Origin of the sequence: Pseudomonas sp. Marseille-Q1929 (assembly GCF_017316265.1) — a bacterium.
GTDB lineage: Bacteria > Pseudomonadota > Gammaproteobacteria > Pseudomonadales > Pseudomonadaceae > Aquipseudomonas.
On sequence record NZ_JAFLWU010000011.1, the window covers coordinates 1 to 110,861 of the forward strand.

A 110,861-nucleotide genomic window follows, 5' to 3' on the forward strand; every position below is an offset into this window, starting at 1 on the left:
AGCGATCGCGTAGCGTAATCAACTACGCGATCACTAGTGGAGTAGTACACGGCATAGGCTGTGGGCGGTTTTATGGCTGCCTTAATGATGCTTTTTGAAAAGCTGCCAAGACAGTTGCTCCCACATTGTTTTTTGGGTGGGGTTGAAATGGCATCTGTCCATCACAAACTATTGATTTGCAAAGCAGCCGTAATCACCGCTTACCGATAGCCCAGCGCTCTGCTAAAATGCGCCGCCTTATCTGTCTGTAGGCTGCACTGTGCCATTTACCTGGGTTGATTGGGCGATCGTTGCAATCGTCGCCATCTCCGCTTTGATCAGTCTAAGCCGCGGCTTCGTAAAAGAAGCTCTGTCGTTGCTGACCTGGATCATCGCAGGAGTCGTAGCCTGGATGTTCGGTGGTTCACTGTCGGTCTACCTGGCCGGATACATCGAGACACCTTCGGCTCGCGTCATCGCGGGCTGCGCCATCATGTTCATCGCCACGCTGCTGGTGGGGGCAATGGTCAATTATCTTATTGGCGAGTTGATACGTGTCACCGGCCTCTCCGGGACCGATCGATTTCTCGGCATGGCCTTTGGCGCCGCGCGTGGCGCGTTGCTGGTGGTTGTGGCGGTCGGGCTGTTGAGCCTGGGGCCAGTACAGCAGGATTCGTGGTGGCAGGAGTCGGTACTCGTGCCAAAATTTCTATTAGTTGCCGATTGGTCCAAGAACCTCATTCTGGGGTGGAGCAGTCAGTGGCTGGCCAGCGGAATCAGCGTACCCGCTGATCTTCCGTTCAAGGAACACCTCTTGCCGGCCAACACGCCGCAGTAAGTTGTGTTCAGTCAAGATTCATTAAGTAGGGGTTGCGTCGCATGTGTGGCATCGTCGGTATCGTCGGTAAGTCGAACGTCAATCAGGCGCTGTATGACGCGCTAACCGTCCTCCAGCACCGCGGCCAGGACGCTGCCGGTATTGTGACCAGCCACGACGGCCGGTTATTCCTGCGCAAGGACAATGGCCTGGTACGTGACGTGTTTCATCAGCGTCACATGCAGCGTCTCGTCGGGCACATGGGCATTGGCCATGTGCGTTACCCGACTGCCGGTAGCTCGACTTCGGCCGAAGCTCAACCGTTCTACGTCAACTCGCCTTACGGCATTACCTTGGCGCATAACGGCAACCTGACCAACGTTGAACAGCTGGCCAAGGAGATTTACGAATCTGACCTGCGCCACGTCAACACCAGCTCCGACTCGGAAGTGCTGCTGAACGTGTTCGCTCACGAGCTGGCCCAGCGCGGCAAGCTGCAGCCGACCGAAGAAGACGTGTTTGCTGCCGTTACTGACGTGCACAACCGTTGCGTCGGTGGCTACGCCGTCGTAGCGATGGTGACCGGCTACGGCATCGTCGGTTTCCGTGACCCGCACGGCATCCGCCCGATCGTGTTCGGCCAGCGTCACACCGACGAAGGCGTCGAGTACATGATCGCGTCCGAAAGCGTGTCCCTGGACGTGCTGGGCTTCACCCTGATCCGCGACCTCGCGCCGGGCGAAGCGGTGTACATCACCGAAGACGGCAAGCTGCACACCCGTCAGTGCGCTGTGGCGCCGAAACTTACCCCGTGCATTTTCGAACACGTCTACCTGGCGCGTCCGGATTCGATCATCGACGGCGTTTCGGTGTACAAGGCGCGCCTGCGCATGGGTGAGAAGCTGGCCGAGAAGATCCTGCGCGAGCGTCCTGAGCACGACATCGACGTGGTGATCCCGATCCCGGACACCAGCCGTACCGCTGCACTGGAGCTGGCCAATCACCTGGGCGTGAAGTTCCGCGAAGGCTTCGTGAAGAACCGTTACATCGGCCGTACCTTCATCATGCCGGGCCAGGCAGCACGCAAGAAATCGGTGCGCCAGAAGCTCAACGCCATCGAGCTGGAGTTCCGTGGCAAGAACGTGATGCTGGTGGATGACTCCATCGTGCGTGGCACCACGTGCAAGCAGATCATCCAGATGGCCCGCGAAGCCGGTGCGAAGAACGTGTACTTCTGCTCCGCAGCCCCAGCGGTGCGTTACCCGAACGTGTACGGCATCGACATGCCGAGCGCCCACGAGCTGATCGCCCACAACCGCACGACCCAGGACGTTGCCGACCTGATCGGCGCCGATTGGCTGATCTATCAGGATCTGCCGGACCTGATCGAAGCAGTGGGTGGTGGCAAGATCAAGATCGAGCAGTTCGACTGCGCGGTGTTCGACGGCAAGTATGTGACCGGCGACGTCGACGAGGCCTACCTGAACAAGATCGAGCAGGCGCGTAACGACTCGTCGAAGATCAAGACCCAGGCGGTCAGCGCGATCATCGATCTGTACAACAACTGAGTAGACACCGGCCCTGAGGGGCCGGTTTTGTATCTTAAATAAAGAATTGAGTAAGGAGTGGCAGCATGAGTCAGGAATGGGATGCCGGTCGGTTGGACAGCGACCTCGATGGCGTAGCTTTCGATACCCTGGCTGTGCGCGCCGGTCAGCACCGCACGCCGGAAGGTGAGCACGGTGATCCGATGTTCTTCACTTCCAGCTATGTATTCCGTACGGCCGGTGATGCGGCTGCGCGCTTTGCCGGCGAAGTGCCGGGCAACGTCTATTCGCGCTATACCAACCCGACCGTACGTGCGTTCGAAGAGCGCATTGCGGCCCTGGAAGGCGCTGAGCAGGCAGTGGCCACGGCGACCGGTATGGCGGCGATCCTGGCAGTGGTGATGAGCCTGTGCAGCGCGGGCGACCACGTGTTGGTGTCGCGCAGTGTGTTCGGCTCGACCATCAGCCTGTTCGAGAAGTACTTCAAGCGCTTCGGTATCGAAGTGGACTACGTGCCGCTGGCGGATCTTTCTGGCTGGGACGCGGCGATCAAGGCCAATACCAAGCTGTTGTTCGTCGAGTCACCGTCCAACCCGCTGGCCGAGTTGGTGGACATCGCGGCGTTGTCCGAAGTGGCTCACGCCAAGGGCGCGATGCTGGTGGTCGACAACTGCTTCTGCACCCCGGCATTGCAGCAACCGTTGAAGTTGGGCGCGGACATTGTCGTGCACTCGGCCACCAAGTTCATCGACGGCCAGGGTCGTTGCATGGGTGGCGTGGTTGCCGGTCGCGGTGAGCAGATGAAGGAAATCGTCGGCTTCCTGCGCACCGCGGGCCCGACTTTGAGCCCGTTCAACGCGTGGATCTTCCTCAAGGGCCTGGAAACCCTCAGCCTGCGCATGAAAGCCCATTGCGCCAACGCGCAAGCACTGGCCGAGTGGCTGGAGCAGCAGGACGGTATCGAGAAGGTGCACTACGCCGGCCTCAAGAGCCACCCGCAACACGAGTTGGCCCAGCGCCAGCAGCGTGGTTTCGGTGCGGTGGTGAGCTTTGAAGTGAAGGGCGGCAAAGACGGCGCCTGGCGCTTTATCGATGCTACGCGCCTGATCTCCATCACCGCCAACCTGGGCGACAGCAAGACCACCATCACTCACCCGAGCACCACGTCTCACGGGCGCCTGGCGCCGCAAGAGCGTGAAGCGGCGGGCATTCGTGACAGCCTGATCCGCATCGCGGTGGGCCTGGAAGATGTGGCCGACTTGCAGGCTGACCTGGCTCGCGGGCTGGCGGCCTTGTGATCGAGTGGTCCATGGAGGCAGCGGCGGCGACTAACGGGCGTGTCGCGTTGGTGACGGGTGCTGCCCGTGGTATCGGCCTTGGCATTGCTGCCTGGCTGATCAGCGAAGGCTGGCAGGTGGTGTTGACCGACCTGGACCGTGAACGTGGTTCCAAGGTGTCCAAGGTGCTGGGGGAAAACGCCTGGTTTATCACCATGGATGTGGCTGATGAGAAGCAGGTCGCCCAGGGCGTTGCCGAGGTGCTTGGGCAATTTGGACGCCTGGATGCCTTGGTGTGCAATGCGGCGGTGGCCGACCCGCGCAATATCACCCTGGAAAGCCTCGACCTGGCCTACTGGAACCGCGTGCTCGCGGTGAATCTCAGTGGGCCGATGTTGTTGGCCAAACATTGTGCGCCGTACCTGCGTGCCCATGGCGGTGCCATCGTCAACCTGGCCTCAACCCGCGCTCGTCAGTCTGAGCCGGACACCGAGGCCTATGCGGCGAGCAAGGGCGGTTTGCTGGCGCTCACTCACGCGCTGGCCATGAGTCTTGGTCCGGAAGTGCGAGTCAACGCTGTAAGTCCTGGCTGGATCGACGCGCGCGATCCTGCTGCACGGCGTGCCGAGCCTTTGACCGACGTCGATCACGCCCAGCATCCTGCGGGCAGGGTCGGCACGGTAGAGGATGTGGCGGCAATGGTGGCGTGGTTGCTGTCGCGCCAGGCCGGGTTTGTCACTGGGCAAGAGTTTGTCGTGGACGGTGGCATGAGCAAGAAGATGATTTACAGCGAGTAGGGTAGGTAGCTGTCTTGAAGTAATTTTGTCTTTTTCAGAAAAACTTCAAGCAGGCTATTGACTTAGGTCCGTTACCTGCGTAAATTTCGCGGCCTCAACGAAGCAAAGGGTGATTAGCTCAGCTGGGAGAGCATCTGCCTTACAAGCAGAGGGTCGGCGGTTCGATCCCGTCATCACCCACCACTTCTTGAGAGTTTTGCCTTAGGGCAAGACGCAACGTTAAAGGTTGCACCGACGCGCAGCGGTAGTTCAGTCGGTTAGAATACCGGCCTGTCACGCCGGGGGTCGCGGGTTCGAGTCCCGTCCGCTGCGCCATATTTTCCAGGTCTGACTTGTCGGGCTTGAGATCGAACAGCCAAGGCTGGTTGGTCAGATGTTTAAAGACGGTTTGGGGGTTTACGCCCAAGCGGTCAAGCGATACGCAGCGGTAGTTCAGTCGGTTAGAATACCGGCCTGTCACGCCGGGGGTCGCGGGTTCGAGTCCCGTCCGCTGCGCCATATCTGCTCCAAGGCCCACTGAACGCCTTGAAGCACAAAGAAAGCCTCTGGCTGCTTTGATCCGATAGCAAAGACCCTGGTCGAAAGACCGGGGTTTTTTGTGTCTGCGATTTTGTTCACTGACACTATCAGGTCAAAAATGTGGGAGCGGGCTTGCCCGCGATAGCGGTGTATCAGTTGGTGAATATGTTGACTGATCCGGCGCCATCGCGGGCAAGCCCGCTCCCACAATTAGATTGGGTCAGAACCCCAGCTTATCCCGCAGCCCGTAGTACCAAGCCCCCAGCGCCGCAAACGGCGTACGCAGTAGTTGCCCACCCGGGAACGGGTAATGCGGCAGGTCGGCAAACGCGTCAAAACGCTCTGCCTGGCCCCGCAGTGCCTCCGCCAGTACCTTGCCCGCCAAGTGCGTGTACGTCACGCCATGGCCGCTACAGCCCTGGGAATAATAGATGTTGTCGCCCAGACGGCCTACCTGCGGCAAACGCGATAGGGTCAGCAGGAAATTGCCGGTCCAGGCGTAGTCGATCTTCACGTCCTTGAGCTGCGGGAATGCCTTGAGCATTTTCGGGCGGATGATTGCTTCGATGTTCGCCGGGTCGCGTGCGCCATATACCACGCCGCCGCCGAAGATCAGGCGTTTGTCGCTGGTGAGGCGGTAGTAGTCGAGCAGGTAGTTGCAGTCTTCGACGCAGTAGTCCTGTGGCAGTAATGTCTTCGCCAGCTCATCGCCCAGTGGTGCCGTGGTGATGACCTGGGTGCCGCATGGCATCGACTTGGCTGCCAGTTCCGGCACCAGGTTCCCCAGATAGGCGTTGCCCGCGACGATGATGAACTTGGCCCTGACCTTGCCCTCGGCGGTGTGTACCACTGGATTGGCGCCACGCTCGATGCGCAGCGCTGCCGATTGCTCGTAGATCGTGCCGCCCAGGGACTCCACTGCCGCCGCTTCACCCAGTGCCAGATTGAGTGGGTGAATGTGCCCGCCGCTCATGTCCAGCAGCCCGCCCACGTAGTTGTCACACGCCACGACTTCGCGGATGCGGCGCTCGTCCAGCAGTTCCAGTTGCGTATGGCCATAGCGCTCCCACAGGCGCTTCTGCGACTCCAGGTGCCCCATGTGCTTGCTGTTGAGTGCGGCAAACACGCCGCCGTCCTTCAGGTCGCACTGGATCTGATATTTGGCGACCCGCTCGCGAATGATCCGGCCGCCCTCAAACGCCATCTGCCCGAGCAATTGTGCCTGCTGGGGGCCGACGCTGCGCTCGATGACGTCAATGTCTCGGCTATAGCTGTTGACGATCTGCCCACCGTTACGGCCCGACGCGCCAAACCCTACCTTGGCGGCTTCCAGCACCGTCACGCGAAAACCGTTCTCGAGCAGGAACAGCGCGCTGGAAAGGCCGGTATAGCCAGCGCCAATTACGCACACATCGGTTTCGACATCTCCTTGCAGCACTGGGCGAGGAGGAACCGCATTCGCGGACGCGGCGTAATACGACTGGGGGTAGGGGGTGTTCGCCATCCTGGAACCTCTGTTTTATATTTTTTACGAGTGCCCCGATCCTACCTGAGTTGAAAATTGCCTGCCAGCCACCCGAAAACCATGGGTATCCCCGGCTCAAATAAATAATTCGCATATTCATAGGGTTAGCTGCAAAAAAGATGTTGACACCCCTCCGGAATTCCGTAGAATGCCGCCTCACAGCAGGCACGTAGCTCAGTTGGTTAGAGCACCACCTTGACATGGTGGGGGTCGTTGGTTCGAGTCCAATCGCGCCTACCAAACAAAATCCGCTCTGCTGGGCGGTCTAGAAAGGCTCACCGAAAGGTGGGCCTTTTTTTGTTGTCTGGGATTTGCAAATGGCTGCAGGTGCTTGGCCTGCAACCAGGCGCGAGGCTTGGGCGTGCGAATTCACTGGTCAGGCTGGATCGCGCGCAATAGTGTTTCTCGCAAGGCCAACGGCTGCGGTGATGGCTGCCCGGGCTTGTGGACTGTTTTTCCAGCAGGTCGAACCTACTGCGGCTGAGGCTTGCATCAGAATGTCACTGACATTGGATTCTCCAAGCGCGGACAGTGATTCGATACCCATTTGCTCAAGTCGAGCAATGACGGTCGGCCCTACGCCCTTGAGCGCAAGCAGCAGAACTCTTTCTTCCGGTGAAAACGGCATCCACAAAATCCTTTTTGGGCGTTGGGGAGGGAGGAATATCCTGGGCAAACGAAGGCAGAGTCGCAACGACTCCTGCGGGGAATCTATATAGCCTGGGCGTATTGATCAATCAGCAAAAAAGCTGAGCCACCGATAGCAGGCAGATGATCTGTACAACCATCTGGCAGCGAATCTCACCATTTGTTGTCGCCATACCCATTTGTCCGGCGTACATAGTGGACTACCTCTTCGTCAGCAAAGCGATGCACAGAAATGCGCTATCGCACGAATGAGTATAGGTGCTGTGTGAGATTCTTCATGGTTACGCCGACCAGGCGCGATTTGGCACGCTTTCTCCCGCCCCCGCTGGCAGCCATACTGAGCGACGTTTTCGTCTCATGCAGGAGGTCGCAATGGAATTGGCAATGGAAGTGTCGTTCAACGTATCCGAACAGGAGCGCGAGGCAATCCTCAAGCCGCTGCGCGCTTACAACCTCAGTATTACCGGGGAAATGCCTTTCGAAACTGTCGGGATTTTACTGCGCGATCCAGATAGCCAAGAAGTTGTTGGGGGGCTTTACGGGAAAATTTCCTACGGCTGGCTGTTCGTTGAGTTGTTGAGCGTCCCGGATCAGATGCGCACCCAAGGTACGGGCACGCGGTTGATGCGTACCGCTGAGGACTTGGCGCGCCAGCGAGGGTGTGTTGGGATCTGGCTGGATACGTTCAGCTTTCAGGCCCCCGGGTTTTATCGAAAGCTGGGTTTCAGCGAGTTCGGTCACGTTGCTGACTACCCGCCGGGTCATCAGCGCTTCTTTTTTCACAAGCGTTTCGCGTAAAGCCCCGGGCGCTGATGATCGCCAGCCGGCTTCAGCGCAGCCTCCAATCACTGACAAAATTTATTGGTTTGCAGCAACAATTTTTCTTGTTGGACACCTCCCGCCCCAGGCAGCAAAGTTGCCGCCACTGACGCTCGACCTTCCGGGTCAACAATAAAAAACCGAGCCGACTGCACGCCACTTCTTGCTGTGAACCCTTTGTTCACATCCTGCTGTAATGGCGCCGCAGCGCGCATTTAAGGACTTCACCGTCATGCAAACTGTTGTGAACCTATGGCCGTTGATCGGCGTACTTGTCATCGTGGTTGGCTTTGTCTTGCGCTTCAATCCGCTGTTGGTGGTCACCGCTGCCGCCATCGCCACCGGGCTTGCTGCCCATTTCCCCTTGGAAAAAATCCTCGCCACCATGGGTGATGGTTTCCTTCAGACTCGCGCCCTGCAATTGATCCTTCTGTTACCCCTGGCTGTCATCGGCTTGCTAGAGCGCCATGGGTTGCGCCTGCATGCGCAGAACTGGATCGCACGGTTTGAGCGAGCGACGGTTGGGCGCCTGTTGATCATCTACCTGTTTGTGCGTGAATCCACGGCAGCCATGGGCTTGACCAGCCTGGGCGGGCATCCGCAGATGGTACGTCCGCTGCTGGCGCCGATGGCCGAAGGTGCGGCGGAAAAACGCTACGGCAAGTTGCCGGACAAGGTCCGGCACAAAGTGCTGGCGATGTGTGCGGCGACTGACAACGTGGGGTTGTTTTTCGGTGAAGACATTTTTGTCGCCTTTGGCGCGATTGCACTGATGCACACCTTCCTGCTCGGTTCGGGCATTGATGTAGAGCCGCTGCACATCGCGGTGTGGGGCATTCCCACGGCGATCTGCGCCTTTATCATCCACGCGTTTCGCTTGCATCGGTTTGACCGCAGGCTCACCCGCGAGCTGACGCCGACCGCTACGTCTGTGGAGGCCGTGCAATGATTATCTCCATTCAATATCTGTACTGGTTGGCCGGTGTGCTATTGCTGATCACCGCAGGCATGATCGTGTTGGATCGTAGCCACCCCAAGCGCTGGTCCAGTGCGTTGTTCTGGCTGCTGTTCGCCATTCCGTTCCTGGTCGGGGAGCGCTTGCCGTCGGTGGTCATTGGTGCCGGGGTGGTGGTGATGGCCTTGATCGCCGGGATGGGCGGTGTTGGCCGTGGCCAACATGCCGAACTGCATGACAAGGCCTCCCGTGCCAGCGCTGGTCGCCTAGGACATAAGCTGTTTATACCTGCACTGGCCATTCCCCTGACCACGGTGATTGGCTCGGTATTGCTCAAACACACCGAGATCGGCGGCGTGCCGCTGCTGGACCCGAAAAACACCACCTTTGTGTCTCTCGGCATCGGTTGTCTGATCGCCCTCGGCCTGGCCTGTTGGCTGACGCGCGATACGCCGGTGCAAGCCCTGCGCGAATCCCGGCGCCTGACAGAAGCCTTGGGCTGGGCCATGGTGCTCCCGCAAATGTTGGCGATGCTCGGGTTGTTGTTCAATGAGGCGGGGGTCGGTACGGCCGTCGCCCACGTCACCACCACCTATATCAACCTGGATTACAAGTTGGTGGCGGTAATGGTCTATGTGTTGGGCATGGCGTTGTTCACGGTGATCATGGGGAACGGTTTTGCGGCCTTTCCGGTGATGACCGGTGGTGTCGGCGTGCCGGTACTGGTGGGGATCTACGGTGGCAACCCGGCGGTGATGGCGGCCATTGGCATGTTTTCTGGCTACTGCGGCACGTTGATGACGCCTATGGCGGCGAACTTCAATATCGTGCCGGCAGCGTTGCTGGAACTGCCGGACAAGAACGCGGTGATCAAGGCACAGTTGCCTACGGCGCTGATGATGTTGGTGGTCAATATCGTCCTGCTTTACCTGCTGATGTGAGATCAAGATGCAAACGATACTGCTGACGGGGTTTGAACCTTTTGATCAAGAACCGGTGAATCCGTCCTGGGAGGCGGTGCGCCAACTGAACGGCATGCAACTGGGCGACGATGTACAGATTGTTGCGCACCGGTTGCCTTGCGCGTTTGCCACCGCGGGCGAATACCTGGCCCAATTGATCGCTGAACTGTCCCCGGTGATGGTCATTGCCACTGGCCTCGGCCCGGGGCGCAGCGATATTTCCATCGAGCGGGTGGCGATCAACGTCAACGATGCGCGCATCCCCGACAACTTGGGCGCGCAACCGATCGACACGGCGGTGGTTGTGGGTGGTCCCGCAGCGTACTTCACCACACTGCCGATCAAGGCGATGGTCAAGGCCGTGCGCGAGGCAGGGGGCGCGGCCTCGGTTTCGCAGACCGCGGGTACGTTTGTATGTAACCAGGTGTTTTATCAGTTGCAGCACCTACTGGCCGGGACGGTTGTGCGCAGTGGTTTTATTCATGTGCCCGCCTTGCCGGAGCAGGTGGTTGGATCGGGTCAACCTTCGATGGCGTTGGCGACGCTGGTTGAAGGCTTGCAGGTTGCGGTACGGACGGCGTGGCGTACGCCCATGGATGTTGCGGAGGGCGGCGGACAGGTCAGTTGACCTGTCCGATTGGCCTTAGCTGGAATGCAATCGGATCAACCCGAACGCGATAGCGCATGCAAGGCCGGCCATTGCGAGCGTGGTAGCGACGAAGCATTTGATGATGTTCATCTCCGTTGTCGCCAGGTCTGCCCGGGTGGCGAAGTGTTTTTCAATGGAATCTGCCTTGTTCGAGACGGTTAATAGCTTCTCTTTCATTTCTGTTAACCCCTTTTCCAGTAAACCCAATCGTTTTTCCAGGCCAGAGCCGCCCTCGCTACCTCCAGCGGTTCTTCCTTGAGCCAGAGTGTTCGGGCTACCGAGCTGATGTTGTCTTTTTTCCACTGCGTGACATCCGTTTCAAACAATGTGAGTGAGTGCTTCGGAGGAAAGAATAGTAGGAGTGCGGGCCAGCAGGGGCAGGCAAATTTTTGCAAAATAACACCGTGGCTCTGGCCCGTGGTCTTCAGTCCCCCTGCTCGGTGAGCAGCCAGCGTTTACAAGCATCGATGGCATCCGTAGATTGCTTCGGGCTGATTATTTGTTACCGCCCATGAGGAAGCCACGCAGTGTCCATCCCAGCAGCTCAACATTACCGCGCCTTTCTGTTCGATATGGACGGGACCCTGCTCAATTCCATCGCCGCCGCCGAGCGGGTGTGGAGCAGTTGGGCGCAACGCCATGGCCTGGACGTAGCGGCGTTCCTGGCCACCATTCACGGAGCCCGTGCGATTGATACGATCACGCGCCAGGCATTGCCCGGCGTCGATCCAGAGGCCGAGGCGCAGTGGATTACTGAAGCCGAGATCAATGATGTCGAAGGTGTTGTCGCGATACCTGGTGCCGTTGCATTCCTCAACGACTTGCCGGGCGATCAATGGGCGCTGGTCACGTCTGCCCCTCGGACGTTGGCGCTGCGTCGTCTGCAGGCTGCAGGAATTACGCCGCCTGCTGTGTTGGTGACGGCCGAAGATGTCGCCACCGGCAAGCCAGACCCCGCTTGCTACGTTTTGGGGGCGCAGCGGCTGGGCGTGTCGGTTCAGGAGTGCCTGGTGTTCGAGGATGCGACAGTGGGCATTCGGGCGGGCGAGGCGGCTGGTGCGGATGTGATGGTCGTGACCTCGACGCACCTCAAGCCCATGGTGACGAAGCATCCTTCAATAAACGGGTACGAAAAATTACAGGCCCGGCGTAGCGCCGATGGCTCGCTGTACGTACAGCGCAGGGACGAATGATACGAAGGTCATCAACTCGCCGCTTTGCGTTGCAGCTATTGAGTCGCGCTGCGGCACAACCTACGCCGGATGGTCGCCTGGATGGGCTTGAGGCAGATCGCAAACAGATAGGCGCACAGGAATAAGCCAAGGTCCAGCCACGAACGGGTTTCAGGGCTGGTGGTTTGTTCGGCTCCCAGGCTCAGGCCATATTCCAGCCCTGCGAAGGCTAGCCCAATCAGCAGGGCGATTATCCAGGCACGAATGGCAAAGGGTTGTGTTGATCTGCGCCTCATCGACGTGCTCCTGGCTGCACTCTGATGGCGGGAAGGGGTCAGGAGATTCGGCTCTGAGTTGGCCGACAAGTTCCAGGCGCCGACATAGTTTCATCTTTGCGCGAAGGAACAGCCGAGGCATTCGAACTCACGGAAAGCCTAAGCAGGACTCGGGGTTTTCGCCAGCCGTTACAGTGAACGAAAAGGCTGGCTACTGAGTGCGCGTCAAGGCGTCTGGTTTTTGTCTGGAGCGGTCAGGCCAGCCTGGATGCGTTGGTAAATCTCCTCGCGATGCACGGCAACGTCCTTTGGTGCGTTGATGCCGATTCGTACTTGCTGGCCGCTAACGCCCAGGATGGTGATTGTGATGTCATCACCGATGTTTATGCTTTCACCGACTTTGCGGGTGAGTATAAGCATGGACTTCTCCTTGATTACTTTTAAGGACACATGTTTCAGACAGGGCAGGTGTCGGATGTGTGTAGCTTACTGCTAAGCGCTTCCCTGTGACTGCCTCTTTTAGGACGCATAGAGGCGACATTAATTCCCATGGCGGCATCATACAGGTCTGCGATACATGATTCGCATTGTTTAAGCCAACGTTTATGACGGCCAGAATAGACAGTGAATGATAAAGTTGCCTCTTTATCCTTTAAAGGAGCAGGGCAGTGCGTAAAGTAGCGATGGCAATTGCGGTGTTGGCATTGGCCGGTTGCGGTGAAGGCAAGCGTGTCGATGCCCCCAAGGCCAAGCCTGCCGTGACCGAAAGCCAGCCACAAACCGGTGCGATTGCCGCTCAGGAGTGGGATGTGCGCGTAGGTCCGCCGGACCACAAGTTGCAGGCAATTACCGACCTGACAGCGTGGTTGCTGGAACATGGTTTCAATTTTTATATCGTGAAGGTCGACGGCAAGGACGAAGTGTTCCTGGGGCCTTTTGCGAGCAAGGCTGAGGCTGAGGCCAAGCAGGCGTTGCTTAACGAGAAGATGGCCCGCGCCAAGAAAACCGATACCGAGTCACAGGTTGTCGAGCACCAGGCTGCGCAATAAGGCCGGTTGGGCGGGAGTCCCGCCCACGTTCAGCCGCAGGCCTTGAGGTTTACCGGGCCGACAAATTCATTGCCGCGCCCCATCACGCAGGCCACGGTCTGATTGCGCTGGCGTTCCCAGGTTTGCACCGGATAGGTCTTGTTCCAGGCTTCGTACAGTTGACGATCCTGTTTCGACAGGCGCAAACCGTATTGCTTGCTCATGTAGAAATAAGTGCGCGCAATCATCCCGCGAACCGAGGGGCGCGGCATGACTTTCTTGGCCTTGAAATCCACCTGGGTCAAGCATGATCCGTACTGCCCGCGTTGCACCGGCAGCCAGCCAAAACTGAAGTTGTTACGGTCTCCGTTGACCTCGCCGATGCTTGGCACCAGGTTGTGCAGGTCGGCTTCGGCGCGCTTGAATACATCGTCATGACGCGTGCAGTTTTTGCGCCCGCCGTTTTGCCAGCATTGGCGCTGATGCCCGATCTGCCAGGCTGGGACAATATGCTCCCATTCGATACGTGCAGCGCGGCTGGCGTTTTTGCGTGGGATGTAACCGCAGGCTTTCAGGTCCACGCGGTTGCCCGTGTATTTGCAGCCGCAATAAAACTCGGTGGATTGCGGCGCGTAGAGCGTCCAGGCGATTTTCTTGGCTTCGCTGAACGTGCGAGGCGCTTGCGCGTGGGCGGTGATGGAAAAAAACAGGCAGCACGTAGCAATAAAGCGGGCACTCATTGAATCAATCTTCCTTCGGTACAACCCAGAAAATCTGCACGCCGCCATCATCCCGGTAGGCAAGGGTGACGTTGTCGTTCTCTGCGATTTCCTCCAGCAGGCGCTGCCACTCATCCTCAGGTTCATCCGGCAAGCGGAAGATCAAGGCTGCCTTGGCTTTCTGGGCGTTGGTCGAATTGATGATCTTTTGCACACGAATGGCCAGGCGTTCGTAAGCACCAGGTGGGGTTTGTGCTGCGGAAGAGGACTTTGCCACGGGGGGCTCCTTAGGTAAGCTGTACGTGCATACAGTATTTAACTGCGAGCAATTTCGCAACTGCTTAAAATTCAGGAAGTTCTTCTGATACCGACTTGGGCGGTTTGGTGTAGGAAGGGGCGGTTCTAATGGTGGGCATTTGCGAAGGGAGGCAGGGGCGGGTAGGCCGCCCCTGCCGGGGTGTCACCAGGAATCAATATTCCCAGAACATCCGTTGCAGCTCTTTGCTGTCCTGGGTCTTGGTCAGGGCGACCATCGCGAGGATGCGGGCTTTTTGCGGGTTCAGGTCATGGGCAACCACCCAGTCGTACTTGTCGTCAGGTTGTTCGGCGTTGCGCAGAACAAAACCGCCAGCATTCACGTGGGAAGAGCGAATGATCTGCACGCCTTGTTTACGCAGTTCCTGCAGGGCAGGGACAACCTTGGAAGACACCGAGCCATTGCCGGTGCCGGCATGGATGATGGCTTTGGCGCCAGCCTGGGCAAGGGCCTTGTAGGCCGTGTCGCTCACGTTGCCGTAACCGTAGGCGATTTCGACATCGGGCAGGCTCTTGATATTCTTGATGTCGAATTCCGAGTCCATGGTGTGGCGCTTGGCTGGCAGGCGGAACCAGTAGGATTTGCCTTCAACCACCATGCCCAGCGGGCCCCAAGGGCTCTTGAACGCTTCGGTCTTGATGTTGACCATCTTGCTCACGTCGCGACCCGATTGGATTTCGTCGTTCATGGTCACCAGCACGCCCTTGCCGCGTGCATCTTTGCTGCCGGCCACGGCCACGGCGTTGTACAGGTTGAGCATGCCGTCTGCCGACATGGCGGTGCCTGGGCGCATGGAGCCGACCACGATGATTGGCTTGTCGGTTTTTTCTACCAGGTTCAGGAAGTAGGCGGTCTCTTCCAGGGTGTCGGTGCCGTGGGTGATCACGATGCCGTCCACGTCCTTGCTGTCGGCCAATTCGGCCACGCGACGGCCCAGTTGCAGCAGGTTGTCATTGTTGATGCTCTCGGATGCAATTTGCATCACTTGCTCGCCGCGCACGTTGGCGATCTGGCTAAGCTCAGGGATACCGGCGATCAGTTGTTCGATACCGACCTTGGCTGCCTGGTAGGTGGCACTGTTGGCCGAGCTGGCGCCCGCGCCGGCGATGGTGCCGCCGGTGGCGAGGATCACCACGTTGGAGAGTTTGGTCTTGGTTTCAACGTCCTTTGCCTGGGCGGCAACGGGGAACAGCAGCAGGAGGGCCAGCGCGCCCGGAACAATGTTCTTCAATGCAGATTTCATTATTTTTCTCTCTGGTTTTTGATGAGTGCTGGTGCAGGTTCATCTAGAGCGCCCGGGCGGTTCTGAACGCCGCGAGGTGCAGGGAAAGAGCAGGATCTGTACCAGCCTGACCAAGTTTTCAGTCATAAAATAAGACGTTGATTTATAAGGGATAAAATCGTTTTTTTAAGTTTCGTCAGTGATACGTTGTCCGGCTTTCCGAACAATTGGGCAGTAGCGCGTTCGGTTGTCCGAAAAAATAATCGAATCTTCCCCGGGGGTGTGCGACACCAGCCTCGCAGCCTGTCGTTTTAGAGAACGACCCGGCACCGGCGATGTTTAGGAGCGCTTCTGCGCCGCGTGAAGGCAGAGGCTAGAGGGCTCGCCTGAAAGCGTGCTGGAGACCGTTGACAAATCTCGACAACGTTCTCATAGTTTCAATAACGCAAACGTTTGCGAGATGTTTTGTTGCAGGCGTTGCTTACAATAATCATAAGATCGGAGTGAACCCATGAAGCTGCCATTCGCTGGACGTCTTCTTGCTGTCGCTGTGCTTGCTGCCGCATCCGCTGCTCTACCTCTCTCCTCGGCATTCGCCGATGACGTCGCCAAGCCAAAGGTAGGTCTGGTGATGAAGTCCCTCGCCAATGAATTTTTCGTCACTATGCAAGATGGTGCAAAGGACTATCAGAAGTCCCACGCCGCCGATTTCGACATGATCACCAACGGTATCAAGAACGAAACCGATACCAGCGCGCAGATTGATATCGTCAAGCAGATGATTTTGTCCAAGGTCAATGCCATCGTTATCGCGCCGGCGGACTCCAAGGCATTGGTGAAAGTGCTGGAAGATGCCTCTAAAGCCGGAATCAAAATCGTCAACATCGACAACCGCCTGGACCCGGATGTGCTGAAAAGCAAAAACCTCGACATTCCCTTTGTCGGCCCGGACAACCGCAAAGGCTCCAAGTTGGTTGGCGACTACCTGGCCAAGCAACTGGCTGCAGGTGACAAGGTCGGCATCATTGAAGGCGTACCGACCACGACCAACGCCCAGCAACGCACTGCTGGCTTCAAGGATGCGATGGACGCAGCGGGCCTGAAGATCGTCTCCACCCAATCGGGTAACTGGGAAATTGACGAAGGTCGCAAAGTGGCCTCGGCCATGCTGAGCGAATATCCCGACCTTAAAGCCCTGCTGGCCGGTAACGACAACATGGCCCTGGGCGCAGTCTCCGCTGTCCGCGCGGCGGGCAAGGCCGGCAAAGTGCTGGTCGTTGGTTATGACAACATCGAAGCCATCAAGCCGATGCTGCAAGACGGCCGTGTCCTGGCGACCGCCGACCAGGCTGCGGCCCAGCAAGCGGTGTTCGGTATCCAGAACGCGCTCAAGCTGGTCAAGGGTGAGAAAGTCGATGCCAAAGATGGCGTGATCGAAACCCCGGTCGAACTCGTCCTCAAGAAGTAATCCTGGCAGCACCCAACAGCGTCCGCTCATTGTGAGCGGGCGCCTGGAGATTTTCCTATGTCATCTTCCGCCCCGAACGCTGTCCTCTCGGTCAGCGGTATCGGCAAGACCTATGCCCAACCGGTTCTGTCCGACATCACCCTGACGCTCAATCGCGGTGAAGTGCTGGCGCTGACCGGTGAGAACGGCGCAGGTAAAAGTACCTTGTCGAAGATCATCGGCGGGCTGGTCACGCCGACCACCGGGCACATGCAATTCAACGGGCAAGACTATCGCCCGGGCAGTCGCACCCAGGCTGAAGAGCTGGGTGTGCGCATGGTCATGCAGGAGCTCAACCTGCTGCCGACGCTCACCGTGGCCGAAAACCTGTTCCTGGATAACCTGCCCAGCCATTGTGGCTGGATCAGCCGCAAGCAACTGCGCAAGGCGGCTATCGAAGCCATGGCTCAAGTGGGCCTGGACGCCATTGATCCGGACACGCTGGTTGGCAGCCTGGGCATTGGCCACCAGCAAATGGTCGAGATCGCGCGCAACCTGATCGGCGACTGCCATGTACTGATCCTCGACGAACCGACGGCGATGTTGACCGCCCGTGAAGTCGAGATGCTCTTTGAACAAATCACCCGTCTGCAGGCGCGGGGCGTGGCGATCATTTATATTTCGCACCGCCTGGAAGAGCTGGCCCGAGTTGCCCAGCGCATTGCGGTACTGCGCGACGGCCAGCTGGTGTGCGTCGAGCCGATGGCCAACTACAACAGCGAGCAACTGGTCACCTTGATGGTCGGCCGCGAGCTGGGTGAACACATTGACTTGGGCCCACGTACCCTTGGCGCGCCTGCGCTGACGGTAAACGGCCTGACGCGCTCGGACAAGGTGCGCGATGTGTCCTTTGAAGTGCGTGCCGGCGAGATCTACGGCATCTCCGGCCTGATTGGTGCCGGCCGTACCGAACTGCTGCGCCTGATCTTCGGCGCTGACCTCGCCGACAGTGGCACCGTGGCACTTGGTTCACCGGCCCAGGTGGTGAGCATCCGTTCGCCGGTGGACGCAGTGGGCCATGGCATTGCCCTGATCACCGAAGACCGCAAGGGCGAGGGCTTGCTGCTGACCCAATCCATCAGCGCCAATATCGCCCTGGGCAACATGCCGGAAATCTCTGGCGGCGGCGTGGTCAATGGCCGAGATGAAACCGCGTTGGCCAAGCGTCAGATCGACGCCATGCGCATCCGCAGTTCCAGCCCGGCGCAGTTGGTGTCCGAATTATCCGGCGGCAACCAGCAGAAAGTGGTGATTGGCCGCTGGCTGGAACGCGACTGCTCGGTGATGCTGTTCGATGAGCCAACCCGCGGCATCGACGTGGGCGCCAAGTTCGACATTTATGCCTTGCTGGGCGACTTGACCCGCCAGGGCAAAGCGCTGGTTGTAGTGTCCAGCGACCTGCGTGAGCTGATGCTGATCTGCGACCGCATCGGTGTGTTGTCCGCCGGGCGCCTGATCGAGACCTTCGAGCGTGACAGCTGGACCCAGGACGAATTGCTTGCCGCCGCCTTTGCCGGCTATCAGAAACGTGACGCGCTGCTAAACGACGCAGTGCTTAGGGATACCCCATGAAAACCACCACTTCTCCTGGTAAAACGGGCGGCAACTTCTACGGACTTGGCACCTATCTGGGCCTGGCGGGCGCCTTGTTGGCGATGATCGCGCTGTTCTCGGTACTCAGCGATCACTTTCTGTCCTACGACACCTTCAGCACCCTGGCCAACCAGATCCCGGACCTGATGGTGCTCGCGGTCGGCATGACCTTTATCCTGATCATCGGCGGCATCGACTTGTCGGTGGGTTCGGTGCTGGCATTGGCGGCGTCGGCGGTCAGCGTGGCGATCCTGGGTTGGGGGTGGAGCGTTGTGCCTGCCGCCATACTCGGTATGGCATGCGCCGCGCTCGCGGGTACCATCACCGGTTCGATCACCGTGGCTTGGCGCATCCCGTCGTTCATCGTGTCCCTCGGCGTGCTCGAAATGGCCCGTGGCGTGGCGTACCAGATGACCGGCTCGCGCACGGCCTACATCGGTGATTCTTTTGCCTGGCTGTCCAATCCGGTGGCCTTTGGTATTTCGCCGTCGTTCATCATTGCGTTGCTGGTCATCATCGCGGCGCAATTGGTGCTGACCCGCACGGTGTTTGGTCGCTACCTGATCGGTATTGGTACCAACGAAGAAGCGGTGCGTCTGGCAGGGATCAATCCAAAACCCTACAAGATCCTGGTGTTCAGCCTGATGGGGCTGCTGGCGGGTGTGGCGGCGCTGTTCCAGATTTCGCGATTGGAAGCGGCAGACCCGAACGCGGGTTCCGGCCTGGAGTTGCAAGTGATTGCGGCGGTGGTTATTGGCGGGACCAGCCTGATGGGTGGGCGTGGCTCGGTGATCAGCACCTTTTTTGGTGTATTGATTATTTCGGTATTGGCTGCTGGCTTGGCGCAGATCGGTGCAACAGAGCCGACCAAACGCATCATCACCGGTGCGGTGATTGTGATTGCGGTGGTCCTCGATACCTACCGCAGCCAGCGCGCCAGTCGGCGGGGCTGAACCATGGCAACGATCAAGGATGTGGCAGCGCTTGCAGGTATTTCCTACACCACGGTGTCCCATGTGGTGAACAAGACGCGCCCGGTGAGTGAGCCAGTACGCATCAAAGTCGAGGCGGCGATCAAGCAGCTCGACTACGTGCCCAGTGCGGTCGCGCGTTCGCTCAAGGCCAAGACCACGGCCACGATTGGCCTGCTGGTGCCCAACAGCCTCAACCCGTACTTTGCGGAACTGGCCAGGGGTATCGAGGATTATTGCGAGCGTAACGGCTACTGCGTGATCCTGTGCAACTCCGACGATAACGCGGAAAAACAGCGCAACTATTTGCGGGTATTGCTGGAAAAACGCATCGATGGCTTGATCGTGACTTCCGTAGGTGGCGATGACAGCGGCCTGGCCGCTGGCTTGAGCGCCGTACGCACGCCGATGGTCATTGTCGACCGAGCGCTGCACGGCATTGATGTCGATCTGGTGCGCATTGATCACGAGGAGGGCGGGTACCTGGCGACCCGGCACTTGCTTGAGTTGGGCCACCGCGACATCGCCTGCATCGGCGGCCCGGCTCACACCCGCGTCGCGCAGATGCGCCTGGCGGGTTATCACCGTGCGCTGTCTGAGGCGGGCGTGGAGGTGGTGGCCAATCGCACCCAGGAAAGCGATTTCACCAGTACGGGCGGTTATGCTGCCGCTGTGCAATTACTTGCGCAAAATCCGCCCAGCGCAATTTTTGCCAGCAACGACATGATTGGTTTCGGCGTGTTGCGTGCAGCCGCCGAGCGCAATATCCGCGTGCCTGGCGAGCTGTCGGTGATTGGTTTCGATGATATTCAAATGGGCCGCTACGTCTACCCGGCGCTGACCACGGTCGGGCAGTCGATCGTGCAACTGGGCGAGACGGCGGCAGAGCTTTTATTGCGACGAATTGCGACACCCCAACTGCCGATCGATCAACGCATCGTGACGCCGAGCATTGTGTTGCGCGAGTCCACGGCACCCGTCGCCGGTGTGTTTGCCCAATACCGCTGAACCGAATTGATGAGTATTGATGTATGTGCGCAAACGTAGTGGTAGTAGGCAGCTTGAACATGGACCTGGTCACCCGTGCCAGCCGGTTGCCGCGTGCCGGAGAAACCCTGATTGGCCAGACGTTCTCCACGGTGCCTGGTGGCAAAGGCGCCAACCAGGCAGTAGCGTCGGCGCGGCTGGGCGCCGAGGTGGCGATGGTTGGCTGCGTCGGCAGTGATGCTTATGGCGTCCAGTTGCGTGATGCGCTGCTGGTGGAGGGCATTGACTGCCAAGCTGTCAGCCGAGTGGACGGCTCCAGCGGTGTGGCGCTGATCGTAGTGGATGACAGCAGCCAGAATGCGATTGTGATCGTCGCCGGCAGCAACGGTGAATTGACACCGGCCTCGTTGCAGGCGGCTGACGCGGTATTGCAGGCGGCCGACGTGATCATCTGTCAGCTCGAAGTGCCGATGGAGGCTGTGGGCTATGCGCTAAAGCGTGGTCGTGAGCTGGGCAAGACCGTGATCCTCAATCCAGCGCCGGCCAGCGGCCCATTGCCTGCGCAGTGGTATGCCTCGATCGATTACCTGATCCCCAATGAAAGCGAAGCCACGGCGCTGAGCGGTGTGACCGTTGACTCCCTGGAGAGCGCCAAGCTGGCCGCGACGCAACTGATCAAGGCGGGGGCTGGCAAAGTCATCATCACCTTGGGTTCCGAGGGCGCGCTGTTTGCCGACGGCCAGGCTTTTGAGCATCTTCTGGCGCCCAAGGTCAAGGCAGTGGATACCACTGCGGCGGGCGACACCTTTGTCGGTGGTTTTGCCGCGGCGCTGGCCAACGGCAAAAGCGAAGCCGAGGCCATCCGTTTCGGCCAGGTCGCGGCCGCGCTGTCGGTGACCCGCGCCGGTGCACAACCCTCCATTCCTACGCTGCACGACGTACAAGGTTTTGTGCCCTCATGAAAAAGACCCCCTTGCTCAATATCGCCCTGTCGCGCGTGATCGCCTCCCTGGGGCACGGTGACATCCTGGTCATCGGCGATGCCGGTTTGCCCGTGCCGCCGGGCGTCGAGTTGATCGACCTGGCGCTGACCCAGGGCATTCCAGATTTCATCAGCACCGTGCGCATTGTGCTCAGTGAAATGCAGGTGGAAAGCCACGTGTTGGCGCAAGAAATCCTGCACAAGCAACCGCCGGCGCTGACAGACCTGAACACGCTCGACGAGCAGGCGGCGCTCGGTGAGCGGCGTCTGCTCAGTCACGAAGAATTCAAGCAACTCAGCCGCAAGGCGCGTGCCGTGGTGCGTACGGGTGAGTGCCAGCCCTATTGCAATATCGCGCTGGTGTCCGGCGTAACCTTCTAGAGTGTCCCAACAACAAGGAGTGTTTTATGCAACGTGGTCTTCCAACCCTGAGAAATCTGTTTCGGAGTGTCCTGCTCTTGTCCGCACTCACTGCAGCAAGCGCCCACGCGGCGGAAAAAATCGACCTGATCATTGATACCGATCCTGGTGCCGACGATGTGGTGGCGTTGCTGTTCGCCATGGCCTCCCCGGACGAGTTGAATATTCGTGCGCTGACCACCGTTGCGGGCAACGTACGTCTGGACAAGACTTCGCGCAACGCGCGCCTGGCCCGCGAGTGGGCAGGGCGCGAGGATATTCCGGTTTACGCCGGCGCGCCCAAGCCGCTGCTGCGCACGCCGATCTATGCCGAGAACATCCATGGCAAGGAGGGTATCTCCGGCGTTACCGTGCATGAGCCGAAAAAAGGCCTGGCCGCCGGCAATGCCGTTGACTATCTGATCAAGACCTTGAGCACCGCCAAACCCCACAGCATCACGATCGCCATGCTGGGCCCGCAGACCAACCTGGCGCTGGCATTGACCCAGGCCCCGGAAATCACCCAGGGCATCAAGGAAGTGGTGGTGATGGGCGGTGCACACTTCAACGGCGGCAATATCACGCCGGTGGCGGAGTTCAACCTGTTTGCCGACCCGGCGGCGGCAGAGATCGTGCTCAAGAGCGGCGTGAAGTTGACCTACTTGCCGCTGGACGTGACCCACAAGGTACTGACCAGTGACGCGCGCCTGAAACAGATTGCCGACCTGAACAGCAACGCCAGCAAGGTTGTGAGCAATATCCTCAACGAATACGTCAAGGGCGACATGGAGCACTATGGCATCCCGGGCGGCCCGGTGCATGACGCGACCGTCATTGCCTACTTGCTCAAGCCTTCACTGTTCAGCGGTCGTCAGGCCAATATGGTGGTGGACAGCCGCGAAGGCCCGACTTTCGGCCAGACCATCGTCGATTGGTATGACGGTCTCAAGCAGGAAAAGAACGTGTTTTGGGTTGAAAACGGCGACGCCCAAGGCTTCTTCGATCTGCTGACCGAGCGCCTCGCGCGTCTGAAGTAAAACCCTTGCCGGTCGGCGTTCGCCGGCCGGTTCTTATTCGCGCTCGGGGTCGTGGGCGCCCATGTGGTCGGCCGGGTATTTTGCAAACACCTGGGCGATGAACGCTTGCGCCGCCTGGGTGCCCAGTTCCTTGACCAGCAGGTCGATGCCGATGATTGCCAACTCCTCTGTGCTTCCGGGGCTATAGGAACTCTGCCCTTGGGGCCACTTGGCTTTGATGTCGGCTTGCAGCGTTACGGTGGTCATGAAGGTCTCACGGGGCTGAAATACTGGGCAGTGCGCTGGAACGCAGTTCTTACGCCGGCAGTTAACCATTTTGTATCGTCTTTGGCACTGATACTTAGGCATAAGGCGCTTCGGGATGCGTGAAGTGCTGTGCGACACTGTCTGCCTGTTTAATTGCCGGGGGTACACCGCGTGCAGATTGATTTGAACAACCCCGAGAACCTGACCTTGGCCGCTGTGCGTCAACTGATCGCCAGCGCCAGCGATGATGAACACACTCAATTGCGGGTCACCAAGGCCGGTATTGCCTATATCTCTTGCGGGAAAGCAGTGGGGGGTGTGGACATCGACGGCTTGTTGTTTCGCCTTGAGACCTGGGCCAAGGGGGCGGGCTATGTCGGTAATGTGGCTGCCAGCGACGAAGTCTGGGTCATGCAGATTTTCAATGCGCTGAAGCAGAACTGGCCGAAGCCACCGTTTGACTATATCGACGTCTACTGAGTACGTTCATATCTGGTGACGATTGATCGGGCGAATGCCGATCGAGAGTCAGGCAGACTTGCCCTCCGGCGGTTTACGTCTTGAAACCAATCCGCCCCACAGCTGTCGCACGATCTCTGTCCATTTTTTATCATAGGAGGCTTCATGCCTTGGAAGCTCGCATCATTCGGTACTTTGTTGGCAGCACTCGCGTTGGCGGGTTGCAGCACCCCGGGTGCCTCTGAGCCAGCCAAAGACGCCGCCGTGGCCGATGCTGGTCATAGCCGCTGTGAATCGAAAGCCGCTGAGTTCACGATCGGCCAGAAAGCCTCGCCTCAGTTGCTGGAGCAGGCCCGTGCCCGCGCTGGTGCGCAGAACGCGCGGATTCTCAAGCCTAACGACATGATCACCCTGGAATACCGCTCCGACCGCCTGAACCTGAACACCGATGACAGCCTGGTGATTACGCGCGTCAACTGCGGCTGATCTTTTCCAGCTTTTGCAGCGCCCATAAAAAACCCCGTCACATGGACGGGGTTTTTTTTAGCTCAGCGGAGAATTACTCGCCGCGAACCTGTGCAGCTTGCATACCCTTTTGGCCTTTCTCAGCCACGAAGGAAACGGTTTGGCCTTCTTTCAGGCTTTTGAAACCGTCGCTTTCGATAGCTTTGAAGTGTACGAACAGGTCGTCACCGCCACCTTGAGGAGTGATGAAGCCGAAGCCTTTTTCATCGTTGAACCATTTAACGGTGCCGGTTTGGCGATTAGACATGGTGTATCTCCAAGAAACATATATTTTCAGTAGTGCTGTGCTGCTCAGGCCAACTGGGCACACCGGGCTATCATAGTCGAAATGTTCGGCTTGGGAGCCCCCCCAAGGCATTGTTTGCTAATCAATAGCGTTGCGTTTAATGCCTGGTTTCGCTGAAAGCCCCGATCTACGGGGCTTTGGGGCGAAATATCAGCTGGTAAAAAAAGCCGTAAAAGCTGCGTAATTTGTGTGAAATAGCAGTTTTTGCGCTGTTTTTTCAGCGAAACGCCGGTCTGATCAGTGGTCTTTCTTACTTTTTCTTCACGACTTTGCACGACGAAATAGCCGCGACCGCTTTGTTTTTAAGCTCCGGGCTGGCGTTCTGGTTGGTCATGAGCTCTTTGATTTCGGCAGTGCTCAATTCAGCGTTGATCTTGTCAGCGCCGCATTCGCAATGGTCTTTGGCAGTTTTGGCGTCTACGTTCTGGCTGGCCGCAGCGCTGCAGTCTTTCACAAAGCTGTCGCGCGCGCCGGCTGGCCAGTTCGACGGGGCCGCTGCCTGTGCACCGAGGGACAGGAGGGTCAGGGAGGCAGCGAGAGCGAGGGTCGAGGTGAAACGCATCATGGGATGCTCCTTTGGGTCGGGGACGAACGGCGATTCTCAGTGGGTTTGAGGCGTTGCGTACAGCTCAAGTTCCGTTTTGCAGCGACAAAGCCTGGAATTTGTCATTACCTGGCATGGCGTCGGCGCGATGACCGTTCATCTGTGCTAGCATCGGTGCCCTGGCTATTTCCAGGCGTGCCATTTGCCGCCTTGCCATGTTCTTTTTAGCTCACTCCAGTCACTCTGGTTCGATTATCGGTTGGCCGAAAGGCTCCTGCCGCTGTAAGGCAGGCGTTCATCACTGAACGGCCTGGTGTTGGATCTTGTACTGGCTCATCCCAACCCACGTGACCTTTGGTAGGGGTCACCACTAGGAGAGGAGGCGCCATGCCAACTATTACTCTTCCCGACGGCAGTCAACGTTCATTCGATCATCCGGTTTCCGTAGCCGAGGTCGCCGCATCCATTGGTGCTGGCCTGGCCAAGGCCACCGTGGCCGGCAAGGTCGACGGCAAACTGGTTGATGCCAGTGACCTGATCACCTCCGATGCCAGCCTGCAAATCATCACCCCCAAGGATCAAGAAGGGCTGGAGATCATTCGCCACTCTTGCGCGCACCTGATTGGCCACGCGGTCAAGCAGCTGTACCCGACGGCGAAAATGGTGATCGGCCCGGTCATCGATGAAGGCTTCTATTACGACATCGCCTACGAGCGTCCTTTCACTCCGGACGACCTGGCCGCCATCGAACAGCGCATGCACGCCCTGATCGAAAAAGATTACGACGTGATCAAGAAAGTCACGCCGCGCGCCGAAGTGATCGACGTGTTCACCGCCCGTGGCGAAGACTACAAGCTGCGCCTGGTGGAAGACATGCCGGACGAGCAGGCCATGGGCCTGTACTACCACGAAGAATATGTCGACATGTGCCGTGGCCCGCACGTGCCGAACACGCGCTTCCTGAAGTCGTTCAAGCTGACCAAGCTGTCCGGTGCCTACTGGCGCGGCGACGCAAAGAACGAGCAACTGCAGCGGATCTACGGTACTGCCTGGGCTGACAAGAAGCAGCTGGCCGCCTATATCCAACGCATCGAAGAAGCCGAAAAACGCGACCACCGCAAGATCGGCAAGCGCCTGAACCTCTTCCACCTCCAGGAAGAAGCGCCGGGCATGGTGTTCTGGCACCCGAACGGCTGGACCCTGTACCAAGTGCTCGAGCAATACATGCGCAAGGTGCAGCGCGACAACGGCTACCTGGAGATCAAGACTCCCCAGGTCGTTGACCGCAGCCTGTGGGAGAAATCCGGGCACTGGGCCAACTACGCCGACAACATGTTCACTACCCAGTCGGAAAACCGCGACTACGCCATCAAGCCAATGAACTGCCCGTGCCACGTGCAGGTGTTCAACCAGGGCCTGAAGAGCTACCGCGAGTTGCCGATGCGCCTGGCCGAGTTTGGTGCCTGCCACCGTAACGAGCCATCGGGTGCACTGCACGGCATCATGCGTGTACGTGGCTTCACCCAGGACGACGCCCACATCTTCTGCACCGAAGAGCAGATGCAGGCCGAATCCGCTGCGTTCATCAAGCTGACCATGGACGTTTATCGCGATTTCGGTTTCACCGACGTCGAAATGAAACTGTCCACTCGTCCGGAAAAACGCGTCGGTTCCGACGAGCTGTGGGATCGCGCCGAAGCTGCACTGGCCGCAGCGCTGGACAGTGCGGGCCTTGCGTACGACCTGCAACCGGGCGAGGGCGCCTTTTACGGTCCGAAGATCGAGTTCTCGCTGAAAGATTGCCTTGGCCGCGTCTGGCAGTGTGGTACCCTGCAGCTCGATTTTAACCTGCCGATCCGTCTGGGAGCCGAATACGTCTCCGAAGACAACAGCCGTAAACACCCGGTTATGCTGCACCGGGCGATCCTCGGCTCGTTCGAACGGTTCGTCGGGATCCTGATCGAGCACTACGAGGGTGCATTCCCTGCGTGGCTGGCGCCGACCCAGGCAGTGATCATGAATATCACGGATAAACAGGCAGATTTTGCCGCCGAAGTTGAAAAAACTCTCAACGAAAGCGGGTTTCGTGCCAAGTCCGACTTGAGAAATGAAAAGATCGGCTTTAAAATCCGCGAGCATACTTTGCTCAAGGTTCCCTATCTTTTGGTTATCGGAGATCGGGAAGTCGAGATGCAGACTGTCGCTGTGCGTACTCGTGAAGGTGCTGACCTGGGCTCGATGCCCGTCGCCCAGTTCGCTGAGTTCCTCGCGCAAGCGGTTTCCCGGCGTGGTCGCCCAGATTCGGAGTAATTATTATTAAGCGTGAAATGAGACAAGATAAACGAGCTGCACCGAAAGCCCCGATCAACGAGAATATCTCGGCACGCGAGGTTCGGTTAATTGGCGCTGACGGCGAGCAGATTGGCATCGTCTCGATTGATGAAGCGCTTCGTATCGCTGAAGAGTCCAAATTGGACCTGGTGGAAATCTCCGCCGACGCAGTCCCGCCTGTTTGCCGGGTGATGGACTACGGCAAATCGATCTTCGAAAAGAAGAAGCAGATTGCTGCGGCGAAGAAGAACCAAAAGCAGATTCAAGTAAAAGAAATCAAGTTTCGTCCAGGGACGGAGGAAGGGGATTACCAGGTAAAACTGCGCAACCTGGTACGTTTCCTGAGTGATGGGGACAGGGCCAAGGTATCCTTGCGATTCCGCGGCCGTGAGATGGCCCACCAGGAGCTGGGGATGGAACTCCTCAAGCGGGTTGAAGCTGACCTGCTCGAGTACGGTTCGGTCGAACAGCATCCTAAGATGGAAGGACGCCAACTGATCATGGTCATCGCCCCGAAAAAGAAGAAGTAATCAACAGGGCACGGCAGGCCTTCTGATTATGTTTATCAACTGAATGCGGAGTATCCGAACATGCCAAAGATGAAGACTAAAAGTGGTGCTGCTAAGCGGTTTCTGAAAACTGCTAACGGTATCAAGCACAAGCACGCTTTCAAGAGCCACATCCTGACCAAAATGTCGACCAAGCGTAAGCGTCAACTGCGCGGTAGCAGCTTGCTGCATCCGTCTGACGTGGCAAAAGTCGAGCGCATGCTGCGCCTTCGTTAATTTTTGGATCAAGACTAGAGGAAGTAACTCATGGCTCGTGTAAAGCGTGGCGTCATTGCCCGTAAACGTCACAAAAAAATTCTGAAACTTGCTAAAGGCTACTACGGCGCGCGTTCACGCGTATTCCGTGTTGCCAAGCAAGCGGTAATCAAGGCAGGCCAATACGCCTACCGCGACCGTCGTCAGAAAAAACGTCAGTTCCGCGCTCTGTGGATCGCTCGTATCAACGCTGGTGCACGTGTTAACGGTCTGTCCTACAGCCGTTTCATCGCTGGCCTGAAAAAAGCTTCCATCGAGATCGACCGTAAGGTTCTGGCCGAACTGGCAGTGAACGAAAAAGCGGTGTTTGCTGCGATTGTCGAGAAAGCTAAAGCCACTCTGGCTTAAGTACCCCCGACAATCACCCTGGGTTACTCCTGTAGCCCAAGGTGGTAAACGTCTTAAATAGGGGAAGAGCCTTCAAGCTCTTCCCCTATTTTGTATCTGGAGTCTGTACATGGAAAACCTGGACGCGCTCGTCGCTCAAGCTCTTGAGGCTGTGCAAAGCGCTGAAGATATCAATGCCCTGGAGCAAATCCGGGTTCACTACCTTGGCAAAAAGGGTGAATTGACTCAGGTGATGAAGACCCTGGGAAATTTGCCGGCTGAAGAGCGTCCGCAAGTCGGTGCGCTGATCAACGTCGCCAAGGAGCGTGTTACAGAGGTACTCAATGCGCGCAAGGCGACGATGGAGGAGGCCGATCTTGCGGCCAAACTCGCCGCCGAATCCATTGACGTCACCTTGCCTGGCCGTGGCCAGGCCTCGGGCGGCCTGCATCCGATCACCCGGACTCTGGAACGTATCGAGCAGTTCTTCACCCATATCGGCTACGGCATTGCCGAAGGCCCTGAGGTCGAAGACGACTATCACAACTTCGAGGCGCTCAACATCCCAGGTCACCACCCGGCCCGGTCGATGCACGACACCTTCTATTTCAACGCGAACATGCTGTTGCGCACCCATACCTCGCCGGTACAGGTCCGCACCATGGAAGCGAACAAGCCGCCGATCCGCATTGTCTGCCCAGGCCGTGTGTACCGTAGCGACTCCGATATCACCCACTCGCCGATGTTCCACCAGGTCGAAGGCCTGCTGGTTGATCGCGATATCAACTTTGCCGACCTCAAGGGCACCATCGAAGAGTTCCTTCGTGTGTTCTTCGAGAAAGAACTGGCGGTACGTTTCCGTCCATCGTTCTTCCCGTTCACCGAGCCGTCCGCTGAAGTCGACATGGAATGCGTGATGTGCAGCGGTAAAGGCTGCCGCGTCTGCAAGCAGACCGGTTGGCTGGAAGTGATGGGCTGCGGCATGGTCCACCCCAACGTGCTGCGCATGTCCGGGATCGACCCGGAAGAGTTCTCGGGCTTTGCCTTCGGCATGGGCGTTGAGCGTCTGGCCATGCTGCGTTACGGCGTGAACGACTTGCGTCTGTTCTTCGACAACGACTTGCGGTTCCTCGCGCAATTTCGCTAGTCGTAACGAATCTTTAGGAGAGCAGGATGAAATTCAGTGAACAATGGCTGCGTGGCTGGGTTAGCCCGCAGGTAGGTCGCGACGAGCTGGTTGCCCGTCTGTCGATGGCCGGTCTTGAGGTCGATAGCGTTACGCCGGCCGCCGGTGTTTTCAGCGGCGTGGTCGTGGGCGAGGTGTTGAGCACCGAGCAGCACCCGGATGCCGACAAATTGCGTGTGTGCCAGGTCAGCAGCGGCGCGGAAACCTTCCAGGTCGTGTGCGGAGCGCCCAATGTGCGCCCGGGCCTGAAGATCCCGTTCGCGATGATCGGCGCTGAGCTGCCGGGCGACTTCAAGATCAAGAAAGCCAAGCTGCGTGGCGTCGAGTCCAACGGCATGCTGTGCTCCCAAGCCGAGCTGCAAGTAGGCGAGGGCAATGATGGCCTGATGGAACTGCCGGCTGATGCGCCAGTAGGCCAGGACATCCGCGTTTACCTGGAACTGGAAGACGCGAGCATCGAGGTCGACCTGACTCCGAACCGTGGCGACTGCCTGTCCCTGGCCGGCCTGGCCCGTGAAGTGGGCGCGCTGTACAACGCGCCGGTCACCCGTCCAGTGGTTGCCAGCGTGCCGGCTGTACACGATGAAGTGCGTCCGATCGAAGTGCTGGCGCCACACGCCTGCCCGCGTTACCTGGGCCGTGTGATCCGTAACGTTGACCTGTCCAAGCCAACGCCGCTGTGGATGGTTGAGCGTCTGCGTCGCGCTGACGTACGCAGCATCGACGCTGCCGTCGATATCACCAACTACGTGATGCTGGAGCTGGGTCAACCGCTGCACGCCTTCGATCTCGCCGAGATCAACGGTGGCATCCGCGTACGCATGGCCGAAGAAGGCGAGAAGCTGGTGCTGCTCGACGGTCAGGAAGTCAGCCTGCGCGCCGACACCCTAGTCATCGCCGACCACTCCCGCGCCCTGGCAATCGCCGGCGTGATGGGGGGCGAGCACAGCGGTGTATCCGCTACCACTCGCGACGTTTTCCTTGAAAGCGCGTTCTTCGACCAGATCGCTATCGCTGGCAAGGCCCGTTCCTATGGCCTGCACACCGATGCTTCGCACCGCTACGAGCGTGGCGTGGACTGGCAGCTGGCCCGTGAAGCCATGGAGCGCGCCACCGGCCTGCTGCTGGAAATCACCGGCGGCGAAGCCGGCCCGATCACCGAAACCGTCAACGAACAGTACTTGCCGTCCGTTGCGCCAATCACCCTGCGTGCCAAAAGCGTCGAGCAGATGCTGGGCCTGGTGATCGAGCCAGCTGAAATCGAGCAACTGTTGTCGGCCCTGGGCCTGGCGATCTCCGTCAGTGGGGAAGGGCAGTGGCAGGTTGAAGTGCCAAGCCATCGTTTCGACATCAGCCTCGAAGTTGACCTGATCGAAGAACTGGCGCGCCTGTACGGCTACAACCGCCTGCCGGTTCGTTACCCGCAAGCGCGTCTGGCGCCACAACCGAAGGCCGAGGCGCGTGCGCACCTGCCGGAGCTGCGTCGCCTGCTGGTCGCCCGTGGTTACCAGGAAGCGGTGACCTACAGCTTCATCGATCCGAAGCAGTTCGAACTGTTTAACCCGGGCGTTGAGCCGCTGTTGCTGGCCAACCCGATTTCCAACGACATGGCGGCCATGCGTTCGTCCCTGTGGCCAGGCCTGGTGAAAGCACTTTCCCACAACCTGAACCGTCAGCAAGACCGCGTGCGCATGTTCGAAAGCGGCCTGCGTTTCGTCGGCCAGCTCGATGGCCTGAAACAAGAGCCGATGCTGGCTGGCGTGGTGTGCGGTAGCCGCCTGCCGGAAGGCTGGGCGCAGGGCCGCGATGCCGTGGACTTCTTCGACGTCAAGGCTGACGTGGAAGCGGTACTGGGCTTCGCCGGTGCACTGGATGCCTTCACCTTCCTGCCAGGCAGCCATCCGGCGTTGCACCCAGGCCAGACTGCACGCATCGAGCGTGAAGGGCGTTTGGTCGGTTTTGTGGGCGCTATTCACCCCGAGCTGTCGAAAACCCTCGGTCTTGACCGTCCGGTGTTCGTGTTCGAACTGGTCCTGGCGGAAGTTGCTTCGGGCAAGATGCCGAAGTTCAGCGAGCTGTCGCGCTTCCCAGAAGTGCGCCGCGACCTGGCCTTGATCGCCGACCGTGAAGTGGCTGCTACTGCTGTTCTGGATGTAATCCGTGAAAATGCAGGCGAATGGCTGACAGACCTCAGGCTATTTGACGTCTATCAGGGTAAAGGTATTGATCCGCATAGAAAAAGCCTTGCAGTTGGCTTGACCTGGCAGCATCCATCGCGCACTCTTAATGACGATGAGGTGAATACCACGACACAAAATATCCTCACCTCGCTCGAACAAAGGTTGAACGCCACGTTAAGGAAGTGACGTATGGGGGCTTTGACGAAAGCTGAGATGGCGGAACGTCTGTACGAAGAGCTGGGTCTGAACAAGCGCGAGGCCAAGGAATTGGTCGAGCTGTTTTTTGAAGAAATCAGGCACGCTCTGGAAGACAACGAGCAGGTCAAATTGTCCGGTTTCGGCAATTTTGACCTGCGGGACAAACGCCAGCGGCCTGGCCGCAATCCAAAAACGGGAGAAGAAATCCCGATCACGGCTCGCCGTGTGGTCACCTTTCGTCCAGGGCAGAAGTTGAAGGCCCGAGTTGAGGCTTATGCTGGAACCAAGTCATAACGACGAGCTACCCGTCATCCCAGGCAAACGCTACTTCACCATTGGTGAAGTCAGCGAGCTCTGTGCGGTAAAACCGCACGTGCTGCGCTATTGGGAGCAGGAGTTTCCTCAACTCAACCCCGTCAAACGCACCGGGAACCGTCGGTATTATCAGCGCCAGGACGTGCTGATGATCCGACAGATCCGCGCGTTGCTGTACGACCAGGGGTTCACCATCAGCGGTGCGCGCCAGCGTATGTCCGGTGATGAAGCCAAAGACGACACCACCCAATACAAGCAAATGATCCGCCAGATGATCGCCGAACTGGAAGATGTGCTGGTGGTTTTGAAGAAGTGATTCAAGCTTTTAAAATACTTCCACATTTCAAAAGCTTGCGGTATATTTCGGGTCGCTTCGTTAAGAAGCAAACCCAGTAACACGCCTAGTCGGGGCGTAGCGCAGTCCGGTAGCGCACTAGCATGGGGTGCTAGGGGTCGAGTGTTCGAATCACTCCGTCCCGACCATATTTTTCAGTGACTTAGGCCAATGCTCAGCGCATTGGCCTTTTTCATGTGCGTGATTTTTACGTGACTTCATGCTGTAAATCCAGATGAAAGCTGTTCACTCACAGCCCCGCCCAACGCGGGGTTTGTCATATCTGGGGCGTCTGTCCCAATTACAGTGACTGCATAGCCGCCTCCATCACGGCATACCTTGTTACAACCATTCGCCCCTGGGGATAGTCGGTATAGAACTTCGGCCTTTTGTTCTCATCCAAATACCAGGCGCGTTCCAAACCATGAGCGCCTGCTGACAACCCATAGAGGTTCACAGAATGAAAATGACACTACCCGCCCTGGTTTTGGGCGCCCTCATTTCGCAAGGAGCGATGGCTGCCGGAGATGGCACCGCCGCCCTTGGAGGCGGCGTTGGTGGTGCGCTTGGCAACATCGTAGGTCAACAGCTCGGTGGCTCAACCGGCGCAGCGGTAGGCGCAGGTGTTGGTGGTGCCGCCGGTAGTGCTGTCGGCGCTCAACGAGGTAACAGAGCGGAAGCCGCAATAGGTGGCGGTATCGGCTCAGCCGGCGGCTCGCTCATTGGTAATCGTCTCGGAGGCACAACGGGATCGACTATCGGCGCTGGTGTAGGTGGTGCAGCCGGCGGCGCGCTGGGGAATAACTTGGCAGATGATGAGAGTAGTCATAGATCGGATGGCAAGAAGCATAAAGGCAACAACAAGCATAAACACAAGAACAAGCATCGTTAGCGCCTGACGTTGTTGCAGTGAAGCCCGGCCCAGCGCCGGGCTTCTTGTTTCTGGCTTCGCTGTTTTACGCGAGCATTTCCTCGACATCTGCCAGGGTGGCATGGGGGACAACACTGTCCGGAATTCTCGAGATGTCAGACAGGTTGTAAACCCTGAAGTCATCACCGATAACCTTATCGGACATCAATTCGAACGACGGCAGTATGCGCGTGAAGTAGTGCTGGTCGAGCCCGCAAGGTGAGTGAGTGGATGCTGCGTTCTCGTAAAACCTGCCTGAGCGCTCGTCCAGATCAACGCCCACCAGAAAGACTTGGGTGAATCCCACATGGAACGCCAGCTGTATGGCCAGATAGGCCACGGTTCGCGCATCAAAAAAGCCCTCGCTCATGTCTTTGCTGAAGCCCAGCGGTCTTTCGCGGCTGGGCAGCAAGGGATGATTGACGACCAATGCGTTGTGTTTGCCCAGCACAGATTCCAGCCAGGAAGGCCGCTTGGCTTTGGACAACGGGTAAAGCCGCCCCGTGGGGCGAACATGCGCAGATCGTGCGTGGTCTTCCCACAGCGCAACCCTCTGGCTGATTGCCATGGCGTGTTTGAATAAATCGGGCTGCTGTTCGGAGAAACTTCTGTCCGTGCAGGCGTAAAAATACGGCTTAACGTCAGTGTCCAGAAACAGTGAAATGGCGCCATTCATCGTGATCATTGGCACGTGCGCAAATTGCTCGAGGGGAAACGACTTGGCTGATGGCCCGGAGGCAATGATGAACACTGCGCCCGATTCGGTGTTGCGGCAGGCTTCAAAATCGCTCAGGTCCAGAGCGTATTGGGTCGAGAGCCAGCTGGCGGTGAAGGGGGCGTGCAAAGCTTGCTGAGTGCTACCGGCATGCTCCATGGCGACGAAGGATGTCTGTTTCATCGGGCCCAACCTTGAAGTTAGAAGAAAGTACCTACATCACCCGACCCGACGGGGCATCGTTGAGTTCCTTCTTAAAACAAAGTTCATCAGCTTGAACGCCTATTTTTGAGTGGGCTATTTCCCGGAGTTGGCAGCATTCATGCGCACTCACCGTTACTTCAGCCCACAGACGGTGCGTTTTCTGAGCCATTTGGTAGCAATTTCCTACGCAGGCGCTTAGCTCCACTACCGATATTTTCCCGGTACTCCATGCGAATCAATCACTTGGTTCACCGTCAGACCAGTTGGCACACATCCTGCTTTTTTGCATTCATGGATAATTGGATACAAAAATTCAAAAGGTGCTGCCGATGCAATTTGCCCCCGCTTACGTTGACCGCCAGCCCCTCACTGCCGAGGAGGAGGCCTACAACTTCCTGCTCGACGCCATTTGCAACGGCCGTTACCGCAAGGGCGACCGGCTGATTGCCGAAGACATCGCCAGCGAAATCGGCATGAGCCGCATGCCGGTGCGCGAAGCGTTTCGCCGCCTGGATGCCCAGGGCCTGGTGACGCTGCGGCCCAATCGCGGCGCCATCGTCAGCGGCCTGGATATCGACGAGCTGCACGAAGTGTTCGAGATGCGCAGCGCCCTCGAAGGCCTCGCCGTGCGTGTCGCAGTGGGGCGGATCGGTGAGCGCCAACTGGCCGCCCTGGAACGCATGCTCGACGCAATGGATGACTACCGCGACGAAAGCGCCGCGTGGGTCAGCCGTCACCGCGCGTTCCACGAATACCTGTGCAGCCTCAGCGGTCGCCCGCGCTTGATGAAGCAGATTTCGGCGTTGTACTCGCTGGTAGAAGCGCCCATGCGCCTGTGGTTGCAGCACGGTGACAAACCCCTCAGCGCCCGCCAGGAACACGCGGTGATCCTCGATGCCATCCGCGCCGGTGATGCTGCCCGCGCCGAAGCCGTGGTGCGTGAGCACATCGAAGGCACCGTGCCGGCGCTGATCCAGTTTTTGCAATCGGAAAAATAATCAGAGGCGGGCCCAAGCCCGCCCGTGTTTTGACTTTGAGTCCTGCCCCGTTATTCAACGAACTGGAGTGTCTGGTCATGCATAAACGCCGCGCTTTGCTGGTGGCTGTCTCCCTCGGGCTCTGCGCACAAGGGGCCGTTGCGGCGCTCCAGGTGCCGGAGCGCTTGCAGAAAGTCGACAAACTCACCTACTGCTCGGGGATGGACTCGCCGCCCCTGGTGTCCTTCGATGAAGCGCAGAAACCACGTGGGCTGACCGTCGACCTGGGCCTGGAAATCGCCAAGCGCCTGGGCGACAAACAGGTGCAGTGGCGGGTGATCCCGTTCTCTGGCCTGGTGCCGGCCTTGCTCGCCCAGCAGTGCGACATGATCGTCGACCAACTGTTCGACAAGCCCGAACGGCGCCAGGTGATCGACATCGTCAACTACATGTATTCCAGCCAGTCGGTGGTGGTGCCCAAGGGCAACCCCAAGGGCATCAAGACCCTGGATGATTTGTCCGCGCACAAGGTCGCGGTGCTCAACGGTTCCACCATCAAGACCCTGCTCGATACCCAGAACGAAAGCCTGGTCAAAGCCGGCAAGCCACCGATGAAACTGGTGGTGTACAACACCGACACCGACGCCTTCCAGGCCCTGCGCATCAGCCAGGTGGACGCCTACGGCACCACCGTGGAAACCGCCGGTTATTACGCAGCAATGGCCCCAGACCTGTTCGAGGAAGGCGTGCCGGCGTTCAGTCGCATCCTCACCGGCCTGGGCATGCGCAAGGACGATCCACAACTGACCGCCGCCGTGCAGCAGGTGATCAGCGATATGCGCAGCGACGGCAGCTACGTGCAGTTGTTGAACAAATGGCATGTCAGCAGCGACACACTCGACTGAGGCTGGACGGCGATGAATTTCAATTGGGATGTGTTCTGGCAGTACCTGTTACAGCCCAGCGGGGTGTACCTCAACGGGCTCTGGCTGACGTGCCTGATCAGCGTGCTGGCCATGCTGCTGGGGTGCGCGCTGGGGCTGGCGGCGGCGCTGTTGCGCCTGTCGAAGAACCCGCTGTTGCACCTGCCGGTGCGGTTTTATGTGTGGTTGATGCGCGGCACGCCGCTGCTGGTGCAGATCGTGTTTCTGTACACGGCGCTGGCGGCGGGCGGGCTGTTTCGTTTCGAGGACATCGAGCTGTTCGGCCTGATTGTGCCTGGCAATATCCAGGCGGCCATCATCGCCCTGGGCCTCAACGAAGGCGCGTATATGGCCGAGATCATCCGCGCCGGTATCGGTGCGGTGGACAAGGGCCAATACGAGGCGGGGCGTTCCCTGGGCATGGGCTTCGCCAAGCTGATGCGGCGCATCGTGTTGCCCCAGGCGTTCCGCGTGATCGTGCCGCCGTTGGGCAATGAGTTCAACGTGATGCTCAAGAACACCACCCTGGTCAGCGTGATCGGCGTGCAGGAGTTGTTGCTCAGCACGCAGATGGTCACCTCGGCGACGTTCCGCGTGTTCGAGTTGTACCTGGTGGTGGCGATCTACTTCCTGATGCTCACCACGCTGTGGGGCTTTTTCCAGCGTTGGCTGGAAGCGCGTTTCGGCCAGTCCGACCGGCCTTCGGCGCCGCCACCGGCCTCCAGCCGCATGTTCGGGCGCAGCACCTTGAAACTGCTGAGGGGACGCTAACCATGGCGCACAAAAGTGACGAATTGATCATCGACGCCCAGGACCTGCACAAGTCGTTCGGCGACTTGCAGATCCTCAAGGGCATCTCCCTGCAAGTGCGACGCGGCGAAGTGGTGGTGCTGATCGGCGCCTCGGGCTCGGGCAAGACCACCTTCATCCGTTGCATCAACCTGCTGGAAGACATCCAGGGCGGGCGCATCCGCGTCAACGGCCGTGCCATGGGCTACCGCGAACGCAGCGACGGCAGCCTGGTGCGTGATTCCGAGCGCAACATCGCCCGTCAGCGCCGCGACATCGGCATGGTGTTCCAGCGCTTCAACCTGTTCCCGCACATGACCGCGCTGGAAAACATCATCGAAGCGCCAATCCACGTGCTCGGCACCCCGCGTGCCGAAGCCCTGGAGCAGGCGCGTGGCTTGCTCGCGCGGGTCGGCCTGGCGGACAAGGCCAACCACTACCCGTCGATGCTTTCGGGCGGTCAGCAACAACGGGTGGCGATTGCCCGCGCCCTGGCGATGAAACCCCAGGCCATGCTGTTCGACGAACCCACCAGCGCCCTCGACCCGGAGACCGTCGGTGAAGTGCTGCAAGTGATGAAGGAACTGGCCGAGGAGGGCATGACCATGGTGGTGGTCACCCACGAAATGGGCTTTGCCCGTGAAGTGGCCGACCGCGTGGTGGTGCTCGACCAGGGCGAGCTGATCGAACAAGGGCCGCCCGAACAGATTTTCAGCCACCCCAGCCACCCGCGTACCCGTGCGTTTCTCAGCCGCGTGTTATGACCTGAAACCTAGTGTGGAAGAACCTTTGCCATGTTGAAATTTTCGGCTCACGAGTACCCTTATCCGTCGCAACGCCAGAGCGTGTTTGCCCAACGCGGCATGGTCGCGGCGTCTCAACCATTGGCCGCCCAGGCCGGTATCGAGATCATGCAACAGGGCGGCAACGCCATCGACGCCGCCATCGCCACGGCGGCCGCGTTGACGGTGGTCGAGCCCACCGGCTGCGGCCTGGGCGGTGACGCGTTCGCGCTGGTCTGGTGCAAGGGCCAGTTGCATGGCCTGAACGGCAACGGCCATGCGCCGGCGGCGTTGAGTGTCGAGGCGGTCAAGGCGGCAGGGCACGACCAGATGCCGCTGTATGGCTGGACCCCCGTCACCGTGCCCGGTTGCCCGTCGGCCTGGGCCGAGTTGTCGCAACGCTTCGGCAAGCTGCCGTTTGCCGAGTTGCTGCAACCGGCCATTCGCCTGGCGCGGGACGGTTTTCCGCTGTCGCCGGTGGTTGCCCATCAATGGCAGATCGCGCTGGATGAATTCAGCCCCCATCGCGACCGGGTGCTCGACGCCTGGTTCGACACGTTCCTCATCGACGGCCGCGCGCCTCGGGCCGGGGAGCTGTTCCGCAACCCGGCCCAGGCCCGCACCCTCGAAGAACTCGCGCAAACCCGCTGTGAAAGCCTGTATCGCGGCGCCCTCGCCGAGCGCCTGGATGCCCACTCCCGGGCCAGCGGCGGCTACCTGCGCGCCAGCGACCTCAAGGACTATCGTGCGCAGTGGGTGGAGCCGATCCACGTCAACTATCGTGGCGTCGACGTCTGGGAAATCCCCCCAAGCGGCCAGGGCCTCGTCGCCCTGATGGCGCTGAAAATTCTCGAAGGCTTCAGCTTCGATCACCGCGACAGCCAACAGACCTGGCACCGCCAACTGGAAGCCATGAAGCTCGCCTACAGCGACGGCCTGCACTACATCACCGACCCGCTGCATATGCGCGTGGCCGTCGCCGACCTGCTCAGTGATGACTACAGCAGCCGTCGCCGCGCGCAGATCGGCGAACAGGCCCAGCCACCCAAACCCGGCGACCCCCACGCCAGCGGCACGGTGTACCTGGCCACGGCGGACGCCGAAGGCAACATGGTCTCGTTTATCCAAAGCAACTACCACGGCTTTGGCTCCGGCGTGGTACTGCCCGACAGCGGCATCGCCCTGCAGAACCGTGGGCAGGAATTCAGCCTCGACCCGACCCACGCCAACTGCCTGGCGCCCGGCAAGAAAACCTTCCACACCATCATCCCCGGCTTCCTCACCCAAGACGGTCAGGCCCTTGGCCCGTTCGGCGTGATGGGCGGCTACATGCAGCCCCAGGGCCATGTGCAGATGGTGATGAACCTGGTGGATTTCGGCCTCAACCCGCAAGCCGCCCTGGACGCGCCGCGCTGGCAATGGCTGGGCGAGATGAAGGTCGGCATCGAGCAAGGCGCCTCGCGCGACCTGGCCAACGCCCTGGCGCGCCGCGGCCACCAAGTGCAAATCGCCAGCGACCTCACCGACTACGGACGCGGGCAAATCATCCTGCGCGACCCGGTCAGCGGCGTGCTGTGCGGCGGCACGGAGCCGCGGGCGGACGCCCATATCGCCGTGTGGTGAGGACGATTTTGCCTTGTGGACCCCACCAACACAGTTGCTCCCACATTTTGACCTGTGAACCCGGTCAACTGTGGGAGCTGGCTTGCCTGCGATAGCGCCCGCCCAGGCGACATCGCACTCCCGCTTGCACCCGTACACCAGAACACTTGGGCTAGTATTGGCGCCCAACTCGTCACCGCTCTCCAACTCGAGGCGGTGTTCGACAAACCCCCTCACCCTGTCGAGCGCGCCCCCCGATGGCCAAACCCGCATCTTCCACGCTGGACCTGGACGGCTTCGACTGGTCGATCCTGGCCCTGGTCCAGCATGACAACGCCGTGCCCCTGCGTACTCTGGCCGAAAAGGTCAACCTCTCCACCGCTGCCGTGCAGCGGCGGATCAAGCGCCTGGAAGAGGGCGGGGTGATCATCGCGAATGTCGCAGTGGTCGACCCTGCCAAAGCCGGCAAGCCGATCACCATCATTGCCGAGGTGTCCGTGGAGCGCACCAGCGCCGAAGCGCTGGCGGCGACCAAGGCCAGCTTCTGCGTGCCCCAGGTGCAGCAGTGTTACTACGTCACCGGCGAGGCGGATTTCGTGCTGGTGCTCAACGTGGCGAGCATGCAGGAATACCAGGACCTCGCCGGGCAACTGTTTGCCGAGAACCCCAATGTAAAGTGGTTCAAGACCCTGGTCGCGCTGGACCGGGTCAAGGTTGGCTTGCACGTGCCGGTGTGACGCTGGCCGTTGGATAGTCGGTGTAGCCCCGCGTCGGGCTGCCGTCGATGCCGTAGAACGTAGCGCGATCACCTTCGGCCAGCGGCCAGTCGTGCTGCATGCGCTCCACCAGGTCCGGGTTGGCAATGAAGGGGCGCCCGAATGCCACCAGATCCAGATCGCCTTTTGCCAAGACCGCTTCGGCCAAGGCGCGCGTGAAACCGCCCGCCGCGATCAACGTGCCCTGATAAGCCTGGCGCCATTGCGTGGCAAACCCGGCGGGAATCGCTTCGGCGCCAATCGTCAGTTGATCGCTCAAATGCACATAGGCCAGGCTGCGCGTATTCAGTGCCTCGGCGAGGCTTAGCCAAGCCTCGGCTTCTTGCGCGTACGGGTGCATATCAAACAGCCGACCGAACGGCGAAAGGCGCACGCCGACCTGCGCGCTGCCAATCTCGGCGGCCAACGCATCAAGGGTTTCCAGCAGGAAGCGCTGGCGATTGGCGATAGAACCACCGTATTCGTCGGTGCGGGTATTCAGCGCGCCATTGTGGAACTGTTCGAACAAATAGCCATTGGCACCGTGCAATTCGACGCCGTCGAAACCGGCGTCCATCGCGCGGCGTGCGGCGCTGACAAAGTCTGTCGTCACGCGCCGTACTTCATCGGCCTCTAAGGCACGCGGCATGCTGGCCTGCACCGGCCCCGGCTGGCCCTGCGCGACCCAGGCATAGGCATTTGAGCGAGCGGCAGTCACCGCCACCGATGACACGGGCGCACCCGCGTCCGGCTGAATCGACACATGGGACACGCGCCCCACATGCCACAACTGCGCGAATATCTTGCCGCCCTGGGTATGCACCGCATCGGTGACCCGGCGCCAGCCTTGGATTTGCGCATCGTTGTACAGCCCAGGGTTGAACAGGTAACCGCAGCCCTCACGGGAAATCGGCGCGCCTTCGCTGATGATCAACCCGGCGCTGGCGCGTTGCGCGTAATACAGCACCGTGTGTTCATCCGGGATGTCGTCCAGCGCGCGGGCGCGGGTCATCGGTGCCATGACCACGCGGTTGGCCAGCGCGGTACCGGCCAGGTTGTAGGGTTGGAACAAGTTGCTCATGGGAAGTCTCCGTAAGTGATGAAGGTTCAGGACGCCAGTGGCCACACCACGTCCAGGCGCGTGCTGCTGATCAACCACTCGCCCTGCACGCGGCGGTATTCATCGACATACACGCCGAGCAGCAGCAACGGGCTGTCCCCGGCCGGGCGCTGGGTGACGAAGTCGGTCAGGTAGCAACGGCCTTCGGCGTGGTCCTCGTCGAGGATCTCGACCCAGTGGTTGGCCACGGCATGCAGGAACGGATAACGGCCGCGCTGCTGGGTATCAAAGTCGCGAAAGGCCTGGGACAACCCGGCTTTGATTGCGTCGCGGCCGGTCCAGCCGGCTTGGGCCACGTGGCATACCGCGTCCTCGGTAAACAATTGCGCCAGCGCGTTCATGTCGTGGGTATCGAGGTGATGGCAGTAGCGCAGACGCAGGGTGCGAATGGCTTCCAGGGTGACGAGACGATTCAGATCGGCGTGCATGGGACCTCGCTGGGATGGTCAGTAAACAATGCTGACCAGCTTATTCCAGCGTGGCGGTTAGATTAATGCCCGATAAATACGCTCAGTTGATCCTTTCAGGATAGAATCCAGGCTTTCCCAGGCGGAGGCGAGCATGGACACCCTGCAATTCGATGGCATCCCCGAATTTATCCTCGCGGCGCAGCTGGGCAGCTTCACCGCCGCGGCCTTGCAGCTGGGCGTGACAGGCTCGGCCGTGGGCAAAAGCGTGAGCCGCCTGGAGAAACGCCTGGGCATCAAGTTGCTGCACCGCACCACGCGCAAGTTGAACCTGACCCATGAAGGCGAGGTGTACCTGGCCAGTTGCCTGCGGATCATGGAGGAATTGCGCGGGGTCGAAGGCAGCTTCCTCAGCGGCGTCGCCGAGCCCAAGGGGCGTTTGCGCATCGACCTGCCCGCAGCGTTCGGCCGCCGGCATATCGCGCCGATGTTGATCACGCTGGCCCGGCGTTATGCGCAACTGGACCTGACCCTTACCTTCGGCGAGCGCAAAGTGGACATGGTCAACGAAGGCATCGATCTGGCGGTACGCATCGGCGACCTGCGCGACGACCCGGAGCTGGTCGCCCGGCGCCTGGGCGAGCAACGCCTGGTGATCTGCGCCGCGCCGAAGTATCTACAAGCGGCCGCGCCGTTGCAGAGCAAGGCCGACCTGTTGGTGCACGACTGCATCATTGGCTGGCGCAGCGGGCTGCGTAAGACCTGGCTGCTGACGAACGCCAAGGGGGTGGTGGAAGAACAGGAAGTGCGGGTGCGCCATGAGTTCGGCGACGGCGACGTGATGCTGCGCGCGACCCTCGACGGCGCCGGCCTATGCCAATTGCCCACCTGGCTGGTGGCCGAGCACCTGCGCAGCGGCGCGTTGGTCACGGTGCTCGACGACTGCGCGGGAGCGACCATGCCGATTCACGTGATCTGGCCGCACACCCGTTATGTGCAGCCCAAGGTGCGGGTGGTGGTGGACGCGCTGCTGGCCATGGCCGAGCAACACCGCGAGGTCTTTGGCGGGCGCTGAAAAATAATGCAAATCACCTGTCCCTTTTTTTCGCGTCGGCGGTCATTCCAGGTAAGCACACATTATCGAGAGCTTGCGCCAATGCCCGTAGTCCGCCCCTTGCTGAAACTGAGCCTGCTGCTGAGCCTCAGCGCCAGCCCGTTATTCGCCACCGTCAGCTACGCCGACGACGCCCGCCGCAGTTACCAGGTGCCGGCTGGCAGCCTGAGTGCGGCGCTGACCCGGTTTGCCGGGTTGGCGGGGGTCAACCTGTCGGTGGACCCGGCGCTGGTCAGCGGCCGCAGCAGCAGCGGCCTGGCCGGTGAATATGGCGTGGAGGAGGGCTTCACGCGGCTGCTGCAAGGCTCCGGCCTGCAACTGCAAGCCATGGGCGAGCACGCCTACATGCTGGTGCCGGTGCCGGACGGCAGCACGTTGGAGCTGGCGCCAACCTCGATCCTCGGCACCACCGGCCTGTACGACGGCGACACCTACGCCGGCGGCCAAGTGGCACGCCGTGGCGCCCAGGGCATGCTGGGCACGCGGGACTTTATGGAAACCCCGTTCAGCATCACCACCTACACCGCCGACGCGGTGAAAAACCAGCAGGCGCGCACCCTCGGCGAGCTGATCGCCAGCGATCCCTCGGTCCGTGCCACCAACCCGGCCGGTGGGCGTTACGAGCAATTCACCATTCGCGGTTTCAGCCTGTTCAACAGTGATGTGTCCTATAACGGCCTCTACGGCGTGCTGCCGACCTACACCATCGATATGGAAATGGCTGACCGCGTCGACATCTTCAAAGGCCCGACCCAGTTGATCAACGGCATCTCGCCCCGTGGCAGCGTGGGCGGCGGGATCAACGTGGTGCCCAAGCGCGCCACCGACAAGGACATCACCTCGTTCACCGGCACCTGGGCCTCGGAAAGCCAGGCGGGTGGCGCGGTGGATGTGGGCCGACGCTTCGGTGAAGACAACCAGTTCGGCATCCGCTTCAACGGCGTGAAGCAGGCCGGCAATACCGCCTGGGATCACCAGAGCGTCGACCGCGAAATGGCCGTGCTCGGCCTGGATTTTCGCGGCGAACGCCTGCGCCTTTCCACCGACATCGGCCATACCGAACGCGATACCGATGCGCCCCAGGAGCGTGTCCAAGTGGCCGCCGCCGCACCCGTGCCGAAGGCCAGCGACGTGCGCCGCAACTATGCGCAAGCCTGGAGCAAGGCGCGCACCAACGACACCTTCGGCACCTTCAACGGCGAGTACGACCTCAGCGACAACGTGATGCTTTACGGCGGCGTCGGCGCGCGTAAAAGCAACCACGAGTTCCTGCGTCACGCCGTTTCCGTCACCAACGCCGCCGGCGATTTCAAAGTGCAGCCCCGTGACTTCACCCGCGATGAAAACGTGCGTACCTACACGGCCGGCGTGCGCAACTGGTTCCACACCGGGCCGGTGAGCCATGAGGTCAACGTGGCGGCCAGCTATTTCGACATGGACTTCACCAACGGCGGCGCGCGTTATGGCGAGTCGTCGAGCAACCTCTACAACCCGGTGCAAACCCCAACGCCATCCATCGCTACGCGCCAGGATGCCAAGGTCTACACCGAAAACAAATTCAGCGGCGTGGCCCTGTCCGACACCCTGGGCTTCTTCGACGACCGCCTGCTGCTGACCCTCGGCGCACGCTGGCAACGGGTCAAGGTGGATGACTGGAGCAATGGCATCAAAGGCAAGACCGCCTACGACGAAGAAAAACTCTCGCCCTCCGGCGGCCTGCTGTTCAAGGCCACCGACCGGCTGTCGCTGTACGCCAACTACATGGAAGGTCTGAGCCAGGGCAAGATCGCGCCGACCACCTCAAGCAACAGCGATGAAATCTTCCCGCCGTTCATCAGCCGCCAGGTTGAAGTCGGCGCCAAGTACGACGCCGGCGCCTTCGCCGTGACGGCAGCGGTGTTCCGCATCAAACAGCCCGCCTATGAAACCAACGCCACCACGAAGCTGTTCGGGCCCAACGGCAAACGCGAGAACGCCGGCGCAGAGTTGAGTGTGTTCGGCGAACCGCTCAAGGGTATGCGTTTGCTCGGCGGCGTGATGTACATCGACAGCAAACTCAAAGACACCACCAACGGCACCTGGGACGGCAACCGGGCCCCGGCCACGCCCAAGTACAACGTCAACCTCGGCGCCGAATGGGACGTGCCCGGCCTGGAAGGCGTGACCCTGACCAGCCGTGGCATCCATTCCAGCTCGCAGTACCTGGACCAGTCCAACGTCAAGGAAATCGACGCCTGGAACCGTATCGACGTCGGCGCACGGTATGCCTTCAAGGTGGATGACAAGCACGTGACCTTGCGGGCAAACGTTGAGAACGTCGCGGATAAACGCTACTGGAGCTCGGCCGGTGCGTCGGATGACAGCGAGCCGGGGCTGACTTTGGCGACACCGCGCACTTACTTGCTGTCGGCCACTGTCGATTTCTAAACACGGATCAACATGCGGGCGCGGGCTTGGGTGGGAACTGGCCCATGTGGGAGCTGGCTTGCCTGCGATGCAGACACCTCGGTCTATCAGATGCACCGAGGTGATGCTATCGCAGGCAAGCCAGCTCCCACACAAGCCACACACATTTTGCGGCGGCAATGAGAATGTTTTTTGATCACGCCGCCCCGATATGGAATAGTACCCGCCGTTTTCCCAGGCCTGTCTAGCCTGGGTGTTTCAACGCCGAGGTCCTCTTCATGCGAATGCTGCGCTCCATCCCCACCCTTGCCGCCTGCCTCCTGGCGTTTTCTTCAAGCGTGCTCAGCGCTGCGCCCATCGACCTCAATGACGGCCAACACGCCGTGCATCTGGCGGATGCGCCCAAGCGCGTGGTGGTGCTGGAATTCTCCTTTCTCGACAGTCTCGCCGCCGTTGAAGTGACGCCCGTTGGTGCCGCCGATGATGGCGACGCCAACCGCGTGTTGCCCCGTGTGCGCCAGGCCATCGGCCAGTGGCAGTCCGTGGGCCTGCGCTCGCAGCCGAGCATCGAGGAAATCGCCCGGCTCAAGCCGGACCTGATCGTCGCCGACCTCAACCGCCACCAGGCGTTGTACAGCGACCTGTCGAGCATCGCGCCGACGCTGCTGTTGCCGTCGCGCGGTGAGGATTACCAAGGCAGCCTGAAATCCGCCGAGCTGATCGGCAAGGCGCTGGGCAAGAGCGCGCAGATGGAAGCGCGTATCCAGCAGAACCGCGAAAACCTCAAAGCCATCGCACAACAAATCCCCGCCGGCGCCAGCGTGCTGTTTGGCGTCGCCCGTGAAGACAGCTTTTCCGTGCACGGCCCGGACTCCTACGCCGGCAGCGTGCTGCAAGCCATCGGCCTGAAAGTGCCGTCGGTACGCGCCAACGCGGCGCCGACCGAATTCGTCAGTCTGGAGCAACTGCTGGCCCTCGATCCGGGCTGGTTGCTGGTCGGCCATTACCGTCGCCCAAGCATCGTCGATAGCTGGAGCAAACAGCCGCTGTGGCAAGTGCTTGGCGCCGTACGCAATCAGCACGTCGCTGAAGTGGACGGCGACAGCTGGGCGCGCAACCGTGGCGTGCTGGCGTCGGAGCAGATCGCCGAAGACGCCTTGGCGATTCTCAAAGGCGGCAAAGCCGTATTGAGTCAATAAGCGTGCGGCGCAGTTTCGCGGCGGCGGGCATCGTGCTGCTGGGCGCCGTGTTGTTCTGGTGCTCGCTGTACAGCTGGTCGCCGTTCACGATTACGGCGACGGACGCGTGGAATGGCCTGGTCCACCAGGGCAGCGTCGGCGGCAATATGGCCTACATCGTCGCCCAACTGCGGGTGCCGCGTGCGGTGTGTGCGGCGTTGGTCGGTGCCTGCCTGGGCTTGGCCGGGGCGTTGATGCAGGGCATCACGCGTAACCGCCTGGCTTCGCCGTCGTTGTTTGGGGTGACCGCCGGCGCGGCGTTGGGCTTGGCGCTGTTTTCGACGGGCTTGGTCGCGCCGCCGTTTGCCGGTGGCGCGTTATTGATGACGTGCGTGGGCGGCGCGTTGGCCTGGGTCACGGTGTTCAGCCTCGGCGGCGCCTGGTCGCCGACCACGGCCCAAGGTCGCCTGGTACTGGCCGGTGTGGCTGTTGCGGCGTTGTGCGCGGCCTTGACCCGGCTCACGGTGATCCTGGTCGAGGCCCAGGCGCAAAGCGTGCTCAACTGGCTGGCCGGTTCGCTGGCCAACGTCGGCGCCGCGCAAGTGCAGTTGCTCTGGCCGTGCACCTTGATCGGCGGCCTGTGGGCGCTGTGGTGTGCGCCCCGGCTGAACCTGATCAACCTTGGCGAAGACGCCGCGCGCTCCCTGGGCGTGGGCATCGCCAGCCTGCGTTTGCAGGTGTTTGTCGCCAGCCTGTTGCTGGTGGGGGCGAGTGTCTGTGCGGTGGGGCCGATTGGTTTTGTCGGGCTGATCGCGCCGAATATCCTGCGCCAGTTCCTCGGCAATGATTACCGCTGGCTGATCCCGCTGAGTGCAGCTTTGGGCGCGGTGATCGTGCTCGGCGCCGACCTGCTCAGCCGTGCCGTGGCCTTCCCGGTGGAAACCCCGGCGGGCGTGGTCACCGCGTTGATCGGCGCGCCGTTCTTCCTCTTTCTTGCCAGGCGCGCCCTATGACCCGCCCAACCTTGCGCCTGTGGCTGTTGCTCGGCCTGCTGCTGTTGGCGGCTTTTATCAGCCTCAGCGCCGGTACCCTGTGGCTCAAGCCCGCCACCGTGTTGGAGCGCCTGCTGGCCCACGACGCCCTCGACTTTGAAGTGTGGAACCACCGCCTGCCGCGCAGCCTGATCGCGATCCTTGCCGGTGCCGCCTTCGGCCTGGCCGGGGCGATTGTGCAGGGCGTGATCCGCAACCCGCTGGCCTCGCCGGAAATCCTCGGCGTGACCCAGGGCGCCGGGCTGGCGCTGACCGTGGCGATCATCAGCTGGCCGCAGTTGCCGATTGCCTGGCTGCCGCTGGTGGCGTGCCTGGGCGGGGCCGGTGGCGCGTTGCTGTTGGCGCTGTACAACACCGGGGTGAGTTTTTCCGGGGTGCGTTTTGCGCTGTCCGGGGTGGCGATTGCGGTGACCTTGTCCAGCGTCACCGAGTTCCTGATCCTGTCCCACCCGCTGGATATCAACACCGCGCTGCTCGCCCTCACCGGCAGCCTGTGGAGCCGCAACTGGCACCACGTGGCGCTGGTGTTGCCGTTCCTCGTGTTGATCCCGCTGGGCCTGTGCCTGGCCAAGCCGCTGAACCTGATCGCCCTTGGCGACGAAGCGGCCCACAGCCTGGGCACGGCACTCAATCGCACGCGCTGGCTGGCGATGGCCTGCGCCGTGCTGCTGACCAGCCTGGGCGTGGGGGTGATCGGGCCGATTGGTTTTATTGGCCTGGTCGCACCGCATATGGCGCGCAGGCTGGTGGGCGGGCATCACCAGTTTTTACTGCCGGCGGCGATGCTGATCGGCGCGCTGTTGCTGGTGCTGGCCGACACGCTGGGACGCACCTTGATCGCCCCCAGCGAAATCCCCGCCGGCGTGCTCACGGCGGTGATTGGCGCGCCATATTTTCTTTGGTTGCTGGCACGGTTCAAGGGCTGATCACATGAGTATTCTGCAGGCACACCAGCTCGATATCGGCTACGGCGCGACGCGCATTGTGCAAGGGCTGTCGTTCACACCGCCGACAGGCAAGGTCACGGCGCTGATCGGCCCTAATGGCTGCGGCAAGTCCACGTTGCTCAAGGCGTTTGCGCGCATTCTCAAGCCAACCGAGGGCGAACTGACCCTGGATGGCCAGGCCTACGCCAGCCTTTCCGCGCGCCAACTGGCGCGACAGATCGCGTTTTTGCCGCAAGTATTGCCGGTGCCGGAAGGGGTCAGCGTGCGCCAGTTGGTTGCCTATGGCCGCAGCCCGCACAACTCGCTGTGGGGGCGGCTGAGTGGCAACGATCAGTCCCATGTGACGCAGGCTATGCAGCGCCTGGAACTCGACGTTTTGGCAGATCGGGCGTTGGCGGATTTGTCCGGCGGCCAGCGCCAGCGCGCGTGGCTGGCGATGGTGTTGGCGCAGAACGCGCCGGTGGTGTTGCTGGATGAGCCGACCACTTACCTCGATATCAGTCATCAGGTTGAGCTGTTGGACTTGATGGGGGAGTTGGCCGCCGAAGGTAAGACCGTGATTACGGTGTTGCACGATATCAACCAGGCTTGCCGGTATGCTGATCATTTGGCGGTGATGCATGGCGGCAAGTTGGTGGCGGATGGGGCGCCGGCGGCGGTGATCAGTGCCGAGTTGATGCGGCAGGTGTTTGATGTGCAGGTGCAGATCATGCAGGAGCCAGTGGCTGGCACCCCGATGTGCCTGATCGAAAAAAGCACCCGCCCTCAAGCCTGACTCGGTTCAAAAAAAATGTGGGAGCTGGCTTGCCTGCGATAGCGGTGGGTCAGCTTGCTCATTTGGCACTGATACACAGCTATCGCAGGCAAGCCAGCTCCCACATTTGATCTCAGTTGCTTGGTAGGGCTTTTTTCACGTCGATGGCTTTGGGCAGCAGGTGGTTTTGGTAGAACAGATCCGCCGTCGCCTGCTGGGCCTGGATGATCTTCTCGTCAATCGGCAAGATCGGCGAAGGCGGGCGGTTGTCCATGTACCGCGCGATCACATCCGCAGGCAGCCCCATAAAACCAGTCAACACCTTCAAGCTGTCTTCCCGCTGGCTACGGGTCAGCGCTTCAGCGCTGCTGAGTTCACCGAGCAGGTCGTGGACAAAGGCGCCGTTAGCCTTGGCGTATTCGCGCCGCGCGGTGTATACCGGCCCCGACAAGCCCAAGCCTTCACCGTTGGCCAGCACATGACTCGGGCTCTGGCTCAGGGCCAACGACGAATAGGGTTCCCAGATCGCCCACGCATCCACGCTGCCGCGCTCAAACGCCGCCCGCGCATCGGCCGGTGGCAGGTACACCGGCTGGATATCCTTGTAGCTCAGCCCGGCCTTGTTCAGTGCGCGCAGGATCAGGTTGTGGGAGCTGGAGCCTTTCTGGAAGGCGACCTTCTTGCCCTTGAGGTCCGCCACTGAGTGCAGCGGGTTGTCGTTGCGCACCAGGATGGTTTCGGCGCTGGGCTTGGGCGGTTCGGCGCCGATGTAGACCAGGTCTGCGCCCGCCGCTTGGGCGAACAGCGGCGGGATATCGCCGGTAGAGCCCACATCCAGTGCGCCGACATTGAGGGCTTCGAGCATCTGCGGGCCAGCGGGGAATTCGATCCACTTCACGTCAGTCTGTGGAAAGCGCTTTTCCAGCAGGCTGTGTTCCTTGGCCAGCACCAAGGCGATGGAGCCTTTCTGGTAGCCGATGCGCAGGGTCGCAGGGTCGGCCGCGAGGGCCGTTTGGGTGACGGCCAGCAGGGCCAATACCAGCGCTCGAATCTTCATGCATTGTCCTTTTTGAAGCGGTTTTCGGGGCGCGCCAAACCGAGGTTGTCACGCAAGGTGGCGCCGCTGTATTCGGTGCGGAACAGGCCGCGCCGTTGCAGCTCGGGCACCACCCACTGGGCGAAGTCCTCCAGCCCACCGGGCAGGTGCGGGACCAGGATGTTGAAACCATCGGCGGCACCGTTTTCGAACCAGCGTTGCAACTCGTTGGCGATCTGCTCCGGCGTGCCGATCAGGCTGTAATGCCCGCGGCCACCGGCAATCCGTCGTCCCAATTGCGCCAGCGTGAGGTTCTCGCGCAACGCCAAATCGCTGAGCAATTGCTGGCGGCTGCGCTGGCCGCTGTCAGTCAGTGGCAACTCTGGCAACGGCCCGTCCAGCGGGTAGCCGGACAGGTCGAAGTTACCGAGCATGCGCCCAAGCAGCGCGACGCCGACTTCGGGCTCGACCAAATCCTGGAACGTCTCGAACTTCGCCTGCGCCTCAGCCTCGGTCTGCCCGACCACCACAAACACGCCGGGCATGATTTTCAGCGAATCCGCCTCGCGTCCGTACTGCGCAAGACGGCCCTTGAGGTCGGCATAAAACCCCTGGGCATTCTCCAGCGACGTCTGCGCGGTAAATACCACTTCGGCAGTTTGCGCCGCGAGATCGCGACCGGCTTCGGACGAGCCCGCCTGCACGATCACCGGCTGGCCCTGGGGCGAGCGCGCGACGTTCAGCGGGCCCTTGACGCGAAAGTGTTCGCCGACGTGATCAAGCACATGCACCTTCGCCGGGTCGTAGTAATTGCCGCTGGCCTTGTCGCGCACAAAGGCGTCGTCTTCCCAGCTGTCCCACAAGCCGGTCACCACTTGATGAAACTCGCGGGCGCGGCTGTAGCGTTCGCCGTGGCCGAGGTGCTCATCACGGCCGAAATTCTGCGCTTCGGCGGCGGCGTCCGAGGTCACCAGGTTCCAGCCGGCGCGCCCGCCGGACAGGTGATCCAGCGAGGCGAACTTGCGCGCCACATGGTAGGGCTCGTTGTAGGTGGTGGTCGCGGTGGCGATCAGGCCGATGTGCTCCGTCACTGCACTCAACGCCGAGAGCAAGGTCAGTGGCTCGAAGTGATCCGAACGCGCCATATGGCTGGCGATCTCGCCAGTGGCCGCCGCCACGCTGTCCGCCACGAACAACGCATCGAACCTGGCCGCTTCGGCGACCCGCGCCAGGTGCTTGTACTGGGCGAAATCCAGCCCGGCATTCGCCGGTACATCGGGATGACGCCAGGCGGCGATGTGGTGCCCGGTGGCCATGAGGAAGGCGCCGAGTTTCAGTTGACGACTCATATTAGAAATCCTTGCGCAGTTGCACGCCGAAGTAACGTTCATCGTCACGGGGCACGGCGCGGTAGATGTAGTTGCCGCCGCTGGCCAGCATCGGCGAGTAGGACTTGTCGGCGAGGTTCTTCGCCAGCAACGCTACTCGCCAGCCGTTGCTGTAGTCGGCCAGGGCCACGCTGGCGTTCCAGATGCCGTAGGCGCCTTGTTTGGTGTCGAGGTTCTGGCTGATGTCGTACTGCACTTCGCTCTGCCAGCTGTAGTCGGTGCCCAGTTCGATATCCAGGCCGTTATCCAAGGGGATGCTGTAGTCGGCGCGCACGTAGCTTTTCCAGTCCGGGCTGTACGGCAGCGGCTTGCCATTTACGTTGCACGTTGCTGCTGCGCCAGCGGGGCAGGCGAATTCGTCGATGCGTGCGCGGGTGTAGGCCAGGGCGCCGGACAGCTTGAGTTGCTGGGTGGCCTGCAAGGCGTAATCCAGCTCGACGCCTTCGGTGCTGACGCTGCCGGCGTTGATCAAGCGGGTCACGACTTGCCCTGCGACGGTGTCGAAGAAGTTGGCCTGGTAGTTGTCGTAATCGCTGTGGAACACCGCGAGGTTGGTGGTCAGGCGGTTGTTCCAGGCGGTGGCCTTGATCCCGGCTTCCCAGGTATTGGAGGTTTCCGGCTTGAGCGCATCGGTGTCGCGCGGCTGCATGTTGAAGAACACGTTGTAGGCCGGGCCTTTGTAGCCACGCGAGTAGGTCAGGTAGCTGGTGATGTTGTCGCTGATGTCGTACTGCACGCCGAGGCGGCCGGACCAGCCGTCTTCATCCACCGAACCGGAACTGGACGTGGCCGGTTGAATCCCGCTGACCGTAGTGGCCGAGGTGGAGACGCGGCGGTGATCGTATTTCAGGTCATCGTGGGTGTAGCGCAAACCGGCGATGCCGCGAAAGCGCGAAGTGAAATTCAGCGTGGTTTCGCCGAACACTGCGTAGCTGTCGTTGGTGGTGCTGTAGTCGGCGATGCCACGGTCAGTGCGCGTAGTGGTGGTGAGGGTGCGCTGGTAGGTTTCTTCGTCCTTGCCGTGCATGTAGAACAGGCCGCCGACGTACTCCAGGAACTCACCTTTAGGCGAGGCCAGGCGCAGTTCCTGGGAGTACTGGTTGAACGCCAGTTGGCCCTTGTCGGCGGTGCCGGGGAATGCAGCGGTTACTGTGCCGAGGCGGTCGCCGTCCTGGTACTGGGTGTTGTCCCAGCCGCGCCAGGCGGTGATCGAGGTCAGGGTGTAGTCGCCGAGGTTCCAGTCGAGCTGGGCCGACAGGCCTTTGTTGGTGTCTTCGACATGGCTGCGGGTGTCGGTGTTGATGTCGCGGTTGTCGCTGGCGGCGCGCACCGGGCTCAGTGCGTTGGTGAACGCCGGGGTCAGGGACTTGCTGACCACGCCGTTGGGCGCGTCGTCGTGGGACTGCATGTAGTCGGCGATCAGGGTCAGCTTCACGTCATCGTTGGGGGTGAACTCCAACTTGCCGCGAATGCCCTTGTGGTTGTAGCCATTGACCTCTTGCCCGTTGTGCTGGTTATCGACGTTGCCGTCATAGCTGCCGAACAGCGTGCTGATCGAACCCTTGAGCACATCCGGCACCAGGCTGCCGCCGATGCCGAAGCGGGTGCGGCTCTCGTTGCCGCTGTAGTAGGACTGGTCGATATAGCCGTGGGTCTCGGCGGTCGGCGCCTTGCTGGTGATATTGAGCACACCGGCCGAAGCGTTCTTGCCGAACAGCGTGCCTTGCGGGCCGCGCAGTACTTCGATGCGTTCCAGGTCGAGCAGGTCGAGGGTGGCCTGGCCGGGGCGGGCGTAGACCACACCGTCGATCACCGTGGCTACCGTCGGCTCCACGCCGGGGGAGGTGGAGATGGTGCCGACGCCGCGCACGAACAGAGAGGTGTCTTTGTTGGAGGCGCCGGTGCGGAAGTTCAGCGACGGCACTTGTTGCGCGATGCTGGCGACGCCGTTGCGGTTGTCGCGCTCCAGCTGTTCGCCGTCGAGCACAGAGACGGCCACCGGGACTTTTTGCAGGGATTCTTCACGGCGGGTGGCCGTGACGGTCACGGATTTGAGCGTCGGCTCCTGCTCATCGGCTGCAAAGGCGGGCAGGGCGGTCAGCCCGGCGAGGATCAATAACGTAGTGCGTTGGAAGTTGTGCATGCTGTGCCCGCTCGAAAGAATGCCCTGAACCGTTGCTGTTCTGCGACCGCAACGCCTGTGAATTTGTCTTTGGCATTCGCTTGAGCGAGTAGCAGACAACGCGCTTTGTTAGCGCTAACATCGGCATTATTGGTGGGACTGGTTTAGAATGTCAAATACTGAAAAATTAGTCCTATATGCCTTTTGGTTTCTAACAGGATTTCCCCGTGAGCGAAGACAAACCGCGCAAACGCCGTGGCGCCGGGCGCGTCACCCTCAACACCGTGGCGCGCCAGGCCGGGGTGTCGGCGATTACCGTGTCGCGTTACTTCAACCAGCCGGAGCAGGTCTCACCCGAGCGCCGCGAGCGCATCGCCCAGGTGGTGGCCGAATTGGGCTACGTGCCCAACCTGGTGGCCGGCGGCCTGGCCTCGGCGCGCGGGCGGATCGTGGCGATGGTGATCCCGAACATCTCCGGGCCGATCTTTGCCGACACCATCCAGGGCTTCAGCGACACCCTCAGCCAGCACGGGTATCAGCTGTTGTTGGCATCGAGTTACTTCAGTGCCGAGCAGGAAGAAAGTGCGGTGCGCGCGTTTCTCGGCTGGTCGCCGGCGGCGTTGGTGCTGACCAGCCGCTTCCACAGCGCGGCCACGGAAAAGATGATCGCCGATGCCGATATCCCGGTGGTGGAAACCTGGGACTATGTGCCCGAACGCGAGCCGTTGCAGATAGGATTTTCCCACTACGAAGTGGGCGTCACGGCCGCGCGTTACCTGCATGGCCAGGGTTATCGGCGCATCGCCTTCGTGCAGAACAGTGCGGCGGGGGATTTCAGTGCAATGGAGCGCGGTGATGGGTTCGCGGCGACCTTGAGCGGGCTGGGCGTGCAGCCCTGGACCTTCGCGCCGGACGCCGGTTGTGCGCCCTTCGAAGCCGGCAAGCAGGCGATGGACGCGCTGATGAGCCACCCCACGCCACCTGATGCGATCTTCTTCGCCAATGACAACCTCGCTGCTGGTGGGTTACTGGCGGGGCAACGTGCCGGGCTGAAAATACCGCAAGACTGCGCGGTGCTCGGCTTCGGTGATTACCCCTTCGCGCACATGCTGTTGCCGAGCCTCAGCACCATCAAGCCACCGGCGTTGCAAATCGGTGTGTTGGCGGCCATGCGGGTATTGGAAAGTTTGGGGGTATTGCCGGTGGAAGAGGAGGTACAGCGCTTGAATTTGTTGGAGTGCCGCCTGATTGCGCGGGAAAGTGCTTAAGACGCATCTTGATGCTTAGCGCAGCGGCAACATCAACGTAATCGGCGAAAGCCCCGGGCATGCAACAAAGCCTGCGTACTTGATATAGAAACTCGAAAGGCGTTCGTTCAATGGGTGAACAATGACTGCACTGGAGCCGATGGTGTTCGAAGCGCTGATTGCACGCTCAATGGCGTCCTGCAGCAGATCGATTGCAAACCCCTGGCCCTGGGCCGCTTGAGTGATCCCCATGCGTCCCAGCAATGTCACTGGATGCACGCTTGGGGAGTTGCGTTGATGGCTTTTCGGTACGACGTTTTCGCGTGCTATAGAGCCGCTCGACAGGGTGTAGAAACCCATCACGACCGCGGTGTCTTTGCGGCAAACGACGTAGACAACCGCCTGCTTGGCGGCCTGGGCTTTAAGTGCCTGCCTTTGCAGGTAATCGTTGATCGACGGCTCGCCCGAATCGAACTGGTCAAGGATATGCTCGCTGTTCAGTCTTTCGGGAGCCCTCAGCTCCACCGTTTGGGCCTTTCGAGAAGTTGGTGCAGGCATTCATTACCTCGTATCGGATTGGCTTCCATGGCCTGTTCGAATGCGTCAAATGCAACGTCGTCGAGAAGGAACAAGCGCTTGTCCAGGATGACCTCTTCTGCTTTTTGACAAGCAGCTTCCAGGATAAAGCTGGTTCGGTCGCGCCCGGACAAGGCAGCTGCCAGATCGATCAGGTTCCGCTTTCTTTCATCCGCTCGCATGTTGATCGGAACGGGTTTGGGTTTCTCAATACTGGCTGTCATGTGTCGGTCCCGCCTTGGAAAGGATTGTGTATTCAGGTTTGAGCCTCCTTGGGGCGGATAATAGATTTTTCGTGTAGCTAATGTCTATACGTGTGTATTTAATTGCTATACGGGTGGTTGCAGGTTGAAAGGCGCTTGGCTTGCGAAAAAGGGGGTAGTTCTCCACAAAAAGCTTGGCACTTCCTGATGAAATTTTGCATCCGACCGTGCCGATCTGCAGAGGAGCTTTCAAAAAGACATTATTTATATGAATAAAATCATAAGAAAATAATGAAATCCAAGAATATTAGCTTAGACCAAAACAGCATTATATTTTCAAAACCCATTCCGTTATGTTTGATCGCAACAGCCTACCCCTGACCATGGATGGTACCCATCGTGATTCAGATTCTGCTCCCATAACCGGGTAATCATGCCCGCAGCAGAATCGTTGGAAGGGAACTCAACGTATGTTGCCGATACAAACCCCGCACGCGCCTTAGCCGCAAATCGCCGCCACATCCCCTAAAAAACGAGCACCGCGCATGACCGCGTGATTGCCCGACTTCGCGATTTGAATAAGCAGGCATGGCTATGAAGCAAGCGTTAACACCCACCGCCGTTTTGGCCCTGGCAATTTTTGCCAACAGCGCCCAGGCCCAGGACGACAGCACCCTCTCTACCGTCGTCGTCACCGGCAACCGTGGCGCCGAGCAGCGCACTGTCACCAGCAGCCCGGTGCCGATCGATGTGGTCAGCGCCAAGCAATTGCAGAGCACCGGCAAGCCCGGTTTGATGGAGGCCTTGAGCGCGGTGATCCCGTCGCTGACCCTGCCGGAAAAAACCGGCTGGGATGCCAGTGGCATCGCCCGTGCCCCCAACCTGCGGGGCCTGAGCGCCGCCGAAGTGCTGGTGCTGGTCAACGGCAAGCGCCGCCACACCAGTGCGACCTTGAACATCAACGGCATCAACACCGGCGCGGCTCCGGCCGATCTGGACCTGATCCCCATCAGCGCCATCGACCATGTGGAAGTGCTGCGCGACGGTGCCGCCGCCCAATACGGCTCCGACGCCATCGCCGGGGTGATCAACGTGATCCTCAAGGCCGACACCAGCGGCACCTCGGTGACCAACGCCGGCCTTGGCTACGACGGCAAGAAACAGACCGTGCAACAAAGCCTCAACAAAGGCTTCGAAATCGGCAACGGCGGCATCGTGCAACTGGCCCTGGATGCGCGCAGCCAGAACGATGACAACAAGGCCAGCGCCAACGGCTACACCTACGCCCAGGCCTACGAGCAGGCCGGTCGCTCGACGTACGGCGGCTACGGCACACCAAAGACCAACCTGCTGACCCTGGGCTACAACGCCGAGCTGCCGGTGGACGACAACTTCAGCCTGTATTCCTTCACCACCTATTCGCGGCGCAAGGCCGAGCAAGGCCAGAACTTCCGCCTGCCGACCATCACCAACACCATCACCACCGGCCCCAATGGTTACCCGGGCGGCTACACGCCGACCTGGTTTATCGACGAAGACGACTTCCAGGCCGCCTTCGGTGGCAAAGGCACCGTCGGCGAGTGGGACTGGGACTTGTCCACCACCTACGGGCGCAACGACGCGGAGCAGGGCACCACCCACAACCAGAACCCGTCCCTGGGCGAAGCCACGCCGAACCACTTCACCTCCGGCACGTGGATTTCCACCGAGCTGACCACCAACCTCGACTTCAAGCGCGGCTTTGATATCGGCCTGCAAAAACCGCTGGACCTGAGCTACGGCTTCGAACACCGGCGCGACACCTATGAGGTGCAGGCCGGTGACTATGAGTCCTACGCCAACGGCGGCTACTGCAAGGCGCCGGGCAATTGCGCATCGAGCGGGGCGCAGGTCACCAACGGTATTTCGCCGGACGAAGAAGCCACCGCCTCGCGCAACAGCCTGGCCAGTTACGTGGATGTGGGCTTCAACCCGGTACCGGACTGGTACGTGGGCACCGCCTTCCGTTACGAGCACTACAACCAGGGCGTTGGCGCCACCCGCAGCGGCAAGCTGACCACCCGTTATGACTTCACCCCGCAATTCGCCGTGCGCGCCACGGTGAGCAACGGCTTCCGTGCGCCTTCCCTGGCCAACAGCCTGTTCAGTGCGCGGTCCACCACCTATGGCGTGGTCGACGGCGTGTACCAGTCGATCAACTACGGCGTGCTGCCGGTGGGTTCGGGCGCCGCCCAGGCCCTCGGCGCCCAGGAATTGAAACCCGAGCGCTCGACCAACTTCAGCCTTGGTTTCACCCTCACACCCACCGACCGCCTGAGCTTCACCGCCGACGCCTACGTGATCAACCTGCGCGACCGCATCACCCTCACCGGCACCTTGCTCGGCCCGGAAATCACCCAGGTGCTGCAAGGCAATGGCATCACTTCGACGTCCGGCGGCCAGTATTTCATCAACGGTGCCGACACCCGCACCAAGGGCCTCGACCTGGTCAGCAACTACAGCCAGGACCTCGGCGAATACGGCGCGCTGAAGTGGACCGCCGCGTTCAACTGGAACCAGACCAGGATCCTCAACTACAAGGAGTCCACGACGATCCTCGGCACGGCCTATGACCTGATGGATCGCCAGGCGCGCAACCTGATTACCGGCGTGCAACCGAGCACCAAGCTGATCCTCGGCGGTGACTGGAGCATCGACCGCTTCAACCTCAACCTGGCCCTGACCCGCTACGGCTCCTACAAGGAGGTCAACGTCTCCGCCGACCGCAGCCTCGACCGGGTCTACGCGGCCAAATGGATCACCGACCTGGACCTTGGCTACAACCTCACCAAAGACCTCAACGTCGCCATCGGCGCCAAGAACCTGTTCGACGTCTACCCGAAAAAACAAGGTGTACCGAGCAGCACCATGGTCAGCAGCTACGGCACCTATTCGCCCTTCGGTTTCACCGGCGGTTATTACTACACCCGGCTGACTTACGCCTTCTAAGGCCACAACCCGCGAGGAAGAGAACATGCCCATCGTCGCCAAACCCTATGACCTGATTGAACAGGCGCGCCCGGTTCGCCCGGCCCGTGTCGCCACCCCCATCAAGACCTTGCAAGTCGTCCCCGCGCGACACCCCTGGCGCTGGGCCGGGTCGATCTTTGCCGCGCTGGTGCTGCTGGGCATCGTGCACTCCCTGGCCACCAACCCGCGCTGGGAGTGGGGCGTGTTCGGCCAGTGGTTCTTCTCGCCGTCGGTGCTGCGCGGCCTTGGCCAGACGCTGTTGCTGACCCTGCTGAGCACCGTATTCAGCATGATCCTCGGCACGGCGCTGGCGTTGGCACGGCTGTCGGGCTCGCCGCTGCTGGCCGCATTGGCCTGGGGTTACATCTGGTTTTTCCGCTCGATGCCGGCGCTGCTGGTGCTGATCATTCTGTACAACTTCGCTTACCTGTATGACCACATCGTGCTCGGCGTGCCGTTCACCAGCGTGGTGTTTGCCGAGTGGTCCACCGTGGACGTGCTCAGCCAGTTCACCGTGGCCGTATTGGGCTTGAGCCTGATGCAAGCGGCGTACGCGGCAGAGATCATTCGCGGCGGCCTGATCGGCGTGGATGCCGGCCAGCATGAAGCGGCTGCGGCGCTGGGGCTGCCGGCTTCGCGTCGGGTGTTCCGGATCATCCTGCCGCAGGCGCTGCGTTCGATTCTGCCGTCGGGTTTCAACGAAATCATCGGCCTGGTCAAAGGCACCTCCATTGTCTACGTGCTGGCCTTGCCCGAGCTGTTCTACACCGTGCAGGTCATCTACAACCGCACCCAGGCGGTGATCCCGCTGCTGATCGTGGCGACCGTGTGGTACCTGATCATCACCACCGTGCTGACCAGCGCGCAGTACTACGTCGAGCGCTACTTTGCCCGTGGCACGGCACGGGTACTGCCACCGACGCCGTTGCAGCGCATCAGTCGCTGGCTCAAGGAGAAGTCCCATGAGTGAAGCCCGCGCCGGTCGTATTCAAATCCAGGGCGTGGGTAAGCGCTTTGGCAATCAGCAGGTGTTGCAAGACATCCACCTGACCATTGACCCGGGCAAGGTCACGGTGATTCTCGGGCCGTCGGGCTCGGGCAAATCCACCTTGCTGCGCACCATCAACCACCTGGAAAAGATCGACAGCGGCCACATCACCATCGACGGTGAATACGTCGGCTATCGACGCAAGGGCGACCTGCTTTACGAGCTGAAAGAACGGGAAATCCTCAAGCGCCGGATCGACGTCGGTTTTGTGTTCCAGAACTTCAACCTGTTCCCGCACCTCACCGCCTGGGAAAACATCGCCGAGGCACCCCTGGCCCACAAGCGCTGGAGCAAGGCCGAGGCGCAGGCCAAGGCGTCCGAGTTGCTGGCCAAGGTTGGCCTTGCAGACAAAGCCGACGCCTATCCACGCCAGCTCTCCGGCGGCCAGCAACAACGCGTGGCCATCGCCCGCGCCCTGGCCCTGGACCCGAAAGTGCTGCTGTTCGATGAACCCACCTCGGCCCTCGACCCGGAGTTGGTGGGCGAAGTGCTGGATGTGATCAAGGGCCTGACCCAACTGGGCGTGACCCTGGTGATCGTCACCCACGAAATCGGTTTTGCCCGCGAAGTGGCCGACCACGTGGTGTTCCTCTGCGACGGCCAGCTCATCGAAGAAGGTCCGCCTGAACAGATTTTCCGCCAACCCCGACATCCCCGCACTGTGGCCTTTCTCGGCAAGGTGCTTTAGTTCAAGGAGTGACTGCCCATGTTTATTTCTACTGCCCGTGTGGCCCTGCTGGCGCTGGCCGTCAGTGCTGCGCAAAGTGCGTTCGCCGTGCAACAGGTGGACCTCAGCCCCGACCGCGTGCGCATCCATGTGCCGCGCAACGAAGCCGCCATCGCGCAGATCCCGCCGGGCTTCAAGTTCGCCCAGCCGGGCAAGTTCACCGTGGCCGTGTCCGGCGTGGCGGGGCCGCCCCTGGCGCTGCTGGCCAATGACGACAAGACCACCATCGGCAGCGAAGCCGACACCGCGCAACTGGTGGCTGACAGCCTGGGCCTGCAACTCAACGTGGTGCAGACCAGTTGGGAAGACTGGCCGCTGGGCGTCAGCTCGGGCAAATACGACGCGGTGATCAGCAACGTAACCGTGACCGAAGCGCGCAAGAAGCGCTTTGACTTCGCCACCTATCGCCAGGACGTGCTCGGGTTCTATGTGAAGAGCACCAGCAAGATCAACGAGATCAAACAGGCGCCGGACATTGCCGGGCTGAAGATCATCGTCGGCTCCGGCACCAACCAGGAAAAAGTCCTGCTGGCGTGGAACGAGGCGAATGAAAAGGCCGGGATCAAGCCTGCGCTGTTGCAGTACTTCGATGACCAGGCTGCCGCGCAACTGGCGGTGCAGTCCGGGCGCAGTGATGCGCTGTTCGGGCCGAACTCGGTGTACGCCTATTCCGCCGCGATCACCGGCGGCATAAAGCGCGTCGGCACCGTCAACGGCGGCTGGCCGTTGCAGGCCGACATCGCGGTGACCACGCGCAAGGACAACGGCCTGGTCAAGCCGATCCACACCGCCCTGGAAAGCGCGATTGCCGGCGGCCAATACGAGCAGGTGCTGCAACGCTGGGGCCTGGACGTGGAGCGCGTCGACAAGTCGCTGATCAACCCACCGGGCCTGCCGGATTAAGGAGTAGCGAACATGGGACTGACACGACGTGAAGCGCTGTCGAGCATCGCGGCAGTAGGCGGCGAGAAGGCGGTCAAGGATGCCCTTGCGGTCTTGGGCCTGGGGCCTTCATCGCACCGCCGCCCGCAACCGCTGAAACTCAAGGACGGCCTGGGGCATGGCACCCGCGTGCTGGTGCTGGGCGCCGGGATTGCCGGGTTGGTCACGGCGCTGGAACTGACCCGCGCCGGCTTCGAGGTGCAAGTGCTGGAGGCCCGCGAGCGGGCGGGCGGCCGCACCTGGACGATTCGCCATGGCGACCGTGTGGACTACAAGGACGGCCGCACGCAAACCGCAGCGTTCGATCAAGGCCACTACTTCAACGCCGGCCCTGCGCGAATCCCCAGCCAGCACCGCACGATCCTCGACTATTGCAGCGAACTCGGGGTGCCGCTGGAGGTGCTGGTCAACAGCAGCCATGGCGCCCAGGTGCGCCCGGATATCGAGAAGCCGGCGTTCAGCGTCGGCCAGGCGATCAACGATGCGCGCGGGCACTTGTCCGGCCTGCTGGCCAAGGCGGTGCAGCGCGATGCGCTCGACGACGTGCTGAGCAGCGAAGAACGCACACGCTTGCTGGCGTTTTTGCAGGTGTATGGCGACCTCTCGCAAGAGCTGGCGTTCGAAGGCACGATCCGTTCGGGGCACCTGGAATCGCCAGCCCATCCCGGCGCGCTGCCGGCCGCACGCAGCCCGCTGGCGCTGGACCAACTGCTGCACCCGGAGCTGTGGGGCGCGTTGCTGCACACCGAGTTCCCGGAGTTCTCGGCGACGATGTTCCAGCCGGTGGGCGGCATGGACCGTATCACCGACGCGTTCTACGCCCGGGTCCGCGACCAGGTGCAACTGGGCGCCCAGGTGCGGCAGATTCGCCAGTTGGAAGACGGCGTCGCGGTGACGTATCACGACCAGCACAGCGGCCGCGACCAGGTGGTGCGCGCCGACTACCTGGTCTCGACCCTGCCGCTGCCGTTGCTGGCCAAGCTCGACACCGATTTCAGCGACCCGATCAAGGCCGCCTTGCGCAGCACCCGCAGCGACCAGGCAACCAAAGTGGCGTGGCAGTCGCCGCGCTTCTGGGAGACCGACTACCGCACCTACGGCGGCCTGTCGTGGATCGAACACCCGGCGCGCCTGCTGTGGTACCCGAGCAACGGCCTCAACACCCGCGACGGCTTGCTGGTGGCCGGTTACGTGACCGGCGAGGGCGCTGATCGCTTTGGCGCGCAACCCTTGGCGCAGCAGTACGCCACCTCGAAAGAAGCCGTGGAGCTGCTGCATCCGGGTTATGCCAAACACCTGCGCCACCCGCTGGCGGTGTCCTGGGAACAGATCCCCTACAGCGAAGGCCCGTGGCTGCAACGCGAACACTTCCCGGCCGATGCCAGTGCCTTGCTCGAAGCCGGTGTTGGCCGCGTGTACTTCGCCGGTGACGGCCTGGTGCAGAGCGGCGTGGGCATCTGGCAGGAATCGGCGGCCAACTCGGCGCGCCATGTGGTCGCGCAACTGGCCGAACGGGTGACTCAACAACGTCAGATTGCGGCAGTGGCCGCGTCCTAAGGAGCATCATCATGAGCGACAGCATTCAACGCACCAGCGTCGGCAACTTCCCGATCTCGCAAACCGTCACCGTGCCGGCGTCCGCCAGCCTGATCTTTGTCAGCGGCACTTTGCCCGACCTGCACGACGCCAACGCCCCGGCGGGTACGCCGGCGGCCTATGGCAACACCGAAGTGCAGACGGTGTCGGTGTTCAACAAGATCCGCACGATCCTCCAGCAACACGACCTCGACCTCGGCGATATCGTGCAACTGCGGGTGTTCCTGGTGGGCGCCGAAGAGACCGGCGGCAAGCTCGATTTCGCCGGTTTGCAGGCCGGCTACACACAGTTCTTCGGCACGCCAGAGCAGCCGAACAAACCTGCGCGTACCGCGTTGCAAGTGGTGGCGTTGCCACTGCCGGGTGCGCTGGTGGAAGTCGAAGCCATCGCCGCTCGAACGGCGTAACCCCCAGCGTTTCACCGACACCTTCCCTCCATAGACAGGATTCCAGGCTTCGGCGCCCACGCGCCGAACGCCCTGGAGCGGGTTCGTGCACCCGACAGAAACCGACAAGGAACAGCAATGAGCAATCAGCGTGAGTCACTGGCGAACAAGAGATGGTTGAGCGGGCTCCTGTTGATGGGCCTGACGGTTGAGGGCGTGCTGGCGCAAGAAGCGCAGTTGGACAAAGTCGAAGTGGTCGGCGCACGTGTCACCGAGGCCAACCTGGCGATTGGCACTGACCAGATCAGCAACACCCTGACCATTTCCCATCAAGCCTTGCAGTCGGCGCCCGCCGGTACCTCAGGCTTGAAGATGCTCGAAGCCTTGCCCGGCTTCAACGTGCAGTCCAACGATGCCCTGGGCCTCTACGAATTCGGCAACTCGGTGTTCGTGCGCGCGTTCAACCTGCAACAGATCGGCTTCTCCATCGACGGCGTGCCGCTGGGGCGCAGCGACCAGTTTGGCGGCAGCCCGATCTACCGCTACGTCGATAACGAAAACACCGAACGCGTCACCGCGTCCACCGGCGCTGGCGATGTGTCGCAGCCGGGGTATACGTCGCTGGGGCCTTATGTGGATTACATCTCCACCAATCCGGCCAAGGAAGCCGGGGTCAGCACGTCATACACCCTGGGCAGCGACAGCCTGCGACGCAGTTTCGTCAAGCTGCAAACCGGCGAGCATGCGGGGCTGTCGGCGTATTTCAGCCGCTCGAAGATCGACGGCGACCTGTGGCGCGGCCCCGGCACCATCGACCGTGAGCACCTGGAAGGCAAGGTGCGCTATCAGTTCGGCGAGGGGCATGAGCTGCTGTTTCGCGCGGTGCACAACGACTTTTATGACTACGACTCGCCCTATGTGACCCAGGCCCAATACCACGGCACCGCCAATGATCCGTTCGGTCGCTCCGGGCGTGATTTCGCGTACCTCAAGGAAGTACCGCCGCAACCCGAAACCGTGGCTGGCGTGCCCTACAGCAATCCCAATTACAACCAGTCGTACAAGCAGGCGATCAACCAGCGGCGCGACACCTTGTACAGCCTCACCGGCAACTTTCTGCTCAACGATGCGTTGGAAAGCAGCACCAGCGTCTACTACGAAGCCAAGAAAGGTTTTGGCGTTTCCCCCGAGGCCTACAGCACCTCGCTGGCGCTGCATAACGCCGAGGCCAACGTGCCCGGCCTGGTTGATCCGCGTGGTGTGCAATACGGGCTGTCATCCCTTAGTGGCCACCGTTACGGCGGGCGCAGCAGCTTGACCTGGCACGTCGGCCAGCATGCGATCGAAGCCGGAGTGTGGGCCGAAAAGGATGTGTTCAACCGCTTGCAAGCGCGCTACAACCTGAGCGACGGCAGCCCCGATGGCAGCCCGCTGTTCAATGAGCCGGTGCACAAGCAGGGCGACTTCACCTCGACCCGCGACTCCCTGCAACTGAACATCAAAGACACCTGGACCCTGCTCGATGACCGCCTGCGCCTGCAATACGGCTTCAAGCGCCTGGACCTGGACTACCGCATCGAAGGCTATCGCAATGCTGGCGACTATATCGCCAACCGCCAGCCGCGCCTGAGCACCTCGTGGACCGACAACTTCCTGCCCCAGGCCGGGCTGGTGTATGACCTGACGGCCAACTCCCAGCTGTTTGCCTCCTACTCGGAGAACATGGCGCTGCCGCGGGGCGCCGACGATGTGTTCCGCGCGGCCAGCCCCAACGCGCCGGCACCGGCGGCGGAGACTTCGAAGAACTACGAGGTGGGCTACCGCCTCAATCGTCCGACGTTCAACGCCGCCTGGGCGCTGTACCGCACCGAGTTCGATAACCGTCTGCAAGCCTTCGCCTCGCCGGTGGCCGGCAGCAGCACCGCCGAAACCTACTACCAGAACGTCGGTCGCGCGCTGGCCTACGGCACCGAGTTGAGCGGGCAATGGAAGCCGCCGGTACTGGCGGACAAACTGGTGCTCAACGGCAACCTCACCTACAACATCGCGCAGTTCAAGGACGATGCCGCCGGGCTATCGCTCAAGGACAACAACATCCCCGACAGCCCGCGCTGGCTGGCGCAGGCGGGCATCACCTACGAGCTGGCGCCGTGGGCGGTGCTGAATTTTTCCGGGCGGCATATCGGCTCGCGCTACAGCAACTTCACCAACACCGAATCGGTGCCGGGCTACACCCTCTACAACGCCTACCTCGACCTTGGCGGCGAGCGCCTGCATTACGGGCCGCTCAAGAGCGTCAAGCTGCGCTTGAACATCGACAACCTCTTCGACAAGGACTACCTCGGCTACATCCTCACCAGCGCCAGCGGGCCGGCCTACTACCGGCCCGGTTCGCCGCGCACCTTCCAGACCACCCTCAGTGCGGAGTTCTGATCGATGAACAGCCGATACCTGCTGGCGCTGTGCATGGCCGCCATGACCGCCCATGCCGCCGACGAAGTCAGCCCTGAGGCGTTGGCGTTGCATCAGCGTTTGCTGGTGCTCGACAGCCACCTCGATACACCGATGCAATTGTCCCGCCCCGGCTGGGACATCCTCGCTCGTCACACCTATGCCGAGGATGGCAGCCAGGTGGATGTGCCGCGCATGCAAGACGGTGGCCTCGACGGCGGCTTCTGGGTGATCTACACCGCGCCGGTGCCCGACACCGATGAGGGCCGCGCCAGTGCCAGCAACTACGGGCTGGCGATGTTGGCGCGCATCCGTGACCTGGCAGAGCGTTCGCCGCAGACTTTCGAACTGGCACTGACCCCGGACGATGCGCGAAGAATCGCGGGAGAGGGCAAGCGGGTGGTGTTTATCAGCATGGAAAACGCCGACCCCCTCAGTGCCGATCCGCAACGCCTGTTGACCTACTATCGCCAGGGCTTGCGCATGCTCGGGCTGGTGCATTTCAGCACCAATGAAATCGCTGATTCGGCGACTGCATTGCCCAAGTGGCACGGCCTCAGCCCCAAAGGCCGTGAACTGGTGACGCAGGCCAACCGGCTGGGGATTCTGCTGGATGTGTCCCACGCTTCCGACGCGGTATTCGACCAGGTACTGGCGGCGTCCACTGCACCGATCATTGCGTCCCACAGCAGCAGCAAGGCGGTCAATAACCACCCGCGCAACCTCGACGATGCGCGGCTGCGGCAACTGGCGGCCAAGGGGGGCGTGGTGCAGGTCAACAGCTACGGCGATTACCTGGTGCCGCTCAAGCCCAACCCCGAACGGCAAAAAGCCCTGGCGCCGTTGTACGCGCAGTACCGCAACCTGGCGGGGCTGAGCCCGGAGCAGGTCAAGGCATTGCATGCGGATATCGAGGCGGTCAACCAGCGCTTCCCGCAACCCAAGCCCGATCTGGATGTGTTTATGAAGCACTTGTTGCACATCCTCGAGGTGGTCGGCCCTGAGCATGTGGGCATTGGTGCCGATTGGGACGGCGGTGGCGGGGTGGTCGGGCTGGAGGACGTCAGCCAGTTGCCGAAGATCACCCAGCGTTTGCTGGAGGCGGGGTACAGCGAAAAGGATCTGGCCAATATCTGGGGCGAAAATCTGTTGCGTGTGGTGCAGGCAGCACAAGCCAAGGCGCAGGTGGGGTTATCTATGCAATAAAAGAATGTTTTCGATTTTTAGTGATCAGTATTTTTAATAATTAGCATAGACCTACAAAGCCTTTCACAAGGCCCCTGTGGGGCTATTAATGTCAGCCTCAACGGCCATCCACGGAGGAATAACCCCCATGTCCACAACACCCCGGCAACTCAAGTTCGGCGCCATCCTCACCGGCGTCGGCACCGCGCAAAACGAATGGTTGCACCCGCAGATCCCCGGCGATGCCAGTGTGGACATCGACTGGTACCGCGCCCAGGCCCGGCAGGCCGAAGCGGCCAAGTTCGACCTGGTGTTCATTGTCGACAGCCCCTACATCACCCCGGATTCTGCGCCGCATTTTCTCAACCGCCTGGAGCCGTTGACCCTGCTGTCGGCCATCGCCGGCGCCACGTCGAAAATCGGCCTGGTGGCGACCTTGACCACGTCCTATACCGAACCCTTCAACGTCGCCCGCCAGTTCGCCTCCCTGGACCATATCAGCGGCGGCCGCGCCGGTTGGAACGTGGTCACCACCGGCCTGGAAGGTGCCGCCGGCAACTTTGGCCGCGAGCAACATATCGATCACACCGAGCGCTATCGCCGCGCCGCCGAACACCTGGAGGTGGTGCAGGGCTTGTGGGATTCCTATGAAGACGACGCCTTTGTGCGCGACAAGGCCAACAAGGTCTTCCTCGACCCGCAGCGCCAACACCGTCTCGATCACCAGGGCGAGTTTTTCGCCGTGACCGGGCCGCTGAATATCGCGCGTTCCGCCCAAGGCCAACCGGTGATTTTCCAGGCCGGGATTTCCGAGTCCGGGCGCAGCCTGGCGGCGAATTATGCCGAGGGGATTTTCGCCGGCGTGGGCAACTTCGAGGACGCCCAGGCCTACTACCGCGACATCAAGCAACGCACGGCAGCCGCCGGGCGCAACCCCGACCACGTGACCATTCTGCCGGGCATTTCACCGATCATTGCCGACACCGACGAACAGGCCCAGGCCATCGACCGTGAACGCAATGGCGAGCTGGACCTGGACAAGGCGCTGGTGCAACTGGGGCGGCCGTTCAATTACCACGACTTCAGCCAATACCCGCTGGACGAACCGTTCCCGGAACTCGGCGACCTGGGCAGCAACGGCTATCGCGGCCACGCGGAAAACATCAAACAAGTCGCCCGCGACCAGGGCCTGACCTTGCGCCAGGCGGCGTTGCGTTTTGCCAAGCCGTTTTCCAGCTTTGTCGGCTCGCCGCAGACCGTGGCCGATGAGATCGAGCGTTGGTTTGTCGAAGGGGCGGTGGATGGGTTCAACATCCACGTCGGTGCGCCGGATGACTTTGCGCGCTTTACCGATCAAGTGCTGCCGCTGTTGCGTGAGCGTGGGTTGTTCCGCAGTGAGTACAGCCACAGTACCTTGCGCGGGCATTTGGGTTTGCCCGTGCCGGTCAATCGGCATACAGCGGCGCGAGTGGCGAAGCCGTTGCAGGCGGTCGGTGCGTAAGTATTCCCAACGGCGTGAGCGCGGGGTTTACCACCCTTTCCATTTGCCCTGTTTTTTCAGGGTGGTGATGATGTGCTCACGCTTGTGGCGGAGTTCGAGCATCGTTCCGCGCATTTCCCTTTGGCGCTTGCTGTTTATAAACAACAGTCCGACCAATGGGCTCAGAACGGCCAGGGTAAATAGGATGCGGTCGGGGCTATAAATGGCTGTTGGCAAAACAGCCAGGAAATAGAGCATGAACACGCCAGCCTGTAGCCAAACCCACTGCGTATAACCATGGAGCACTGCGCTCTGTGCGATGCCAAATAGTGCGCAGGTTGTTGCGCTGCCAATGAAAAACGCGCCCGTCGCAAACTCATCAGATGAGTCGGCGAAGTAGGTGAGGTTCATCAGAGTGCTGGCCGTGCCGACTGAAAAGCACAGGGCTAAAATTCCTCCAAAAAGCGCCAGCCGGTGACGAGCCCAAATTGAGCGGGGATCTACGAAGAAAGAGGGCGAACGTCGGTTTTTCATTCGGCGAACTCTTCATAGATACCGATGGCCAATATCCGCGTATTCCCGGATGTTGTGCTGCTAGTAAGGCTCAACCCTGCCGCAGCAATATCTTTGAAGTGCATGTGAGTGATGGGTTTTATCTGTGTCGCTGGAAATCGCTTGGATAGATCGCCCGCGGCCTGCTTGAGCTTGAGTAGTTTTGGCGTCAATCGCGGGTCCTGGATTCGGAGCAGTTCATCCGTCAGTTTGGCGCGCTCTTGCCGACTTAATCCCCGGAGCACTTCCCGCAGTGGCTTGCCGGTCGCCTTCTTGGACAAGTTGATGACCTTCATCGTGGTCACTGCAGAAGTACCCACGGCCAGCAAGGAGATACCGTCCAGCGCTAGCATTATCCCTTCGTACCAAGCGTTACTGTCCAGGTAGTCATTTCTGCGTGGGTCCCACACTTCATTCACGGTTCGATTGGCGCCGACGGCGCATTGAAACAAGCCTGCGACGACGGCGGCCGTGCCTACGAATGAGACGACAACACTGGCACCCGCGGTAAAAGGCATCAGCGCGATCCCACTGTAAATGACATGCCAACTCAACAACGCCCCAGCGCAGGTCACCGCCGTCTTCGTCGCCTCCGCCACCCATCTCGACTCCCGCGGCTCATGCTCCAACATCCGCTTGAACTCCACCGGCCCCACCGCCCTTGGCGCCTCACGCAACACCACCTTTTTCACCTGTACACTGCACACCGCCTGAAACTCGCGCAGTGTCAGCACATTGAAATCTTCATCGATATACACCACCCCCGCACCAATCAGCGCAGGGTCGGCGTCGATGGCGGAGAACAGTCGCCGCAGGTCAACGCGGCCTTCAATCCGCTGACGCGTGTTGCGGTGGGCCGAGGGAAATCCATCTTTGAACAGGGCGGTCGTCATTCCTTAACTCCTGGGCTTTTCGGGAGTTGAGAGGTTAAAGATGCGGCGGCGCAAATGAGTCTCGGAAGTTTCGGTGTTTGCCGACAGGCACTTCCCGATCCTGCTGTGGCGGCTTGTGGCGCAGCCGTAACAGTATTGGCTCACCACCATTTCCATTTGCCCTGTTTTTTCAGGGTGGCGATGACGTGTTCGCGCTTGTGGCGGAGTTCGAGCATCTTGTGGCGCAGTTCGCGACAGCGGTTGCTGTTGAGGATGAGTAGGCCGATCAGGGGGCTGAGAAGAGCCATGGAATACAGGTAAATGTTGGGGTTGTACGTGATGGCGGGGAGTGAGCTCAGAAAGCACAGGCAGTAGATCCCGACGTTTATCCAGACCCAATGAGGGTGACCATATAGCACTTGTATTTGAGCAATAGCGAACACCAAGCCGATCGTCAGCCCGGAAAAAAACCAGTTGCGCAAGGTTCCTCCTTCGAGTGCCCCGGATAGATAGGTGACCAAAACCAGAACGCCGGCCATCGCAATTGAAAAACAGCCCGCAAGCATCCAGCCACCAATGACATGCATGTAGCGTTTGCGTAGCAGTCGAGGGTCTGTGATGTAGAAGGCTGAATAGTAGAAATCTTTTGCTCTCATGGTTTTCCAGTCAGGCGCCGGGAGATCGCTGTAGCCCATTTTTTCCAGGATCTTTTGTGCTCGCCGTTTTTTCATTGGCGGATCTCCTCATAGAGACCGATAGCGAGTGGCTTGATGTTCCCGGACAGGGTGCTACTGGTGACGCCAAGTATTCCTGCCACTGAATCGCCTATGTGAGTCGCGGTAATACGTTTCATCTGTGTTGCACTGATGCGTTTGGTCGCAGTGCCGGCAGCTTGCTTCAGTTTGAGTAGTTTTGTGGTCAATCGCGGGTCATTGATTCTGAGCAATTCATTATTGAGTTTTGCTCGTTCTTGTCGCGTCATTCCTTTCAGTACCTGACGAAGTGGTTTGCCCGTTACTCGGGTACTGACATTGATAGCTTTGATTGTCGTCAAGGTGGATGTCCCTATCCCAGCCAGGGCGATGCCATCCAATACTGCGACTGCCGCCTGGTACCAGACTTCATCGTCGAGACGGTCCAGCGCTTGTGGGTCAATCCATTCGGTGGTTGTTCTACCAACGCCGATAAAGCATTGGGTGACGCTGGCAGCCATGGCGGCTTTACCGGCAAACGTAAGCACCACGCTTGTCCCAGCCGTAAACGGCATGAGCGTAACTCCACTCGTAACGACGAACCAACTCAGTATCGCTCCCGCGCATGTCACTGCTGTGATAAGCGCCTCGGCCACCAAGTTCGACTCCCGCGGCTCATGCTCCAGCATCCGCTTGAACTCCACCGGCCCCACCGCCCTCGGTGCCTCACGCAACACCACCTTCTTCACCTGCACACTGCACACCGCCTGAAACTCGCGCAGTGTCAGCACATTGAAATCTTCATCGATATACACCACCCCCGCACCAATCAGCGCAGGGTCGGCGTCGATGGCGGAGAACAGTCGCCGCAGGTCAACGCTGCCTTCAATCCGCTGACGCGTGTTGCGGTGGGCCGAGGGGAATCCATCTTTGAACAGGGCGGTCGTCATTCCTTAACTCCTGGGCTTTTCGGGAGTTGAGAGGTTAAAGACGGGGTGGCGCAAATGAATGTCGGAAGTTTCGGTGTTTGCCGACAGGCACTTCCCGATCCTGCTGTGGCGGCTTGTGGCGCAGCCGTAACAGTATTGGCTCACCACCCTTTCCATTTGCCCTGTTTTTTCAGGGTGGCGATGACGTGTTCGCGCTTGTGGCGGAGTTCAACCATCTTGTGGCGCAGTTCGCGGCAGCGGTTGCTGTTGAGGATGAGTAGGCCGATCAGGGGGCTGAGCAGGGCCATGAAGTAAAGAAAAAGCGGCGGACGGTACGCTATTGCGGGTAGGGATATCAGTAAGCAGATTACGTAGATGCCGACACTCATCCATACCAAGTGGATTCGACCATAGGTCACCTGAATCTTTGAAACAAACAGGACAAGACCTGTTACGAGGCTGCCGAAGAAAAAGATTTTGATCGCACGGTCTTCTGGAAGCACCGAGAGAAACGTCACCAACAGTAAGACGGCGGTCATCGCTATCGTGAAACAGCCGGTAAGTACATCCGCCCCGATCACCAGCGCATAACGCCTCCTGAATTTTAGTGGGTTTTCAAGGTATAGATAGGTGCAAGCGCGCTCCTCAGGCGTCATCGTTTTCCAATTTTTCCATGCTTCATCCATGTTGAATTCGCCAAGTTCTCTTGCCTCTTGATGCTTGCTCATTGGCTGGCCTCCTCGTAGATACCGATCGCCAACGCCTTGATGTTTCCTGGCATCGAGCTGCTAGCGAAACCCACAGCGGCCGCCAAGGCTTCTCTTATGTGATGGGTAGTAGCAAGTTGCATTTCTGTGGCACTGATTCGTTTTGGCAATGTTCTGTTGGCCTGTTTCACCTTCAGGATTTTGGGGGTTAGTCGAGGGTCCTGGAGCCTGAGCAACTCATCATTCAGTTTTGCGCGTTCTTGGCGGTTCAGGCCTTTCAGGACTTTTCTGAGTGGCTTGCCGGTGGCTTTGGTTGCTGTGTTTACTGTTCTGATAGTTGTCAATACTGAGGTGGCGACGCCCAGTAATGCGATGGTATCCAGCGCTGCTTCAACGGCCTGATACCAGGCTTCGTTGTCCAATTTATCAAGGTATTGCGGAACGAATGCTTCAACGCCGGTTCGACCCAACCCGGCGATGCACTGGGTGATGCTGGCGGCCAGGGCAGCTTGGCCGATAAATGTAATCACCACACTCGCTCCCGCTGTAAAGGGCATGAACGCCACTCCACTTGACACTACGATCCAACTCAATATCGCCCCTGCACAGGTCACCGCCGTTTTCAAAGCCTCCGCCACCAACCTCGACTCCCGCGGCTCATGCTCCAACATCCGCTTGAACTCCACCGGCCCCACAGCCCTCGGTGCCTCACGCAACACCACCTTCTTCACCTGCACACTGCACACCGCCTGAAACTCGCGCAGTGTCAGCACATTGAAATCCTCATCGATATACACCACCCCCGCACCAATCAGCGCAGGGTCGGCGTCGATGGCGGAGAATAGCCGCCGCAGGTCAATGCGGCCTTCAACCCGTTGACGCGTGTTGCGGTGGGCCGAGGGAAATCCATCTTTGAACAGGGCGGTCGTCATTCCTTAACTCCTGGGTTTTTCGGGAGTTGAGAGGTTAAAGACGCGGTGGTGCAAATGAATGTCGGAAGTTTCGGTGTTTGCCGACAGGCACTTCCCGATCCCTCAGTGGTGTCTTGTGGCCCCCGTGTCGGATCAGGAAAAGTTCGCCCCGCGCCATTTCCGGCGCTGACTAAGGACAGGGAGCCAACATGGCCGTCGATATGTTTTTGAAGCTGGGCGATATCAAGGGTGAGTCACGGGACCAGGCGCACCGCGATGAGATCGACATCACCGAATGGGCGTGGGGGTTGTCGCAGACGGGTTCGATGCATTCGGGTACGGGAGGCGGTGCGGGCAAAGTCGATATCGGCAACCTGAACTTGAGCAAACCGCTGGATAAATCCAGCCCCAACCTGATGATGGCCTGCGCCAGCGGCAAACATTACCCCGAAGCGCGGTTGGTGGTGCGCAAGGCGGGTGGTTCCAGCCCGGTGGAGTATCTGGTGATCACGTTGAAGGAAGTCATGGTGGTGTCCTACAGCACCAGTGCAGAGAGTAAGGATGATTTGCTCTACGACCGCATCGCCCTGAACTTTGCCACCGTCGATGTCAGCTACCAGCCGCAGAAAGCCGACGGCGCCAAGGACGGTGGGCCGGTGAAGTTTGGCTGGAATATCCGGCAGAACGTGAAGGCCTGACGCCTCACCGTGTGCCCGGATACCGCGTCTCCATCACAATCGACAACGCATCCGGGCGCCAGAATTCCTGGTCGAACTCCACGGCCTGGTTGTCTTCGCCGAAGTTCAAGCGCTCCAGGTAGACGCTGGTGGAACCGGGCGACAGTTGCAGCAATTCCGCCTGTTCCTCGTTGACCGTGCCGATGTGCATCTCTAACTCGCAGCGCGATTGCACCCGGGCAAAGCGTTCGCGCAGCAGTTGGGTCAGTGAAGTGTTGAGGTCGGCGTCCAGCAGGCCGGGGCACCAGCTGGCGAGCAGGGCGTTGAATTCCAGCAGCACTGGGCGGCGGTCGATCCAGCGGCGGCGTTGCAGGAAGAACACCGGTTCGTCCGCCGAGGCCAGGCCCATGCGCTTGGCCAGCCAGGGGCCGGCGGGGCGCAGTTCGGCGTGCAGGCATTCGGTGCGGGGCGTGCGGCCCTGGGCACTGACGTAGTCCATAAAGCCGCTGATGCGTGTCGGGTCGTAGCGGATGCGCTGCGGGCTGACGAACCAGCCCCGGCGGTTCTCGCGGTAGACCAGGCCCTCGGCCTCCAGTTGCTGCAAGGCCTGGCGCAAGGTCACGCGGGTGCAGCCGAAGCGTTCGATCATGTCCCGCTCGGAGGGGAATTTCTCGTCGGCCTGGGGACTACCGGACGCAATGTCGTTGGCGATCTGTTCGCGGATGCGCTGGTAGTGCGGAGAAATGGGGTCGAAAGGCATCCTGGGGTTCCGTAGGCAGGCATGACGTGGGCGTGACTCTACCCTTCCTGCTGGCGCAGGTCACGTTGCCAGGCCCGCAAACCGTAGGCCGCCAGCAGCACAAAACCGGCGTACAGGGCGGCGGTGAGGTGCAGGTCCTTGTAGAGGAACAGCCCGACATAGGCCGCATCCAGCACGATCCACAACCACCAGCTGACCACGTATTTGCGTGCCGCCCACAGGCTGGCTACCAGGCTGAAGGCGGTGAGCAGCGAGTCCAGCCAGGGCAGGGCGGCGTCGGTGAAGTGGTGCATCACCGCGCCGAGGGCCACGGCGCCGATCAAGCCCGCCAGCAAGTGTCGCCATGCCTCCTGCATCGGCAAGCGTTCCACCCGTACCTTGCCGGCGTCCACGCGCCCGGTGCTCCAACGCCACCAGCCATACCCTTGCAGCACGGCGAAGACCAGTTGCAGGAGCATGTCCGAATACAGCTTCACCTCGAAGAAGATCCAGGCATACAACAACACCGCGACCACGCTGACCGGCCAGCACCAGCGCACCCGTTGTGCGGTGAGCCAGACCCCGGCGATGTTGAAGCAGACGGCGACGATTTCCAGTGGCGACATAGGGCTCTCTCAACAACTAGTGTTCCAGGTGCAGCGCCTGTTGCTTGAGTTGGCGCTTGCGTTCGAAGGGCAGTTTTTCCTCATCGCCATAGGGCGCGCTGTACCAGTTGCCGTAGGTCGGGTTGGGCAGCAGGAACCAGCGCTGGCCGAGCCAGGCCAGGTACGGCGCGGCCGCCTTGCGTTGCTCGGCCAGGGTGTTGTGTTCGGCCTGCACGAAGTCGCCGAAGGAGTCACCGGCCAGCATCAGTACGCGGGCATGGCTGGCGACCCATTGGCGCCGGCAGTTCTTGCCGTAGCCGGCTTGCTCGCAGTGCCCGGTCGGGGTGCTGGCGGCCAGCACCTGTTCGTTGTGCGCCACCGGGAAACCGCGCAGGCGCAGGTTGTTGACCGTGGCCTGGACCTGGCTGTGTTCGCGGTTGGTGATGTAGTAGACGGTGATGCCTTTCTTGTCCGCTGCTTGCAGGAACTCCACAGCGCCGGGCAGTGCCTGGGCCTTGGCCTGATCGACCCAGGTGTTCCAGCGGTCGTAGGAGTAGACCTGGTTGGTGAGGATGTCCCGCGCATTCAGCGGCACGTTGTCCAGCACGGTTTCGTCGATATCCACCACCACGGCCGGGGGCAGGCCGCTGAGGTTGCGCGGCGGCAAGGGCAGGGCGTCCCACGTCGGGTCGGCCAGGGCCGCGTCCAGCTGGCGGGTGGCGCTGGCGAAGACCTGGCGGTAAATCAGCTCGTGCTCGATGGAGGTCTGGGTCCACAGCACCGCGTCCAACTGGTCGTTGGCGGGCGGTTGCTGCTGGCAGCCGACCAGGGCGGTGGAGAGCAGGCACACACTGGAAAACATCAGATTACGCATGAACGATCAGCCTCAAAAATTGACGGTGGCGGATAACCGCGCGGTGCGCGGCGCACCCAGGAACAGGTAGCCGTCGCCCGCCGATTCACCCACATCGCGCCAGTAGCGTTTGTCGAACAGGTTGTCGACGGTCAGGCGCAGCACAGTAGCGTAATCGCCGACCCGGGTGGTGTAGCGCGCGCCTGCATCGAACACCGCGTAGTCATCCACCTTCACCGTGGCTTCACGGTTGGCGTACTTGCTCGCGCTGTATTGCACGCCGCCGAGCAAGGCCAGGCCCGGGATGCCGGGGATGCTGTAGTCGCCATGCAGGCTGGCGCGCAGCTTGGGCACGTTGATCGCCTGGTGGCCGTCATAGTCATCGGTGCCGCTGCCGCTGACCCGCGCCCGGATCGCCGCGACGCTGGCCGAGACTTGCAGGTCGGAGGTCACGCGGCCGTTGGCGGACAGTTCGATGCCGACATTTTTCTGTTTGCCTTGCTGCACGAAGGTGGTCGTGCCGTCGTCATTCGGACGGTTGTATTGCAGGTCCTGAGTGATCTGGAACAGTGCGGCGGTCAGGCTCAGGCGCTGGAAGTCACGCTTGATCCCCACTTCCAGTTGGCGCGAAGTGGTCGGTGGCAGCACCTCGTCGGCGTTGCTGCTGAACCACGCGGCCTCACCGCCGAGGGACAAACCTTTGCTGTAGCTGGCGTACAACGACGTGTCCGGGCGTGGTTTGTAGATCAACGCCGCTTGGGGCAGGAACACGCTGCGCTGGGTGTGCCGCGTGGTGGCGCCGGACTGGTTGTAGGTTTCTTCGTCGAGACGCACCTGGCGCCCGCCGAGGACGGTTTGCCATTGCTCGTTGAAGCTGATGCGGTCGCTGGCGAACAGGCCATATTGGCGGCTGTCGAGGCGGCGATACGTGTGGCCGAGCGGACCGTCGTAGGGTTCCAGTACCGGCGACGGCTGATAGATATTGCCCTCGCCGATGTATTCGTTGACCGACTTGCGCCGGTCCACCAAGCGCCGGAACGCAGTGGTGCCGAAGGTCAGGTCGTGCTTGAGAAAACCCGTGTCGAACTGGCCATTGAGCGCGGCCTGGGCCTCCTCGTTGCTGCGGGTGTCGTCGGGGCTGCGGTAGTCGGAGATATCGTAGTCACCCTCGGCGCTGAAGTGGTTGGGCACGGCGGTGTTCGCGCAACTGGCGGCGCCGTAGCAGCCCCAGGCGAAGGTGCTGTAGTCGTCGATCACCACGCGGCTGCGGGATGCGCTGAAGCTGGCTTTCCAGGCGTCGTTGAAGCGGTATTCGAACAGCCCGTCGAGGTTCAACGAGCGGATGCCCACCGGGTTCGACCAGCTCTGGTAGGCGAGCATGTCCTTGGGCGAAACGTGGTGCGGCACGCTGGTGCCGCCGAGCAGTTGATAGCCCGGCACCGAGTGTTGCTCGCGGTCCTGGTACTCGGCGTTGAGTTGCAGCAGGGCGTTGGGGCTGATGTTCCAGTCCAGCGCCAGCGAGGCGAAATCACGCTTGCCGTCGGCATGGTCGACATAGGAGCGGATGTCTTCGTGGGCCAGGTTGATGCGCACGCCCACCTGCTGTTCGGCACCGAGCCAGCCGCCGATATCGGTGGCCAGGTAGCGTTCGCCCTGTTCGTTGGTGGACACCGTGACCGAGCGCACGTTCTCCGGGCGCTTGCTCACGTAGTTGACCAGCCCGCCGGGCTCGGAGACGCCGCTCTGCAAGCCGGCCAGGCCCTTGAGCACTTCTACTTGCTGCTTGTTTTCCAGGGCGACGTTCTGTTCGCCGGTGAGGGTGCGGCCGTTGAGCTTGTAGCTGCTCGCTGGGTTGAGGGCGAAGCCGCGAATCACAAAGTTTTCGTAGTAGCCAACCGGGGCGTAGCTGTCGCCGACCGAGGCGTCGTTCTTCAATACCTCGCTGAGCAAGCGCGCCTGCTGGTCCTTCAAGCGGGCTTCGGTGATTACCGCGACGGACGCCGGCGTGTCCAGCAGCGGCGCGTTATCGAAACCGGCCACGGCGGCGTTTTTCGCCTGGTAGTCGGTGGTTTCCTGGCCGAGGACGGTGACGGTGCCCAAGGTTGCATCCTCGGCCTGCACGGCCGTGGCGGCGAAGGCGATGCTCAGGGCGAGCAGGGTGTGGCGGTAAGGTGTAGCCATGTAAAGAGCGCTCCAAAGGTCTGACCGCCGCTGCCGTACGCTTTTATCGGGCACAAAAGCGCCCAGCGCTGCGCAACGGACGGGTTGCCAGTTCGTGATGAAAAAGCCGGGTTCGCCAGGGATGGCGTCAGGCCGGAGCTGCTCCGGTAGTCATTGGCAAGCGTGCGTCGGCGGCCCATTCCTGTAGGGAACCGTCGTAGATCGCGATGTCCTGGCGACCCAACAGGGTCAGGGCCAGCGCGTTGGCGGCAGCGGAAATACCGCCGCCGCAATACACCACCAGGGGGCCGTCGCTGTGCAGCAGCGTGGGGCCAATCGCCAGGGCCAGGGCATCCTTGGGCAGGTAGCGGCCGTGGGCGTCGAACAGGTGGCGGGCCGGCAGATTCAGGCTGCCGGGGATGTGCCCGCGTCGGGCGTAGCGGGTGGGGGCGGAGCCTTCAAACAGCGCGGCACCGAGGGCGCAGATCAGCACGCCCGGTGCGTGGCCGCAGGTGATGGCTTCGACGCCGTGGCGATCGATCCACAGGTTCGGACGTGGGTCGATTGCCCAGGCGCGCGCGACGGTTATCGTCTCGGCGGGGCCGCTGTGCACGGGTAAACCCGCTGCGCGCCAGGCGTTGAAGCCGCCATCGAGTACGCTTGCGTCGATGCCCACGCTGCGCAGCATCCACCACAGGCGCGCAGCCCAGAAGCCATCGGCGCGGTCGTAGATGACCAGCGTTTTGCCTTGGCCTGCGCCGAGATTGGCCAACACGCTTACCAGGGTTTCGGGCGTCGGCAGGGCGAAGCTGAAGCTGGCCTGGGTGTCGGCCAGTTCAGTCAATAAATCGGCATGCCGCGAGCCGGGGATATGCGCCTGCAACCAGCCTTCATCGCCGCTGTGGACGCGGTAATCACCGTCGAATTCGGGCGCCGGCAACACCACCGTGGCATCCAGCACCACCAGCGTCGGGTCGGCGATACGCGCGTGCAGCCATTGGCTGTCGACCAGAATGCTCATACGTTTTTACGCCGGATATGACTCAGCAGACGCTGCCCTTCGGTCCCGGCAAACCAGCGCAGATGGCCGAGCAGGTAGGCGTAATACGCCACATCGGCGCTGGCGGTGGAGCCGACGATGTCGTGGAAATACGCCACTTCGGACAACGCGAAATCCACATGCACCAAGGGCAACAGGGCGCTGAGGGTGTGCAGGTCTTTTGTGCTCAACGGGCGGACCTGGTGGTAGCCGGCGAGCAGGGCATCGACGCTGTCGAGATCGGCGCGGGCCACGCCACCGGTATCCAGGTCGAGCCAGGGCACGGCGTTGCGTTCGATGGCGGTGGCCAGGTCGAAGAGGGCGAAGGTGCGGTCGGCCAGGCCGAAATCGAGCACGCTGGAGACGCTGCCGTCGGCACTCCATAACAGGTTGGAGGCGTGCCAGTCGTTGTGGGTCCACAGCGGCGGTTGCTCGGCCAACAACGGATGCAACTCGCGGTGCCAGGGCAGCAGCAGTTCGCTGAGTGGGGTGTGCCAGTCCTTGTCGGCGAGGTAGGCGCTGTTGATGTTTTCCAGTGGTGCCGCGTGCTGGATCAATCGCGCGTTGGCCAACAGCACCGGGGTCTGGCGTTGGGGCGCGGCGTAGTGTTCAGCCGCTTGATGCAGCCGCGCCAAGGCCTGACCGGCAGCGACGGCGTGCTGATGCTGTTGAAACGGCGACCACGACAGCGCATCGCGGTAAAGGTCCAGGCCCTCGGCGACGTGGTGCACTTCATAGGTCCACTCACCTTGCGCAGTGGCGGTGGCGCCGTGTTGATTCGAGACCACCGCAGCCACTGGAGCGCCCTGGCGATGCAAGTGAGCGATCAGGCGGTGTTCTTCTTCCAGCCACGCGGCTTGGCGCACGTGCTGGTGATGACGTTTGACGAACAGCGTGCCCGTGCCGGTGGTGATCAAGCCAGCAGCGGAAAACGGCCGTGGGCTGTGCCAATGCAGGCTGTGCAGTGCGCCCAGTTGTGGGTAGTTGCGCAGCAACTGTTCGATGTCGCTTTCGTGCAGTGCCGGCCAGTCGGCGGCGACCGGTTCCAGGCCCAGGCCATGGGAGGTGCGTTGTGGGTTCATGCCGCCACCTCGGGTAGGAAGGCGTTGCTGGTTGCGCCTTGCCAGGCCTGCGGGTTGTCGAGCACCGCGTGGCTGTGCAGCCATTCGGCGTAGGGTTGCAGCAGCGCCTGGCGTTGCTCGCCCCAGCGGCCTTGGTGCAGCCAGGTCGGGGCGATTTTATGCAGTGAGGCGCTCAACAATTCAGTCGGGAAATACGGCGTGGTGTGTTCGTAGGCGGCGAGGGCGATTGGCGGGTCTTGTGCCACGGCCAGATAACCGCGCGCGGTGGCGGCGAGGAAATCGCGTACCACTTCGGGCTTGCCCGCCAGGGTGTGTTCATGGGCGCCGAGCAGATAGCTGTGATAGGCCGGTGCGCCAATCGCGTCCACTGGCAACACCACGCGGCGTTCGGCGGCGATGGGGCTGTGCATCAGCGCTTCCCAGGCCCAGTAGCCGCCGAAACTGGCGTCGGCGATGCCTTCGGCGAGTTGCTCGGGGCGCAATTCGCGCACGCCGCTGTCTACCAGGATTACGCCGTCCGGGTCGCCGCCGTCGCGGCTGACCAGGTGGCGCACCATCGCCAGGCCGCGTGGCGTCGGGTTGAGGGCCAGGCGCTTGCCCACCAGGTCGCGGGGGCGGCGGATGCCGGAGTCGGTGAGGGTCTGGATCGATTCCAGGCCGGCGTGGTTGATGGCGGCGATGCCTTGTAGCGGCTGGCCGAGGCTGCGGCGGACCAACAGGCGGTTGCTGGGGAACAGGCCGAAGTCGGCGGCGCCGGTGAGCAGGTGTTGCAGGGTGTCGCCGCGGTGGGGGTCGTGGACGACCAGTTCCACGTCCAGGCCCAGTTCCTCATACCAGCCGCGTTCGCGGGCCAGGTATAGGCCGGCCGAGTTTGGCCAGGGGTGGAAGTATTCGAGCATTACCTTTACCGACACCATTGCGTGTTACTCCAGCACAGCTTGTTTTGGTCGGGGATTTATAGGGGAGTGATCTGGTATATACCAATATCATTTTTGGCTATGGATATAACTGGGTTGTTGTTGGTGGTGGTGTACATATCCGTTACCCAAAAAACGGATATGTACACCGCCAGACCGCTATCGCAGGCAAGCCAGCTCCCACACTTGGAATGTGCTGCATCAGTGAACATTGCGAAATGTTTCGTCGAATGCGAAACTAACGTAATTGTGAATACTTATCATCTAGCGCCACCCCCAACCACCCCGCGCATCCTCATCATCGAGGATGACGTCGAACTGTGCACCCACCTCAGCAACCACCTCAGCCGCCGTGGCTTCGCCTTGAACAGCGCCCATCGCGGCGACCAAGGCCTGGACATGGCCCTGCATGCGCCAGTGGAGCTGATCCTGCTGGACATCATGCTACCCAACGAAAGCGGCCTGAATATCCTCGCGCGCCTGCGCCATGAGCGCGGTACGCCGGTGATCCTCATGTCGGCCCTGGGCGCCGAGCAGGACCGCATCACCGGCTTCAGCCAGGGCGCGGATGATTACCTGCCCAAGCCGTTCAGCCTGGCCGAACTCGACGTGCGCATCGACGCGTTGCTGCGCCGCGTGGCGATCGATTGCGGGACACGTGCGCCGCCGCTGCTGGCGCGGCCGTCGGCATTGGCGTTCGACAGCTATGGACGTGACGTCAGCTTCAACGGCGTGGCGGCCGGGCTGACGTCCTCGGAATTCCGCCTGCTGTGCACCCTCCACGAACACGCGGGTGAAGCGCTGACCAAGGCCTTCCTCTATCAACACGTGCTGCATCGGCCCTACACCCGCCTGGACCGTGGCCTGGATGTGCATGTGTGCAACCTGCGGCGCAAGCTCGCGGCCATCGACGTGCAGGGCCTGCGCATCGACGCCGTGCGTCACCAAGGCTACGTGCTGATGTGCGCAGGCGCCTGATGCAGCGGCGCCACCCCTTGCTGTGGAAAATGGCGCTGCTGCAAGTGGGCTTCTGCGTGCTGCTGGTGTGGCTGGTGTGGAGCTGGGGCTTGCAGGTGGAACGCAACACCTACTTTCTGGAAGCGCCGGACCGCATCGCGTTGGCCGCGTATGCCGCCGAGGCTGAGCAGGTAGCAGCCACTGGCGATGCCGACGCCGTAGAGCGCTGGCGCCTGGCCTTGCAGCAGCGCGAACACACCTGGGTCGCCGTGCTGGATGACTATTTGCACAGCCTCGGCACCACGCCGCTGAGCGCCGAGCAGGTCAGCCACCTGACCTTTATGCGCAAGCTCAGTTGGCCGATGAGCAAGCGCCTCGACGATGAACTGCCCTACGTCAGCATCGCCTTTCCCCAGCACCCGGAACGCGGCCGGCTGGTGATGCAATTGCCCGAACGCCTGCTGCCGCCGGGGCTCACGCCGTGGACCCACGTGTTCACCCACGGCGTGGTGCCGGTGCTGCTGGCGCTGGGCCTGGGCTTGCTGCTGTACCGGCACCTGGTGCAGCCGCTGAATGAGTTGCGCGAGCGCGCCAATGCGCTGAGTTCGGGCGATCTGGCGCCGCTGGCCAGCAGCAGCGTGACCCGGCGCCCGGATGAATTGGGCGAGTTGGCCCGCGCCTACGAACACATGGCCGAGCGCCTGCGCCAGAGCCTCAACCAGCAGCGCCAGTTGCTGCGCACCTTGTCCCATGAGATCCGCACGCCGTTGGCGCGCTTGAAGATCGCCAGCGACAGCGGCCTGCCGCCCGAGCAGTTGCAGCAACGCCTGTCCCGCGAGGTGGAGGAAATGCGCCGGTTGGTGGACGACTCCCTCAACCTGGCCTGGCTCGACACCGAAAAGCCGCGCCTGGATGCCGAAGAGGTGGTGGTGGCCTCGGTGTGGGAAGCCCTGGTGCAAGACGCGCACTTCGAAACCGGCTGGCCGCTGGACGCGTTGGTGTGTGAACTGGACAGCACCTGCCTGCTGCACGTGCACCTCAACAGCTTCGCCCAGGCCCTGGAAAATATCCTGCGCAATGCCATTCGCCATTCGCCGCACAACGGCGTGATCCGTTTGAGCGGCCAGCGTGAAGGCGATAACTGGTGCCTGCTGATCGAAGACCAAGGGCCCGGCGTGGCCGAGGCCGATCTGGAGCGCATCTTTGAAGCCTACCTGCGCCTGGACGGCACCGTCGGCAGCGGGTTTGGCCTGGGCTTGAGCATCGCCCGCCGTGCCATCGAATTGCAGGGCGGGGCGCTGTGGGCCACCTGCGGCAGCCAGGGGCTGCGCATGAACCTGCGCCTGCCGGCGGCAAATGTTTAGAAAGTTAAGTTTCTTTACTCGTTATTGCATCTGATTATCATCTGCGATCTTTGATGGCCCGCCGCTATCGGTCGGGTTGACGTTTGGAGATCGCCCCATGTTCCGCTTGTCCCTGCTTGCCGTGAGTATTTGCAGCCTGTTGCCCGTCGCCGGTTTTGCCGCCGAGGCCGAAGCGCCCGCGCAGATGGAACTGCCGACCCAGACCGTGTTGGGCACCGCTCAGGAAGAGATCAAGCAGATGCCCGGCGTGTCGATCATCACCGCCGAGGACATCAAGAAACGCCCACCGGCCAATGACCTGTCGGAAATCATCCGCACCATGCCCGGCGTCAACCTCACCGGCAACTCCAGCAGCGGCCAGCGCGGCAACAACCGCCAGATCGACATCCGTGGCATGGGCCCGGAAAACACCCTGATCCTGGTGGACGGCAAACCGGTGAGCAGCCGCAACTCGGTGCGCTACGGCTGGCGCGGCGAGCGTGACAGCCGGGGCGACACCAACTGGGTGCCGGCCGATCAAGTCGAACGCATCGAAGTCATCCGTGGCCCGGCCGCCGCGCGTTACGGCAACGGCGCGGCGGGTGGCGTGGTCAACATCATCACCAAGCAGCCTGGCACCGAGACCCACGGCTCGGCGACGATCTACCACAACTTCGCCCAGCACAAGGAAGAGGGCGAGACCGAGCGTATGAACTTCGGCCTCAACGGCCCGCTCACCGACAACCTCAGCTACCGCGTGTACGGCAACATCGCCAAGACCAACGCCGATGACGCCGACATCAACAGCGGCCACGAATCCGCGCGCTACGGCACCCAGATCGGCACGCTGCCAGCGGGGCGCGAAGGCGTGCGCAACAAGGACGTCAACGGCCTGCTCAGCTGGAAAATGACCCCCGAGCAAACCCTCGACCTGGAGGCCGGTTTCAGCCGCCAGGGCAACATCTACACCGGCGATACGCAGAACACCAACAGCAATGCCAGCGTGAAAAGCATGCTCGGCCACGAGACCAACATCCTCTACCGTGAAAACTACGCGCTGACCCACCGTGGCGAATGGGATTTCGGCAGCAGCCTGGCCTACCTGCAATACGAAAAGACCCGCAACAGCCGCATCAACGAAGGCCTCGCCGGCGGCACCGAAGGCATCTTCGCCAACACCGATTTCTACACCACCACCCTGCGCGACCTGACCGCCCACGGCGAAGTCAGCCTGCCGCTGCACGCCGGTTTTGAGCAGGTACTGACCCTGGGCACCGAGTGGGTCGAGTCCAAGCTCGACGACCCGAGCGCCAATACCCAGACCACCACCGCAGGCGGCAGCGTGGCCGGGCTGACCAGCACCAACCGCAGCAGCACGTCGTCGTCGCGGATCTTCTCGGTGTTTGCCGAAGACAACATTGAACTGCGCCCCGGCACGCGCCTCACCCCCGGCCTGCGCCTGGACCACCACGATATTGTCGGCGACAACTGGAGCCCGTCGCTGAACCTGTCCCAGGTGCTCACCGACACCCTGACCTTGAAGGCCGGCATCGCCCGCTCGTACAAGGCGCCGAACCTGTATCAGCTCAACCCCAACTACCTGCTGTACAGCAACGGCCAGGGTTGCTACGGCTCGACCAAGAGCTGCTACCTGCAAGGCAACGCCGACCTTGAGGCGGAAACCAGCGTCAACAAAGAGCTGGGGATCGAGTACCGCAACGCCGGCGTGGTCGCGGGGCTGACGTACTTCCGCAACGACTACAAGAACAAGATCGAGTCCGGCCTGACCCCGGTCGGCACCGCCACCGGCGGCACGGGCACCACCGCGGGTGCCAACGTGTTCCAGTGGGAAAACGTGCCCAAGGCGCTGGTCGAAGGGCTCGAAGGCAACCTCACCTTGCCGTTGGCCGAATCGCTGACCTGGACCAACAACTTCACCTACATGCTGCAATCGAAAAACAAACAGACCGGCGACGTGCTCTCGGTCACGCCCAAATACACCCTCAACTCGATGCTCGACTGGCAGGCCACGCAAGACCTGTCCCTGCAAGCGAACGTGGCCTGGTACGGCAAGCAGACCCCGAAAAAATATGACTACCACGGCTACCGCGTGACCGGCTCGTCGAACAACCAACTGTCGCCGTATGCGATTGCCGGCGTGAGCGGCACCTACGCCATCACCAAGAACCTCAGCCTCACGGCCGGCGTGGATAACGTCTTCGACAAACGCCTGTGGCGCGAAGGCAATGCCCAGGGCGTGAACAACATCGACGGTGCGGGCGCGGCGACTTACAACCAATCCGGGCGGACCTTGTTCACCAGCCTGACGGCGTCGTTCTGATGCGCCGGGGGATTTTTCTGGCGCTGTTTTTTACCTCGTTCGTCTACGCCAAGCCGGCACCGGACCAGTTGATGGACGCCCCGGTACTGCGCGAAGCCAGCGACTACAGCTTCAGCACCCTGGAACTGGACTCCGCCGACGGCGCGCGGCACTACCGCATCTGGCTGGGGCGCCCGCTCAAGGTCAGCGCGGCCAACCCGGTCGCCTACCTGCTGGACGGCAACGCGGCCATGGCGGCGCTGGACACTGCGCTGCTCAACCGCCTGTCCCACAGCGCCACGCCGCCGGTGCTGGTGGCAGTGGGATACGCCACACCGCTGCGCATCGAACGCAACGCGCGCACCTTCGACTACACACCGCGCGTGGGCGAGGGCGCCCAGCGCGACCCATTGACCGACGTGGCCAGTGGCGGCGCGGAACAGTTCCTCGACCTGCTCACGCAGCAGATTCGACCGCTGATCAACCAGCGGCTGGAAGAGAAGCCCAAGCGGCAGCTGTTGTGGGGGCATTCCTATGGCGGCTTGTTCGTGCTGTACACCCTGATGACCCGGCCGGATGCGTTTGACGAATACGCGGCGGCCAGTCCGTCGTTGTGGTGGAACGGTGGGGTGATTCATGCCGAAGGGTTGGCGCAGCGCTTGAAGGGCAGGCAGCCGACGTTGCTGATGATGCGCGGGGATGAGGAACCGGCGAGTCCGTCCAGGCAGGTAGGGCCGAAAGGGGAGGGTGAGGCGAAGAAACTGCTGGCGGATTTGCAGCGGGTAGAGGGGTTGAAGGTGCGGTATCAGGCATTCCCTGGGTTGGGGCATGGGCCAATGTTGCCGGCGTCGCTGCGCTATACGTTGGAACACCTCAGCCAGCCATAGCGCAGTTCAAAATGTGGGAGCTGTATTCGGCCTTACAGAATGCTGATCGGATAGCTAACAATCACCCGATGCTCATCACTGTCCCGCTGCGTCGTCACTTCCGTGCGCAACGAGGCATGGCGCAACGCAATGCTCAGGTTCTTCAACGGCCCTTGTTGCACCACATAACTCACCGTCAAGTTACGCTCCCACTCGCTCTTGTCCCCCGTCGGCGTGCGGATGTTCGAGCCGCTTTCGTACATGCCCATGAAGCTCAAACCCGGTACGCCGACCGCGGCGAAGTCATAGCCGTATTTCACCTGCCAGGTGGTCTCGCCGGCGCGCTGGAATTTGCCGACCATCGACTCGGTCATGAAGTATGCCGTGGAACCATCGCCCTGGTTCAACCATACCGCGTCGCTGTCGCCGCTGACTTGTTGCAGGCCGGCGGCAATCGTGTGGCCGTTGACCAGGTAGGTGAATTGCGCGCTGCTCAGGCGGCTGTCGACTTTGCCCTTGGTCACGCCGTCGCCGTAGTAGCCGAGGGTGTAGTAGGCCGGGTCGTTGCTGTTGGCGCCGTCGGAGCGGTTGTCGAAGTGGCGCAGGTCGGTGCGCAGGGTGCCGGGGCCGATCTGCCAGTCGTATTTGAGGCCCAGGAAGTGCTGTTTGTAGAAGTCCTGCAGGTTGCCGTAGTAGTACTGCAACGTCAGGTCTTTGGTCGGTTTGTAGTCGACGCCACCGTAGTAGAACTTGTTGACGAAGGTGCCGCTCACCGCGTTGTTGGCGCCGGGGATCGACATGCCCATCTGGTCGCTCGACCCACGGCCTTTCACGTGTTCCAGTTGGCCGAGGGTGAAGGTGAAGTGGTCAAGGTCCTTGGATTGCACCTGGCCGCCGTTGAAGGTCTGTTGCAGCATGCGGTCGGTGGACATCACCACCGGCAGCATCGGTACCAGGGTGCCGTATTTCAGCTCGGTCTTGGCGAAGCGTGCCTTGGCGGTGAGGCCCAGGCTGCCGAATTCGTCCACGGCGCGGCCGTCATGGTCGGTGGGGAAGATGTTGCCGTTGAACGCGGTACTTTCCGGGTTGTAGTGGCGGCCTTTGCCGGAGTCCAGGCGCACGCCGAACATGCCGATGGCATCCACGCCAAAACCCACGGTGCCCTGGGTGAAACCCGATTCGAAGTTGGCGATAAAGCCCTGGCCCCATTCCTGGGTGTAGTTGGGGTCGGCCGCGCCGCTCCGGTTGTCGGCGTTACTGAAGAAGTTGCGGGCCAGCACGTTGAGCTTGCTGTCTTCCACCAGGCCTGCGGCGTAGCCCTGCTGGGCGATCATCAGGCCGCAAAGGCCGGCGAGTACGGTTGGTGCGCGATTGAAAAGCTCCATCGGTGTCATCCCCATGTGTGTTTGGTTTTTGAGGGCAGTCAAAGGCGGCAGTGAAATTTTTCTTATTTTTCAGGAGCAACGGTGGCGGGCACGACATGCAGTCGCACCGGCGGCAAGCGGTACAGGATGAACAGGGCGAGCACGCCGATCCCGGCGCACAGCAACAGGCCCACGCCGACGGACTGGGCCAGCGCATCGCGGGCCAGGTCCAGCCAGGGCGAGGCGTCGAGGTGGGCATGCAACAGGGTTTGCGGGTCGGCATAGAGGGCAATCCCTTCGACGTGATCGGCGGCGAGGAACACCCGCTGCACATTGGCGCTGTAGAGCAGGTTGACCAGCACGCCCATGCCGGCAGTGCCCAACAGTCCGCCGACCAGGCGCAGGGATTGGGTCAGCGCCGTGGCAATGCCGAGGAACTGGCGCTCGGCCAAGGTCTGGGTGAACACCGTGAGGTTGAGCAGGATGAAGCCCAGGCCCAACCCCGCCAGCAGGATCAAGCCCAGCAACACATTGAACGAAGCCCCACGGCCCACCACCGCCAAACCGAGGCAGGCGAGCAACAGCGCGACAAACCCCGCCAGCGGCAGCCAGTTCGGGTTGCGCAAACGGGTGACGATACGGCTGTTGACGATGGCCCCCAGGGTGATGCTCAGCGCCAGCGGCGTGATCAACAGGCCAGCGTCCTGCGGCGAATAACCATAGGCGCCTTGCAGCAGCAACGGCAGGTAGAACAGCAGCGAAAACATGATCGCCCCCGCCGCCACCGACAAGATAAACAACAGGCGCAGGCTCGGCAGGCCGAATAGTGCAGCAGGCAACAGTGCGTGGGGGCAACGCCGCTCCCAATGCCACAGCGCAACCACCGCCGCGATGCAACCCAGGCCCAGCGCCGCACTCAGCGCCAGGCTCGAATGCCCCAGCCACTCCACAAACAATTGCAGGCTGCCCAACGCCAGGGCGATCAACAGCGCGCCGGGCCAATCGAGGCGGATGCCCACCCGTTGCTGCGGCCGATACCAAGGCAAGAAGCGCCAGGCAATCAACAACGCCACACAGCCCAACGGCAGGTTGATATAAAACACCGCGCGCCAGCCAAAGGCGCCCGTGAGATAACCGCCGAGCCCCGGGCCGATTGCATTGACCACGCTGAACAGCGCGCTCAACAGCATCTGCCAGCGCAGGCGTTGGCGGGTATCGGGAAACAGTTCGGGGATGCAGGCGAAGGCGGTGCCGATCAGCATGCCGCCGCCGACCCCTTGCAACGCGCGGCCGATCACCAGCACCAGCATGTCATTGGCCACCGCGCAGGCCAGGGAGGCCAGGGTGAAGATCAGTGTGGCGGCCAGCACAAACGGCTTGCGCCCGTAGTAATCCCCCAGCCGCCCGAAAATCGGGATGGTGACGATGGACGCCAGCAGGTAACCGGTGGCGACCCACGCATAGAGTTCAAAGCCGTCCAGTTCGGCGACGATGCTCGGCAACGCATTGCCGATCACGGTCTGGTCCAGCGCCGACAGCATCAGCACCAACGAGATGCCGATCATCGCCAGCAAGGCCTGCTTGAAACTCAGGGGAGGGTGGGCCGCCACGGTCATCGTGAGCCCTCAGCGCAACGCGGCGACGGCAGCGGCAATGCGCGCGCAGCCTCTGTCGAGGGTGTCGATGTCGGTGGCAATCGACATGCGGAAGAACGGCGCCAAACCATAGGCCGTGCCGGCTACCACCGCCACGCCCTGGCTTTCCAGCAGGTACATCACCACCTCGCTATCGCTGTTGAGCACCTGGCCCTCGGCGGTGGTTTTACCCAGCAGGCCGCCGCAGTTCACATACAGATAGAACGCACCGTCGGGCTTGCGGCAGCTCAGGCCGGGGATGGCGTTGAGCAGGTCCAGGCAATGGTCGCGGCGTTGCTGGTAAACCTCGACGCTGTGCTTGACGAAGCCTTGGTCGCCATTCAACGCTTCCACGGCGGCCGCCTGGCTGACCGAGCAGGCGTTGCTGGTGGACTGCGATTGCAACGTCGCCATGGCCCCGATCAGGTCGGCGGGGCCGGCGGCGTAACCGATGCGCCAGCCGGTCATGGCGTAGGTCTTGGACACGCCGTTGACCACCAGGCTGCGCTCGCTCAAGGCCGGCTCGATGGCGAGGATATGCGGGTTGTCCAGGCCTTCGTAGCGGATGTGCTCGTAGATGTCATCGGTCATCAGCAGCACGTGGGGGAAGTCCAGTAGTACATCGGCCAGGGCGCGCAATTCGGCGGCGCTGTAGCTGGCGCCGGTGGGGTTGCTCGGCGAATTGAGCAGCAGCCAGCGGGTGCGCGGGGTGATCGCGTTGCGCAGTTGCGCCGGGGTCAGCTTGAAGCCTTCGTGTTCCGGGCAGGCCAGGGTCACGGGCTCGCCTTCGCAGGCCAGCACCATGTCCGGGTAGGACACCCAGTAAGGCGCCGGGATCAGCACTTCATCGCCCGCGCCGAGGGTGGCGGCGAAGGCATTGAAGATTGCACTCTTGGCGCCGCTGGTGACCAGTACCTGACTGGCGCTGTAGCTCAAGCCGTTTTCGCGGGCCAGCTTGGCGACGATGGCCTGGCGCAGTTCCGGGGTGCCGGCGTTCTGGGTATAGCGGGTTTCACCGCGCTCAATCGCCGCGCTGGCGGCCTGGCGGATGTTGGCGGGCGTGTCGAAATCCGGCTCACCCACCACCAGGTTGATGATGGACTGGCCTTGGCGACGCAACTCGTTGGCGCGGTCGGACGCGGCGCTGCTGGGCGATGGTTTGATGCGTTGCACACGGGCGGCGATGCGGGAGGCAGTCACGGGGCGTTCCTCGTTGATGGCGTTGACAGGGGCCACAGTACGAGGCAGCGGGGAGGGGCTCATAAGATGAGATCGTTCTGGGTTGATAGGCAGTGCTTATGGCTGGGGGTGCACTGAAAGGGGGCGTGCAGGCGGGCGTGTGCTGTGGGGGTGCTTTTCAGGGGGGATAGGGGCAGCCATAGCAAAGCCTTATGGCTGCTCAAGGGCATGGCCTGCCTTTTGCAAACCTGCCTGATGTATGGAGATCCAAATGTGGGAGCGGGCTTGCTCGCGAAGGCGGTGGATCAGTCATACATATGTCGACTGACACTCCGCATTCGCGAGCAAGCCCGCTCCCACAGGTAAAGCCCCAGTCAATCCACACAAGAGCCCCCCCACTTGAACCTGCGCCGATTGAAGTACTTCGTGAAACTGGTAGACATCGGCAGCATGACCCAAGCCGCCGACGTGCTGCATGTCGCCCAACCCGCCCTCAGCCAACAACTGGCCACCCTGGAAGCCGAGTTGCAGCAACAACTGCTGATCCGCACCAAGCGCGGCGTCACGCCGACCGAAGCCGGCAAGGTGCTTTACGGCCATGCGCAGATCATCCTGCGCCAGTGCGAACAGGCCCAGAGCGATATCAACGCCACCGGCCAGGCGCTGTCCGGGCAGGTCTCGGTAGGGCTCGCTCCCGGCACGGCAGCTTCGACCTTGTCGCTGCCGCTATTGCGCACCGTGCGCGAACGCCACCCCGGCATTCTGCTGTACCTCAACGAAAACTTCGGCACCACCCTGAGCGAGCTGATCATGAACGGTCGCATGGACATGGCCGTGCTCTACGGCGGGCGCGAGGTGCACGGCTTGAGTTTCGTCTCGCTGCTGCGCGAGCCGCTGTACCTGGTCAGCGCCGATCCGGCGGTGGCCGGCCGCGACGACATCCCCCTGGCCGAGCTGGCCGACATGGACATGCTGCTGCCCCGTCCCTACAACGTGATGCGCCGCATGGTGGACGAAGCCTTCCTGCGCATCGGCCTCGGTGCGCGGGTGGTGGCCGAGATCGAGTCGTCCACCACGCTCACCGCCGCCGTGGCCGATCACTTCGGCTCGACCATCCTGCCGGAGTCGTCGGCGCGGGTGCTGGCGGCCAACCCAGCAGTGCACATGTGCCGCATCGTCGAACCCGAGGTCGAGGCGCCGTTGGCGTTGTGCCTGTCCGGGCATTTGCCGCTGTCGGTGCCGGCCCAGGCGGTCAAGGCGATCCTGCTGGAGCTGGTGGCGCAGATGCGTGGCAGCGCTGTTTGAGTGGTCATAAGGGCGGCTTATCACCCCAAAGCCAAAGCGTCTTGGCCGCTTGTCGAGGGGCTCGGTAGATTGGCCCCATCCACTCAAGACACGTTCGACAGGCAGGGGCCAACTATGGATTCAGCACGTATCAAGGGGTTGATGGATTTGCTGGCCGAATCCGATCTGCTGGAACTGAGCCTCACCGAAGGCGACAGCACGTTGCGGCTGTTCAAGCAGGCAGGGCAGGCGGCGATCAGCGTCGCGCCCACGGTGGTTGCAGCGCCGGTTGCGGAAAAACCAACGGCGGCGATTGAGATCAAGGCCAGCCTCTACGGCGTGCTGCACCTGACGCCCGCCGTCGGTGAGCCAGCGTTTGTGAGCGTGGGGCAAGCCATCGAAGCCGGCCAGACCGTGGCGGTGATCGAGGCGATGAAGATGTTCCACCCAGTCAAGGCCAAGGTGGCCGGCAAGCTGGCTGAGATCCTGGCCCAGGCCGGGGCTGAAGTTGCCGCCGGCCAGGCGCTGTTCCGCCTCGATTGACCCTTATTTGTTATGCAGGTGAATTCAATGTTCGACAAAGTGCTGATCGCCAACCGTGGCGAAATTGCCCTGCGCATTCAGCGTGCCTGTCATGGCCTGGGCATAAAGACTGTGGCGGTGTACTCCGAAGCGGACCGTCATGCGCAGTACGTACAAAATGCCGACGAAGCCCTGTGCATCGGCCCGGCCGCGCCTGGCCTGAGCTACCTCAACCAGACGGCGCTGCTGTTTGCGGCCAAGGTCACCGGCGCCCAGGCGATCCATCCCGGCTACGGCTTTCTTTCCGAAAACGCCGGCTTCGCTGAGCGCATCGAGGCGGCGGGTTTGACCTTTATCGGTCCCAGCGCCGCGTGCATCCGCACCATGGGCGACAAGGTCGCCGCCAAGCGCGCCATGCGTGAGGCCGGCGTGCCCTGCGTACCGGGGCCGGACTCGACGATGCCCAGCGACGACGCGAGCATCCTCGCGATTGCCGCCGAGATCGGCTACCCGGTGATCGTCAAGGCCGCCGGTGGTGGTGGCGGGCGCGGCATGCGTGTGGTGCAGGAGCAAGCCGAATTGCTCGCCGCCATTGCCCTCACCCGTGAAGAAGCACGGCTGGCCTTCGGCAACCCGGAACTGTATATCGAGAAATTCCTCGGCCACCCGCGCCACGTGGAAATCCAGGTGCTGTGCGACGCCCACGGCCACGCGATCTGGCTCGGCTGCCGCGACTGCTCGCTGCAACGCCGTCACCAGAAGGTGCTGGAAGAAGCCCCGGCCCCGGGGATCGATCCCGCGCTGATCGCCAAGGTCGGCGAACGCTGCGCCGAGGCGTGCCGCCAGATCGGTTATCGCGGCGTCGGTACTTTTGAATTCCTCTATGAAGACGGCGAGTTCTTCTTTATCGAGATGAACACCCGCCTGCAAGTCGAGCACCCGGTCACCGAGATGACCACCGGTATCGACATCGTGCAGCAGCAACTGCGCATGGCCCGTGGCGAAGTGCTGGGCCTGCGCCAGGAGGATGTGCAGCTCAACGGTCACTCCCTGGAATGCCGCATCAACGCCGAAGATCCGAGCACCTTCATGCCTACCCCCGGCGTGATCCAGCGCTGGGAAGTGCCCGGCGGCTTTGGCGTGCGCGTGGACTCCCACGTCACTACCGGCTACCGCGTGCCGCCGTATTACGACTCGATGGTGGCCAAGGTCATCACCCATGGTGCCACCCGCGAAGAAGCGATGGCGCGTATGCGCCTGGCGCTCAGCGAAATGATCGTGGACGGCATCAGCACCAATATCCCGTTGCACCGCGAGATTCTCGATGACCCGGCCTTTCAAGCGGGCGGTGTCGATATTCATCACCTGGAGCGCTGGTTGCAGCAAAGGAGCCCGACATGAGCACCGCACCGAACATCAGCCTGTTGGGATCCAGCGCCCTGTTGTTTGAAGCGCCGGGCGAGTTGGACCTGGCCCCGCAACAGCGCATCTGGAACCTGGCCCTGCAAGCCGGCGAGTGGCCGGAAATCCACGAAGCCGTGCCCGGCATGAACAACCTGATGCTGACGTTTCTCAAACCGCCGCGTGAGTTGAACGGGCTGTGCGAGCGCCTGCTGCACGCCTGGGAAAACAGTGAGCCGCTGCCCCTGGAAGGGCGCATCGTCGAGTTGCCGGTGGTCTATGGCGGCGAATTCGGCCCCCATATGGCGGATGTAATCGCCCACACCGGGCTGGACATCGAGACCATCGCCAACCTGCATTGCGAACCGCTGTATCCGGTGTACGCCTTGGGCAGCCACCCGGGTTACTGCTACCTCGGTGGCATGGATCAGCGCCTGGCCACGCCACGCCGGCAAGTGCCGGTGCTGAATATCGGCGCCGGTTCAGTGTCCATCGGCGGCGTGCAGACCGGCGTGTCCGCATCGCCCGGCCCCAGCGGCTGGAACACCATCGGCCGCACCGAGATGTCATTTTTCGACCCCGCCCAAACCCCGCCAGCGATCTTGCGGCCGGGTGATTTCCTGCGCTTGCGCATCGAGAGGATCATTCGATGATCGAGATTCTATCGGCCACCGCCCTGGCCACCGTGCAGGACTTCGGCCGCTTCGGCAGCCTCGGTCAAGGCGTGGGCACCTCGGGCGCCATGGACCATCTGGCCCTGGCGCTGGGCAACCTGTTGCTGGGCAATCCTGAAGACGCTGCGGCGATTGAAATCCCGTTGTTTCCGTTCGAAGTGCGGCTGCTGCACGACTGCGCCTTTGCCGTGACCGGCGCTGCTTGCGATGCGACGTTGGACGGCCAGCCATTGCCGCCGAACTGGGTGTACCAGGGCCGTGAAGGCCAAGTATTGAACCTGGGTTATCCGACCTCCGGCAGCCGCGCTTACCTGTGCCTCGCCGGTGGTGTGGACGTGCCGTCGGTGCTCGGCTCACGCAGTACCCAACTGCGCGGCGAGTTCGGTGGTTTGGACGGTCGGGCATTGCAGCAGGGCGACCGCCTCGCTGCCTTGCGCCCCGGCATCAGCCCGCTGCCGTTGGACTTTGGCGTGTTGGCACCAAGCCTGGCGCTGCCGTTGCAGGTCGACGGCGTGCCCGCCATGCGTGTGTTGCCCGCCGCCGAATATGAGCGCTTCCAGGAAAGCTCCCGCGCCGCGTTCTGGGCCGGTGAGTGGAAGATCACCACCCAGAGCAATCGCTACGGCTACCGCATGGAAGGCGAACCGCTGCTGCCCATCGCACCGATGGAAATCCGCTCCCACGGCATCGTGCCCGGCGTGATCCAGGTGCCCCACGGTGGCCAGCCAATCATCCAGATGCGCGACGCCCAACCCAGCGGCGGCTATCCCAAGTTTGGCAGCGTGATCGAGGCCGACCTGTGGCGCCTCGGCCAGGCGCCCATTGGCAGCAAGGTGCGCTTTGTCGAGTGCAGCTATGAGGACGCGGTCGAGGCCCTGGAAACCAATCGCCGTTACCTGCGCGAAGTCAGCCGCCTGGTGGACCTGCACCGAGAGGGAGTTAAAGCATGACAATCGAGGAGATTCGCCAACTGGCACTGTGGCTCAAGGAACACCACCTGGCCGGCGCCGAACTGAGTCGCCCGGGGGCGCACTTGACGCTCAAGCGCGGTGCGCCTGCGGTCAGCGTTGCGGCGCCCGTGGCTGTGGCGACGGTTGCGGACAACGTGCTGCGAACCACCGGCCTGGGTCGCTTGCTGCTGACCCATCCGCAACTCAGCGAACCCTTTGTGGCCGTGGGCGATCCGCTCAGCGCCGGGCAATTGGTGGCGGTGCTGCAAGTCGGCGACCTGCTGCTGCCCCAGCGCAGCCGTGAGGCCGCACGGGTGATTGATGTACGCGTGCCCTGCGGCACCACCGTCGGCTACGGCGAAGCGTTCCTGGGCCTGGAGTATCCAGCATGAAGATCGATCTGAACGCCGACCTCGGCGAAGGCTTCGGCCCGTGGCGCATGGGCGAGGACGAAGCGCTGATGCGCCTGATTTCCTCGGCCAACGTCGCCTGCGGCTACCACGCCGGCGACCCGCTGATCATGGACACCACCGTGCGCCTGGCGAAAGCCGGTGGCATCGATCTCGGCGCCCACGTGGGCTTCCCCGACCTGATGGGCTTTGGTCGGCGCCAGATGAATATCGAGATCAAGGAACTCGCCACCTACGTGATCTACCAGCTCGGTGCCCTGGCTGGATTGGCTGCGGTGAATGGCCATCGCATGACCCACATGAGCTTCCACGGCGCCCTCGGCAACATGGCCGCCGCCGATGCCGCACTGGCCGAGCCGTTGGTGCGGGCGGTGGCGGCGTTTGATCCGACGCTGATTATCAGCTCGTCCAGCAGCCGCGCCATTGAAGGGGCGGCCGAGAAATGCGGCCTGCGCGTCGCCACCACGTTTCTGGCCGACCGCGCCTATGACGACGATTGCCTGCTGGTGCCGCGCAAGGTCGAAGGCTCGGTGATCAAGGAACCGGCAGCGGTATTGCAGCGCGTGCGCCAATTGCTGGAGGAGGGCACCGTCACCGCCCTCAGCGGCAAGGTGCTGCGGGTGCCGGCCCATTCGATCCTGCTGCACGGCGACACCCCCGGCGCAGTCGAGTTGGCTCGCACTATTCGCCACGAAATCGAGCAACTGGGCGGGCGCATCACGCCGATTTCCCAGCTGCTGGCCGCGTCATAAGCAGGCCTTATCGCCACACAACCATTGCGTCTTGGTCCAGCGCCTGAAGGCTGGATAGAGTCGAACCATAACCCGCAGTACAAGGAATACCCCATGCCATTTTCCGACTACAAAACCGCGCTGGTCACCGGGGCTTCCTCGGGCATCGGCGCCGCCGTTGTCGAGCGTCTGTGCCAGGAAGGCGTGCAGGTGCATGCCCTGGCCCGCAGCGCCGACAAGTTGCAGGCACTGGCCGCCAAGACCGGCTGCATTGCCCACGCCATCGACGTCACCGACATCGCCGGGCTGACTGAGCTGTTCGCGGAAAACACCTTCGACATCCTGGTCAACAACGCCGGTGTCGACAAGCCGGGCTCGCTACTCAAGGCCGACGCCGATGGCATCGACCTGCTGATCGACGTCAACCTGCGCGCCGTGCTGCACCTGGCACGCCTGGCGTTGCCGGGCATGGTCGAGCGTGATTGCGGGCACATCATCAACATCAGCTCGATTGCGGCGGCCTACAACTTTGGCGGCAACTCCACCTATCACGCGACCAAGGCGGCGGTGAGCATGCTCTCGCGCCAGCTGCGCATCGATGCGTTCGGCAAGCGCGTGCGGGTCACCGAGATCTGCCCGGGACGTGTGGCCACGGACATCTTTGCCCACGTGCACGGCGATTCCGAGGAGACCTACAAACGCTTCGTCGAGGGCTTTGAGTTGCCCCAGGCTGAGGACATCGCCAACGCCATCGCCTTTGCGATTGCCGCGCCGATTGCGGTGAACGTGGGGCATATGGAAATCACCCCGACCTTGCAGGTGCCGGGCGGGCTGTCCACCGCGCGTCCGCAGGATTACCAGGGCTGAACCACAGCCCCCTAAAACAGAACGGATCGATCCGTCAGCGCTGCATCCCGCCACGGCCCCGCCGGGTGATTTTGATTCCTGCCCTAGCCCAATGCCGATAGGGATTGACCATGAAGCAAGACTTCGATTTGGCCGCGATTCTGCAAGGCGAGTACGCCGAGCTGATCGTCAAGGGCATCGAAATGACCTTGCAGCTGGCGTTGTTCGCCTGGCTGCTGGCGATGATTCTGGCGCTGACGCTGGTCACGGTGCGCCTGACCGGCAACAAGTTGGCCGACCGCCTGGTGGCGGGGTACGTGTCCTACCACCGCAACGTGCCGACCCTGGTGCAACTGATGCTGTGGTACTTCGGCGTGCCGACCCTGCTCAGCGAAAACGCGCAACTGTGGCTGGCCAGCCACAACACCGAATACCTGTTTTCGGTGATCGCCCTGGGCTTGTGCCAGGCCGCGTATTTTTGTGAAGACATGCGCAGCGGCCTGCGCGCGATTCCCGCCGGGCAGACCGAAGCGTCTCGCGCTCTTGGCTTGGGTTACGTGCGTTCGATGCGCTACGTGATCCTGCCCCAGGGTGTGCGCAACTGCCTGCCATCGCTGATCAACCACACCGTGCTGCTGTTCAAGAACACCAGCCTGGCCATGGCGATCGGCGTGATGGAACTGACCTACGCCAGCCGCGAAGTGGAGAACTACACGTTCCGCACCTTCGAGTCGTACCTGGTGGCCACGGTGTTCTACCTGGTGTTTTCACTGCTGCTGATGGGCGCCGGGGCATTGCTCGCCCGGCACTTCAGCAAAGCCCTGGCGAGGTAGATGGCGATGTTCGATATCGTTGAAATCCTGCAGAACAACTGGACCCTGTTCCTCATCGGCCAGTATCCCCATGGTCCCTTGGGCGGCCTGGCCAGCACCTTGATCCTGGCTGCGTTGGCGCTGTTGCTGGCGTTCCCGTTCGGCCTGTTGCTGGCGCTGGCGCGGGTGTCGCCGTGGAAGGGTTTGTATTGGGTGGCCACGGTGTGGGTCTACGTGCTGCGCGGTATTCCGCTGCTGATGGTGATCTTCTGGACCTACTTCCTGGTGCCGTTGCTGATCGGCCATAACATCACCGGCTTCATGACCATGCTCTGCACCCTGGTGATCTACCAGAGCGCCTACCTGTGCGAAATCATTCGTGGCGGCATCCAGGCGTTGCCGAGCGGGCAATACGAAGCGTCCCGCGCCTTGGGCCTGGGCTACGTGCGCACCACGGTCTGGGTGATCCTGCCCCAGGCGTTGTACAACGCGCTGCCCAGCCTGATCAGCCAGTTCATCTCGATCATCAAGGAAACCTCCCTGGGCTACGTGATCAACGTGCAGGAAGTGACCTTCGCCGCCAACCAGGTCAACAACCAGTTGCTGACCAAGCCGTTCCAGGTGTTTGTCATCCTGGCGATCATCTACTACCTGCTGTGTTTCGGCCTGACCCGCCTGGCTGGCTGGGTAGAACAACGCATTGCGCGCAAGCGCCTCGGTAACGGTGGGCAGACCGTGCCCGGCAAGCCGTTGCTGGCCACCGATAATTGAAGAGGGCTGCGCTCATGCATCCAATGATCATGTTTTCGAAAATCAATAAATGGTACGGCGAGTACCAGGCGCTCACCGACATCACCGCCGAAGTGAACCCCGGTGAAGTGGTGGTGCTGTGCGGGCCGTCGGGCTCGGGCAAGTCCACGCTGATCCGCACGGTCAACCGCCTGGAAGATATCCAGAACGGCCAGATCCTGTTCGACGGCCAGGACGTACACGGCACCGACGCCCAGATCAATCGCCTGCGCAGCCGCGTGGGGTTTGTGTTCCAGAGCTTCAACCTGTTCCCGCACCTGTCGGTGCTGGAAAACATCACCCTGGCGCCGAACAAACTGCGCAACCTCAAGGGTGCGGCGGCCAAGCAAAAGGCCATGGAACTGCTCGACCGCGTGGGCCTGGCCCACAAGGCCGGCGCCTACCCCGCGCAGTTGTCTGGCGGCCAGCAACAACGGGTGGCGATTGCCCGTGCATTGGCGATGGAACCGCCGGTGATGCTGTTCGACGAGCCCACCAGCGCCCTCGACCCGGAAATGGTCGGTGAAGTGCTGAGCGTGATGAAAGGCTTGGCCAAGGACGGCATGACCATGATGTGCGTGACCCACGAGATGAATTTCGCCCGCGAAGTGGCCGACACCATCTGGTTTATGGACGCGGGGCAGATTCTGGAAAAGAGCAGCCCCGACGCCTTCTTCACCCAGCCTTCGCACCCGCGAGCGCAACGCTTCATCGCCGACCTGCGGGCCCACTGAGCTGCGGCGGCTTGATTCCTTCTGCCATTTTGCTGGTCCAACTTTCTGGAGATTTCCCATGGGTATGAAGCATCTGTTTATTGCATTGGCATTGGCGCCGTTGGCCGTGGCTGTGGCACAGGCCGACCAATTGAGCGACATCCTCGCCAAGCAATCCCTGAGCTGCGGCGTGTACGCCGATGTGCCGCCATTCTCCGCGCCGGATCCGAAAACCCGCGAACTGGTGGGCATGGACGTGGACCTGTGCAAAGCCCTGGCCAAGACCATGGGCGTGGCCCTGGAACTCAAGCCGCTGTCGGTTGAAGCGCGCATTCCCGAAGTGAAGATGGGCCGCGTCGATGTGATCTTCGCCAACCTGGCGTACACCAAGACCCGCGCCGAACAGATCCAGTTCAGCGACCCGTACTACATCGCCAAGGAAACCCTGGTGGTGCGCGCGGCCAACGCCGACCAGCCGAAAAGCTTCTTCAAGGACAAGCGCATCAGCTCGACCAAGGGCTCCACCTCGGAGCAATCGATCCGCATCGCCGGCGCCACCCCGGTGACCTTCCAGGACACCGGCTCGGCCTATATGGCCCTGCAACAGAATAAAGTGGTGGGCTTGGTGACCAACACCATGACTGCGCTGAAACTGGTCAACCAGGCCAAGGCCGGTGGCGTGGAACTGGCGATTGCCAAGGAACCGATGGCGTTGGAGCCGATTGGTGCGGGCATGCGTCGCGATGAGCCGGCGTTTCTGGCCAAGGTCAATGAGTCGTTGATGGCGATGGAAAAGGCCGGGGAGATCGATGCGATCTGGGATCGCTGGATCGGCCCGAATACCGAATACAAGATGGTGCGTGAGGACAAGGTGCAGAGCTTGAGTGCCCTGAAGTTCGACCCACTGCCGTAAAGAGATCTTCATTCTCTATCTGATGTACAAAGATCAAAATGTGGGAGCTGGCTTGCCTGCGATAGCGGTGTATCAGTCACTGATGTGCAAACTGACCCACCGCTATCGCAGGCAAGCCAGCTCCCACATTGGATCGCGCCGGATCAGTGTCTGATTACGGGCTGAAGATGCTCATCCAGCGCCCAATGCGCCTCTCCAGGCCGCAAGCACACACCGCCCACCCACCGCTCATGGCTCGCATGCTTCAACCAATACGCCTGCCCATCCAGCACCGTCCGACCCAATCCAGTCAGCACCAACCCCGCCTCCGTCTCCGCCAGCAACGGCGCCGCACCATCGATCAACGGCCGCAACAGCGCATAAAACATCATGTCCCCCAGAAACGGCAGCGGCTCACGTTTGGCCATCAGCTCGGCAAACACCCGGCCCGCCGGTTTTGGCCCGGCTTCGGCGAGATAGCCCAGGGTCAGGCGCTCGGTCAGCGACAAGCCATCGCGGGCGCCGGGCAATTCCTGCAACTGCCGCAACAACGCGGGCGCCAAAAAGGGCAGGGCAGGCTGTGTGCCGTGGGCCAGTTCCGCCCATTTGACCGGCGAGCTGGCGCAATACGCCGACCACGCCTGCCGCGCCAGTTGCACCGCGTCGTCATCGATCACGCGGCGCTGCGGCCATAACCACGCGAGCACATCCGGCGCCAGTTGGCCGATGCCGATAAAACGTTGCACGCCGGGGATGTGGTCTACCTCGATCAGCTCCAGTCGCTTCGGCGCCCGTTCCAAACCGGCCAAGGTACGGATCAGGAACAACTGGTCATAGGCGTCCGCTTCGCACCACAGCACGCTGTGTTCGGCGTTGGCCAGGCTTTCTAGTTGGGCGTATTCGTCGGCCAGCCTACGGGCGGCATCGCCCTCATCCATGGCAAACGCCTGGCTGATAAAGGTGGCGCGCAGGGCCTGATAGTCTGCGCTGGGCAGGTCACGCACCGGGCCCATGCACAACGGGTCGCTGAGCATCTGGAAGCGGCCCTTGAACCCGACCAGTTGCAGGCTGTGGGCGATGTCATTGCCGCAGCGCCAATGGGTGGTGCGGGCTTCATCGCAGGCAGCAAAGTCGGGGTGGCGCGCGGCGAAGTCGATGGCGTCCACATGGGCCTTGAGCTTGGGCCAGCTGCTGAAGCCCAGTTGCTTGGCGATCGCCCATTGCGCCTTGGATAGCGTAGCGCTGGGGTCTTGGGCTTTGAGACGCGGCAACAGTTCCTTGGCGCGCTTGCGCTGCTGTTCAAGGTTGAGGCGGCCGTCGGTGTTGAAGTGGTGGGACATACGAGCTCCTAGTGTGAACCTTGTCCGCTTTAAGGTTGGGAGTCGTAGAAAAAAGAGGGTGTTGCTGTGTCTTGGGCGCAGCCCTTTCCGCGGAAGGTGGCGTAGAAGGCGCCAGGCGGGGAATATAGGCAGTGAAATAGTTGATTGCAAGCCGCTCACCGAGTATCGAGTTCATGACTGACACCCCGCTGATTGAAACCCGCGCCCTCACGCGCATGGACGAGCGCCGCCAAGTGCCCTTGCTCCAGCCCACCGATTTCATCTTGAACGCCGGGGACCGCGTGTCCATCACCGGTTCCTCCGGCTCTGGCAAAAGTGTCTTTTTGCGCGCCCTGGCCCTGCTCGACGCACCCACCTCTGGGCAAGTCCTGTGGAACGGCCAGCCGATCGGCAACGCCGAGATTCCCCATTACCGTTGCCATATCAGCTACCTGTCCCAGCGCCCGGCGTTGCTCGAAGGCACGGTGGAAGACAACCTGCGTTTTCCGTTCAGCCTCAAGACCTCGCGCAACCGCAGTTTCGACCTTGCAGCCGTCACCACATTGCTGGGCCACGCAGGCAAGGCGCCGGACTTCCTGGCAAAAAAAGCTGCGGATTTGTCTGGCGGTGAATCCCAAGTGGTCTCGTTGATCCGCACCCTGCAACTGAACCCCGAAGTCTTGCTGCTGGACGAACCCACTGCCGCCCTCGACCCCACGTCATCCCGCGAAGTGGAAGCGCTGATCGACGCCTGGTTCGCCGGCGATCAATCCCGTGCGTGCATCTGGGTGTCCCACGACCTCGACCAGGCCCAGCGCATGAGCGACATCCACTTGCACATGAGTGCCGGCGTGTTGGATGGAGTCTCCCAACCATGAATTACCAGAACCTCACCGCCCTCGACCTGGGCATCGCCGCCTCGCTGATCTTGGTCAACGGTGCGCTGTCGCTGCTCCTGCGCCTGGGCCTCGGCCGCCAATTGCTGTGGGCGGCGGTGCGCACCGTGGTGCAACTGTTGGCCATCGGTTACCTGCTGGGTTGGGTGTTCGAGTTTGCCTACTGGTACGTGGTGCTGCCGTTGATGTGCGCCATGACCCTGATTGCCGGCATCTCCGCCGCCGGACGCGGGCGGCGCACGTACAAGGGGCAGCGGGTCGACAGCATCTTGTCGGTGTGGGGCAGCTCATGGTTGGTGACGGCGGTGGGGCTGTTTGCGGTGATTCGCATCCACCCCTGGTACGAGCCGCAGTATGCGATTCCGATCCTCGGGATGATCCTCGGCAACACCCTGACCGGCGTGTCGCTGGGCATAGAACGCATGACTCAGGAGCTGACGTCGGGGCGCAACACCATCGAAATGATCCTCGCCCTCGGCGGCTCACGCTGGGAGGCGGCACAGGACGCTATTCGCCAGGCGGTGCGCGCGGGGATGATCCCGACGCTGAACCAGATGACCGTGGTCGGCATCGTCAGCCTGCCCGGCATGATGACCGGCCAGGTACTGGCGGGGGAAAGCCCGGTGGATGCGGTGCGGTATCAGATCGTGATCATGTTCTTGATTGCCGCGGCGTCGGCATTGGGCACGGTGGGGGCGGTATTGTTGACGTATCGGCGGTTGTTTTCGGTGGGGCATCGGTTTTTGCGCGAGCGCCTTGAAGAGCGCTGACATCCCTGTGGGTGATGGCTTTGTGTGGGAGCGGGCTTGCTCGCGAAGGCTATGTGGCAGGCGGCCAAGTCTTATCGGATGTACACCGCTCTATTGTGGGAGCTGGCTTGCCTGCGATAGCGGTCTTTCTGTGTACATATCCATTATTTGGGTTACGGCGGCTTATGGTTCCGCCCTTACGGCGGGTCACTTTTGGAAAAGAGCCCCAAATCCATGTCGAATTCCGGCCAGCGTGTTTAACGGGGCGCCTAAGATCAAAATCAAAAGCAAAGCGAGGCGGCCTGACAGCCGGCCTGATTGTTTCACCTGATGAAATGCTGGATTGTAAATCCTGGTGATTCCAACGATCACGGCAGCGGTGGACCATGGCCGGCGTCGATAACCTCATTTTGGAGCCTGTCATGTCCCACGCTGCGATCAAACTCTATGGTTTCCCGCTGTCCGGCCATTCCCATCGCGTGGAGCTGATGTTGTCCCTGCTGGGTTTGCCCACGGAATTTATCCTGGTGGACCTCGCGCAAGGCGCGCACAAGTCGGCGGATTTTCTCGCCACGATCAACAGCTTTGGCCAGGTCCCGGCGATCGATGACAATGGCACCGTGCTGGCCGATTCCAATGCGATCCTGGTCTACCTGGCCAGTAAATACGGCAAGGGCCAATGGCTGCCCAGCGACCCTGTCGGGCAGGCCCGTGTGCAGCGCTGGCTGTCGGCGGCGGCGGGTCAGTTGCATGTGGGGCCGGCGTCTGCGCGGCTGGCGGTGGTGTTTGGTGCCGAGGTCGATACCGTCAACGCCATCAGCCGCGCCCATGGCTTGTTGCAATTGGTGGAGCAGCAACTGAGCCACAGCCGTTTCCTCGCCAGTGAGCAGCCGAGCATTGCCGATATCGCTTTCTACACCTACATCGCCCATGCGCCGGAAGGCAATGTGTCGCTGGCCGACTACCCTCAAGTGCGTGCCTGGCTGGCCAGCATCGAAGCGTTGCCGGGCTTCATCGGCATGCCGCGCACGGCGGCCGGCCTGCAACAAGCTTGATATGAACACCTGTGGCGAGGGAGCTTGCTCCCGCTGGGCTGCGCAGCGGCCCCAGAAATCTTGGGAGCGCTGCGCACTCCAGCGGGAGCAAGCTCCCTCGCCACAGGTGTGTAAACAACAGAAGGAGTGACGATGGACCGATTCCATGAAATGCAGGTGTTCCTCGCGGTGGCCGAGGAGGCCGGTTTTGCCGCCGCCGCGCGCCGCTTGAACACCTCGCCACCCAGTGTGACGCGGGCCATCGCCGCCATGGAGCAACGCATCGGCACCCAGCTGTTGGCGCGCACCACCCGCAGCCTGCACTTGACCGAGGCCGGCCAGGGTTATCTGGAAGACTGCCGGCGCATCCTCGCGGAACTGGATGAAGCCGAAGAAGCGGCGGCGGGCAGCTATTCGATCCCCTGCGGGCACTTGACGGTGACCGCGCCGGTGCTGTTTGGCGAGCTGTATGTGGCGCCGGCGCTGGGGGCGTTTCTCGATCGTTTTCCGTTGGTGACGATCAATGCGTTGCTGGTGGATCGTGTGGTCAACCTGCATGACGAAGGTGTCGATGTGGCCGTGCGCATCGGCCACCTGCACGAGCCGGGGCAGCAGGCGATCAAGGTTGGTGAAGTGCGGCGGGTGGTGTGTGCATCGCCTGGTTATCTCGACCAGCACGGGCGCCCTGAACACCCGTCGCAATTGCGTGAAGCGAAGATCGCCACCACCTCCGCCAGCCAACGTGTGAATGAATGGACCTTTGTTGAACACGACCAAGCGCTGACCGTGCCCATCGAGCCGCGCCTGGTGGTCACGGCCAATAACGCCGCGATCAACCTCGCGCGCCAGGGCTGGGGCGTGACGCGGGTGCTGTCGTATCAGGTGGCGGCAGCGGTGGCGGTGAGGGAGTTGGAGATTGTCCTCGCAAGCTTTGAACCGCCGCCGCTGCCGATCCAGGTGGTGTTCCAGAAGAGCGCGCGCGTACCGGCGAAGGTCCACAGTTTTGTCGATTTTCTCAGCGCTCGCCTGGGCCAGGATGCCGGCCTGAACCGGCGCGGCTGATGGAGCACTTTCGCGATATGCAACGGTTTGCCGCACTGGCCGGGCAGCCGAGCCTGGCTGCGGCGGCGCGCGCGGCGCAGGTTTCAGGCCCGACCCTGATACGCGCGGTCGCCCGCCTGGAAGCGCGCCTGCGGGTGCCATTGCTGGCGCGCAGCACGCGGGGCGTTAGCCTCACCGAAGTGGGCCGAGCCTACCTGGCCGACTGCCTGCGCCTGCTGGCGGCGGTGGACGTCGCCGAAGCTTCCGCCAAGGGTTTGCATGTGCAGGCCCAGGGCAATCTGCGGGTGTTCTTGCCGTTGCTGTTCAGCAGTTATGTGATGGCGCCGGTGTTGGCCCACTACCTGGACCGCTATCCCCAGGTGCGTCTTGACGCGCACTACCACGACTACTACCCGAACCTGCACGAAGAAGGCCTGGACGTGGCGATCCTCGTCGGCGAACTGCCTAGCTCGTCACTGATTGCACGGCCCGTGGGGCAGGTGCGGCAGATGCTATGCGCGAGCCCCGGCTACCTCGCGGCCCACGGCGAACCCCAGCACCCACAGGACCTCAAGCACCATCGCCTGATCTCCCAGGTGGATTGGGCTTTTCAGGGCCATGAATTCAAGGCCCGTTTGGGCTGCACCACCGTGCAAGGCGCGATCAACGCGGCGGTGCACGGCGCAGGGCTGGTGCGTTGCCTGAGTTACCCGGTGCATGAGCATCTGCTCAGCGGGCAACTGCGCCGGGTCTTGCAGGCTTACGAACAGCCCCCGCTGCCGATTCATGTGGTGTACCGCGCAGGCCGCAACGCCCCGATGCGCGTGCGCAGCTTTGTCGAGCACTGTGTGACGGCACTGCGCGCCCATCCGGCATTTCAGCTGGCGTAATAGTGGATTGCCGGGCGTGGTGATTCTCTCGCTGCGGCGCAGGGCGCAGCATGGGGGCCTACAACCTGAGGTGATCGCCATGAACCTGAACGAACAATCTCCCTGGCATGCCGGCGAGCGGCAACTGCAAGCCGCAGTGGGCGTGGCCGAACGCATGGCGGTGGTCGGGCCGAAAGTGATCCGCGATCACTTGCCCGAGCAGCACCGCGATTTCTATCCACTGTTGCCCTACCTGCTGCTCGGCGTGGTGGACGAGCAGGGTATTCCCTGGGCCACGCTGGTGGAAGGTGCGCCGGGGTTTGCCCACTCGCCTGACCCGCAGACGTTGCAGGTTGACAGCCAGCCCTCCCTGAGCGACCCCGCCCGCGCAGGCTTGCGTGATGGCGCTGCGGTGGGCGTGCTGGGGATCGACCTCAACACCCGGCGGCGCAATCGCATGAACGGCCGGGTCGCTGACCTTGATCATGAGGGGTTCTCGGTGCAGGTGGAGCACACGTTTGGCAACTGCCCCAAGTACATCCAACTGCGGCCGGTGGACGGGATTGCGCGCAGACCCGGTACGCAGGTCGAGCGCTCCGAGAGCTTGGATGAAACGGTGCAAACGCTGATCCGCAACGCCGATACGTTCTTTGTCGCCAGCTATATGGACACCGACGGCGAACGCTCGGTGGATGTCTCCCATCGCGGTGGCAACCAGGGTTTTGTGCGGGTCGAGGGCAACGTGCTGACCATTCCAGACTTTGCCGGCAACCTGTTTTTCAACACCCTGGGCAATTTGCAGCTCAATCCGGTGGCGGGTTTGTTGTTTATCGATTTTGCGTCGGGGGATGTGTTGCAGCTTGCCGGGCGTACGGAACTGATCCTTAGCGGGCCGCAGGTCGCAGAGTTCGAGGGCGCGCAGCGGCTGTGGACGGTGACGGTGGAGCAGGTGGTCTGGCGCCCGGCGGCGTTGGCGCTGCGTTGGCAGTTTGCGCAGTTTTCGCCGTTCAGTCTGGCGACGGGGCGTTGGTAGGGGGTTGCCTGTGAGGGCGCCTTAGCGGGCAAGCCCGCTCCCACAGGGAATGGGCGGTGTGCATAGTGCTTGGGCCTGGCACATAGCCAAATGTGGGAGCTGGCTTGCCTGCGATGACGGTGGGTCAGCCAGCAGATGTACTGCCTGACACTCCGCCTTCGCGGGCAAGCCCGCTCCCACAGGGAATGGGCGGTGCGCATAGTGCTTCGGGTCGGCACCTATCCAAATGTGGGAGCGGGCTTGCTCGCGAAGACGGTGGGTCAGTCAAAGATGTATTCACTGACCCACCGCCTTCGCGAGCAAGCCCGCTCCCACATTTTCGACCGGCGCCAGGCCTTGCCCCAGTTGTTGATCGACGCCCCACGCACCGCCCAACGCCGTGTACAAACGCACTTGCGCCACCAGTTGCGCAAGCTGGTCGACAATCAACGCCTGCTGCGAACTGAACAGCGAACGCTGCGCATCCAGGAACGTGAGGTTACTGTCCACCCCACTGCGGTAGCGGTGTTGCGCCAAGTCGTAATACACCTGGTTGGCCGCGACAAAATCCCGTTGTGCAGCGAGTTGGTCGGTGTAGGTCTGGCGGGCGGCGAGGCCGTCGGCGACTTCCTGGAAGGCGGTCTGGATAGCTTTTTCGTACTGGGCCACGCTGATGTCTTTTTGCAGCTTGGCGTAGTCGAGGCTGGCGCGCAGGCTGCCGGCGTTGAAGATCGGCAGGTTGATCTGCGGCTGGAAGGTCCAGGTGCCAGAGCCGCCCTTGAACAGCCCCGACAGTTCGGTGCTGGCACTGCCGGTGTTGGCGGTGAGGGTCACCGACGGGAAAAACGCGGCCCGGGCGGCGCCGATATTCGCGTTGGCGGCTTGCAGTTGGTATTCGGCCTGGAGGATGTCTGGGCGCCGTTGCAACAGGTCCGAGGGCAGCCCGGCCGGCACCGACGCCACCAGGTCGGCGGTCAGCGGGCGGGCGGGCAGGTCTGCATCCACCGCCGTGCCCACCAGCAGGGTCAGGTTGTTGAGGTCCTGGGCCACCTGGCGTTGATAGCGGGCCACACTGGCGCGGGTGCTTTCGACACTGGTGCGCGCCTGTACCACCTCCAGCGCCGAGGCTTTGCCCGCGCTTTTGCTGCGCTGGGTCAGGCGCAGGCTGTGATCGTCGGCGGCCAGGGTTTGCTGGGCCAATGCCAGCAGTTCCTGGTCGGCGCGCCAGGTCAGGTAGGCGTTGGCGACGTTGGCCACCAGGCTCAATTGCGCACTGCGCCGCGCCTGTTCGGTGCCCAGGTACGTGAGCATCGCCTGTTCGCTGAGGCTGCGCACGCGGCCGAATAAATCCAGCTCGTAGGCGCTAAGGCCCAAGGTGGCGGAATAGCTCGATGTGATCGCAGACTGGCCGGTGCCGGTCACGTCCCCGGGTAGCTTTTGCCGCTTGCCCGCGGCGCTGGCGGACACGGCCGGGAACAGGTCGGCACGCTGGATGCGGTACTGTGCCTGGAACGCTTCGACGTTCAGCGCCGCCACCCGCAGGTCGCGGTTGTTGTGCAATGCATCGACAATCAGCTGTTGCAGCGCCGGTTCATGGAACAGCGGTTGCCAGTCCGTGGTGACCGTCGAGGTGTACACCCCGCCTTGGGGGAATTGCTCCGGGACCGGCGCGGCGGGGCGCTGGTAGTGCGGGATCAGTGAGCAGCCGCCGAGCAGGCAGGCGAGGGCGAGCGTCAGTGTGCGCATCAGGCGCCCACCATCCATTTCGCCAACCCGTGGCGGCCGCTGACGCCCAGCTTGGCGGCGGCGCGCTTGAGGTAGGTCTCCACCGAGCTGTTTTTTACGCTGAGTTTTTCCGCCATTTGCGGCACGGTGCCGCCGGTCAACAGGCCCAGGCACACTTCCTGCTCCCGCGCCGACAAGGTGATATCGCTCAGTGCCAGGCGCTTGTAGAACTCGCGCTGCAACTGCGACTGCTCCAGCAGGTTATGCGGCGCTTCGATCTGGCTGTGTGGCGCTTGGCGCAGGCTGTGTGCATGCCGTTCCATCAGCGGTAACAGGGTCTCCGAAAGGCACTTGAGAAACGATAATTCGGCCAAGGAAAAACCGCGCTGGGTGGGCGGGCGGTACAGCGAAATCACACACCGTCGGTTGGCCTGGCGCGACACCAGGTTGCACTGGTGTGAACTGCCGGCCTTGGCTTTCATCTGGATCAGCAGCGGGTCTTGCATGCGCAACATGTCGCGCAGCAGCGGATGGGTGTTGAGCGGGTGCAGGGTCTGCGGGGCCGACAACGCCTGCTTGAGCCCCGCGCTGCCGAGCAAGGTGATGTCGAGCACGCTGTCGCGGGTGTCATCGAGGGTCCATTCACTGAGGTCCACCAGGTGGATCGGCACCCATTTGTCGACCAGTTGCAACAGGTTGGCGGCGAAATCCTCATGGCCACTGTTGGCAATCAACTCACCCATCTCGGCGTAGAAATGCGGGTTGTCCGTGGTGCCAATACTCTGCGTCAAGCTCATAGCCATCTCATCCTTGATGTCCAAAATCGTCAGCAATCAGCCCGTGAAATCCTATTCAGTCAGGTGATTTATCCTACGTATGTATCAGAAATACGTGACGTAAGCTGCCATTAAAATAACGTCATTAACTCGACGTTTCTGACAGCATTTTCCGCCCAATGAAATTGAAAAATAATCTGAAAATTCATTTAAGTTATTGATTTTTAAAATAATAATTTTTCATTTTGACGGCTTTCAGTCGATCGACATCGGCCAGTCATAGCGAATGTCCTACATCTATTTAATCGTTTCAGCGGTAGGCCTTCAGCCAATCCCAATTCCACCCATTTGGATGTCCGGGTTTAGGGTGACAGACAGGCCCCGGACCCCATGCTCAAATCCGGCAATTTCGCCGTAGTGGGCCCTCCTGCGCGGCCAGTGCCTGACACCCATGAGAAGGATCTTATGCAGCCCTTACCCTGCCTGCCGACCCGCTTCCCCCTCACCGCCGCGCAACAGGACATCTGGCT

General features: G+C 61.6%; 112 protein-coding genes and 5 tRNA genes (1 of these 117 running past the window's edge). 79 read left to right on the forward strand and 38 right to left on the reverse strand.

Annotation, left to right across the window (positions count from 1 at the left end; all coding sequences use genetic code 11):
- The first annotated feature begins 259 nt into the window (after positions 1-259).
- The 7 genes from J1G37_RS13825 to J1G37_RS13855 all read left to right on the forward strand — a co-directional run bounded on the left by J1G37_RS13825 (position 260) and on the right by J1G37_RS13855 (position 4,915).
- Positions 260-817 carry a CvpA family protein gene (locus J1G37_RS13825; RefSeq protein ID WP_207042512.1) on the forward strand — a complete coding sequence of 186 codons (558 nt, stop codon included), beginning with the start codon at positions 260-262 and terminating at the stop codon, positions 815-817.
- Positions 818-858: 41 nt separating this feature from the next.
- A complete protein-coding gene (gene purF, locus J1G37_RS13830; RefSeq protein ID WP_017737850.1) occupies positions 859-2,364 on the forward strand; it encodes an amidophosphoribosyltransferase in 1,506 nt (501 codons plus the stop codon).
- Positions 2,365-2,429: 65 nt separating this feature from the next.
- Entirely contained in the window at positions 2,430-3,641 is a 1,212-nt protein-coding gene (locus tag J1G37_RS13835; protein WP_017737849.1) for an O-succinylhomoserine sulfhydrylase, read from the forward strand.
- 11 nt (positions 3,642-3,652) lie between these two features.
- Complete coding sequence (locus tag J1G37_RS13840; RefSeq protein WP_124525820.1) at positions 3,653-4,417, forward strand: SDR family oxidoreductase; 765 nt, start codon at positions 3,653-3,655, stop codon at positions 4,415-4,417.
- 107 nt (positions 4,418-4,524) lie between these two features.
- Positions 4,525-4,600 (forward strand) — tRNA-Val (locus J1G37_RS13845).
- Between the two features lie 55 nt (positions 4,601-4,655).
- Positions 4,656-4,732: transfer RNA gene (locus J1G37_RS13850), tRNA-Asp, on the forward strand.
- Between the two features lie 106 nt (positions 4,733-4,838).
- Positions 4,839-4,915, forward strand: a tRNA-Asp gene (locus tag J1G37_RS13855).
- A gap of 241 nt (positions 4,916-5,156) precedes the next feature.
- Here J1G37_RS13855 and J1G37_RS13860 read toward each other — a convergent pair.
- Complete coding sequence (locus J1G37_RS13860; RefSeq protein WP_207042514.1) at positions 5,157-6,440, reverse strand: FAD-binding oxidoreductase; 1,284 nt, start codon at positions 6,438-6,440, stop codon at positions 5,157-5,159.
- 184 nt (positions 6,441-6,624) lie between these two features.
- Here J1G37_RS13860 and J1G37_RS13865 point away from each other — a divergent pair.
- Positions 6,625-6,701 (forward strand) — tRNA-Val (locus J1G37_RS13865).
- 136 nt (positions 6,702-6,837) lie between these two features.
- Here the strand turns inward: J1G37_RS13865 and J1G37_RS13870 are convergent.
- Positions 6,838-7,089 carry a helix-hairpin-helix domain-containing protein gene (locus J1G37_RS13870; RefSeq protein WP_207042516.1) on the reverse strand — a complete coding sequence of 84 codons (252 nt, stop codon included), beginning with the start codon at positions 7,087-7,089 and terminating at the stop codon, positions 6,838-6,840.
- Positions 7,090-7,481: 392 nt separating this feature from the next.
- On the opposite strand from J1G37_RS13870, the gene J1G37_RS13875 reads away from it, so the two are divergent.
- The 4 genes from J1G37_RS13875 to pcp all read left to right on the forward strand — a co-directional run bounded on the left by J1G37_RS13875 (position 7,482) and on the right by pcp (position 10,473).
- Positions 7,482-7,907: a GNAT family N-acetyltransferase gene (locus J1G37_RS13875; RefSeq protein ID WP_207042518.1), complete on the forward strand. Its 426-nt coding sequence runs from the start codon at positions 7,482-7,484 to the stop codon at positions 7,905-7,907.
- Between the two features lie 253 nt (positions 7,908-8,160).
- On the forward strand, positions 8,161-8,877 hold the full coding sequence (locus J1G37_RS13880; protein ID WP_207042520.1) for a DUF969 domain-containing protein: 717 nt from the start codon (positions 8,161-8,163) through the stop codon (positions 8,875-8,877).
- Complete coding sequence (locus J1G37_RS13885) at positions 8,874-9,824, forward strand: DUF979 domain-containing protein (protein WP_017737844.1); 951 nt, start codon at positions 8,874-8,876, stop codon at positions 9,822-9,824. Before J1G37_RS13880 ends, J1G37_RS13885 begins: the two co-directional genes overlap by 4 nt.
- 7 nt (positions 9,825-9,831) lie before the next feature.
- Entirely contained in the window at positions 9,832-10,473 is a 642-nt protein-coding gene (pcp, locus tag J1G37_RS13890; protein ID WP_207042522.1) for a pyroglutamyl-peptidase I, read from the forward strand.
- Positions 10,474-10,488: 15 nt separating this feature from the next.
- On the opposite strand, the gene J1G37_RS13895 is transcribed toward pcp, so the two are convergent.
- Entirely contained in the window at positions 10,489-10,797 is a 309-nt protein-coding gene (locus J1G37_RS13895; RefSeq protein ID WP_242551581.1) for a hypothetical protein, read from the reverse strand.
- Between the two features lie 224 nt (positions 10,798-11,021).
- Between J1G37_RS13895 and J1G37_RS13900 the strand changes: the two genes are divergently transcribed.
- Entirely contained in the window at positions 11,022-11,687 is a 666-nt protein-coding gene (locus J1G37_RS13900; RefSeq protein WP_207042524.1) for an HAD family hydrolase, read from the forward strand.
- 35 nt (positions 11,688-11,722) lie between these two features.
- Here the strand turns inward: J1G37_RS13900 and J1G37_RS13905 are convergent, their stop codons facing one another.
- Positions 11,723-11,962, reverse strand: a complete 240-nt coding sequence (locus tag J1G37_RS13905) for a hypothetical protein (protein ID WP_207042526.1) — start codon at positions 11,960-11,962, stop codon at positions 11,723-11,725.
- Between the two features lie 204 nt (positions 11,963-12,166).
- Entirely contained in the window at positions 12,167-12,361 is a 195-nt protein-coding gene (gene csrA, locus J1G37_RS13910) for a carbon storage regulator CsrA (RefSeq protein WP_003192511.1), read from the reverse strand.
- Positions 12,362-12,624: 263 nt separating this feature from the next.
- On the opposite strand from csrA, the gene J1G37_RS13915 reads away from it, so the two are divergent.
- The gene (locus J1G37_RS13915) at positions 12,625-12,990 is read left to right on the forward strand and encodes an SPOR domain-containing protein (protein ID WP_207042756.1); all 366 of its coding nucleotides are present in this window, start codon (positions 12,625-12,627) and stop codon (positions 12,988-12,990) included.
- Positions 12,991-13,019: 29 nt separating this feature from the next.
- Here the strand turns inward: J1G37_RS13915 and J1G37_RS13920 are convergent, their stop codons facing one another.
- The 3 genes from J1G37_RS13920 to J1G37_RS13930 form a co-directional block, all read right to left on the reverse strand.
- Positions 13,020-13,709: an endonuclease I family protein gene (locus J1G37_RS13920; protein WP_207042528.1), complete on the reverse strand. Its 690-nt coding sequence runs from the start codon at positions 13,707-13,709 to the stop codon at positions 13,020-13,022.
- Positions 13,710-13,713: 4 nt separating this feature from the next.
- Complete coding sequence (locus J1G37_RS13925; RefSeq protein ID WP_017737837.1) at positions 13,714-13,965, reverse strand: DUF1654 domain-containing protein; 252 nt, start codon at positions 13,963-13,965, stop codon at positions 13,714-13,716.
- Between the two features lie 193 nt (positions 13,966-14,158).
- Positions 14,159-15,247: an asparaginase gene (locus J1G37_RS13930; protein WP_124525718.1), complete on the reverse strand. Its 1,089-nt coding sequence runs from the start codon at positions 15,245-15,247 to the stop codon at positions 14,159-14,161.
- 490 nt (positions 15,248-15,737) lie between these two features.
- Between J1G37_RS13930 and J1G37_RS13935 the strand changes: the two genes are divergently transcribed.
- From J1G37_RS13935 to J1G37_RS13965, 7 genes are read left to right on the forward strand one after another with little or no spacing between them, the layout of a single operon-like run.
- Positions 15,738-16,694 (forward strand): sugar ABC transporter substrate-binding protein, encoded by a 957-nt coding sequence (locus J1G37_RS13935; protein ID WP_207042529.1) that lies wholly within the window; start codon positions 15,738-15,740, stop codon positions 16,692-16,694.
- A 57-nt stretch (positions 16,695-16,751) separates the two neighbouring features.
- Positions 16,752-18,305 (forward strand): sugar ABC transporter ATP-binding protein, encoded by a 1,554-nt coding sequence (locus J1G37_RS13940; RefSeq protein ID WP_207042530.1) that lies wholly within the window; start codon positions 16,752-16,754, stop codon positions 18,303-18,305.
- On the forward strand, positions 18,302-19,279 hold the full coding sequence (locus J1G37_RS13945) for an ABC transporter permease (protein WP_207042531.1): 978 nt from the start codon (positions 18,302-18,304) through the stop codon (positions 19,277-19,279). Before J1G37_RS13940 ends, J1G37_RS13945 begins: the two co-directional genes overlap by 4 nt.
- Positions 19,280-19,282: 3 nt before the next feature.
- Positions 19,283-20,305: a LacI family DNA-binding transcriptional regulator gene (locus J1G37_RS13950; RefSeq protein ID WP_207042532.1), complete on the forward strand. Its 1,023-nt coding sequence runs from the start codon at positions 19,283-19,285 to the stop codon at positions 20,303-20,305.
- Between the two features lie 23 nt (positions 20,306-20,328).
- Positions 20,329-21,246, forward strand: a complete 918-nt coding sequence (gene rbsK / locus J1G37_RS13955) for a ribokinase (RefSeq protein ID WP_207042538.1) — start codon at positions 20,329-20,331, stop codon at positions 21,244-21,246.
- Positions 21,243-21,647 (forward strand): D-ribose pyranase, encoded by a 405-nt coding sequence (rbsD, locus tag J1G37_RS13960; protein WP_207042539.1) that lies wholly within the window; start codon positions 21,243-21,245, stop codon positions 21,645-21,647. The genes rbsK and rbsD overlap by 4 nt, the downstream gene beginning before the upstream one ends.
- 26 nt (positions 21,648-21,673) lie before the next feature.
- Complete coding sequence (locus J1G37_RS13965) at positions 21,674-22,702, forward strand: nucleoside hydrolase (RefSeq protein WP_017737829.1); 1,029 nt, start codon at positions 21,674-21,676, stop codon at positions 22,700-22,702.
- A gap of 33 nt (positions 22,703-22,735) precedes the next feature.
- Here J1G37_RS13965 and J1G37_RS13970 read toward each other — a convergent pair whose 3' ends face one another.
- On the reverse strand, positions 22,736-22,948 hold the full coding sequence (locus J1G37_RS13970) for a hypothetical protein (protein ID WP_124525710.1): 213 nt from the start codon (positions 22,946-22,948) through the stop codon (positions 22,736-22,738).
- 171 nt (positions 22,949-23,119) lie between these two features.
- On the opposite strand from J1G37_RS13970, the gene J1G37_RS13975 reads away from it, so the two are divergent.
- Positions 23,120-23,428, forward strand: a complete 309-nt coding sequence (locus J1G37_RS13975; protein WP_017737827.1) for a hypothetical protein — start codon at positions 23,120-23,122, stop codon at positions 23,426-23,428.
- 144 nt (positions 23,429-23,572) lie between these two features.
- A complete protein-coding gene (locus J1G37_RS13980) occupies positions 23,573-23,893 on the forward strand; it encodes an I78 family peptidase inhibitor (RefSeq protein WP_207042541.1) in 321 nt (106 codons plus the stop codon).
- Positions 23,894-23,966: 73 nt separating this feature from the next.
- Here the strand turns inward: J1G37_RS13980 and J1G37_RS13985 are convergent, their stop codons facing one another.
- On the reverse strand, positions 23,967-24,179 hold the full coding sequence (locus J1G37_RS13985; RefSeq protein WP_003234260.1) for a cold-shock protein: 213 nt from the start codon (positions 24,177-24,179) through the stop codon (positions 23,967-23,969).
- A gap of 289 nt (positions 24,180-24,468) precedes the next feature.
- The gene (locus tag J1G37_RS13990; protein ID WP_207042543.1) at positions 24,469-24,783 is read right to left on the reverse strand and encodes a hypothetical protein; all 315 of its coding nucleotides are present in this window, start codon (positions 24,781-24,783) and stop codon (positions 24,469-24,471) included.
- Between the two features lie 366 nt (positions 24,784-25,149).
- Between J1G37_RS13990 and thrS the strand changes: the two genes are divergently transcribed.
- The 10 genes from thrS to J1G37_RS14040 all read left to right on the forward strand — a co-directional run bounded on the left by thrS (position 25,150) and on the right by J1G37_RS14040 (position 33,349).
- Entirely contained in the window at positions 25,150-27,072 is a 1,923-nt protein-coding gene (thrS, locus tag J1G37_RS13995) for a threonine--tRNA ligase (protein WP_122773355.1), read from the forward strand.
- Positions 27,072-27,623 (forward strand): translation initiation factor IF-3, encoded by a 552-nt coding sequence (gene infC / locus J1G37_RS14000; RefSeq protein WP_169850653.1) that lies wholly within the window; start codon positions 27,072-27,074, stop codon positions 27,621-27,623. Before thrS ends, infC begins: the two co-directional genes overlap by 1 nt.
- A gap of 60 nt (positions 27,624-27,683) precedes the next feature.
- Positions 27,684-27,878 carry a 50S ribosomal protein L35 gene (rpmI, locus tag J1G37_RS14005; RefSeq protein WP_002553160.1) on the forward strand — a complete coding sequence of 65 codons (195 nt, stop codon included), beginning with the start codon at positions 27,684-27,686 and terminating at the stop codon, positions 27,876-27,878.
- A 30-nt stretch (positions 27,879-27,908) separates the two neighbouring features.
- Positions 27,909-28,265 carry a 50S ribosomal protein L20 gene (gene rplT / locus J1G37_RS14010; RefSeq protein WP_003174975.1) on the forward strand — a complete coding sequence of 119 codons (357 nt, stop codon included), beginning with the start codon at positions 27,909-27,911 and terminating at the stop codon, positions 28,263-28,265.
- A 109-nt stretch (positions 28,266-28,374) separates the two neighbouring features.
- Positions 28,375-29,391, forward strand: a complete 1,017-nt coding sequence (gene pheS / locus J1G37_RS14015) for a phenylalanine--tRNA ligase subunit alpha (protein WP_017737822.1) — start codon at positions 28,375-28,377, stop codon at positions 29,389-29,391.
- 26 nt (positions 29,392-29,417) lie between these two features.
- Positions 29,418-31,796 carry a phenylalanine--tRNA ligase subunit beta gene (gene pheT, locus J1G37_RS14020; RefSeq protein ID WP_207042545.1) on the forward strand — a complete coding sequence of 793 codons (2,379 nt, stop codon included), beginning with the start codon at positions 29,418-29,420 and terminating at the stop codon, positions 31,794-31,796.
- Positions 31,797-31,799: 3 nt separating this feature from the next.
- The gene (ihfA, locus tag J1G37_RS14025; RefSeq protein WP_002553164.1) at positions 31,800-32,102 is read left to right on the forward strand and encodes an integration host factor subunit alpha; all 303 of its coding nucleotides are present in this window, start codon (positions 31,800-31,802) and stop codon (positions 32,100-32,102) included.
- Positions 32,083-32,439 (forward strand): MerR family transcriptional regulator, encoded by a 357-nt coding sequence (locus J1G37_RS14030; protein ID WP_010209127.1) that lies wholly within the window; start codon positions 32,083-32,085, stop codon positions 32,437-32,439. The genes ihfA and J1G37_RS14030 overlap by 20 nt, the downstream gene beginning before the upstream one ends.
- A 90-nt stretch (positions 32,440-32,529) precedes the next feature.
- A tRNA-Pro gene (locus tag J1G37_RS14035) sits at positions 32,530-32,606 on the forward strand.
- Between the two features lie 311 nt (positions 32,607-32,917).
- Positions 32,918-33,349, forward strand: a complete 432-nt coding sequence (locus tag J1G37_RS14040; RefSeq protein WP_124525707.1) for a glycine zipper domain-containing protein — start codon at positions 32,918-32,920, stop codon at positions 33,347-33,349.
- Positions 33,350-33,413: 64 nt separating this feature from the next.
- Here J1G37_RS14040 and J1G37_RS14045 read toward each other — a convergent pair whose 3' ends face one another.
- Positions 33,414-34,265 (reverse strand): lipopolysaccharide biosynthesis protein, encoded by an 852-nt coding sequence (locus J1G37_RS14045; RefSeq protein ID WP_207042546.1) that lies wholly within the window; start codon positions 34,263-34,265, stop codon positions 33,414-33,416.
- A gap of 350 nt (positions 34,266-34,615) precedes the next feature.
- Here J1G37_RS14045 and J1G37_RS14050 point away from each other — a divergent pair, with 350 nt between their 5' ends.
- The 6 genes from J1G37_RS14050 to J1G37_RS14075 all read left to right on the forward strand — a co-directional run bounded on the left by J1G37_RS14050 (position 34,616) and on the right by J1G37_RS14075 (position 40,096).
- Complete coding sequence (locus J1G37_RS14050; RefSeq protein WP_207042548.1) at positions 34,616-35,284, forward strand: GntR family transcriptional regulator; 669 nt, start codon at positions 34,616-34,618, stop codon at positions 35,282-35,284.
- Between the two features lie 77 nt (positions 35,285-35,361).
- The gene (locus tag J1G37_RS14055) at positions 35,362-36,168 is read left to right on the forward strand and encodes an ABC transporter substrate-binding protein (RefSeq protein WP_207042550.1); all 807 of its coding nucleotides are present in this window, start codon (positions 35,362-35,364) and stop codon (positions 36,166-36,168) included.
- Between the two features lie 12 nt (positions 36,169-36,180).
- A complete protein-coding gene (locus tag J1G37_RS14060) occupies positions 36,181-36,957 on the forward strand; it encodes an amino acid ABC transporter permease (RefSeq protein ID WP_017737070.1) in 777 nt (258 codons plus the stop codon).
- Positions 36,958-36,959: 2 nt separating this feature from the next.
- Positions 36,960-37,739: an amino acid ABC transporter ATP-binding protein gene (locus J1G37_RS14065; protein ID WP_124525702.1), complete on the forward strand. Its 780-nt coding sequence runs from the start codon at positions 36,960-36,962 to the stop codon at positions 37,737-37,739.
- Between the two features lie 30 nt (positions 37,740-37,769).
- Positions 37,770-39,380, forward strand: coding sequence for a gamma-glutamyltransferase family protein (locus tag J1G37_RS14070; RefSeq protein ID WP_207042552.1), 1,611 nt, complete (start codon positions 37,770-37,772; stop codon positions 39,378-39,380).
- A 236-nt stretch (positions 39,381-39,616) separates the two neighbouring features.
- Positions 39,617-40,096, forward strand: coding sequence for an Lrp/AsnC family transcriptional regulator (locus J1G37_RS14075; protein WP_207042554.1), 480 nt, complete (start codon positions 39,617-39,619; stop codon positions 40,094-40,096).
- Here J1G37_RS14075 and J1G37_RS14080 read toward each other — a convergent pair.
- Together J1G37_RS14080 and J1G37_RS14085 are read right to left on the reverse strand one after the other, a co-directional pair.
- A complete protein-coding gene (locus J1G37_RS14080; RefSeq protein ID WP_207042555.1) occupies positions 40,068-41,195 on the reverse strand; it encodes an alkene reductase in 1,128 nt (375 codons plus the stop codon). The two genes, J1G37_RS14075 and J1G37_RS14080, sit on opposite strands and share 29 nt — an antisense overlap.
- Before the next feature lie 26 nt (positions 41,196-41,221).
- Positions 41,222-41,662, reverse strand: coding sequence for a nuclear transport factor 2 family protein (locus tag J1G37_RS14085; protein ID WP_207042556.1), 441 nt, complete (start codon positions 41,660-41,662; stop codon positions 41,222-41,224).
- Positions 41,663-41,795: 133 nt separating this feature from the next.
- Here J1G37_RS14085 and J1G37_RS14090 point away from each other — a divergent pair, with 133 nt between their 5' ends.
- From J1G37_RS14090 to fecE, 6 genes are all read left to right on the forward strand, one after another.
- The gene (locus J1G37_RS14090; RefSeq protein WP_207042557.1) at positions 41,796-42,716 is read left to right on the forward strand and encodes a LysR family transcriptional regulator; all 921 of its coding nucleotides are present in this window, start codon (positions 41,796-41,798) and stop codon (positions 42,714-42,716) included.
- Between the two features lie 81 nt (positions 42,717-42,797).
- A complete protein-coding gene (locus J1G37_RS14095; RefSeq protein WP_207042558.1) occupies positions 42,798-45,182 on the forward strand; it encodes a TonB-dependent receptor in 2,385 nt (794 codons plus the stop codon).
- 257 nt (positions 45,183-45,439) lie between these two features.
- Positions 45,440-46,360, forward strand: a complete 921-nt coding sequence (locus J1G37_RS14100; RefSeq protein ID WP_207042559.1) for a Fe(3+) dicitrate ABC transporter substrate-binding protein FecB — start codon at positions 45,440-45,442, stop codon at positions 46,358-46,360.
- Between the two features lie 2 nt (positions 46,361-46,362).
- Positions 46,363-47,352, forward strand: a complete 990-nt coding sequence (gene fecC, locus J1G37_RS14105; RefSeq protein WP_207042560.1) for an iron-dicitrate ABC transporter permease FecC — start codon at positions 46,363-46,365, stop codon at positions 47,350-47,352.
- Positions 47,349-48,317 (forward strand): iron chelate uptake ABC transporter family permease subunit, encoded by a 969-nt coding sequence (locus tag J1G37_RS14110; protein WP_207042562.1) that lies wholly within the window; start codon positions 47,349-47,351, stop codon positions 48,315-48,317. The genes fecC and J1G37_RS14110 overlap by 4 nt, the downstream gene beginning before the upstream one ends.
- 4 nt (positions 48,318-48,321) lie before the next feature.
- On the forward strand, positions 48,322-49,113 hold the full coding sequence (fecE, locus tag J1G37_RS14115) for a Fe(3+) dicitrate ABC transporter ATP-binding protein FecE (protein ID WP_207042564.1): 792 nt from the start codon (positions 48,322-48,324) through the stop codon (positions 49,111-49,113).
- Positions 49,114-49,225: 112 nt separating this feature from the next.
- Here the strand turns inward: fecE and J1G37_RS14120 are convergent, their stop codons facing one another.
- From J1G37_RS14120 to J1G37_RS14130, 3 genes are read right to left on the reverse strand one after another with little or no spacing between them, the layout of a single operon-like run.
- On the reverse strand, positions 49,226-50,149 hold the full coding sequence (locus J1G37_RS14120; RefSeq protein ID WP_207042566.1) for a sulfonate ABC transporter substrate-binding protein: 924 nt from the start codon (positions 50,147-50,149) through the stop codon (positions 49,226-49,228).
- Positions 50,146-51,477 (reverse strand): LLM class flavin-dependent oxidoreductase, encoded by a 1,332-nt coding sequence (locus tag J1G37_RS14125; protein WP_207042567.1) that lies wholly within the window; start codon positions 51,475-51,477, stop codon positions 50,146-50,148. The genes J1G37_RS14120 and J1G37_RS14125 overlap by 4 nt, the downstream gene beginning before the upstream one ends.
- Position 51,478: 1 nt before the next feature.
- Positions 51,479-53,659: a TonB-dependent receptor gene (locus tag J1G37_RS14130; protein ID WP_207042569.1), complete on the reverse strand. Its 2,181-nt coding sequence runs from the start codon at positions 53,657-53,659 to the stop codon at positions 51,479-51,481.
- Positions 53,660-53,865: 206 nt separating this feature from the next.
- On the opposite strand from J1G37_RS14130, the gene J1G37_RS14135 reads away from it, so the two are divergent.
- A complete protein-coding gene (locus J1G37_RS14135) occupies positions 53,866-54,906 on the forward strand; it encodes a LacI family DNA-binding transcriptional regulator (RefSeq protein ID WP_207042571.1) in 1,041 nt (346 codons plus the stop codon).
- Between the two features lie 15 nt (positions 54,907-54,921).
- Here the strand turns inward: J1G37_RS14135 and J1G37_RS14140 are convergent, their stop codons facing one another.
- Together J1G37_RS14140 and J1G37_RS14145 are read right to left on the reverse strand one after the other, a co-directional pair.
- Positions 54,922-55,443: a hypothetical protein gene (locus J1G37_RS14140; RefSeq protein WP_242551583.1), complete on the reverse strand. Its 522-nt coding sequence runs from the start codon at positions 55,441-55,443 to the stop codon at positions 54,922-54,924.
- Complete coding sequence (locus J1G37_RS14145; RefSeq protein WP_207042573.1) at positions 55,401-55,685, reverse strand: DUF1778 domain-containing protein; 285 nt, start codon at positions 55,683-55,685, stop codon at positions 55,401-55,403. The genes J1G37_RS14140 and J1G37_RS14145 overlap by 43 nt, the downstream gene beginning before the upstream one ends.
- A gap of 573 nt (positions 55,686-56,258) precedes the next feature.
- Here J1G37_RS14145 and J1G37_RS14150 point away from each other — a divergent pair.
- From J1G37_RS14150 to J1G37_RS14190, 9 genes are all read left to right on the forward strand, one after another.
- Entirely contained in the window at positions 56,259-58,652 is a 2,394-nt protein-coding gene (locus tag J1G37_RS14150; protein WP_207042575.1) for a TonB-dependent receptor, read from the forward strand.
- Between the two features lie 25 nt (positions 58,653-58,677).
- Positions 58,678-59,643 (forward strand): amino acid ABC transporter permease, encoded by a 966-nt coding sequence (locus J1G37_RS14155; RefSeq protein WP_017737031.1) that lies wholly within the window; start codon positions 58,678-58,680, stop codon positions 59,641-59,643.
- The gene (locus J1G37_RS14160) at positions 59,636-60,409 is read left to right on the forward strand and encodes an amino acid ABC transporter ATP-binding protein (RefSeq protein WP_017737032.1); all 774 of its coding nucleotides are present in this window, start codon (positions 59,636-59,638) and stop codon (positions 60,407-60,409) included. Before J1G37_RS14155 ends, J1G37_RS14160 begins: the two co-directional genes overlap by 8 nt.
- An 18-nt stretch (positions 60,410-60,427) precedes the next feature.
- Entirely contained in the window at positions 60,428-61,351 is a 924-nt protein-coding gene (locus J1G37_RS14165; RefSeq protein ID WP_207042577.1) for an ABC transporter substrate-binding protein, read from the forward strand.
- Between the two features lie 12 nt (positions 61,352-61,363).
- Positions 61,364-62,947: an FAD-dependent oxidoreductase gene (locus J1G37_RS14170; protein WP_207042579.1), complete on the forward strand. Its 1,584-nt coding sequence runs from the start codon at positions 61,364-61,366 to the stop codon at positions 62,945-62,947.
- An 11-nt stretch (positions 62,948-62,958) separates the two neighbouring features.
- Entirely contained in the window at positions 62,959-63,393 is a 435-nt protein-coding gene (locus J1G37_RS14175) for a RidA family protein (protein WP_207042580.1), read from the forward strand.
- Between the two features lie 117 nt (positions 63,394-63,510).
- Complete coding sequence (locus J1G37_RS14180) at positions 63,511-65,805, forward strand: TonB-dependent receptor (protein WP_207042581.1); 2,295 nt, start codon at positions 63,511-63,513, stop codon at positions 65,803-65,805.
- A gap of 3 nt (positions 65,806-65,808) precedes the next feature.
- On the forward strand, positions 65,809-67,029 hold the full coding sequence (locus J1G37_RS14185) for a dipeptidase (protein WP_207042582.1): 1,221 nt from the start codon (positions 65,809-65,811) through the stop codon (positions 67,027-67,029).
- 127 nt (positions 67,030-67,156) lie between these two features.
- Positions 67,157-68,509, forward strand: a complete 1,353-nt coding sequence (locus J1G37_RS14190; RefSeq protein ID WP_207042583.1) for an LLM class flavin-dependent oxidoreductase — start codon at positions 67,157-67,159, stop codon at positions 68,507-68,509.
- A gap of 27 nt (positions 68,510-68,536) precedes the next feature.
- Here the strand turns inward: J1G37_RS14190 and J1G37_RS14195 are convergent, their stop codons facing one another.
- From J1G37_RS14195 to J1G37_RS14220, 6 genes are all read right to left on the reverse strand, one after another.
- Positions 68,537-69,022 carry a hypothetical protein gene (locus J1G37_RS14195; protein ID WP_207042584.1) on the reverse strand — a complete coding sequence of 162 codons (486 nt, stop codon included), beginning with the start codon at positions 69,020-69,022 and terminating at the stop codon, positions 68,537-68,539.
- Positions 69,019-69,933, reverse strand: a complete 915-nt coding sequence (locus J1G37_RS14200) for an NAD synthetase (protein ID WP_207042585.1) — start codon at positions 69,931-69,933, stop codon at positions 69,019-69,021. Before J1G37_RS14200 ends, J1G37_RS14195 begins: the two co-directional genes overlap by 4 nt.
- 140 nt (positions 69,934-70,073) lie before the next feature.
- Positions 70,074-70,643 carry a hypothetical protein gene (locus J1G37_RS14205; protein ID WP_242551584.1) on the reverse strand — a complete coding sequence of 190 codons (570 nt, stop codon included), beginning with the start codon at positions 70,641-70,643 and terminating at the stop codon, positions 70,074-70,076.
- Positions 70,640-71,554, reverse strand: a complete 915-nt coding sequence (locus tag J1G37_RS14210; protein WP_207042586.1) for an NAD synthetase — start codon at positions 71,552-71,554, stop codon at positions 70,640-70,642. Before J1G37_RS14210 ends, J1G37_RS14205 begins: the two co-directional genes overlap by 4 nt.
- A gap of 140 nt (positions 71,555-71,694) precedes the next feature.
- On the reverse strand, positions 71,695-72,261 hold the full coding sequence (locus J1G37_RS14215) for a hypothetical protein (protein WP_207042594.1): 567 nt from the start codon (positions 72,259-72,261) through the stop codon (positions 71,695-71,697).
- On the reverse strand, positions 72,258-73,172 hold the full coding sequence (locus tag J1G37_RS14220) for an NAD synthetase (RefSeq protein ID WP_207042596.1): 915 nt from the start codon (positions 73,170-73,172) through the stop codon (positions 72,258-72,260). The genes J1G37_RS14215 and J1G37_RS14220 overlap by 4 nt, the downstream gene beginning before the upstream one ends.
- Before the next feature lie 188 nt (positions 73,173-73,360).
- Here J1G37_RS14220 and J1G37_RS14225 point away from each other — a divergent pair, with 188 nt between their 5' ends.
- Complete coding sequence (locus J1G37_RS14225) at positions 73,361-73,849, forward strand: type VI secretion system tube protein Hcp (protein WP_017737044.1); 489 nt, start codon at positions 73,361-73,363, stop codon at positions 73,847-73,849.
- A gap of 4 nt (positions 73,850-73,853) precedes the next feature.
- Here J1G37_RS14225 and J1G37_RS14230 read toward each other — a convergent pair whose 3' ends face one another.
- The 7 genes from J1G37_RS14230 to J1G37_RS14260 all read right to left on the reverse strand — a co-directional run bounded on the left by J1G37_RS14230 (position 73,854) and on the right by J1G37_RS14260 (position 81,223).
- Positions 73,854-74,588 carry a UTRA domain-containing protein gene (locus J1G37_RS14230; RefSeq protein ID WP_207042604.1) on the reverse strand — a complete coding sequence of 245 codons (735 nt, stop codon included), beginning with the start codon at positions 74,586-74,588 and terminating at the stop codon, positions 73,854-73,856.
- 38 nt (positions 74,589-74,626) lie between these two features.
- On the reverse strand, positions 74,627-75,193 hold the full coding sequence (gene pnuC, locus J1G37_RS14235) for a nicotinamide riboside transporter PnuC (RefSeq protein WP_124525677.1): 567 nt from the start codon (positions 75,191-75,193) through the stop codon (positions 74,627-74,629).
- Positions 75,194-75,209: 16 nt separating this feature from the next.
- On the reverse strand, positions 75,210-76,046 hold the full coding sequence (locus J1G37_RS14240; RefSeq protein ID WP_207042605.1) for an HAD family acid phosphatase: 837 nt from the start codon (positions 76,044-76,046) through the stop codon (positions 75,210-75,212).
- Positions 76,047-76,058: 12 nt separating this feature from the next.
- Entirely contained in the window at positions 76,059-78,206 is a 2,148-nt protein-coding gene (locus J1G37_RS14245; protein ID WP_207042606.1) for a TonB-dependent siderophore receptor, read from the reverse strand.
- Positions 78,207-78,333: 127 nt separating this feature from the next.
- Positions 78,334-79,206: a rhodanese-like domain-containing protein gene (locus J1G37_RS14250; RefSeq protein WP_207042607.1), complete on the reverse strand. Its 873-nt coding sequence runs from the start codon at positions 79,204-79,206 to the stop codon at positions 78,334-78,336.
- Positions 79,203-80,306: a phosphotransferase gene (locus tag J1G37_RS14255; RefSeq protein ID WP_207042609.1), complete on the reverse strand. Its 1,104-nt coding sequence runs from the start codon at positions 80,304-80,306 to the stop codon at positions 79,203-79,205. Before J1G37_RS14255 ends, J1G37_RS14250 begins: the two co-directional genes overlap by 4 nt.
- Positions 80,303-81,223, reverse strand: a complete 921-nt coding sequence (locus J1G37_RS14260) for an ABC transporter substrate-binding protein (RefSeq protein WP_207042611.1) — start codon at positions 81,221-81,223, stop codon at positions 80,303-80,305. The genes J1G37_RS14255 and J1G37_RS14260 overlap by 4 nt, the downstream gene beginning before the upstream one ends.
- Positions 81,224-81,472: 249 nt before the next feature.
- On the opposite strand from J1G37_RS14260, the gene J1G37_RS14265 reads away from it, so the two are divergent.
- The 4 genes from J1G37_RS14265 (at position 81,473) to J1G37_RS14280 (ending at position 86,730) form a co-directional block, all read left to right on the forward strand.
- Entirely contained in the window at positions 81,473-82,201 is a 729-nt protein-coding gene (locus J1G37_RS14265; protein ID WP_207042613.1) for a response regulator transcription factor, read from the forward strand.
- Positions 82,201-83,544 carry a sensor histidine kinase gene (locus tag J1G37_RS14270; RefSeq protein ID WP_207042615.1) on the forward strand — a complete coding sequence of 448 codons (1,344 nt, stop codon included), beginning with the start codon at positions 82,201-82,203 and terminating at the stop codon, positions 83,542-83,544. The genes J1G37_RS14265 and J1G37_RS14270 overlap by 1 nt, the downstream gene beginning before the upstream one ends.
- 97 nt (positions 83,545-83,641) lie before the next feature.
- Positions 83,642-85,864 carry a TonB-dependent siderophore receptor gene (locus tag J1G37_RS14275; RefSeq protein ID WP_207042616.1) on the forward strand — a complete coding sequence of 741 codons (2,223 nt, stop codon included), beginning with the start codon at positions 83,642-83,644 and terminating at the stop codon, positions 85,862-85,864.
- A complete protein-coding gene (locus J1G37_RS14280; protein WP_207042617.1) occupies positions 85,864-86,730 on the forward strand; it encodes an alpha/beta hydrolase-fold protein in 867 nt (288 codons plus the stop codon). The genes J1G37_RS14275 and J1G37_RS14280 overlap by 1 nt, the downstream gene beginning before the upstream one ends.
- 32 nt (positions 86,731-86,762) lie before the next feature.
- Here the strand turns inward: J1G37_RS14280 and J1G37_RS14285 are convergent, their stop codons facing one another.
- The 3 genes from J1G37_RS14285 to J1G37_RS14295 form a co-directional block, all read right to left on the reverse strand.
- Complete coding sequence (locus J1G37_RS14285) at positions 86,763-88,094, reverse strand: OprD family porin (protein WP_207042618.1); 1,332 nt, start codon at positions 88,092-88,094, stop codon at positions 86,763-86,765.
- Between the two features lie 62 nt (positions 88,095-88,156).
- Positions 88,157-89,689, reverse strand: coding sequence for an MFS transporter (locus tag J1G37_RS14290; RefSeq protein WP_207042619.1), 1,533 nt, complete (start codon positions 89,687-89,689; stop codon positions 88,157-88,159).
- 9 nt (positions 89,690-89,698) lie between these two features.
- The gene (locus J1G37_RS14295; RefSeq protein WP_207042620.1) at positions 89,699-90,907 is read right to left on the reverse strand and encodes an aspartate transaminase; all 1,209 of its coding nucleotides are present in this window, start codon (positions 90,905-90,907) and stop codon (positions 89,699-89,701) included.
- Between the two features lie 378 nt (positions 90,908-91,285).
- Between J1G37_RS14295 and nac the strand changes: the two genes are divergently transcribed.
- From nac to J1G37_RS14355, 12 genes are all read left to right on the forward strand, one after another.
- Entirely contained in the window at positions 91,286-92,191 is a 906-nt protein-coding gene (gene nac / locus J1G37_RS14300; RefSeq protein ID WP_207042621.1) for a nitrogen assimilation transcriptional regulator NAC, read from the forward strand.
- Between the two features lie 114 nt (positions 92,192-92,305).
- On the forward strand, positions 92,306-92,713 hold the full coding sequence (locus J1G37_RS14305; protein ID WP_207042623.1) for an acetyl-CoA carboxylase biotin carboxyl carrier protein subunit: 408 nt from the start codon (positions 92,306-92,308) through the stop codon (positions 92,711-92,713).
- 27 nt (positions 92,714-92,740) lie between these two features.
- On the forward strand, positions 92,741-94,093 hold the full coding sequence (gene accC / locus J1G37_RS14310; protein ID WP_207042626.1) for an acetyl-CoA carboxylase biotin carboxylase subunit: 1,353 nt from the start codon (positions 92,741-92,743) through the stop codon (positions 94,091-94,093).
- Positions 94,090-94,746: a 5-oxoprolinase subunit PxpB gene (pxpB, locus tag J1G37_RS14315; RefSeq protein WP_207042638.1), complete on the forward strand. Its 657-nt coding sequence runs from the start codon at positions 94,090-94,092 to the stop codon at positions 94,744-94,746. The genes accC and pxpB overlap by 4 nt, the downstream gene beginning before the upstream one ends.
- A complete protein-coding gene (locus J1G37_RS14320; protein WP_207042640.1) occupies positions 94,743-95,717 on the forward strand; it encodes a biotin-dependent carboxyltransferase family protein in 975 nt (324 codons plus the stop codon). The genes pxpB and J1G37_RS14320 overlap by 4 nt, the downstream gene beginning before the upstream one ends.
- The gene (locus tag J1G37_RS14325; RefSeq protein ID WP_207042642.1) at positions 95,714-96,109 is read left to right on the forward strand and encodes a hypothetical protein; all 396 of its coding nucleotides are present in this window, start codon (positions 95,714-95,716) and stop codon (positions 96,107-96,109) included. The genes J1G37_RS14320 and J1G37_RS14325 overlap by 4 nt, the downstream gene beginning before the upstream one ends.
- Positions 96,106-96,879, forward strand: coding sequence for a 5-oxoprolinase subunit PxpA (locus J1G37_RS14330; protein WP_207042644.1), 774 nt, complete (start codon positions 96,106-96,108; stop codon positions 96,877-96,879). The genes J1G37_RS14325 and J1G37_RS14330 overlap by 4 nt, the downstream gene beginning before the upstream one ends.
- A 93-nt stretch (positions 96,880-96,972) precedes the next feature.
- On the forward strand, positions 96,973-97,725 hold the full coding sequence (locus tag J1G37_RS14335; protein WP_207042646.1) for an SDR family oxidoreductase: 753 nt from the start codon (positions 96,973-96,975) through the stop codon (positions 97,723-97,725).
- A 110-nt stretch (positions 97,726-97,835) separates the two neighbouring features.
- A complete protein-coding gene (locus tag J1G37_RS14340; protein WP_017737198.1) occupies positions 97,836-98,537 on the forward strand; it encodes an amino acid ABC transporter permease in 702 nt (233 codons plus the stop codon).
- Between the two features lie 6 nt (positions 98,538-98,543).
- Positions 98,544-99,287, forward strand: coding sequence for an amino acid ABC transporter permease (locus J1G37_RS14345; RefSeq protein WP_207042648.1), 744 nt, complete (start codon positions 98,544-98,546; stop codon positions 99,285-99,287).
- A 23-nt stretch (positions 99,288-99,310) separates the two neighbouring features.
- Complete coding sequence (locus J1G37_RS14350; RefSeq protein WP_177414126.1) at positions 99,311-100,039, forward strand: amino acid ABC transporter ATP-binding protein; 729 nt, start codon at positions 99,311-99,313, stop codon at positions 100,037-100,039.
- Positions 100,040-100,097: 58 nt separating this feature from the next.
- Positions 100,098-100,931 (forward strand): ABC transporter substrate-binding protein, encoded by an 834-nt coding sequence (locus J1G37_RS14355; RefSeq protein WP_207042650.1) that lies wholly within the window; start codon positions 100,098-100,100, stop codon positions 100,929-100,931.
- A 143-nt stretch (positions 100,932-101,074) separates the two neighbouring features.
- On the opposite strand, the gene J1G37_RS14360 is transcribed toward J1G37_RS14355, so the two are convergent.
- Positions 101,075-102,250, reverse strand: a complete 1,176-nt coding sequence (locus J1G37_RS14360) for a DUF1835 domain-containing protein (protein ID WP_207042652.1) — start codon at positions 102,248-102,250, stop codon at positions 101,075-101,077.
- A gap of 173 nt (positions 102,251-102,423) precedes the next feature.
- Between J1G37_RS14360 and J1G37_RS14365 the strand changes: the two genes are divergently transcribed.
- The 6 genes from J1G37_RS14365 (at position 102,424) to J1G37_RS14390 (ending at position 107,851) form a co-directional block, all read left to right on the forward strand.
- On the forward strand, positions 102,424-103,107 hold the full coding sequence (locus tag J1G37_RS14365) for an ATP-binding cassette domain-containing protein (RefSeq protein ID WP_207042660.1): 684 nt from the start codon (positions 102,424-102,426) through the stop codon (positions 103,105-103,107).
- On the forward strand, positions 103,104-103,895 hold the full coding sequence (gene fetB / locus J1G37_RS14370) for an iron export ABC transporter permease subunit FetB (protein WP_207042662.1): 792 nt from the start codon (positions 103,104-103,106) through the stop codon (positions 103,893-103,895). The genes J1G37_RS14365 and fetB overlap by 4 nt, the downstream gene beginning before the upstream one ends.
- A 401-nt stretch (positions 103,896-104,296) precedes the next feature.
- The gene (locus tag J1G37_RS14375; RefSeq protein WP_207042664.1) at positions 104,297-104,929 is read left to right on the forward strand and encodes a glutathione S-transferase; all 633 of its coding nucleotides are present in this window, start codon (positions 104,297-104,299) and stop codon (positions 104,927-104,929) included.
- A 132-nt stretch (positions 104,930-105,061) separates the two neighbouring features.
- Positions 105,062-105,970, forward strand: a complete 909-nt coding sequence (locus J1G37_RS14380) for a LysR family transcriptional regulator (RefSeq protein WP_207042666.1) — start codon at positions 105,062-105,064, stop codon at positions 105,968-105,970.
- On the forward strand, positions 105,970-106,839 hold the full coding sequence (locus J1G37_RS14385) for a LysR family transcriptional regulator (protein WP_207042668.1): 870 nt from the start codon (positions 105,970-105,972) through the stop codon (positions 106,837-106,839). The genes J1G37_RS14380 and J1G37_RS14385 overlap by 1 nt, the downstream gene beginning before the upstream one ends.
- 79 nt (positions 106,840-106,918) lie before the next feature.
- Entirely contained in the window at positions 106,919-107,851 is a 933-nt protein-coding gene (locus J1G37_RS14390) for a pyridoxamine 5'-phosphate oxidase family protein (RefSeq protein ID WP_207042669.1), read from the forward strand.
- 276 nt (positions 107,852-108,127) lie between these two features.
- On the opposite strand, the gene J1G37_RS14395 is transcribed toward J1G37_RS14390, so the two are convergent.
- Positions 108,128-109,576: an efflux transporter outer membrane subunit gene (locus J1G37_RS14395; protein WP_207042670.1), complete on the reverse strand. Its 1,449-nt coding sequence runs from the start codon at positions 109,574-109,576 to the stop codon at positions 108,128-108,130.
- Positions 109,576-110,352 carry a helix-turn-helix transcriptional regulator gene (locus J1G37_RS14400; protein WP_207042671.1) on the reverse strand — a complete coding sequence of 259 codons (777 nt, stop codon included), beginning with the start codon at positions 110,350-110,352 and terminating at the stop codon, positions 109,576-109,578. The genes J1G37_RS14395 and J1G37_RS14400 overlap by 1 nt, the downstream gene beginning before the upstream one ends.
- A 444-nt stretch (positions 110,353-110,796) precedes the next feature.
- Here J1G37_RS14400 and J1G37_RS14405 point away from each other — a divergent pair, with 444 nt between their 5' ends.
- A protein-coding gene (locus J1G37_RS14405) for a non-ribosomal peptide synthetase (protein ID WP_207042672.1) crosses the window boundary here: on the forward strand, positions 110,797-110,861 show its beginning. 6,205 nt of this gene lie beyond the right edge of the window; 65 of the gene's 6,270 nt are visible here — the first part of the coding sequence; it begins with the start codon at positions 110,797-110,799; the stop codon falls past the right edge of the window.

What these genes read in the sequence shown, in the direction of transcription:
- purF (WP_017737850.1), top strand. Translation starts at nt 859, where the DNA reads ATGTGTGGCATCGTCGGTATCGTCGGTAAGTCGAACGTCAATCAGGCG.
- J1G37_RS13835 (WP_017737849.1), top strand. Translation starts at nt 2,430, where the DNA reads ATGAGTCAGGAATGGGATGCCGGTCGGTTGGACAGCGACCTCGATGGC.
- J1G37_RS13840 (WP_124525820.1), top strand. Translation starts at nt 3,653, where the DNA reads ATGGAGGCAGCGGCGGCGACTAACGGGCGTGTCGCGTTGGTGACGGGT.
- J1G37_RS13860 (WP_207042514.1), bottom strand. Translation starts at nt 6,440, where the DNA reads ATGGCGAACACCCCCTACCCCCAGTCGTATTACGCCGCGTCCGCGAAT.
- J1G37_RS13870 (WP_207042516.1), bottom strand. Translation starts at nt 7,089, where the DNA reads ATGCCGTTTTCACCGGAAGAAAGAGTTCTGCTGCTTGCGCTCAAGGGC.
- J1G37_RS13875 (WP_207042518.1), top strand. Translation starts at nt 7,482, where the DNA reads ATGGAATTGGCAATGGAAGTGTCGTTCAACGTATCCGAACAGGAGCGC.
- J1G37_RS13880 (WP_207042520.1), top strand. Translation starts at nt 8,161, where the DNA reads ATGCAAACTGTTGTGAACCTATGGCCGTTGATCGGCGTACTTGTCATC.
- J1G37_RS13885 (WP_017737844.1), top strand. Translation starts at nt 8,874, where the DNA reads ATGATTATCTCCATTCAATATCTGTACTGGTTGGCCGGTGTGCTATTG.
- pcp (WP_207042522.1), top strand. Translation starts at nt 9,832, where the DNA reads ATGCAAACGATACTGCTGACGGGGTTTGAACCTTTTGATCAAGAACCG.
- J1G37_RS13905 (WP_207042526.1), bottom strand. Translation starts at nt 11,962, where the DNA reads ATGAGGCGCAGATCAACACAACCCTTTGCCATTCGTGCCTGGATAATC.
- csrA (WP_003192511.1), bottom strand. Translation starts at nt 12,361, where the DNA reads ATGCTTATACTCACCCGCAAAGTCGGTGAAAGCATAAACATCGGTGAT.
- J1G37_RS13915 (WP_207042756.1), top strand. Translation starts at nt 12,625, where the DNA reads ATGGCAATTGCGGTGTTGGCATTGGCCGGTTGCGGTGAAGGCAAGCGT.
- J1G37_RS13920 (WP_207042528.1), bottom strand. Translation starts at nt 13,709, where the DNA reads ATGAGTGCCCGCTTTATTGCTACGTGCTGCCTGTTTTTTTCCATCACC.
- J1G37_RS13930 (WP_124525718.1), bottom strand. Translation starts at nt 15,247, where the DNA reads ATGAAATCTGCATTGAAGAACATTGTTCCGGGCGCGCTGGCCCTCCTG.
- J1G37_RS13935 (WP_207042529.1), top strand. Translation starts at nt 15,738, where the DNA reads ATGAAGCTGCCATTCGCTGGACGTCTTCTTGCTGTCGCTGTGCTTGCT.
- J1G37_RS13940 (WP_207042530.1), top strand. Translation starts at nt 16,752, where the DNA reads ATGTCATCTTCCGCCCCGAACGCTGTCCTCTCGGTCAGCGGTATCGGC.
- J1G37_RS13945 (WP_207042531.1), top strand. Translation starts at nt 18,302, where the DNA reads ATGAAAACCACCACTTCTCCTGGTAAAACGGGCGGCAACTTCTACGGA.
- J1G37_RS13950 (WP_207042532.1), top strand. Translation starts at nt 19,283, where the DNA reads ATGGCAACGATCAAGGATGTGGCAGCGCTTGCAGGTATTTCCTACACC.
- rbsK (WP_207042538.1), top strand. Translation starts at nt 20,329, where the DNA reads ATGTGCGCAAACGTAGTGGTAGTAGGCAGCTTGAACATGGACCTGGTC.
- rbsD (WP_207042539.1), top strand. Translation starts at nt 21,243, where the DNA reads ATGAAAAAGACCCCCTTGCTCAATATCGCCCTGTCGCGCGTGATCGCC.
- J1G37_RS13965 (WP_017737829.1), top strand. Translation starts at nt 21,674, where the DNA reads ATGCAACGTGGTCTTCCAACCCTGAGAAATCTGTTTCGGAGTGTCCTG.
- J1G37_RS13970 (WP_124525710.1), bottom strand. Translation starts at nt 22,948, where the DNA reads ATGACCACCGTAACGCTGCAAGCCGACATCAAAGCCAAGTGGCCCCAA.
- J1G37_RS13980 (WP_207042541.1), top strand. Translation starts at nt 23,573, where the DNA reads ATGCCTTGGAAGCTCGCATCATTCGGTACTTTGTTGGCAGCACTCGCG.
- J1G37_RS13985 (WP_003234260.1), bottom strand. Translation starts at nt 24,179, where the DNA reads ATGTCTAATCGCCAAACCGGCACCGTTAAATGGTTCAACGATGAAAAA.
- J1G37_RS13990 (WP_207042543.1), bottom strand. Translation starts at nt 24,783, where the DNA reads ATGATGCGTTTCACCTCGACCCTCGCTCTCGCTGCCTCCCTGACCCTC.
- thrS (WP_122773355.1), top strand. Translation starts at nt 25,150, where the DNA reads ATGCCAACTATTACTCTTCCCGACGGCAGTCAACGTTCATTCGATCAT.
- rpmI (WP_002553160.1), top strand. Translation starts at nt 27,684, where the DNA reads ATGCCAAAGATGAAGACTAAAAGTGGTGCTGCTAAGCGGTTTCTGAAA.
- rplT (WP_003174975.1), top strand. Translation starts at nt 27,909, where the DNA reads ATGGCTCGTGTAAAGCGTGGCGTCATTGCCCGTAAACGTCACAAAAAA.
- pheS (WP_017737822.1), top strand. Translation starts at nt 28,375, where the DNA reads ATGGAAAACCTGGACGCGCTCGTCGCTCAAGCTCTTGAGGCTGTGCAA.
- pheT (WP_207042545.1), top strand. Translation starts at nt 29,418, where the DNA reads ATGAAATTCAGTGAACAATGGCTGCGTGGCTGGGTTAGCCCGCAGGTA.
- ihfA (WP_002553164.1), top strand. Translation starts at nt 31,800, where the DNA reads ATGGGGGCTTTGACGAAAGCTGAGATGGCGGAACGTCTGTACGAAGAG.
- J1G37_RS14030 (WP_010209127.1), top strand. Translation starts at nt 32,083, where the DNA reads ATGCTGGAACCAAGTCATAACGACGAGCTACCCGTCATCCCAGGCAAA.
- J1G37_RS14040 (WP_124525707.1), top strand. Translation starts at nt 32,918, where the DNA reads ATGAAAATGACACTACCCGCCCTGGTTTTGGGCGCCCTCATTTCGCAA.
- J1G37_RS14045 (WP_207042546.1), bottom strand. Translation starts at nt 34,265, where the DNA reads ATGAAACAGACATCCTTCGTCGCCATGGAGCATGCCGGTAGCACTCAG.
- J1G37_RS14050 (WP_207042548.1), top strand. Translation starts at nt 34,616, where the DNA reads ATGCAATTTGCCCCCGCTTACGTTGACCGCCAGCCCCTCACTGCCGAG.
- J1G37_RS14055 (WP_207042550.1), top strand. Translation starts at nt 35,362, where the DNA reads ATGCATAAACGCCGCGCTTTGCTGGTGGCTGTCTCCCTCGGGCTCTGC.
- J1G37_RS14060 (WP_017737070.1), top strand. Translation starts at nt 36,181, where the DNA reads ATGAATTTCAATTGGGATGTGTTCTGGCAGTACCTGTTACAGCCCAGC.
- J1G37_RS14065 (WP_124525702.1), top strand. Translation starts at nt 36,960, where the DNA reads ATGGCGCACAAAAGTGACGAATTGATCATCGACGCCCAGGACCTGCAC.
- J1G37_RS14070 (WP_207042552.1), top strand. Translation starts at nt 37,770, where the DNA reads ATGTTGAAATTTTCGGCTCACGAGTACCCTTATCCGTCGCAACGCCAG.
- J1G37_RS14075 (WP_207042554.1), top strand. Translation starts at nt 39,617, where the DNA reads ATGGCCAAACCCGCATCTTCCACGCTGGACCTGGACGGCTTCGACTGG.
- J1G37_RS14080 (WP_207042555.1), bottom strand. Translation starts at nt 41,195, where the DNA reads ATGAGCAACTTGTTCCAACCCTACAACCTGGCCGGTACCGCGCTGGCC.
- J1G37_RS14085 (WP_207042556.1), bottom strand. Translation starts at nt 41,662, where the DNA reads ATGCACGCCGATCTGAATCGTCTCGTCACCCTGGAAGCCATTCGCACC.
- J1G37_RS14090 (WP_207042557.1), top strand. Translation starts at nt 41,796, where the DNA reads ATGGACACCCTGCAATTCGATGGCATCCCCGAATTTATCCTCGCGGCG.
- J1G37_RS14095 (WP_207042558.1), top strand. Translation starts at nt 42,798, where the DNA reads ATGCCCGTAGTCCGCCCCTTGCTGAAACTGAGCCTGCTGCTGAGCCTC.
- J1G37_RS14100 (WP_207042559.1), top strand. Translation starts at nt 45,440, where the DNA reads ATGCGAATGCTGCGCTCCATCCCCACCCTTGCCGCCTGCCTCCTGGCG.
- J1G37_RS14110 (WP_207042562.1), top strand. Translation starts at nt 47,349, where the DNA reads ATGACCCGCCCAACCTTGCGCCTGTGGCTGTTGCTCGGCCTGCTGCTG.
- fecE (WP_207042564.1), top strand. Translation starts at nt 48,322, where the DNA reads ATGAGTATTCTGCAGGCACACCAGCTCGATATCGGCTACGGCGCGACG.
- J1G37_RS14120 (WP_207042566.1), bottom strand. Translation starts at nt 50,149, where the DNA reads ATGAAGATTCGAGCGCTGGTATTGGCCCTGCTGGCCGTCACCCAAACG.
- J1G37_RS14125 (WP_207042567.1), bottom strand. Translation starts at nt 51,477, where the DNA reads ATGAGTCGTCAACTGAAACTCGGCGCCTTCCTCATGGCCACCGGGCAC.
- J1G37_RS14130 (WP_207042569.1), bottom strand. Translation starts at nt 53,659, where the DNA reads ATGCACAACTTCCAACGCACTACGTTATTGATCCTCGCCGGGCTGACC.
- J1G37_RS14140 (WP_242551583.1), bottom strand. Translation starts at nt 55,443, where the DNA reads ATGCCTGCACCAACTTCTCGAAAGGCCCAAACGGTGGAGCTGAGGGCT.
- J1G37_RS14145 (WP_207042573.1), bottom strand. Translation starts at nt 55,685, where the DNA reads ATGACAGCCAGTATTGAGAAACCCAAACCCGTTCCGATCAACATGCGA.
- J1G37_RS14150 (WP_207042575.1), top strand. Translation starts at nt 56,259, where the DNA reads ATGAAGCAAGCGTTAACACCCACCGCCGTTTTGGCCCTGGCAATTTTT.
- J1G37_RS14155 (WP_017737031.1), top strand. Translation starts at nt 58,678, where the DNA reads ATGCCCATCGTCGCCAAACCCTATGACCTGATTGAACAGGCGCGCCCG.
- J1G37_RS14160 (WP_017737032.1), top strand. Translation starts at nt 59,636, where the DNA reads ATGAGTGAAGCCCGCGCCGGTCGTATTCAAATCCAGGGCGTGGGTAAG.
- J1G37_RS14165 (WP_207042577.1), top strand. Translation starts at nt 60,428, where the DNA reads ATGTTTATTTCTACTGCCCGTGTGGCCCTGCTGGCGCTGGCCGTCAGT.
- J1G37_RS14170 (WP_207042579.1), top strand. Translation starts at nt 61,364, where the DNA reads ATGGGACTGACACGACGTGAAGCGCTGTCGAGCATCGCGGCAGTAGGC.
- J1G37_RS14175 (WP_207042580.1), top strand. Translation starts at nt 62,959, where the DNA reads ATGAGCGACAGCATTCAACGCACCAGCGTCGGCAACTTCCCGATCTCG.
- J1G37_RS14180 (WP_207042581.1), top strand. Translation starts at nt 63,511, where the DNA reads ATGAGCAATCAGCGTGAGTCACTGGCGAACAAGAGATGGTTGAGCGGG.
- J1G37_RS14185 (WP_207042582.1), top strand. Translation starts at nt 65,809, where the DNA reads ATGAACAGCCGATACCTGCTGGCGCTGTGCATGGCCGCCATGACCGCC.
- J1G37_RS14190 (WP_207042583.1), top strand. Translation starts at nt 67,157, where the DNA reads ATGTCCACAACACCCCGGCAACTCAAGTTCGGCGCCATCCTCACCGGC.
- J1G37_RS14195 (WP_207042584.1), bottom strand. Translation starts at nt 69,022, where the DNA reads ATGAAAAACCGACGTTCGCCCTCTTTCTTCGTAGATCCCCGCTCAATT.
- J1G37_RS14200 (WP_207042585.1), bottom strand. Translation starts at nt 69,933, where the DNA reads ATGACGACCGCCCTGTTCAAAGATGGATTTCCCTCGGCCCACCGCAAC.
- J1G37_RS14205 (WP_242551584.1), bottom strand. Translation starts at nt 70,643, where the DNA reads ATGAAAAAACGGCGAGCACAAAAGATCCTGGAAAAAATGGGCTACAGC.
- J1G37_RS14210 (WP_207042586.1), bottom strand. Translation starts at nt 71,554, where the DNA reads ATGACGACCGCCCTGTTCAAAGATGGATTCCCCTCGGCCCACCGCAAC.
- J1G37_RS14215 (WP_207042594.1), bottom strand. Translation starts at nt 72,261, where the DNA reads ATGAGCAAGCATCAAGAGGCAAGAGAACTTGGCGAATTCAACATGGAT.
- J1G37_RS14220 (WP_207042596.1), bottom strand. Translation starts at nt 73,172, where the DNA reads ATGACGACCGCCCTGTTCAAAGATGGATTTCCCTCGGCCCACCGCAAC.
- J1G37_RS14225 (WP_017737044.1), top strand. Translation starts at nt 73,361, where the DNA reads ATGGCCGTCGATATGTTTTTGAAGCTGGGCGATATCAAGGGTGAGTCA.
- J1G37_RS14230 (WP_207042604.1), bottom strand. Translation starts at nt 74,588, where the DNA reads ATGCCTTTCGACCCCATTTCTCCGCACTACCAGCGCATCCGCGAACAG.
- pnuC (WP_124525677.1), bottom strand. Translation starts at nt 75,193, where the DNA reads ATGTCGCCACTGGAAATCGTCGCCGTCTGCTTCAACATCGCCGGGGTC.
- J1G37_RS14240 (WP_207042605.1), bottom strand. Translation starts at nt 76,046, where the DNA reads ATGCGTAATCTGATGTTTTCCAGTGTGTGCCTGCTCTCCACCGCCCTG.
- J1G37_RS14245 (WP_207042606.1), bottom strand. Translation starts at nt 78,206, where the DNA reads ATGGCTACACCTTACCGCCACACCCTGCTCGCCCTGAGCATCGCCTTC.
- J1G37_RS14250 (WP_207042607.1), bottom strand. Translation starts at nt 79,206, where the DNA reads ATGAGCATTCTGGTCGACAGCCAATGGCTGCACGCGCGTATCGCCGAC.
- J1G37_RS14255 (WP_207042609.1), bottom strand. Translation starts at nt 80,306, where the DNA reads ATGAACCCACAACGCACCTCCCATGGCCTGGGCCTGGAACCGGTCGCC.
- J1G37_RS14260 (WP_207042611.1), bottom strand. Translation starts at nt 81,223, where the DNA reads ATGGTGTCGGTAAAGGTAATGCTCGAATACTTCCACCCCTGGCCAAAC.
- J1G37_RS14270 (WP_207042615.1), top strand. Translation starts at nt 82,201, where the DNA reads ATGCAGCGGCGCCACCCCTTGCTGTGGAAAATGGCGCTGCTGCAAGTG.
- J1G37_RS14275 (WP_207042616.1), top strand. Translation starts at nt 83,642, where the DNA reads ATGTTCCGCTTGTCCCTGCTTGCCGTGAGTATTTGCAGCCTGTTGCCC.
- J1G37_RS14280 (WP_207042617.1), top strand. Translation starts at nt 85,864, where the DNA reads ATGCGCCGGGGGATTTTTCTGGCGCTGTTTTTTACCTCGTTCGTCTAC.
- J1G37_RS14285 (WP_207042618.1), bottom strand. Translation starts at nt 88,094, where the DNA reads ATGGAGCTTTTCAATCGCGCACCAACCGTACTCGCCGGCCTTTGCGGC.
- J1G37_RS14290 (WP_207042619.1), bottom strand. Translation starts at nt 89,689, where the DNA reads ATGACCGTGGCGGCCCACCCTCCCCTGAGTTTCAAGCAGGCCTTGCTG.
- J1G37_RS14305 (WP_207042623.1), top strand. Translation starts at nt 92,306, where the DNA reads ATGGATTCAGCACGTATCAAGGGGTTGATGGATTTGCTGGCCGAATCC.
- accC (WP_207042626.1), top strand. Translation starts at nt 92,741, where the DNA reads ATGTTCGACAAAGTGCTGATCGCCAACCGTGGCGAAATTGCCCTGCGC.
- pxpB (WP_207042638.1), top strand. Translation starts at nt 94,090, where the DNA reads ATGAGCACCGCACCGAACATCAGCCTGTTGGGATCCAGCGCCCTGTTG.
- J1G37_RS14320 (WP_207042640.1), top strand. Translation starts at nt 94,743, where the DNA reads ATGATCGAGATTCTATCGGCCACCGCCCTGGCCACCGTGCAGGACTTC.
- J1G37_RS14325 (WP_207042642.1), top strand. Translation starts at nt 95,714, where the DNA reads ATGACAATCGAGGAGATTCGCCAACTGGCACTGTGGCTCAAGGAACAC.
- J1G37_RS14330 (WP_207042644.1), top strand. Translation starts at nt 96,106, where the DNA reads ATGAAGATCGATCTGAACGCCGACCTCGGCGAAGGCTTCGGCCCGTGG.
- J1G37_RS14335 (WP_207042646.1), top strand. Translation starts at nt 96,973, where the DNA reads ATGCCATTTTCCGACTACAAAACCGCGCTGGTCACCGGGGCTTCCTCG.
- J1G37_RS14340 (WP_017737198.1), top strand. Translation starts at nt 97,836, where the DNA reads ATGAAGCAAGACTTCGATTTGGCCGCGATTCTGCAAGGCGAGTACGCC.
- J1G37_RS14345 (WP_207042648.1), top strand. Translation starts at nt 98,544, where the DNA reads ATGTTCGATATCGTTGAAATCCTGCAGAACAACTGGACCCTGTTCCTC.
- J1G37_RS14350 (WP_177414126.1), top strand. Translation starts at nt 99,311, where the DNA reads ATGATCATGTTTTCGAAAATCAATAAATGGTACGGCGAGTACCAGGCG.
- J1G37_RS14355 (WP_207042650.1), top strand. Translation starts at nt 100,098, where the DNA reads ATGGGTATGAAGCATCTGTTTATTGCATTGGCATTGGCGCCGTTGGCC.
- J1G37_RS14360 (WP_207042652.1), bottom strand. Translation starts at nt 102,250, where the DNA reads ATGTCCCACCACTTCAACACCGACGGCCGCCTCAACCTTGAACAGCAG.
- J1G37_RS14365 (WP_207042660.1), top strand. Translation starts at nt 102,424, where the DNA reads ATGACTGACACCCCGCTGATTGAAACCCGCGCCCTCACGCGCATGGAC.
- fetB (WP_207042662.1), top strand. Translation starts at nt 103,104, where the DNA reads ATGAATTACCAGAACCTCACCGCCCTCGACCTGGGCATCGCCGCCTCG.
- J1G37_RS14375 (WP_207042664.1), top strand. Translation starts at nt 104,297, where the DNA reads ATGTCCCACGCTGCGATCAAACTCTATGGTTTCCCGCTGTCCGGCCAT.
- J1G37_RS14380 (WP_207042666.1), top strand. Translation starts at nt 105,062, where the DNA reads ATGGACCGATTCCATGAAATGCAGGTGTTCCTCGCGGTGGCCGAGGAG.
- J1G37_RS14385 (WP_207042668.1), top strand. Translation starts at nt 105,970, where the DNA reads ATGGAGCACTTTCGCGATATGCAACGGTTTGCCGCACTGGCCGGGCAG.
- J1G37_RS14390 (WP_207042669.1), top strand. Translation starts at nt 106,919, where the DNA reads ATGAACCTGAACGAACAATCTCCCTGGCATGCCGGCGAGCGGCAACTG.
- J1G37_RS14395 (WP_207042670.1), bottom strand. Translation starts at nt 109,576, where the DNA reads ATGCGCACACTGACGCTCGCCCTCGCCTGCCTGCTCGGCGGCTGCTCA.
- J1G37_RS14400 (WP_207042671.1), bottom strand. Translation starts at nt 110,352, where the DNA reads ATGAGCTTGACGCAGAGTATTGGCACCACGGACAACCCGCATTTCTAC.